Here is a 115,343-nt window from a genome sequence, read left to right on the forward strand (position 1 = left end):
ATTCCGAACTCCTTGATGCCTTCGAATTCGTGAGCGCCAGCGCGCCCATGGACAACAGGGCTTTCATTGATCGGGGAAACGGAAAGATTCACTACTTGGCATCCGAGCTCGACTTCGAAGAAAAGATTCCAGACGATCTCGAATCATCGAACAGATACGTCGAGGTTCCTCACAAGTATGATCTGGACTTGGGACGTAACTTTATATTGTCATTCATACAGCAAGAACTCCCCGACGAATACGAAACCGTTTCCGAATTCTTTCGAAGGAAAGGCGCTTACCGCCGCTTCAAAGATTTCTTGGACAGCCGAAACCAACTCGAACGTTGGTACGAATACCAATCCCGCGAGACTGAAAAGGCGTTGCGCCTTTGGTGCGACGAAAACGGCCTCGAGCTCATCGATGATTCATCTACGCCCTGAGTTCTCGGTCGCTCGGGCGGTCTGCCGGTTACGCTCGCAGGTTTTCGCCGCCGTATCCGCTTCGGTTCGATCGGGAATTCCAACTCCGCGTAGTGCGACTGGCGAGAGAGGAGCGTATTTTCTTCCGTCTCGCGAGGCGGCCATCAATCGCGCCGGACGAGTTTGAAGAAACGGCTCACTTCTCCGCTCTGTGTCCTTTCTTGATATAAAAACGCCAGTTTCTGCTCCTCGAATTTGTCGAAGAACGCCTCCCAGGAGATCCGCTCCAGCGTTTCGCCGCCTTCGGTGAAACCGATGCGCAGGATGCCGGCTTCGTCGCCCTTGGCGGCAGTGCCTTTCACGGTGGCGGGCCAGCCTCCCCGTTCTTCCACCCAGCGGCGAATCTCGTCGTGATTCGTCGTTTTTTTCGATTCGTGCGACATAACGACACCTCCATGGTCGTTGGTAATGCGCCGTTCGCGGCGAAAACATTTTTTAGTGCGGTGTAAGGGGCCATAGGCAGCCGGTTCGCTACACCCTAGTAAAAAACGTTCTAGCCGTAGCTATGGATGATGCGAGGTCTAGGGCATCCCCCGCGTGCTCTGCGCACGTGGTTTTCCAGCTCTATCGCGCGATGGATCGACGTGTGCGCGGCAAGCACCCTGGCGCGCGCCCGTTCGCCAATTCGGGTCCGTTCGGTTTCCGACAGCTCGTGCAGATAACGCAGAACATCTTCGGCGCGTTCCGCCACTAGAATTTCCTCGCCGATCTTGAAGAAGCTATTGAGGCCCTGCCAGTAATCGGAAATGACCGGCGTCCCGCAGGCGGCGGCCTCGAACAGTCTCACGCTAGGCGAATAACCGGCACGTATCATTTCATGGCGGGTGACGTTCAGAGTGAACCGCTGCGAGGTGTAAAAACGCCGGTGAGCGGCGGGCGGCAAGTGGTCGATACGGTGAACGTTCGGGGGCCAGGCTATGCTCTCCGGATATTGCGGCCCGGCTACAGCAAAACGGCCTTTTTCCCACTGGCGCGCGGGTTTCAGCAGCAGTTCCTGAACCGCCGGCTGCCGATCCTCGCTGTAAGTGCCCATGTAACCGAGGTCATATTCGATGGGGCCGAAGTCGGAGGAATGCAAATCCGGATCAACCGAGCAGTAGAGCGGCTCCACCCTTTGCGCACGGTACGAACGTTTGAGCCAGGACAGTAGCGGACCGCCGGTAAACGAGAGATAGAGCTCGTATCGGGGGATCAGATCCGGGTGCAGGTATTCGTAGTCGCCATGCACCAGTTTCGCCAGCGTGACCGGCGTATCGATGTCGTAGAACGCGGTGACTCCGCGCGCCGTGTCGACCACCCATCTGCCCACCTCGACGCCATCCGGAACGTACGAGCCGACGATAACCAGATCAGCTTGCGCGACCTCGTCGGTGAAGCGGTCCTTCAATTCATCGAGATCGTTGTAGAGGTAGGTTGTACCATAAGGCGGATTTGGGAGATCACGGTTTTTCGCATACCACGGTTGGTCGCGTTCGAGAAATAGGACATTATGGCCGCGCGTACTCAGGCCGTGCACGAGTGCCCGATACGTTGTGGCGTGTCCATTGCCCCAGGATGACGTAATCGAGAGTCCCAGTATGACGATGTTCAATGGCTCGGACATGATTAAGCTCCTGTTTGTGGGTTCAAGGAAATTTCGAGAAGTGCGTTCTCTCCAGCATTAGATCGAAGCGAAGTCGAGTTGCTCGATCTGCCGTCTGACGTTAGACCGTTCAGAATTCGGTGGACCAGCGCCGCCCGGTGCGCGTAGGTGTGTTCCGAGATCACCCGGCGCATAGCGGCAGCACCGATCGCTCGAGCGCGCTGTTCGGAAATCGATTCCAGATGGCGAGCGACATCTTCCCCGGTGTGAGCGACCAGAATCTCCCGGTCCGGTTCCAGAAACCGTTCGATACCCTCCCAGGCGTCGGTAACGATGCAGGCACCGGCACCGGCTGCCTCGAAGATGCGGGTGGCAGGAGAGTGGCCAAACCGCGCCATGCTGCTGCGGTTGATATTGAGGACCATGCGCGAACTGCAGTTGAAGGCGTTGTGATCATGGGCGTACACATGGCCGAGACAGCGGAGGTTGGGGAGCTCCGGCAAATTGCTTTCCCACCCGTTTCCGCCGAGCAGGAAATCGGCTTTCGGTAGTTCGGCTGCGGGCTTGAAGAAGAATTCGTGCACCCGCGCTTCCCGATCCGGGAGACGGTTGCCCAGAAAGGCCAGTGTGGCGGCAAAGCGGGGCTGCGCCGCTACGGGGTAATGGGTCGCCGGGTCCAGCGCGTTGTAGACCGGTACGCAATCGCGCGCGCCCAGCGCGCGGTAGGCGTCTATCACCGGCGGGCCGCCACCGTAGGTCAGGACCAAATCGTAACGGGGGATTAGGGCAAGGAATGGATCGCTCGGGTTGCGTTGAATCCGCTCCAGGGTTGCCGGTGCATCCACGTCCCAAAAGATGACCGTTCGATTCGGTGCCTGAAGACTCAGGATTTCGCGTTCGAGCCAGTCGTCGAACACGCCGACGCCGCTCGCCTTGACCAGGATGTCCGCTTGTCGGGCAGCGTCGAGCGCGGCTGAAACGCCCTGTTCGGTTGCGGGATAAACCACGACCTTTGCCCAGGTCGGGTTGGCGATGTCGCGATGTTGCTGGCGCTCGAAAGCGTCCGGTTCGTAGAAGGTGGTGCGGTACCCCAGCACGCTCAAAGCGCGAATCAGCCCGCGGTAATAAGTGGCTGCGCCGTTCCAGTAGGTCGAGACCAAGCTGGAGCCGAAGAATGCGACGTGGGGTCGATGTTTCATAACCACCTCTCACAGGACAGCGGGCTCTTTCCTCGATTTGCGCTTTGCGGAACGGGACAGACGAAGTTCCCGACAGATGTCGAGCAACTCGTCGACGCGGTGCGCGCAGGTATGCCGTTTCAATATGGCGGCGCGGCCGTGTTCGGCCAGCGTCCGCGCGAAGCTCCGATCGTTGAGGATGGCCGCGATGGCCTCCTCCATTTCACGGCGGGTGTGGGCGACCAGAAAATCCTGTCCCGGCGTGAATAAATGTTCGATGTCGTCCCAAGGGGCACTAACCAAAGGAATGCCGCAGGCCAACGCCTCGAAGGGGCGTATCGTCGGTATTCCGGGCAAAGCCCGGGCATACGGCCGCCGCGGGACATGGACTGTCACCTTGAAGCGGGCGAACACTCGCGGGACTTCGTAATTCGGCAGCCATCCGCCATATTCGATTCCGGCCTCAGACAAGACTTTGAGCGCCCGTTCCGGATAGCGCACACCGTAAACCCGCGCTTGAAGCCCGAGGGTTTTGGCCGGCTCGAACAGGAATTCCTCGAGTTCACGGGTGCGCTCGTCGTCGCCCCAATTGCCGATCCAAACCAAATCGCCTTCCTCGGGCTCGCACGGTATCGGCCGGAAGACCTGGGTGTCGGCTGCTTCGTGCCAGGTCCAGGCGCGCGCGGCCCAGCCGCGGTCCAGGTAGATGTCCCGTAGCACCTTGCCGAATGCCAATACGCCATCGTAGTGTTCGAGGTCGTATCGGGCGATCGACTCCGGATCGGTCACGGCACGATGGTGGGTGTCGTGGAACAACAAGAGATAGTGTCCCGAACGAGCGCGATGGCGCCCGATCTTCTTGACCAGGGCCGGATCGTTCCACTCGTGCACGATGACGACGTCGGCGTCGGCCAGGACGGCTCCGGGATCGAGTTGGTCGACGTCGTAGAACCGGCTGAGCAGGTGTGGATAGGCTTCGAAAAAGCCCCTGAGTGAACCGGGTGGCCTCTCGGCGCGGAGGTTGCGAAGACTCCAACCGTCGGTCGGCTCATACACTTCGACGCAGTGGCCGCGCTGCATCAGCTCGGTGACGATGCCCCGCAAGAAATGAGCATTGCCGTGATTCCAGTCGGAAATCAGAGAGTGATAAAAAAGTACAAACTTCATCCTGGACTTCCACTTGTTAATGTCGAATGGAAGAGCGTGACCGTATCGGTATCGGTTGTCTTGCGGCGCTTAAATTCGCTCGCTTCATGGCGATAGTCCCCGGTGCGATGTCGCTCTGGCCGCAGTGCCGGCCCGGTACTCGGCCGCCCGGTGATCGGTGGTCAGCTCCCGGTAAATTTCCCAATACGCGGCCGCCATCCGTTCCGGTGTAAACCGCGCCGCTCGAATGCGGGCTTTGACCGCGTACTCGTGTCTCAGGTCCGGCCGGTCGATTAGTTCCTGAAGAGTCGAAGCCAGCCGCTCGGTATCGTCCGGCGGTATAAATAAGGCAGCGTCCTGCCAAATTTCGCGTAGACTCGCGATGTCGCCGAGCACCAGCGCGCATCCCGCCGAGGCTGCTTCCAGGATCGACAGTCCGAAGGGCTCGTAACGGGCGGGAAGGGCATAGATCGACGCATGGGCAAACCAGTTCTCGAGCCGCTTCGCGGAAAGCGGCCCCAAGCAACGCAGGTTCGGGAACTCGGCTGTGGCGCCGTCTGGATGCCGGGCTTCGCCGGCGACATAGACGGGCCAGGACAAGCGAGGCGCAATCCGGGCGAGGCCGGCGATGTTCTTCCCCGGGTCCCAGAGACGGCCGGCCGAGAGGATGAAAGCCTTTTTTTTCCGCTGCGGTTGGACGGTGCGCCCGTTGAAAATCACTCGGGCGGCTAGCAAAGGGCCGTACAGCCTGTGCAGTTCGGCGAGCATTGCGGCGGTCGGCGCTATCACGCCGTTTGCCGCCCGGAGCCCGGTTCGAACTGCGTCTCGATAGCGGTCCAAGCGTGCCGGTGCTGGTACCCCGTGCACCGCCTGCCACCATGAGAGCACACACGAATGGCCGACCATCAGCACCGGCGCCGACCACGGCAGAGCGCCGTGGGGATAGTCGTTCAAATGAATCAGCGCGGGTTTGAAGTTTTCCGCGAGTCTCAGCAGCCAGTCGCCTGCCGCTTCGATGTCTGCCCAGGGATCGTCCATCCAAACCAGTTTGTACCGGCTCTCTGTGACGCGGACATGGCGCAGCGCCGCAACCTCGCGCCGTTGCTCGGTGGACAAGGGCGCGCCCATGGTGGCCAACAGGATGTTGACACCGAACGGCTCCAATCCGCGTGCCAGCTCCAGCGCGTACCGCCAGACCCCGCCTATTGTGTCGGCCGTCATCAGAATGTTCATCGTCCGTAAATCCTGTCGACTACGGCGGCGACTTCCACGAACTGTCGGGCCTCCGGGGCGAAGCGGCCGTTTTCGCCCAGCCGTCGTACCCAATCGATGAGCGCCCGTCCGCCCCAGGCATCGGGATAGCTGGCGACAACTTCACGCCGCGTGCCATGGAAGCGCTCGACGACGAAATCCCAGAACGAACCGTCGACATTGCGGAGCGCGGCGGCACCCTTAGTGCCGTAAAAGGCGAAATCGATCACCGCGTCGCGGCCAGCCGAGAGCCGCCACGAACAGGCGATGCGCGCGACGGCACCGCTACGGAATTCGATTTCGGCGACGGCGTAGTCTTCGACCTGAGTTGCCGGTTTCGCCACAGGTTTCCCCTGAGCGTACAAACGGCTCGTCACATGTCCGACTTCCGGGAAATCCAGCATCCACAGCGCCAGATCGACCAGGTGAGTGCCGAGGTCCATGACGCAGCCGCCACCTGATTGGGCGAGGTCGTAGAACCAGGGCTTGTCTGGTCCGTAGGCGTTGTGGAAGCTCAGATCTAGTGCATAGATTTCGCCGAGTTCGCCGCGGCGGATGGCCTCGCGAACCTCCGCCATGCCGCGCACATGGCGATAGCTCAGATCGACGCTCAACAATCTATCCGCGCGCCGCGCTGCATCGACGACGTTTTGCGCCTCCTGCCGGGTGCGAGCCAGCGGTTTCTGGCAAAACACCGCGAGCCCGCGTTCGAGTGCCGCCGTTGTCTGGTGCGCATGCACGGCGCTGGGCGTCGCGATGACCACGCCGTCGATGGCGCAATCGAACAAATCGTCCGGACGGTCGCTCAGCAGGGCACCGGGGGCGAGGCGCGAAGCCTCGCGCAGGGCGTCCGTCGCAGGGTCGGCAATGGCAACGATCTCGGCGCAATCCTCGTTCACCAAGGCGGCCATCCGGTCGCGGCCGATCCAGCCGACGCCCAGAAAACCTAGTCTAGGACGGTTCGGGCGAAGCTGCGGGCCTGTCTCTCGCGCTAGATTGGTGCTCATGGCAGTACCACCGCTTTCAAAAAACCCTCGGGGCGCGAGCCCATCAGATCGAAAGCCCGGGGTAGTTCCGTGAGCGAGAAACGATGGGTGAGAAGCGGCGACGGATCGAATCGGCCGGTGCTCGCGGCTTCGATCGCCGCGTAGAGTCCCTCGGCGTACCGCTTCGGATCGCGTTCGTGGGCGTTGATGACGTCGAGGCCGCGCCAGTTCCAAAGTTGCATGTTCACCGTGCGCGAGCCGTCCTGATGGTAGCCCGCGATCACCAACCGGCCGCGCACACGGGTTAGTTCGCTGGCCAGATCCAGGGTGCACTGCTCGCCCGCGGCTTCGATCACGCAATCGCAACCCGCGCCATCGGTCAGTGCCTTGACCCGGTCCAGCGCCGCTTGGAAATTGCCGACGTCCAGGGTTTCGGCCGCACCTTGACGGCGCGCGATGTCGAGCGAGTAGGGGCGGCGGGAGAGAGCCACCACGCGGGCGCCGGCCGCAGTAGCCAGGCCGACGAGCAGAGCGCCCATGAAGCCGACGCCGACGACCGCCACCGTTTCTCCGGGCCGGATGCCGCTGCGCTGAAACACGTTCATGGCGCAGGCCAGCGGTTCTCCCGGGAAAAACCAGCCATCAAGCGCGGGCGGAAGAGGGATGGCAGCGTGGCGATCGACCAGTTCGTATTGGGCATAGGCTCGGTCGGACAAAATCGCGACTCGGGTGCCTATGGCCGGGTAGTCGACATCCTCGCCGACCGCTTCGACGCGTCCCCAGCCTTCGTGTCCAGGGGCGCCGGGCGGGAAAGGATAATCGAACCACGGGCGTCCTTCCCAAACCGGCAGATTCGAAGCGCAGACGCCGCAGCCTTCCAGCTTGACCCGAACCTGCCCCGGCCCCGGTGGAGGTACCGTGACGAGGGTTACTCGAATGTCTCTTGGTCCATTGAAAACCGCCGCCATGCAGCGAACCGGATCGGCGGTTTTTCGTACACACGTCAGTTCCGTTGCCGGTGCCACGCGTAACTTTCCTCCTTGTACTGACTCATCCGTGCTGAGCCGTGGCGGGTGTCGGCGGATGAACGGCTCGATGCATTTCATGCCGACCCGCTTTGCTTCCGCTCCTGCCGGCGATTTCGAAAAACCGTCTTCCCGAAGGTTTTTCTTATTAAGCCGGCCTTTAAATATCGGCCGGGTTAATCCGGGGCAGGGATGCCCCGGCGCGGCAACAGGCCGCGTGAGCCCAGGCCGGGCGTGTGCCGGCCTGGGCGGTAGCCCGTGAACACCAGGAGGGTATTTACGGGCCTGATTAATAATCAGCGCTTCCGCATTTCGCCTCTTCTCCCTCCGGGACAAGGTCGGGATGAGGGGGTCGAAAAGGAAGCTCCTTTATTTCATCCCCCTCACCCTAACTCTCTCCCTGAGGGAGAGGGAACCGAAAGCACTTCGGTGTAAGTCCTGTCAATGTGTCATAAAAGCCGGCGACACTCTCTGTTTTGGCGAAAGGGCGGATGAAGATCCTCCGTCCCCGCTGCTTATTCAATCCTTAAGGTCCGAGCCGGGATTTACCGTTTTTCTGGTCGCGGTCACAAGGCCGGTACACGATCAAATTCGGCTTACGCGGCTTGCCGTCGAGTCGGGTTAACCTCCTTCCCGGATTGGTTCGGCCGTTTGTAGAGCGGGTGAATGAAGGGCGAACGGATTCTCGACTTTCGTTAATCAACGTTTCTCCGACCGCACCTCAACTGCCCTTTGGCGGTTGTACCGCGTCTCTCCCTCGAAGTACATTAGTAACCATTCGTATGTTGCCGCTATCCCATCGGGAACGGTGATCTCGGGTTGCCAGCCTATCGCTCGATTTAGCTTGCGCGTGTCGGAAACATAGTATTTCTGATCGCCGGTACGCCACGGGGCGAATTTCAGCTCCGGACGGCGGCCGTGCAATTCCTCGATCAACTTTACCAGTTCGATCAGACTGATCGCTCTGGCCGGTCCGCCACCGATATTGAAGGCCTGTCCACGCAAGCGCTCGATGTTGTCTCCCGCGAGCCGCAGGGCTTTCACCAGGTCGTCGACGAACAGAACATCGCGGACCTGGAGGCCGTCTCCGTAAATCGTGATCGGCTGATCCTGCAAGGCCCGAGTTAGAAAGTGAGCCACCCAACCTTGGTCCTCGGTACCGTACTGGTGCGGCCCGTAGATGCAGCTCATGCGGAATACGGTGGTGGGCAGCCCGTAGCTGCGCGCGTAATCGAGTACGTATTGATCGGCTCCGCCTTTCGAACATCCGTACGGGCTATGAAAATCCAGGGGCCGGTTTTCGCCGACGCCGTATCGCGCGGTGTCCTCGTCGCGCGGCACGTAGCGATCGCCCTCGCGGCAGACGGTGAGATCCTCGAGATTGCCATACACCTTGTTGGTGGAGGTGTAGAGCATGGGCGGCGGGTTTCGGGCGGAGCGCATGGCTTCAAGTAGGTTGAGCGTGCCGCGGAGGTTCACTTCGAAATCGGTAGCGGGATCTTCGACGCTGGTGGTGACCGCTACCTGGGCGGCGAAATGAAACACCTGCCGGGCTCGATGCACGGCGCTCCGTATCGCCTGGGCATCGCGTATGTCGGCGATGGCGATCTGGACCCGATCTCCGTGGACAGATTTGAGCCAGTCGAGATTGTGCTCGACGCCCGGCCGTCCCAGATTGTCGAAGATCAGCACCGGGATGCCGTCCTCCAGCAGATTGTGGGCGAGATTGGTGCCGACGAATCCCGCTCCGCCGGTGATCAACACCGGCCTCGAGTCGCCGGCCGCAAAGCTCGGTTCGGAAATGGTCGATGCCTGGCGCTTGGTCTTCATAGCCGAAGCCCTCGCTGCGAAAGTTCTTCGTTTGCCGCTTCGAAGCGGTCTAACGTCGCCTGCGTCTTAAGCCATTCCGTGAGTTCGCCCATACCTTCTTCGAGATCAACGCGGGGCTGATAGCCGAGGACGCTTCGGGCCTCGCCGATATCGGCAAAGCAATGGCGGATATCGCCCACTCGGTACTGCCGGGTAATCACCGGCCGGATCTCTTCCCGGCCGAGCAAGCGGCCCATGCGCTCGGCAATCTCGCGCACCGTATGGCTGCGGCCGCTGCCGACGTTGAATACCCGACCGGCGGCTTCGTCGCGCTCCAATGCGAGCACGCAGGCTTGAACTACGTCTTGGACGTTGACGAAATCGCGCTTCTGTTCGCCGTCCTCGAAGATGAGCGGGCTGTTGCCGTTGAGAAAACGGGACGCGAAGATGGCTAGCACGCCGGTGTAGGGATTGGACAATGCCTGCCGGGTGCCGTAGACGTTGAAGAAACGCAGAGCGACCGTGGGAATGTTGTAGGCTTGGCCGACCAGCAGGCACAGACGTTCCTGGTCGTATTTCGACAGCGCATAGACCGATGCCGGCGAGGTAACCTTGGATTCCGGCGTGGGCAAGGGGTGGAGCGGATCGCCGTTTTCGTCGAGCAGTTCCCAGCTCCCTTGCTGGAGCTGCGTCAGCGGTCGCTCCGGTGGCGCACAGGGTCGGCCGTCAGCGGTGCGATAGAGTCCTTCGCCGTAAACGCTCATGCTGGATGCCACGACCAGCTTTTTCACCGGTTGTTCGATCAGGCATTGCAGCAGGACGGCCGTGCCGCGATTGTTGATGTCAGTGTAGCGCTCGATCTGGTACATGCTTTGGCCGACGCCAACCGCGGCGGCGAAGTGGAAGACCGCGTCCACGTTGAGCAGCGCGTCGCGGACCGAGCTGGCATCGCACACGTCGCCATGCACAAATTCGACAGCGGGATTCAGGTAATCCGGCGGCCGCCGAATATCGCCGTGGACCTGTTCGCTGAGCGCGTCGAGCACCCTGACTCGGTATCCTTGGTTGATCAATCCATCGGCGAGGTGTGAGCCGATGAACCCTGCTCCTCCGGTGATCAAGATCCTGTCCATGGTCACTCCTGTCTATCCGTCGTTTCCGTTATGTTGCGGTGTCGTCGAAATTCATCGTCGGCAAAAGCCGTGAACGCTATGTAGGGTGCGGCAGGAACCGCACCAATTTTTTGTCCTCGATCGATGCCTGTCCTAAGCCTGGCTGAAGGGCGGTTCGCTTCGCTCACCACATCCTACAACCAATATTCCGTAGGGTGCGGCGAGGAACGACAAACCGGCAGGAGAGCCGGTTTGCACGAAGCCCGTAGGGTGCCGGACAAGGATAGTCCGGCACGAGCCGCACCGGTCGCGGCCTCGAATATGGTATCCGCGAATGATGCCTGTCCTGAGCCGAGTCGAAGGGCCTGAACCGAGCCGAAGGGACGAAGCCCCGCCTGATCTACGTTTTGCCGGAAACACCGCGCGTATTCCGGCCTACGATTTACGCGTGCAGCCTCTGCCAGTCGCATACTGGAATCAACTGCCGGTCATGGCTTTCGAGTGGGTGTGTCCCTTCGCCATCAGCGTGCGCTCGAAATAGTCGATGGTGCGTTTCAAGCCCTCGACCAGAGGGGTGGACGGGGACCAGCCGAGTTTTTCTCGTGCATGGCTGATGTCCGGACAGCGCCGGATTGGGTCGTCCACCGGCAGCGGTCGGAACGTGATTCTTGAACGGGATCCGGTCAGGTCGATGATCGTGTCGGCCAGCTCGAGCATGCTGATTTCGACCGGGTTGCCGAGATTGAGTGGGCCCGTAACGTCTTCAGGCGTTGCCATGAAGCGCTGCATCGCCTCGATCAGGTCGTCGACATAGCAGAACGAACGTGTCTGATTGCCGTCGCCGTAGATGGTCAGCGGACGGTTCCGGAGCGCCTGACCGATCAGGTTCGGAACCACGCGGCCGTCGTTGGGCCGCATGTAAGGTCCGTAGGTATTGAAGATCCGGCCGACTTTGACGGGTACTTTGTGCTGGCGGTGATAGTTGAGAAACAGGGTTTCCGCGCAGCGTTTGCCCTCGTCGTAACAGGCACGGGGCCCCACGGGATTGACCGATCCCCGATAGCTCTCGCGCTGGGGATGGGCTTCGGGATCGCCGTACACCTCGCTGGTCGACGCCTGGAAAATTCTAGCGTTGGAATAGCGCGCCATTTCCAGCAGATTGAGTGAGCCGTGCACGCAGGTTTTCAGGGTATGCACTGGATCGGCCTGATAGTGAACAGGCGAAGCGGAGCAGGCGAGATTGTAGATTTCGTCGACGTTTTCGATAGCCACCGGCTCAGTAATGTCCTGGCGAACGATGTTCAAGGTTCCCAATTCTGCTAGTTTGCGAAGGATGTCCATGCCGCCGGTTCGGAAATTGTCGACGCAGGTGACCACGTGTCCCTGCATCAGCAGGTGGCGGCAAAGGTTCGTTCCGAGAAAGCCGGCTCCGCCGGTTACGACGATGTGTTTCCTTCCACGATCTATCATATCCATGATCTCCGCTTCAAGAGTGCATCCCTGACGTTCTCAAACAAATAGCATGCCGACTTCGGAATCGCCGGGCTTTTCGGGGGTTGTCCCATGCGCCGTTTGGTGTGCCGGTAGAGGGATCGGCCGTGCTCGCCGAGGACGGCCCGAGAGACTGGGCGGAAGTTACGGGCCTCTTAAATCGCTAGGCAACAGGGAGGAGTCGCGTTCCATGCGCTCGTTTATCGGGAGACGGATTAACCGAAAGCTGACGAGAACTGACTCTTCCCTGCTAAAAACCTAAAACATTCCATGTCCCACATGTATTACCGGTCACTAAAATTTTGGTCCATACGCTTTGACAAAAGTTCAGTGACATCAATGTAGATGCGGCTGCCCGATTTACCTCTACGCGTCATTCCGGTATACGCGCTTCCGGCGGAGTGTACCTGCTCGCCGGCCTCGATGACGACGAGAGTTAGCTGAACGTTTTCTTAAGTTTTCCGGCAACCGTTTTTCATTCTTCTTGAAACTGGATGGACCGGCGCCGGAGGCCACAGGCCGCTAGGTCTTCGCCTGAGGGATCCGCCCGCACTAGCCGTCCTTGCTAAGCCCGAGTGCTTGCGAAGCGGTGGGGCGACTCGCCCTGTGGACGTAGTACTCTGCGTAAGGAAGGCAAAGAAGCCTGGCTTGTGTGTCCGGAGATAGCCCTAGCCATCTCATTGAGAAGATCGCAACCTGAGCCTGCCCTCGTACACAACGTTTGACCATTTTTTTCGCCACAAGCCCAACAGTTCTATCGAAATCGGCGGGCGACTTAATCTCTGGCGTCCACGACTATCAATCGACCTCACGCTTTGCACTATTCGAACGAACGGATCGTGATCTTGGTGGATGGGACCGGGTGGCAAAAGAGCGAGCTGTTTCTAATTTTCTGCCTGATCTCCAGGTCGCGTTCTTGCCCCCTTAACATGTCCGAGTGGAACCTGGTTGAGGATCTGTGGGATGGGACGTGCGAGATATCTTTTTACAACCGGGTACCGGGTATCTGACAGTTTCAGTGCGTCGGAAGGCCGATTGCAGCAAGTCCATGTGGGGTAATGAAAACGTTCCAGAACGCGCGTATTCCATCACCAACTGGCTGTGAATAACTAATGCCATTGATTGAAAAATGGAATCATTGGAAAAGGACTGTCAAAAAATTTTACAAGCAGCAGATCGAATAGAGAGTCACTCCCGAACCCGATGAAACGGTTTCCATATCAATAAGTTACTCGCTCTAAGTCAGTCCGGTGCGCGTCGGCAAGTGGGTTACGAGGGCGGGAGACCGAATCAAGTGTTTCAAGGAGCTTACGAAAACAAACTTGGCAGCGTTTCATAAACCCCTTGATTAACAAACAGATGCCTATCTGGCACAAAGATTGATAAATGTCTATTGGCGCTTAGCCGAATGTTCTGGGTGAGCAGCATGGAATCGATACATATTCGGAGGGAGGTCGAATATGCCACTCAGTGTGGGTCATGTCTTTAGAGGTCTTTTCAAGCAGTATACGCACACGGCGATTGTGCTGCTGAGGTATCTCGATGCTGCCATGCTTCTTGTCGGAGGCTGGATCGCCTACTACCTCGTGATCGGATCCTGGAATGTCGATCAGTATCATCGTGCCGTCATGGCCATCGGGATCTTGGCGGCCATCATATTTTTCGAGATCGGACACATTTACCGACCCTGGCGGCATCATGCGATGGCCAGCGAGGTCACGCGGATTCTGACGGCTTGGTTACGCACACTTATATTGGTGGCATTACTTGTCACCCTAATTAGACAAGAGAACTGGTTTGAGTCCGACTACTACTGGACGGCAATTTGGGGTGTGGCCGGATTCCTGTTCGTCTTGGTCGCCCGCCTGTCGCTCTCACTGGTTTTGCACTGGCTACGGATTCATGACAATTCTCCGGGCCGCATTATCCTGGTCGGACTGAATGAGATGGCCATTGCCGCGAGCCGGCATCTGAACAATTCACCTTGGACACGGTTGAAAGTGATTGGATACGCGGATGACCGTTCGGCACCGCGTTTTTCTGTCGGCGAATTCGCCTTGCCTCGGTTAGGTGCGCTGAAAGATCTGCCAACCATCATATCCCAGGAGGCCATCGACGAAGTCTGGGTGGCGTTTCCGTTCAAAGGCGAGCAGCGCGCGGAGCAGGTTCTTCACGAGTTGCGCCATCTGCCGGTCAGCATTCGGCTGGTGATCGACTGCTTCGCCTTCAAGATGAGCAAGTTCCTCAATCTGAACGAAGTCGCCGGCATACCGACCCTCGATATTTCAGTCTCGCCTCTGCACGGCATCAATCGCTACATCAAGGAAATCGAAGACCGTTTGCTCGCGCTGATCCTTTTGATCCTGGCAAGCCCGCTGATGCTGCTGATCGCCATTGGGGTGAAACTGAGCTCGCCCGGCCCGGTGTTCTACCGGCAGGAGCGGGTGGGCTGGAACAATCGCAAGTTCATCATGCTGAAGTTCCGGTCCATGCCGGTGGATGCGGAGGCGAAGACCGGTCCGGTCTGGGCCAAGCCCGGGGAGAAACGGGCCACGCCGTTCGGAGCCTTCCTGCGCAGGACCAGCCTGGACGAGTTGCCGCAGCTCATCAACGTGCTCAAAGGCGAAATGTCGCTGGTGGGTCCTCGCCCTGAACGTCCGGATTTTGTGGAAGTGTTCAAGGATCAGGTGCCGAACTACATGAAGAAGCACATGGTGAAGGCCGGCATCACCGGTTGGGCCCAGGTGAACGGCTGGCGAGGCGACACCGATCTCGTCAAGCGCATCGAGCACGATCTTTATTACATCCAGAACTGGTCGGTGTGGTTCGACCTGGAAATTATCCTACGGACGTTTGTCTGGGGCTTCGTCAACAAGAACGCCTATTAACGCGCGTTCAAGAGTCTTTGGGAACGTCGTCCCGAATCGGCAATAAGCGGTTTTCAACAACTCGTCAGGGATTGGAAAAATGGTTCCAGTGTTTCGAATTGCTTTCACAGCCGCATTTGAAATAGCAGTTCGTTCGTTTGCGATTGGCGTGTTATTGGGCTGGTCCTTACCAGCCGGTGTGCACGCTGCCGACGATTACGTTCTTGGACCTGGGGATACCGTCAAGATCAGCGTTTTCGATTACCCCGACCTTACGACAGAGGCACGAATCAGTGAGTCTGGCCGCATTACCTTCCCGCTAATAGGATCCGTCGCAATCGCTGGCATGAATCCAGCCGAGGCAGAGAAGTTGATCGCTCGCGAATTATCTGATCAGGACTTCATCCGGCAACCACACGTGACCTTGATGGTCACCCAGTTCGCGAGTCAGCAGGTCACGATCATCGGCCTGGTGAACAAGCCGGGCAAGTATCCCCTGGAGAAGGCCAGTACAACACTTTCGGAGCTGCTAGCCATGGCCGGCGGAGTCGCCCCTGAGGGCGGCGACAAAGCCGTTCTGGTGCGATCCTCAGCCAACGGAGCCAAACGCAACCGTATCGAAATCGATTTGTATGGTTTGTTCGAAGGCGATGTTTCGAAGGACATGGAGGTGAAGGCCGGGGACATCATTTATGTGCCGAGAGCAGAGGTGTTCTACGTCTATGGAGAAGTCCAGCGCCCCGGCATGTTTCCGCTGCAACGCAATATGAACGTCGCTCAAGCCATTTCCATAAGCGGTGGCTTGACGCCGCGGGGTACTGACCGTTGGGTCAAAGTGAAGCGCCGTAATAGCCAAGGCGAGATCCAGACCGAAACGGTCGAGTTGGGGGACATGGTAAGACCGGACGACGTCATCTACGTTCGCGAGAGCTGGTTCTGAAACCAAAAGCGGCGTATGAGTTTGCTCCAATTGATCCTAATTTTGCTGGCACGCTGGCGAGCGGTTCTCTTGACCTTTTTGCTTACGGTAAGCGTGACCGTTGGCATCAGCTTATTGATGCCGAAAACCTATACCGCAAGCGCGTCTGTGTTAGTCGACTTCAAGGGCGGGATAGATCCCATTACTGGCATGATGTTGCCGGGGCAAATGGTGAGCGGCTACATGAACACGCAAGTGGACATCATTACCAGCCGCAACGTCGCTCTGAAAGTGGTCGATGCTCTGAAACTCACCGAGTCGCCGGATACCATCAAAGCATTCCATGAAGCTACCAGAGGACGGGGCAGCATACGGCACTGGCTTGCGGATGCCGTAGTCAAGAATCTGAGTGTCAAGCCCTCCAGAGACAGCAGTGTCATTAACATCGCCTATTCAGCGCCTGACCCGGACCATGCCGCGGCGATGGCCAATGCCTTCGCCCAATCCTACATTCAGACCAGCCTGGAGTTGAAGGTCGAACCCGCTCGTACACAAGCGGCGTGGTTCGAGGATCAGTTAAGGAACCTGCAGCGCAACGTGGAGGAGGCGCGGACACGGCTGTCGGAATATCTGCAACAGACCGGCATCGTGGCGTCGGATGAGCGTCTGGACGTAGAAAACGCACGACTTGCCGAATTGTCGAGTCAGTTGGTCGTTGCACAGGCACAGACGTACGACAGCCTGACTCGTCAGAAACAGGCTGCCGAAGCATTTGCCCAGGGGCGCCTGGACGAACTGCCCGACGTCCAGACAAACAGCATGGTGCAAAGCCTCAAGAGCGAACTGGCCCGTTCGGAAGCGAAATTGGCGGAAGCGGCTGAACAACTCAGTCGAAATCACCCGAAATACCAAAGCTTGCAGGCTGAAGTGGACAAGCTGAAGCGAAAAGTTGCTGAGGAAATTCAGGCAGTCAAGAGTGCCATCGCTAATGCCGCTATTCACGCGCAGCGGCACGAAGCCGAAATCGAAAAAGCCCTTGCCGAGCAGAAAGCGCGGGTACTGAAACTCAAGGAGCAACGGGACCGAGTCATGCTACTGACCCGGGAAGTCGAGAACGCAGAGCGAACCTACGATACCGCAAAGCAGCGGACAGAACAGATTCGACTCGAGAGCCAGCGCAATCAAACGGAAATTGCCTTGCTCAACCCCGCAATCCCTCCGCTTTATCCCTCAAAGCCGCGTATTTTTCTGAATACCGTCATTGCCATGGTTTTGGGGGTGTTGCTGGGTGTTGGTGTTGGATTGCTGAGAGAAGTTCTGGATAGACGGGTCCGCTCCGAAGACGATGTCGACCCGGCTTTGGGTATTCCGCTCTTGGCATCGATTTCGGGGCACCGGCCAAATCGTTGGGCATGGTTGATCAATAAGGCCGAATTACCTACAGCAGGTTTATTCCAATGATTAACGCGAAAACCGAAGCGCATATCGTCAGCAATCTGTCTGAGTTCCCTCGGCTTACTGATAAGACCTTGGGAAAGCTTCTGGTAGAGGCGGGTAAGTTGAGAGTTGAGGACGTCGAAGTCATTGTTCGCTATCAGAGAGAAAAAGGACTGCGCTTTGGCGAAGCGGGCATACGGTTAGGGCTCGTACAGGAAACCGACGTACTGCGAATGCTCGCCCGACAGTTCGACTATCCCTGTCTGCAGCCCGGAGAGCATGAGCTTAGCGATGAACTCATCGCCGCCTACGCTCCATTCGGCAGTCGAGTGGAGGCTCTGCGGCAGTTGCGCAGCCAACTTAAGCTAAGGTGGTTTGGCGACAAGCGAAACACTCTAGCAGTGGTGGGTCTGAACAGGGGCGACGGTTGTAGCTTCATCGCCGCGAACCTCGCCGTGGTGTTTTCCCAGATGGGGGAACGGACGCTGCTAATCGATGCCAACCTCCGCAATCCTCGCCAACACCAAATATTCGGCCTTGCTCATAGGCAAGGGCTTTCGGATCTACTCGCCGGGCGCTGTAGCACCGAGGTCATTATCCAGATAGCCGAATTGGCGGATCTCGATGTATTGCCTGCAGGCCCGACTCCCCCCAATCCCCAGGAGTTACTGGTCCGATCTTCCTTCAAGACGCTGCTGCGCCGAATGGGGCAGGCTTACGATGTGGTGTTGTTGGACACTCCCGCGGGCTCCCTTTATGCAGATAGCCAGCTCATCGCGATGGAAACGCTGGCAGCACTCTTGATCGTTCGCAAACATCGGTCGCGCATAAAGGACTTGGAAGCCGTGAAAAAACGGTTGACGGAAGCCGGGACCGAGTGGGTGGGCGCGGCATTTAACGATATCTAAGCTCGATGTTCTGCCGGTAAGGACACATGGCAAATAAGCTTTTTGAACCGACAAGCAGTACGTGGCGGAACCATAGAGGCTACACCGAGTGCAAAGTTCTGGAAGTCGGTGCGGGAGCGGGTGCGCCGTTTGACAAGGATTCTTTGTGGACACGTCGTATCGGTTACACGGCGTTGGACATTTCACCGGATGAATTCGCGGTCGACAGAACGGTTTTTCGATGAACGCTAAACCACAGGGACGCGTCTATTCAATTCAGTCGCCAACGACGCACTTCACAAATGGTGTGGTTGCCGCACGGAGGCTTGGTAGCCGTTCCGCAGTTTCGCCTTTTGCCACTGCATCACCGAGGCTGGAATGGCTGGATGTTGCCAAAGGCTTCGGTATCGTGCTCGTGGTTTTCGGACATGGTCTCGGGGGACTAATCGATGCGGGTCTCGATCAGCCAGGAAGTGGCTTCCGGGATGTTTTGCTGCTGATCTACCTGTTCCATATGCCCCTTTTCTTTATTTTGTCCGGGGTGCTGGTGCAAACGCGGATCGAAACGAACGCCGGACGCTTCCGCCGGAGCCTCTTGGTCAACATTGTCTACCCGTACTTTCTGTGGTCGACGATCCAGTTCACAGCGATTTATCTCGCCGGAAATCTGGTCAATGCACCCGCCGATGCCTTTTGGCCGACGGTCCTTTCTCTACCGTATCGAACCGTTTCGCAGTTTTGGTTTTTGTACGCGTTGTTCCTAATGCACTGTGCAAGCCTGCTGTTATTGCAACGGGTTGGACCCACGTTGTTTCTGCTCATCATGCTGATGCTGAAGTCGGTCGTTTTGATCGTTCCGCTTGATGCACCCTGGCGGCAAGCAGCATCAATGGCGCCTTATTACGGGACGGGTGTTTTGCTTGGGTCTCAGGGAATCACCAAAGCCCTGATCGATCAGCCAAAGTGGGTAAAGTTGGCCTTGCTTCCCATAATCAGCGCACTGCTGCTCGCTCTGACCTATTTCGCGATAATCGGCGAAATGGCCCCGGCGACTTTCTACAAGGCGCGCACGGCTGAGATCTTGGGTCAATCCTGGACTTTTACTGCGTTGGCGGCTGCATTGGCGACCTCCGCGGCGGTGATCGCTTTATCGAGCACTATGCCGGCATGGTTTGCTGGTGCACTTGCGTATCTAGGGCGAATGTCGCTTGCGATTTTCATCCTACATGTCCTTTTCGTCGCAGGTACGCGAATTGTCCTGACCAACGTTTTCAACTTCACCAACCCGTATCTGGTTCTCCTCGCGATCGTAACGATTGGCTTGCTCGGTCCGCTGATTGTCGTACGAACCCTGGAGTTCTTACGGCTCGCAAAGCCATTGGGCCTTACATGATAACGTTACGGCGGGCTGCAATCTTATGGACGTCTCGATATTGGCAATCCCGGTAATTTTGGCGGGGATATTTTCATCGAGCGACGGGATACTGCGTGCGCTGATGGTGTGCTTCTTGTTCGGCGGGACGGCAGCCATCTCAATCACGGCGCTGGGCAATGCGCCGGTTCTTCCCGCTGTTTTGCTCACGCCGTTCCTGGCATGGCGAGCAATATCCGACAAGACAATATCCGTATCTACAAAATACTTGGCCTATCCGGAGCCCGGCTTTTGGTTATTACTATTTGTACTGTGGGGGGTATTCAGTGCGTTCGCGTTTCCAAGGATTTTTGCCGGAGAAACCATGGTTTTTGGCATGGACCGACTTGCACTTTCTCCCATCGCGGTAATGCCGCTCAGACCTTTTTCGACGCATCTGACTCAATCGGCGTATGCAATCCTAGGTTTAGTCTGCTTCGTATCGGTGTGTACGCTATTGAATTCCGAGCGGCGAATGATGCATATGCGAGACGCTATCCTCTTGCTCGCAAGCCTGAATATTGGGGCCGCCTTGCTCCAACTTGCAGAAAGTTATCTGGGATTCCCCAGTTTTCTCAATTTTGTCCGCAACGCAAATTACGCAACTTTTACTAGCGGCGAAATCGGCGGTCTCGTACGCATTTACGGTACTTTTCCGGAAGCTTCTTCCTTCGCGGGTTTCACGCTCGGATTGTTCGCATTCTCCGCAAGCCTTTGCCGTGACGGGGTGCGCCCCGTCTATAGCGGTAGTGTAGCGCTCGCTTCCTTGCTGCTGTTACTGATATCGACCTCGTCCACTGCTTATGCAAGCTTGATTGGCTACACGATAGCCGCGACTGCGGCAGCGATGTTCCAGGCTTATTGGAATAACTCTCCGTTGAAAGTTGGACCAACCGCCTTAACGGTGTGGCTGCTTGCCGTGGCGGCCTGTGTGGCTTTGTTGATAAAACCGGAGTTCATAACCCGCATATCGGATTTTTTCGAGCTAACTTTGTTTGACAAGCTGGAAAGTGAATCAGGAAGAGAGCGAAGCAATTGGACGCAACAAGGGTGGATCAATTTTATCGATACCTATGGCTTTGGCGTCGGTTTAGGGGGAGCAAGATCGTCGAGCTTTCCGATAGCGCTGGTCTCGAATGTCGGGGTTATTGGAGCGTTTCTGTTTATCGCTTTCCTGAGGCGGCTTTTTGATCCATCGACCGCGCGTTTATCCCATGAATACGTATCCGTTGTGCGCGCTGCTCGTCATGCCCTGCTTATATTTTTAATGGCGGCACTCGTGAATGCGCCATTTGCCGATCCAGGAATGCTTTTTTATACATTCGCCGCTGTGGTGGCCGCTGGCAGAACCCGCTCGAAATCGCAGCTTTTAGCGGAGAGCCGACTCGGCGTCGCTTCTAAGCTTCTGACTTAATGGAAATATTATCAGCGGCCGGTTTTTAGAGTTTTGCCTACAAATTACCTTAAGGATATTCGATATCACAGAATTTGCCTGGTGGCTTACTTGTTGTCTTGGCAGGCTGAGGTTTACTCGGCAGCCGATACTACGGATACATGGCGGCTCAATTTCTCGGAATCGATTGGCTATGACGACAATCTGTTTCGATTATCAGACAACAAAGATAGTCTTGCGAGATTACTGCCCTCAGGAGCCAGCAAAACTGACGTCATAAATCGTTTCTCTGTGGAAGGTCTGATTAATTATAAGGTGAGTCGGCAGAGGTTTTTATTGGATTTCCGTGTAGATGACAACCGCTTTATTAGGAATGATAAATTAAATAATCTGTCGGCCAATGCCAAGGCTGCTCTGGAGTGGCAAATAGGGAAATATTTATCCGGAGATATAGGTTATAGATATAGGCGTTACCTTGGCGCTTTTACCAATACGGTTTTCTTTGGAAAAGATATGGTTACTGAGAATATCGCCTATCTAAACAGCCGAATTAGCTGGGATCCAAACTGGCGAATACATGCTGGGATACAGTGGGCTAAAGCAGCCCATGGTGCAGAAGAACGTTCTTCTTGGGATAGCCAGTCTATTGGTGTATCGATAGGTTTGGATTACATCAGTACTTCGAAGAATGTAACAGGTCTTGAATATCGACTTACTGAAGCCGATTTTCCTAACACCGAGCTTTCCCAAGATACTCAGATCGATAACCATTATATGGAGCAAAGCGTTGGTGCTTCGTTGAGCTGGCAGATATTTAAAAAGGTGCGGTTAGACGGACGTATTGGATATACCATTCGAGACCACCGTACCTTCAGTTCCAGAAATTTCAGTGGCGAAATTTGGCGAATAAGCGTGGATTGGGAGCCGACAGCAAAGACGCGTATCAACCTTGCCGGCTGGCGAGACTTGCTCTCGGCCCCGGATTTGACCGCCACTTATATTATCGATGAGGGAATTAGCCTGTCTCCAAGTTGGAGCGTTACCAAAAAAATTGCGCTTTCAGGAAAAATTTATTACGAAACGCAAGATTATGCCGGCGATCCAGGCTTGATTAAAGGAATATCGGTACGCCGCGACGAGATTTTCGGCGGGCAAATAACCGTTCACTATATGCCTCGCCAGAACGCCGAAGTTAGCTTGTCTTATCGAGCCGAAGAACGCTCATCCAATCGATTATTTGCGGATTATGTTTACTCCAGTATCTTCGCTAGCGCTACTTTTCGATTTTAAGCAGATGGGATTTTATTATGAGCACAATGGACCTAATTGACTTTAAATCGGTGTTCGATCGGGCGGTCTCGAATCACTTAACCATAGTAGAAAAATTATCTGAGCTTTATCCGAATATCGAGCGGCTTGCCCATCTCATGGGTACCTGTATTGCTCGGGGCGGAAAGGTGATGTGGATGGGCAATGGCGGCAGCGCCGCTGATAGCCAACATTTGGCTTCAGAACTCGTCGGGCGTTTTCGGCGCGAGCGGCGCGGACTCGCATCCATTGCCCTAACCACCGACTCCTCCGTTCTGACTTCGGTCGGCAACGATTTTAGCTTCGAATACATCTTTGCCCGTCAGGTCGAGGCCTTAGGTCGGCCCGGCGATATCCTGGTCGGAATTTCGACATCGGGCAACAGCGCCAACATCTCGGCTGGAATCCAGATGGGGCGAAAGCTGGGTCTGACGACGGTGGGTTTGCTCGGCGGCAACGGCGGAAAAGTCGCGGAGCTTTGCGATCTCGCCCTAATCGTGCCGGCCAACGATACGCCTCGCGTCCAGGAGGCTCACATCCTTATTGGCCACATTCTGTGTGAATTAATCGAAGCAGACCATGACCTCGCAACGACCGCTAATTGACGCCGTCCGCAATGCTTTTCGGACACCCGACGGAATTAGTCCACGCATTCTTGTCGTGGGTGACTTGATGTTAGATCGTTACCTTTGGGGAGAAGTCGAACGCATTTCCCCGGAAGCCCCCGTTCCTGTCGTGCACCTCAGGCACCAGTCGGACCGCTTTGGCGGTAGCGCCAACGTAGCCGCAAACCTTGCAGGACTCGGCGTCAACACCTTTATTGCTGGTTATGTCGGTGACGATGCGGAAGGCCAACGGCTTATGCAGATGCTTACCGAATCGAGCATCGATAGTCGTTGCTTAGTGCGGTCGTATACCCGTCCGACGGTTACCAAAACCCGGGTCATTGGTGGCCACCAGCAAATGCTGCGTCTGGATAAAGAAATCCCGGGACAATATGTTGAGGGGGAAAGGACGCAATTGCTGAATGCCGTCCTGGACTTGCTCAGCGAAGGGCCGATAAGGGCGGTGATTCTTTCTGACTACGCTAAGGGCGCGTTGGATCCCGGCATGTGCCAAGCCATCATCGGCGCGGCGCGCAAACGGAATATCTTCGTCCTAGTAGACCCAAAAGGACGGGATTACAACAAATATCTCGGTGCCAACGCCATCACCCCGAATTTGCGTGAGACCGCCGACGTTCTCGGGGTACCGATTCATGATGTTGACAGAATTCTGGATGGTGCAAAAGAACTTCGGCGTAGACTCGGCCTGGATTTCATTGCCGTAACCCGCAGCGAGCACGGCATTAGTCTGATTGCTCAGGAATTTACCAAGCACTTGCCCGCCGTCGCTCGAGAGGTCTTCGATGTCTCAGGAGCGGGCGATACAGTGATCGCCACTCTGGCTTCAGGAATCACAGCAGGACTAAGCGCTGTAGAAGCTTGTCAATTGGCAAACGCCGCTGCTGCGACCGTAGTGTCCAAGGTGGGTACCGTGCCAGTAGATCGCGAGGAGTTGCTGCACGAAACCGAACGGGAAAATACGGTTTCACAGGCAGACAAAATCTGTGACATGAGACTGTTGTTACGACGGATAGAGGCATGGCGTGCTCGAGGTGAACGAATTGTCTTTACCAATGGTTGTTTCGATTTGCTGCATGCCGGGCATGTGACTTATCTGGAATCCGCCAAGCGTCTTGGCAACCGCCTTGTCGTCGGACTCAATACGGACCGATCGATATCCGCCCTCAAAGGGCCATCCCGCCCGGTTATACACGAAGGCGATAGAGCAAGAATCATCGCTGCCCTGGAGTCGGTCGATGCGGTTGTTCTTTTCGACGAAGCCACGCCGATCGATCTCATCAAAACCGTGCGCCCAGACGTTCTTGTCAAGGGAAGTGATTACACCGAAAGCCAAGTGGTCGGCGCGGCTGAGGTCAAGTCTTGGGGGGGACGGGTCGAGCTAATCCCGGTGGTAGCGGGGCGCAGCACGTCCGAAATCATCGATCGAGTAGCGAGCAAAACTATCGAGGCAAAGAAAGTTGCGTCCGTCACATACTAAGCATTGGGTACTTCATGCTGTCTGTGAATCAAATTCGCTCCGCCCCTAATCGAGGGCGCTATCTATTTCACAATCCGGTTTTGCACGGCTTTATGAGAACCGTCGATTCGGCATTGGAGGTATTCCATAAGCCGTCACGGGAGCCTTTACGGCTTACCCCACGTAAGATCTTGGTCTGCTGTCAAGCCCACATAGGCGATACGATCCTCGCCACAAGCGTTATACCGGTTCTCAAGGCGGCATTTCCAAAGTCCCAGGTCGGCTTTTTGATTCATCCTGGTTCCGCTGACGTTTTGGCGGGGAATCCCCGGGTCGATTGGGTTCACACGTTCGAGCATTGGCGGCTCAATCGCCGGAGCCTACCCTTGTGGCGAAAGCTCGCTCTCGATCTTCAGTCACGCTTCCTCGCAATTCGAGAGATCCGAAGGATTGGCTACGATCTCGCGATCGATCTCTATCCTTACTTTCCTAACAGTATTCCCTTGCTTTTTTGCGCTGGAATTCCCGTTCGGCTGGGCTGGACGAGTGCCGGTTTCGGCGGTTTGTTGACCCACGGAATGGATTGGGAAGACAGCGCTGCTCATGTGGTGGAATGGCACAAGCGCTTGCTTGGAATCCTAACTTCTTGCCGGGAGCACCTAGGGCTGGCTCGGACAGAGCTCTACTCATCCGATGACATCCGTTCTCAATGGCGCACGATTGCAGAAAAATACCGCATTCCAGACAAATTTATCGCGTTCCACGTCGGCGCGGGCGGCATTCACAGGCGTTGGCCGACCGAAAACTGGAAAAGGCTCGCCGAGCTTTGCCTAGATAAGGGATTATCGGTTGTCCTGCTGGGGCACGGTGAAGAAGAACGGGCGATATGTCGTGAAATTGCGGAGCAGTCGCCGGATATTCACGATCTTTCCGGACAACTTCCTTGGCGACTTATGTCCGAAGCTATCAGTCAATCGCAATTGCTTGTAGGACTTGAATCCGCTTCCGGACATATCGCAGCGGCCCGCAATATACCCGTTGTATCGATTTATTCGGGCACTACCCGTACATCGGTATGGAGACCTTTTCATCCGTCCGCGCGGGTGGTGGTTTCTTCTGTGCCGTGTTCACCTTGTTATTTTCACGGCGGGTGCAAGGGTATGGAGTGTGTAAGATCGACGACTCCGGAAACAGTTTTTTCTGAGGTGGCAGCATTACTGCCTTGAGCAATCGAGGTCTCAGAATCCGGTGGACCTTATGACCCTTATATGTCAGGTCCCTTGATACTCTGCTCAGAAGCTTTTTCGTTCCGATACGGGGTGTGCTCCGTGAAGGCTTTGGACAACCACCCGGTGAGTTCGTTACTCTGCAGGTTCGCTTATGGTCATATCTACACGCAAAAAGTCCACCGAAGTGGTCACGGTGAATCCTTACATCGGCTCTCGGGAAATCGCCGCGCAAATCAGGCATCTCTTTGATTCACCGATGGATGTTCAGGCGGACGAACAGTGGAGCTATGTGGCTCGCAAGACGAACCCACGTTGGCTCTGGTACGCCATCGACACCGCCACCGGGTGCATTTTGTCCTTTGTGTTTGGGCAGCGCAAAGAGGATGTTTGTGAACAATTGATCGCCAAACTGCGCGTTTTCAATAGTCGAACCTATCACACCGACGATTGGCCAAGCTATGCGGTGTTCATTCCGGCAAACCAGTACGTCGTGAGTAACAAATATACGGAAAAAATCGAAAACAAAAACCTTTTGTTACGCACTCGCATCAAACGCTTGCCCCACAAAACGATCTGCTTTTCAAAATTTGAATTGCTTCCCGATGGGGTGATCGGCCTCTTCATTAATCGCCACTGCTTTCAACTAAATTGCCCCAACACGGAACGTCTATATCCAGTGATTTGTAGCAATAGCGGGAATGATTGTTCCATAGTTACCGAAGTAATAATTTGAAACCGAATCAATAGAGTTGTACCTGATGCTAATGCATGGTATTGATAGCCCACTTGTTTCTCAAACAAATCCGAATATAAAAACCTTCCGTGATCTACGACAAATTTAGCCAAATAACCGATGACCGTATCGTGGCATCGTTGATTGGAATGCCCAAGGCGAAGTTCACAGCCCTCGTCAAAGTATTCGAGTCGGCCGCTCTCGCCATCGATCGAGAGCGTGTCGAAAAGGGCGAGATAAAACACGTCAAACAGGGCGGCCCTAAAGGTTATCTTGATTCTTACGAGAAAAAGCTGTTTTTCGTTTTGTACTATCTGAAAACCTATCCCACTTTTGACGTTCTGGGCTTTCATTTCGGTTTCAGTGGCGGACATGCCCATGCCCACATCGACCGGTTGCTGCCGGTTTTGGGACGAGCGCTGACAAGCCTCAACGTCATGCCGGAGCGCACGCTAACTATCACGTCCCGTATGATTATTTACCCAGAAGGAGTTATGCTTGGTTCGAAGCTCGGAGCCTTCTCCAGGAGATATTCGGTTCGTCCAAGTAAGGTCCATCACCATGCAGATTCGTCTTCATAAGAACGCCCGTACCACCCCGGCCGTGCGACAGGCCATTCAAGCGTCCACGTTGAGCGAGCGCGCCTTGGCCCAAAAGCATGGCATTAGCCGAACAACCGTCCGCAAGTGGAAACACCGCTCCTCGGTCGAAGATGCCTCACACCGGCCCCACACCCTCAGGACCACACTCACGCCCGCCCAGGAAGCCATCGTGGTCTACCTCCGCCAAGCTCTGCTCCTCCCCTTGGATGATCTCCTGGCCGTGACCCGGGAATTTCTCAATCCCGCCGTGTCCCGTTCCGGGCTAGACCGCTGCCTGCGCCGCCACGGGGTGGCGTCCCTCAAGACCCTGCTTCCGCCTACAGAGAAGGCGAAGGTCAAACCCTTCAAGGCCTATGAGCCCGGCTTCCTTCACCTGGATGTCAAGTATTTGCCCGCCATCGACGGCGAACCCCGCCGATACCTGTTCGTCGCCATCGACCGCGCCACCCGCTGGGTCTATGTCGCCCTCAAGCCCAACCGCACCGCCTTAAGCGCAAAGGACTTCCTCAAAGCGGTGATTCAGGCCGCGCCTTTCCGCATCCAGAAATGCCTGACCGACAACGGCTCGGAGTTTACCGACCGTTTCCTGACCCGAACTCGGCAGCCCTCGGGGACGCATGAGTTTGACCGCCTCTGTACTGAACAAGGCATCGAACATCGCCTGATTCCGCCGGGCCGGCCCCAAACGAATGGTCTGGTCGAACGCTTCAACGGCCGCATCGAGGAGGTGTTGCAGACCCATCGCTTCGACACCACGGCCGATCTGGAAACCACTTTGCACCGCTATGTCGCCCTGTACAATCACCACATTCCTCAACGGGCCTTGGGCCATCTCACCCCGATCCAGGCTCTCAAAAACTGGCAAACGTCCCACCCCCATCTCTTTTGCAAGAGGGTTTACAATCATGCGGGACTTGACAATTACACCGCGTCTGGCCAACCGAAAAAAAATTAGACTCAGAGAACGAATAGCAATTTCAGTGGTGGGTAACTGCTTAAATAGCATATACCGTTAAGAGTGGCTAAGAAATTTCTGAATAAGAGGATGCCGCCCAGGTGCTCACGCTGATCGGGTCACCCAGCCCGGCGAATTCAGTCGAAAGGACCAGAGGACGCTGTGAAAAACTCGGAGGAATGGTGCGCTTGCATTGGTGTTTTCCGTTAAGCCTGACTCCTGTCACCCAGCTTGGTCTTATTTAGAGGTTCCTTAGCAAGTCCGGCAAGAAAAAATAGCTCACCAAAATAGATGTTTTTATGTCGATTGTAGTGACAAAACCGACTACCATCAAACTCGCACCCTATGATCAGGTGCCGGTTTTTTTACACTCGATGTGGCGTACTGGAAGCACGTATTTGATCAGTCGCTTCGCCGCTTCTGATAATTATCTTCCATTTTATGAGCCTTTTCATGAATACATTGGCGATGCGAAAGCGAGAAAATATGTTGCGGCAAATTACGATCGCCTACGAGTTGGCCTTTGTCATCCGGAGGTTAAGGGTGGTCTTTTCCAGGTGTATGAGGAAAGAGTTACTCCCTATGGACCACCTCTCCATTCGCTATATTGTCCTACCTCGGCCATATTTGATGTTTATCGCGGTGTCTCACCCAAAAGCCTATCTTACCTTGAGGCATGCGTTAGATACGCAATATCGAGGGGAAAAAGAGCCGTCTTCGGATTCTGCCGTTCAGGCATACAAGCACCGGATATCGCTGCACATATTCCGGGCCATCACATCTACCTTTACCGCAACCCTGTAGAACAATTTTTGTCCTACGGCTTCCCAGGGAAAAACGACTATTTCCTTCCTACGACGTTTCTTCAGCTAGCATCGTCCCCCGTTTGGAAACGCGCATTTCGTGAGGCATGTGATGTGCTACCTACGTCTGCGCATTTACTTCTTACTTCCGCAACCTATTTCACTGGGCTTGTGCCGGCAAAAGTCAGTCAAATCGTCGCGCGAAGAGCGCTTCGCCATCTCGGTGAGTTAGATGCTTTTTCTGTGTTCTACTTAAGTTGGCTCATATCTGTGGATGCTGCTCGGCGAAGTGGCATGGAGATGGTTTCGCTCAATAATCTTCTGGAAGATTCTACTCGGGCGCGGTTCGAACACACATTCGGTATAGTTTTAAAAGGGTTACAGTCTACCAAAACGGCCTACGTAGACGAATTCGCTTCGCGATTGGCAAAAAAGGCTTCTGATATTCAGCATATATACGATCACATTTCTTCGCAGAATTTGGCTGGCGAATATCCTTCCGATAATTCAAGCGTTAACGACCGACTTGGACCTTGGCCTCATACAGCATTGCAGTAATGCTGGATATAAGGAATTTACTCAGCATAGAACAATTAGATGTTGCTCACGCATTATGTTAGCCATCACCGTTCTTTGGCGGTGGCATCGTGCATCGCTCGGTATCATCATCCTTTCCGAGAATAACCGTGCTTCCGCAACGAATTATGTCGTCATCAATATGGCGCGCCGGTCGTGCTTTCTCGGCGCTGGATGACTGTGCAAAGGACGCTGGCGAAGGGATTATTCAGCGGCGGCTCCGGTTCTTTGGACAGGATTTCGTAAGCGCTCTCTTACGACGTCGTCGGCCTGGTGAGACCAGGTTGTCGGTGATTGGAAGGGGGCAGGCCGTCGCTTTGGCGAGATACCAGGGCAGGAGAGTCTCGAAGTTATCGGCGGTTTTGCCAGGGGCAATTTCCGGAATAAGTCGGCGAGATAGCTGTAGGAGTCGATGCAATTGGCCTTGCAGGTTTCGATTAGCGAGTAGAGATTAGCACTGGCTTTCGCCCCGCCGACGGTATCGGCGAAGCGGATCAGCTTCGGCCATTGCGCTGAGAGGTAATGTTCTGCCTCGCCCAGTAAGCTGTTCGGGATCACGCGGTGCAGATGGCGCACTGGCAGCGCTTCGATGCTGGCCAGCACCGGCCGACGGCGCACCATGAGGACCTGCCCACGCTGCGGCGGAGTCAGGTCTTTCGCCTTCGCCTCACGCCCAATCGCGTAGAGTTCGCTGGTGGCTGCAATAAACCGTGAGGCGGGCTGCTCCGGTCCGCGGGCGGCCTTCGGGATCGCCGCCTCGTCTTCTCACGACGAAGTAACGCTGGAAATGCGCCCAGGAGCTGAATCGGTGGCCCCGAACCGGTCATCTGCGCCCATAGGTCGCTTTTGCTTTGGGCGGCTCGCCCCGGTTCCTTGAGCACTTGGATGACCTTTCGTTGCCTAACACCAGGTGGGCCCCGAGTAGATGGTCACGCAGCAGGTTGATCACGGGCTGGACGGCTTCGCCCACCCGCATGACGCTCGCCGCCAGCGTATTGCGTGACAGAGCGCCGCCGAAACGGCCCAGGATGGACCATGCCGATCCAGGATTGGAAAGAGGCTCTGAACCACTTCGTGATCCTCTTTCGTGATTGAGTAACCCTATGAACTAGCCCTAACACAGTTAATTTGCCCGCTACGGTTCGACACCAACCCTGTGAGCAAAGCGTCTTATCAGCACCAGTTGGCCGCGGGGAAGACCCAAAAAGTCGCGCTTACGGCCTGTATGCGAAAACTGTTGACCATTCTCAATGCGATGGTCAAGACCCATACACACTGGCAACCTCTTCGCGCCCAGGTCACTTGACATGGGCTCAACACAGTTGCTCTATCGCGCAGACGCGGAGCCTTTTTGAACGTTGTATCGATCGTTCGTGGGCCAATGAACGATCACCAATTTCCTGATGCACGAGAGGAGTTAGGGCACTGAATTCATTCTTTGAGCAAAACGGACCCGCTTCTCAGCGGCTCGGCAGTACGGCGCTCTACTTTATAGACTCGATGATCGATGAATCGCGCGCGTGCCCATCGAGCAATAGGTGTTTCGAACCATTGGAACGACGTGTACGCTACGGTTATCGTTGCTATCCATACGGCAGCGAAGTAGAGCGCGCGCTCGGAAATAGGAAGCTCTCGGAAATGTATCTCCAAGACATATCGCAAACCCCAAAGCAGCAAGGCATGGAATAGGTATCCACCGTAAGATATCCTTCCAACCGCCACAAAAATACGAGAGGCCAGAATACTTGAAAAGGGGCGCTGTAGGATCGCGTGGATGAGTACGGCGCACGCAAATAGATCGATAATAATGTACACGAAAACTTCACGATGCTGGCCGAAAAGAACTCCCGATATCACATTTCGGAATGCGTCGATTCCAGTAGCCCCGAGGCTCCTATTAATACCGACATATATGGCTGCATAGACGACAACAAGAATTATCGCGATTGCCGAAAGTATAGTCGAAATATGGGGTTTATCACGAAGGTTCGGTTCGAATCGAGCAATAAGAGAACCTAACAAGAAAGCATCGAAATGGCATATCGACGAAGCATAGACCGCAAAAGCAGTCCACTCTGGATCATTTCTTAATGGAGCGACCGCCTCTGCATACAAGTACCGAATTACAGGTCCTAGAATAATGAGACAAAGGGTTATAGGAACCCGTGAGCGAACGGGTACTACGAGGGCGATCCACGGGAAGAACAAATAAAACTGCTCTTCGACACTGAGTGTCCAAAGATGACCGAACGCGCTCCAACCCGGAGTCTCTGGATTATATCCGAATATCATGTACCAGTTGAAAGTAAAGGTCCCGAGATATAGCAAGTCTCGGAGATGCCCGAAATCATTCAATGTCACAAGCAGCACGGCATTCAGTGCTAAATAAAGTAGATATACTGGAACTATCCGAAAACAACGCCGAAGCATGAAAACGGCGAAACGCCTTCGAATGCCGTGAACGGCATCATCCTCCGCTAGAAAGCCGCGCGTAATTACAAATCCGGAGATTACATAAAATAACCAAACGCCCGTCCAGCCAAATGGCAAAAGACCACAGTGCTGCGCAATTACCATTGTCATTGCGATCGCACGCAATCCGTCTATTTCAACTATCCGCTTTTCAAAGGCGGCCATTTTCAGATCCTTCCTTATATTTTTGATACTGAGGCTAGGGTTTTCAAATCCTATGTATTTCCGCTTTCCTATAGAGGATGCCATAGAAATGGCGAGCGCTTTTTTGCACGGTGCCTTTGCACATTATTTAGTACGGGTAATTTATCGGGGCTAATATCTCACAGCTACAAGAAAAACTGGGCTAAATTGAAGGCTTTTCGGACAAAGTACATTATTCCAATTGAAGAACATTTCGTGGATCTATACGGCCAAGAAGAAGATCGCCTAGGGCGAACAAATTGCCTTTCAATCGGCCACGTCGGTCTACCCAGATTTCGGGGGCAATGGAGCGAACGATATTAGCCGTTAAATTTTTGGCTATATGCTTGAGTGCAAACCTGTAGGACATGGTTCCTTTTCTACACATATAGACAGGATTCGCTATCTGTGAATAACCGAATCTTATGCCGGAGGTACGTGCTCTCTTAGTGGCGAGATGGATACAACGTTGCCTTCGGTTGATAACGATACGGCCATAAGGAGCCATGCTGCGACTGAAATCGATATCTTCTAACCAGCCATATAGCGGCAAGTTTTCGTCGAAACGAATCCCATGAGCTAAAACGGGTGCCATGCGGACGGTCATACAGCCTCCTGCCGCTGCGTAGATATCCTCAATCGCTTCCTCTCTTAGCGGAGACTCTTGAAGTCCATCAAGTAGACGAAGTGCCTCCTCGTGTTCGATGCCAGGACCCTTGGCACCGTCTACGGCAATGTGACCCCTTGCAATAACGATGGACGGATCCTCGACAAGCATTGCCTCTGTTTCTTCGAGATAATCGGGTGCCGGGTAAAGGTCGTCCTCAAAAAAAACCACCGCGTCTGCATCCTCACATGCCGATAATATTGCGTTCCGTTGTGGGCAGGTTCCACGGTTTCCTCTAACAACCGATATCCGGAAAGGTAGCGACGCCACCACTGATTCATCAAAATCATCGATATTGGCTGGACAAACAATCACACGATCGGGTAAGCGTGTTTGTCTGCCGAGTTGAAGCAGCGTTCGTGTCAATTGCTCACGGCGTCCAGCCGTCGGTATCCCCACTACTAAAATCATATCGATCCAGCTCGAACAGTACGCTTTGAGGTACAGCGTTTTCAACTTCAAAAAAATACACTAAAAACAAATTTATTATTCAAAATCTTTAACTTATAGAAGTTTACCTGTATTTTCATGGCCATAAAAACGCTGTATAAAGACATTACGGATTAGAAATCTGCCAAGCGGTCTACCGGATTGAATAGCAGAGTCGATAAATAAACGGCCTGGTTACGTATCTAATAAACATTAACAAATATAAAAATGATCTTATCGAGAAGCTATATAAAACAATAAATAAAATCCTTGAAACAGGCGCGAAGTTTAGTTGATATGGAGCGCTTCGTTTTGTATGTACCGGATACGATATTTCTGCATAACCGCAGTATTTTTTTTGCATTCGATTTTTCCATGTAGATTTCACATCTCGCTTTTTCATTTCTTGCTATCGCTGACCACCTAGAGGATGCGTTAAGTAATATTGCAGCGGTTTTCCGATCCGTAGCTTGGGCTGCTGCTTCTTCTAACAAACGTGCACGATGTTCAGCAATAGCGATATAAATCTTGGATCGCGCAATGACGTTATTGATATTTTGAAGGGTATCTCTAATCGCTGCAAAGGTTCCCTTTTGTCCGCTCCCAAAAAGATTTTCACTGTGTTGCCTGTATTTTACCAATGGCTTTGAAATCGTAATTGTTTTTCCATACGCATCTGCAAGAAAATAGGCCCACCGATCGTGCGCACACTTTACATTCACGCTGTGACTAGCCAGTCCCCGTATATGCCTTGAAATGGATTGTAGGATAGAACGCCTGATCACAATACTGAAACCAGCGAATACTCCCCATGGCTCCAGCTCTCCAGGTTGGTATACACAGTCTTTGTGTATACCTTGTGAAAACAATCCGATTTCCTTTCCGTATTCATCGATTAAGATTGCTGTATGAGCACACATGGCAACGTTGGGGTCGTCGAACGACTGAAGGCACGTTGAGAGCTTAGATGGCAGCCATATATCATCCTGATCAGCAAAGGCAATGAGATCTGATTTCGCTAATGATGCTGTGCGTAAGAAGTTTTCACCATAGCCGAGTCGTGTTTTATTTACCTCGACGGTAATCGGAATCCGGGACCTCTTCTTGAAGTTCGCAATAATCTGTAACGTTTTATCAGTTGACCCATCATCCCCAATGATTAATTCATCTGGGAGAACATCTTGATTTTCTATACTATCAAGCAATTCGTTGAGGTAACGCTCGCCATTGTAAGTAGCCAATATAACTGCGATTGAGTGCTTTTTATTGGGTCCCATAAGCTTGCTTTCCATCGACATCTCAATCAGAACAAATAGGTCGCATATCGGCATTCACCAAGAGATGCGACAAGCCGGTCGGAGCCTGGCTTAGAAAATAAACTTCAACGTCACTACAGTGCATAAGTGAAAGGACGTGAAATCTATCTCTCGCACCGGGTCCGGAATCTGGTCGGGATTCCCTTGGTATCCGTGTTGGATAACCGATACTCATGGGGTTTCGGGCTTCATACAAGTAAGATTTATAATTTCTGATTTATCCAAGCGTCCGATCGTTGCTAGCACGGCCAGCCAAGCCCGCCATGATGGAACATGATGGCGTTCATCATAGGGATCGATTCCTTTCTTGATCCGCTCGCTTGCTGCAAACAAAAATCGGGTTGCGCTCGCCTGGGAAATAAGCCGAATTTGTTGAAATCCGAGATCTGATAAGAGCTTTCGCAAAGCTTTTGGATTAAAAACAACGAGGTGACGCGGTGGCTCAAGACCGCGCCAGTGGCGTCCGTATCTAGCGTGCCCGTAGCTGTCGATGTTAGGCGTAGCGAGCCAAAGGATTCCACCCGGTTTGAGTAGGGTATATGCCTGTGACAGGGTATTCACTGGGTCATGTAAGTGCTCAATCACATGGCTAATCGTAATGAGGTCAAAGCTTTCCTTTTCATCTGCGTAAGCCTCTATTCCCCCGTGCCTAACCAAAAACCCTTTGGAGCGTCCATTCTTGAGAACCTCAGGGTCAATATCTACGCCAACCGCAGTCCAGCCGGCGTCGCGGGCATAACTTAGGAACTCACCACTTCCAAAGCCTACGTCCAAGACTTTTGAACGAGAATGTGTACGTGGAAGAAACCGGAATGCGATATCGATGGAGTGGCGAGCTCCAGGAATAAGAAAAGCCGCGAGCACTCCGAATATGGATGCGGGTTGATATTGAGTGCCATACCGCCAATTCCGGTAACCATTCGCAAGCTTTTTTCGAAATCCACGTAACCCCGTCAGATCTTCAGACGAATTAGGTTTTGCTGTGGTATGAGTGTAATAGCGGGTATAAGCAAGACCGATGGTTTCCAGAGTTGGACGGGGATCGAGATAGGCACAGCCGCACCCGCCGCAACGGTACATGTTCCACCGTCCAGGTGCACTAAAGAAGATACGGTCCTCCAAACCTTGATGAAGAAGAGAGCGCTCCTGCACGCTGCAGACCGGACAACAGGTAACGTGTTCGATACCGTACTCCGGCCATTTTGCATCGTTACTTGGAATGGGCGTCATAGACTGAACTTTTTTTAAAATCCCACTATTTAAAACTCGGCAAAACGGACAGCTAACGTGAAAAGGCGAGAGCACTGACCCGTTTGATTAAAGGAAAATTCAAAGCCATCGATAGAGCCATCAAGATGAGAAGACCGACCCATCTGAGGGGCGAGTAGAAATCGACGAATGTCACCAAGCCCCACGATGTGACGACAAGCGCCATCGCCGGGAAAGTATCCTTGACTGTTTGCCAGAAAGCTCCACCGACTGACAGTAGCAAGACAGCATCGAGGAGAACACGCAAAGACCAGGCGGCGGCAGCGCCCAAAACACCCCACGTACGAAGCCCTACCCAAAGGAAGAGAAAATAGATCGGAATTTCAATCAGATAAGTGAAAAATATCGTTTTGACTCGCCCAGTAGCTTGGAGGCGCGAAAAGTGAGCAACCACCGTACTGTTGGTCCAGACGCCCAACAGAATCAGTTCGCTAACACCATTCGCAGAGGCTGCGAACTCTTGCCCGACCCAAAGAGCGAGAAACGGATGCGCGACGGCTAGAGCGCCGATAACGATAGGGGTCATGACAGCAACCAAATTGCGGGTCGCGTCGGCGGAAATACAACGAGCGTTCGCTGAAGAAGTGGCTGCGAGACGGGGGAAGAGTGCGACGGTCAGACTGTGCGAGATCAGCGTAAGCGGAGCTGCGACGTTATACGGTATCGTGTAATAGGCAATTGACGCGGCTCCTCCCATAGCACCGATGACCATCCGGTCCACCGTTACCAGGAATGGCGCAACCATTGATGCGGCGGAAGACCAGCCGCCGTAGCTGAGCAGTGGTTTAACATGCGAACGCTGAAAATTCGCTCGTACGCGCAGTGGGACATAGCGCCAGCACATCGCGCCGAGCAAGGTTACGGTGATCAGTCGGCCGCTCAAGGCGGCCGGCACCAAGCTACCCAAATCTCTGTAGCCCAGCATTGCGATCAGCAGCGGCACCAGTTGAGAAAACCCGTTGCCAACTACACTAGCCACGTTGCTTGCTACAAAGCGCTCTCGCGCATGCAAAGCACCTTGTAAGACTGATCCGCAGATCAACAGGGGAAGGGTTGGTGCTAGCCAGGGAATAGCCGACAATGCTTCTTTACAATGTGTCGGTGTCATGCCGACAACATGAACCAAGATCCACTCGGCGGAAATCCAGAGAATCAGCCCACCTGAAGAACTTAGAGGCAAGCTTACGAGTAGCGCAGTCCAGAGTAGGTCGCTACGCTCCCTGTCACCTGCTTTTCCAAGGCGCGCCATACGCTGGGCGAGCGCACGGCCAAGCCCGAAGTCAAAAAAGACAAAATAAGCCAGGAGAGACCAAATTACTGCCAAGGTGCCGTAGCGTTCCTCGCCGATGAGCCGCAAGTAATGTGGCACGGATACGAGTGTTATGATCAAGGGCGTGAACGCCCCGGCTAAGTTCGCCAGCGTACTTTTTGCAATGCTCATCGGACAGCCCGCTGAAGGCTTGGATTCTCAGCCACATGCCCGGGTGCAGAAGTGAGTGCAACGCCGATAGCTTGCCGCAGCCGTTGTTGAAAACACTCGTGTGAAAACCGTTCTGCGTTCAAACGGCAAACCTCCGGCTTAAATTCGCCAAGCGCCTCGAATTCCCGCACGGCATCGCACAGTGCCGCCGCCGTTTGTTGGTGGAAAAACAGACCAGTACGCCGCTGCGGATCGGGGTCTGAGACAACGGTTTCCAGGACGCCACCCGCGCCGTAGGCAATGACCGGGGTTCCACACGCCTGCGCTTCCACCGGCGCAATGCCGAAATCCTCCTGTGCCGCGAAAATAAATGCCCGGGCGCGTCCCATGTGATCGGCAAGGACTTCTGGCGGCTGATAGCCCATGACGAGGATGTTGGGCGCTCTGCGCGACAGGAACTTCACCCTTTCCAGCTCGGGGCCATCGCCGATTATGACCAATCGCTTATCAGGCATTGCCGCGAAAGCTTCGGCGATCATCGGCATGCGCTTGTAAGGCACCATGCGCGAAGCGGCCAGATAAAAATCCTCCTTGTCTGTTCGTAGCGTGAAACGGGCGGTGTCGACTGGTGGATAAACCACGGTCGCGTCTCGACCATAGACCTTACGAATACGTCGCGCGACGAATGCCGAGCAAGCCAGGAAGTTATCCACGCCGTGAGCGGTACGGACATCCCACATTCTTAAGTAATGCAAGCACGCCCGCGCCGCCCAGGATTTCAGGCCCGTTTCCATCTTCGCCTCGCGCAGATATTGGTGCTGAAGATCCCAGGCATAGCGTATGGGTGTATACACGTAGCTGATGTGTGTCTGATCCGGCCCGGTGATTATCCCTTTGGCAACCGCATGGCTGGACGAGATCACGAGATCGTAGTCCGAGAGATCGAACTGCTCGATGGCCAACGGCATCAAGGGAAGATAGTTGCGGTAGGCGGTTCGGGCTCGCGGCAGATGCTGGATGAAACTCGTTTTCGCCCGTCGTCCGCCCAACAAGGCCCGCTCGTCGTCGCGCAGAAAGTCGATCAGGGCGAACAGATCGGCCTGTGGAAAGACCTTGAGGATTTGTTCCAAGACTTTTTCCGAGCCTGCCCAGGTGACCAGCCATTCGTGAACGACGGCAACTTTCAGGTGCTCGTGCGGTTGACTTGCGACAGCATTTCCAAGCCTGGTGTCTTCTGTTGTTGCGCCAGCGTAACTTTCGGTCAGGTTAACCGAGCCGTACGCTTGACGCTGCGCATGCCGCAAAGGACCACTCAAGACCTGCATAAGGCTTCCTCCATGAATTTGAGATTCAGTCGTGCACCTTCCCGCCACGAATAGCGTTTGGCCTGTTCCAGCCCTGCGGCGGACAAGCGCCTTCGGAGCTCTGGATCGGCAAAGACATCATGAAGAAGCCTCGCTAATTCGTCGGGCCGGTTAGGATCGAAATAAAGGGCGGCATCGCCACATACCTCTCGCACTGCCGGCGTCTTGGACGCGAGCACCGGACAACCGCAAGCCATGGCTTCCAAAGGCGGTATGCCAAAACCTTCAAAAAAAGAGGGAAAGATGAAGCAGCTTGCGCTCTGGTATAGTGCCTTCAACTCCTCGTCGGAAACGTAACCCACTCTAACAATCGCATTCGGCGCAAACCTCGCGACTCGAAAAACATCGGGATCAACGGTTCCTGCGGCGACACAGCACGGTGCCGCGGTCCCGAGTAGTTCCAGCGCCTGGACGATCGCCGAAAAATTCTTGTTGGGCGTCGGGCTTCCTACCGCCAGTGCGAAGGCTTTTCCAGCTAAGTTGTGGCGATCGAGAATGCCCGTATCCGGCGAAACCCGGTTCAAGTGCTGCCATCCTTCTGTGGCAATCCTTAAGCGACCCGGCTCAATCCCGTAACATTCGGCGATTTCGCCGGCACTGAAGCGAGACACGGTGACCGTAAGCGGTGAGCGGCGGATTATGGACCGTACCACCAACTCGTACCAAATACGGAACCGCCTGCTAAAGGCCGTGGGAATTCGGCTTACAGAGGTATCGTGGACAGTAACGACTTGCCGCTTTTTTACAAACGGACCGGTCGGACAAAAGCTGAACAGCAAGCCATCGCGTACCCGCCACGGGAGATCCCATTGCTCCCAAAGATGGCCTTCGAACCGGCCGCATGGTTCGACCGTAATCGCGCGGAAGACGGGGGCGGAGATCCCTCGCGGGGTCAGTACCCTTATGTTGATGCCATTACCTTCGCCAGCCGCAAGAATCTCATCCAGTTCCGCCAGCACTTCGCGGGCGTAACGCTGTATGCCGGTAATGCGCTGCCCTAGAAACCGCCCATTGACGAAGACCGTGCGTGAAGACGCAGGGCGCGCCATGCTTTCAGAGTGGGCTCGGCTTTGGCCATGATCTTGCGCAAATCCGAGGATAGACTCCATGTCGAATGACAACTCCTGTTCGCCAAACGAGGATTCAGTCCTTTAGCCGGCGGGCTTGTCAGACACAAAGACTGCGTTTTTGCAACCTTCCTGGGCGCTCCGCCTCATACATCTCGTAAAGCGTCTCCGAAAGTGATTTGGTCGGCACCGAACCCACCAACCTTAGGAGCTTACTGTTATCGCCCGCCATGCGGCGAATCTCGTTTTGTCTAACGAATTGCCGATTTCTCCTAACCTCGATCGAATAACCGGCTATGTCCTGCATCGTGTCCAAGATTTCCCGCAAGGAAATCGCGCGCCCCGAGCAAATATTGACCACCTCGGAATGAATGTCGCTTTCGAGTAGGCGCGAGTAGATCTCTACCACGTCTCGAACGTCGCTAAAGTCTCGCGCGACGTCCAAATTTCCCAGCTCGATCTTCGAGTAGCCGTGGGAGAAATGCTTAACGATCTTGGGAACCAAGAAATGCTCATTCTGGCCTGGACCAGTGTAGTTGAACGGGCGGGCAATTAAGATGGGCAGCCGGTTGAACCACGTTCGCAGCATGTACTCCATGGCCAATTTACTGATGCCATAATGGTCGACCGGTAACGGGCAATGCGACTCATCGATGCGCTCTCCATCGACATTGCCGTATACGGTGGCACTACTGGCCACGACTATTTGCCTGACGTGCTCGGCATGAAGGGCGATCGCTTCGATGAGGTTTAATGTTCCGAAGAGGTTTACGCGATAGAACTCCTCCGCGCATCCATGCCCCACAAACGCGATGGCGGCCAAGTGTACAACGCGATCCGGCCGGACCCGCTTTACTACCTCATTCGTCGCCGCCGGATCGCTCAGATCGCATTGAACCTCGTCCAGTGTCGACGCGGAGCCTCGAACTAGCCCCACTACTCGGTATCCTTTTTCGGCTAGAGCTGCGCACAAATATCGCCCGGTAAAGCCGCGACTGCCTGTCACTAATACAGTTTCCATACGGTATCGTCCTTCAGAATGAGAAACCCGCTTCATTCCGCCGAATATCGGCCTCCACCATCATCTGGCATAGTTGTTCCAGCGTCGTCGTCGGTTCCCATCCGAGCTTGGTTCTTGCCTTCTGAGGATTACCGATCAACACATCGACTTCCGCTGGACGGAACCACTGCGGGTTGACGCGCACGATAGCCTTGCCCGCCCTGTTGAAGCCGACTTCTCGTTCGCCGTGCCCCTCCCACATGATGTCGATGTCAACGGCCTTGAATGCCATGGTTACGAAATTGCGAACCGTTTCGGTTCGGTTCGTAGCCAGCACATAGGTATCCGGTTCGTCGGCCTGCAACATCCGCCACATTCCTTCCACGTATTCCTTGGCATAGCCCCAATCGCGCTTCGCATTCAGATTGCCCAATTCAAGTACGTCCAATTTGCCCAATTTGATCTTCGCGACGCTGTCGGTAATTTTCCGGGTTACGAATTCCTTGCCTCGCAACGGGGATTCGTGATTGAACAAAATCCCGCTCACACCGAAGATGTTGTAAGCCTCCCGATAATTTACCGTAATCCAGTGAGCATAAAGTTTTGCAACGCCATACGGGCTGCGCGGATAAAATGGGGTCGTCTCGTCTTGCGGAATGGCCTGAACCTTCCCGAACATCTCGGAAGTTGATGCCTGGTAGAAACGAATACCTGGGTTCACGGACCGAATTGCTTCCAGAAGGTTTACGGTGCCGACCGCCGTGATGCTTGCCGTCGTTACGGGTTGTTCGAACGAAACCCCTACGAAGCTTTGAGCTGCAAGGTTGTAAACCTCGGTTGCTTTGGTCTTTTCCAGTAATCGGATAGCCGCACTCAGGTCGGTCAAATCATATTCCACGAGGTGAAGGTTGGGATGACGGTGAATCCCTAGTTCTTCGATACGCCAGAAATTCACCGAACTTGTACGGCGAAAAGTGCCATATACGGTGTAGCCCTTTTCAAGCAACAGGTGAGCTAGATATGCACCATCTTGCCCCGTTATGCCGGTGATGATCGACGTTTTCATCAGTTGCTCCCTATCGATGGGGTGAACCCATATGCGAATCCTTTGAATTGCTACGTTGCGCCGAACTACATTGGTTCTTGCAAAGTCGTCGTCCGGGCCCGATGACGGTTGAATCTTCCGGCTCCGTGATACGCTTGGTGCTCGAACTTGATAAACTCAGGCGCAATGCGGCTTGAAAGCTGCTCCGGGTGTCGCTGAAGCTGACTGTTTTGACCCGGCACCGTGAACGGGCGGCCGCTCACGTCTTGGCGGATCGCACATAAACCCTGGGTTGGCAACTGTGGGAGCTCCTGCCGGCAAGTCAGCGAGGGGTTTTTGTGTACACGGATGACTGAAGGCGGTGGACGGTGTTCAAGTTTTGGTATCGACACTGGGTATACGAGGATTGGAACTGGCAAACCGCGTATGTCGAAAGAGCAGCCAATTCCTTGCTCCATCGGCTGACGTGTCATGTACGAGTGATTCGAGCATTCTCCGAGGTGCTTCGGATGCATGAAACCTCCCTTTTTCCTTTCCTTCACCGACACAACCTCCTCCTAATTTTTCTGGAGTTACCTATAGATTCAACAATGATCGTGCCAAAAACATAACAGATTGTTTTTAAATGGATTTATGGTATTCAGCCCGATTTGTTTCCGTAAGCTCTTTGAAACACCCGGTCGCTCATCCCGACTGCGAAAGTCGATTGCCGACGGGCGTCGGAGCAGACCTCAAGAGCGAGCAGCTCGCTTATCTAGCAAGCGTTTGAGAGGGTTTGGGAGTTACTCTTTTTTCTGATTGCCAGACTGTAAAATTTTTTGACACCGGATCCGGCGGTCTTAGTGCAGTTTTGCTGGCAATTCGAGGGCGCCTAAAAGAACTCACCCGGCGGAAGGAGCGACCCAAAGGGCCGGGCTGGGAATGAATTCAATGCAGATTGCTCACCGCCAGATAGGGCGTGGTAAGCTGTGATGGCCGGCCTATTGACGTCGCTCCGCAGAGTGCGCCGAATACACTCTACGGAACGCACTTTGAGCCGGAGCGTTGTCCGTTAGCTATTCGTTCGCATCAAGTCATCGACATGTTTGATGTTAGAAATAGGGATCTGGACAGGTCGCTGAATGTATCTCTCGATACAGCTTCGTAGATGCCGGACAACTTTTGTTGAATTTAACGGAGCAGTGGTAGACGAATCTCTATAAAAGGATCACCGATCGGGTCGGCCTTCCCTGGGCAGAATCAAGGAGGATTTTCCGATGTTCACAAAAAATATCTTCAGTCCACTCTTCGCGTGTCTATTGATGATCAGCCTGCCCGTCACCGTTTCAGCGGCGGCACCCAATATGTGGTGGGATCACTTGGACGGCGGGACCATGAGTCAAGCCGATTGCGTCGACAAAGGCGAGTCGATATTGAACACCGAAAAAGCGGGCAAAATCAGCAAGGATCAGGATTCGGTCCGGTCGTGGAGCGAGCACATCATCGGCGTGGTGGAATGTTTGAAGACGGACGGCGGTTTGATGATCATGGTCTTGGTCGGAAGCGATAACGCCGTTGCCGGCAATACCCTATTCAATGCGCTGAAAACCGGAATGACGGAGTAAATTCGTTCTCCACCCGGTCGAGCGGACCGACGGAAACATCGATACTGCCTTTTTTCGATACTTGCGCGCTGGAGCGCGGCGCTCGCGGACGCCTTGTCGAGCTTGCCGGACCTTCTACGCCTGAGAGGCCACCAATGGGCTATTGTCGCGCCATTGTGACCACCTTGTATACTGATTCCGGTTTCGTCCGGAGAAGTTTCATGCTCGACCAACAAACGCGCTTTTACTGCAGAATCGCCCTGATCCTGCTGTTTGTCGCCGCGCTGTCTGCTTTTTTCGCTCTCGGAGGAAACGAGTGGTTGAGACTCGAAGTGCTCAAGGAGAACCGCGACAGGCTCATAACGTTTACCGAGAGGCATTACCTGCTCATGCTGTTTGCCTCGGCATTGTTTTTCATCGCTTCGACGGCGTTGAGCATTCCCAGCGGGGGAATACTGTCGCTGGCCATGGGGTTGCTGTTCGGACGCTGGTTGGGCACGTTGATGACAGTGATCGCATCGACCCTGGGAGCCCTATTGGCTTTTCTCTCGGCACGTTTCATTTTTGCCGACCTCGCCCGAGCCAAACTCTCGCAGTACCCTCTGGCCGAGAAAATTGTGAAAGGCTTCGAGGGCGATCCCTTACGCTATCTGCTCTTCCTCAGACTGGTACCGCTTTTTCCATTCTGGCTGGTCAATCTCGCGCCGGCTGTGACCAAGATCAGCACCCGCACCTATATCGTCGCCACGGCGATCGGCGTCATTCCTAGCAGTTTTGTTTACGCCAATATCGGTCAGGCTCTGGGCGACATCAGCGACATCGAGGATGTCTGGTCACCGGCAGTAATACTCAGCTTGACGCTCCTTGGCCTACTCATTGTGCTTCCCCCTCTGTTCCGAAAAAGTCCGCACCGGCCCCAAGTAAACCAGTAGGACTGTAAGGCGTCGTTTCACCCGTTGGAACTCACCGCCTGCCGAGGCTCTCGAAAAAACAGCTGCTCGACAACGATCAGGGGACGGTCCGTGCAACGTGCAATTAGCCTGAATTTCCGATTTTCCGTCTGGGTTTCCATCCTAGGCGGCATCTTGGCCTTGAGCAATTTCAGCCTCGTCGTTCCGGATGGCGCGGCGTTCTACGGCCCGATGCGGAACAACCTGTTCCTTGTCGTCGCCTATCTTGTGATCAGCCAGATCGTACTGTGGTACTTCCGGTATCGCCGGAGTAGCCGCAACGAAGTGTTGCTCATGGGACTCATCTTTCTCCTGACGGCGGGCGGCGTAGCGTTTTACGCCCTGCTCAACGAGCTTCCGGTCAGCTTGCTATTCATCCTTGCTCTGGCCTATTTAGGTTTCTCGCACATCCTTTTCTACTTCGCCCCCCGAATTGCGGCCGGATCGGCCGAATACCCTTCCGAACGGAAAAACTGAGGCATGGAACGCAGGAACCCATTCACGTTCAACCGTTACGGCTCGGAAATGCTCGTGAAGCGGCTGCTCATCTGCTCCTTGAGTTCCTGACCGTCCCGATAAATGAACAAGGCTTTAAGACCCTCGGCTTCGGCAATCTTGGGACCCTCGATCTCACCGACGCACAAAAGCGCCGTGGACCATGCGTCCGCTACGGTCGGATCCTCGTTCAGAACGGTGACGGACAGAAGATTGTGCGTCACAGGACGGCCGGTCTTCGGATCGATGATATGGGAGTAGCTTTTCCCGTCCGATTCGAAAAAGTTTCGATAGGTCCCGGAGGTCATTACGGCTGTGCCATTTTCCTGATGAATCTCCAGGATGCGCTGGACCTCCCGGGCCAGCGGCGTGGGTTTTTCGATCGCCACCCGCCATGACGCACCGTTAGCTTTGCGTCCTTTTACTTTCATCTCGCCGCCGATTTCGGCGAGATAATTGTGAATCCCTCGGCTTTCCAGCCGCTCGGCTACGGTAGCCACGGTATACCCTTGCGCGATAGACCCTAGATCGATGCTGAGCTTGGGATCGGCTTTGCGGATACGGCCGTTTTCCGCGTCGACTTCCAACTTGTCCATGCCTACGTGAGCCAGAGTCTGATCGATTTCGCTCTGTTCCGGGACACGATTCTCGTGCCTGGAAAAACCCCACAAGTCGAACAAAGGCTTGACCGTGAGGTCGTAGCAACCCGCCGAGCGGCGGTTGACGTCCTTCGCAATCGCTACTAGTTGGACTATCTCCGGCGAGACCGGAATCCAGTCGGTTGTTTCTTGCCGGTTCACACGAGAGATTTCAGAGTCCTCCCGCCAATTCGACAGCTTTTCGTCGACGATCCTGAATACCTCCTCGACATCGGACTTGATCTGCTCCAGGGGCGTCCCGGCTTGGTCTATGACCATCTTGATGTGGTAAGTGGTGCCTTGAATCGCTCCGGAAAGCTCGATTTCGCCGGCTCGTTCGCAGCCTGCGAACATCAAGACGACCAACAAAAGAGCGATGTTTCGTACGTTCATAAGAAAAAACCGAATGAAACCAGTACACGGCCTAGGGATGAAACGGCCACACCCAGGGGATGATACTCAGCGCCAGAATGCCCATCAAAATGTTCAATGGAACGCCGAAGCGAACAAAATCTCCGAAACGATAACCACCGGGACCGTAAACCATTAAGTTGGTCTGGTAGCCGATAGGCGTGGAAAACCCCATGGATGCACCGAACATGACCGCCACAACGAACGGCCAAAAACTGACGCCCAATTTGTCGGCTATGGCCAAAGCCAAAGGAAACATCAGCACCGCTACCGAGTTGTTGCTGAGCAGCTCGGTCAATATGACCGTCGAGAAATAAAACAGCGCCAGCACCAAAAACGGATTGTCCCCGGCGAGGTTCTGGAGACCCTGCGCGATGCCCGATGCGGCACCGGACACCTCCAAAGCCTTACCGAGACCGAAGGATGCGGCTATGGCCAGCAAGACCTGGCCATCCAAGCTTTTTCGCGCGGTCGGGACCGAACAGCAGCCGGTCAGCAACATGGCCGCGGCACCGAGCATCGCCGCCTTCAGCATGCTCAGCCACTCGAATGACGCGCTCAGCACAACGCAGGCGAGAATCAGCCAGGCTAGGCCTGCGCGTTCGTGACGAACCGGGAGATAATCGGACACCTGACTGATCAGTAGGAAATCGTTGGAATTCCGATGCCGTTCCAAAAATGGCGGGCGAACGTCGAGCAGCAGCGTGTCCGCGGGCTCCAGCCGGATCTCGCCAATCTTGCCGGAGATGCGCTGACCATTTCGCGCCACGGCGATCACCGACCCGCCGTAAACCATGCGGAACCGGCCTTCTTTGATGGTTTTGCCGACCAGCGCGCACTGCGGCGAAACGACCGCTTCGACCAGCACGCGCTCGCGGTGCTTCCTGTCCTCGATGCTGAACGACTGATCGGTCGCAGGGCGCAAGCCTTTGATCCGCTGCAACTCCACTACCGAATCGCTGACGCCGGCAAATATCAAGTGATCGCCGGCCTGGAGACGCTCATAGGGTCCGACCGCCGCCAACACCTCGTCGCCACGCTCGATTTCCACCAGGTAAAGTCCCTGCAAGTGGCGCAGGCCGGCTTCTTCGATCGTTTTGCCCACCAAGCCCCCGTTTTCTTCCACCGTCATCTCTACTGTGTATTCCTTGGGGTTCTCGAACACGGCGCTGGCGGGTTTGCGTTCCGGCAGCCACTTCGGTGCAAACAACAAAAGATAACAAGCGGTGAGAATCGAACACGGAATACCGACCCAGGCAATGTCGAACAAACCCATTCCCGGCTTATCGCTGTGCAGCAAAAGGCCGTTGACGATCAGATTGGTGCTGGTGCCGATCAGAGTGATGGTTCCGCCCACGACTGCGGAGTAGCTGAGCGGAATCAGGAGCTTCGAGGGTGAAATCTGCAAGCGCTTCGCCCAGGTGAGAACGGCCGGCAAGAACACAGCCACCAGGGGCGTATTGTTCATGAAGGCGCTCACCGATGTTACCGGCATAATCAGCCTCAGCAAGGCGCCGCGCAAGGACTTCGGGCGTCCGAGCACGTGTCGGACTAGCATATCGACGCCGCCGGTTTCCCGGATGCCCGCTACCACCACGTACATCAAGGCGACGGTGATCATGCCCTCGTTGGAAAAACCGCTCAAGGCTTGCTCGGCCGTCAGCACGCCCGTCACAAGCAGCACCACGACGCCGCCCAGCAGTATCAGCTCGGGTGCGGCGGCGGTTGACAGCATCAAGGTCAAACATCCCAGGACCACGCCGACCGCCAGCCACGCCTGTTCACTCATACCGTTTTTGCCTCGGAAAATTGGGTTACCGTTCAAAAACGGTCAATTTTAGACGGGAATCAAATTTCAAAGAAGAATAAAAGTACTCTTTTTTATAACTTTATAACGTTGGGGCTTAACCGCTCTTCGATCTTCTGCTTGAACTTGAGGAAATGGATCGTTTGTAACTCATCCGGTGAACTCACGCCTAAGACCGAGAGCGGAAGGTCGATACTGGTGATATAGATGGGATAGCGTTCTCCGCTGCGACGCAGCCTTATGATATAAGCGGCCGCCCTGGCGAATACGTCCTGTCCCCCGTCCATGGAAGTGAACTCTAACTCGTTGCAGAAGATGGTGTAGGTAACGCGTCCCGGTGCCGTCTCCCGCGCTAACACTCGGATTTTGAACGCGAAACTCGCTGAATCGGGCTGGAAACCGGCGGATTTCACGGTATAACCCTCGAGCGGGTCGCGTTCCACCAAATAATATTCGGTCCCGCTGACGGCAAGTGCGTAGCGTTGCAGGATGTCGCCGAGGAACAAGGCGTAGGGACCGAGTACAAGCTGAGATCCGACGGGTTCGTGGGTCCGCTGGAACAGCGAGCCCCGCTCGTCCAGAATGTAGATCTTCACTAACCCGGATTCCGGTTGACAAAAGACCTGAATGATCCCTGGCCGGTTATGGCCGTAGATCACGGGCAAAGGGTCGTGTTCCAGGGTGTTACGGTCGAAGACGACCGGTGAAAACGCCAGTCTGGGCGCGGATAGCTCGGTATACAAACGCTCCAAATCGGGCACGCCCCAATAACGGACGCTGGTTCCACTTTTATCGAATAAAAAGAACTCCGAACCGCCTCTCAGAACATAGCGCAGGGACGGTTCGGCCCGCGAAAACGCCTTCCGCAAATCCCGATAAAGCTCCTTGACTCGGAGGGAAATGGTCCGGGCACGTCCGGGGACGAAACAGAAGCACTCGAAGTGCATTTCCTCAGAGAGCGGTTCGTTCATGAGTTCCGCCAGGCAATCGAAAAAGCCGGTCAAACCTTGGTAACGCTTCACCAGAGTTTCCCGCCATGACGTCAAAATGACGGCATCGACTTGGTGGATCAGGTTGGATCGGTCGTGGCCATAACTCAGCGCATCGTGGCGATTGCTGGCCAGTCGGAGTCCGTCTGGACGGCTGGCGTCGACATCAATGCCGAGATTGACGAATAGTGCTGCAGCGATCACACGTGGAGCCTGGGCATAGTCGTCGAGATGGTCCGGCTTGCGATCGTGCGCGCCCAGAAAGCTGTTCAGCGCGCGCAAATTGTTCTTGAGTTCCGACAGCGTCAACGCGCTTTCGACGGTTTCCAGCAAGAGACTTGCGCGCCGGTCGTATAGGCCATTGAGTGATAGCCAAGCCAGCAGCTCGACCAGACTGTGCGTCTTTTTCAAGTACCGCGACTTGCCCGAATCGGCCGACGTGACTAGCCCGGGGTATAAGATCCATCCCAGCTCGCCGTCTGCCAGCCGCACTTCGTGCAAAGAGAAATTCTTCGGCTCGATGCGGTCACCGCTATCCAGAATGAGTTTTTCTACTTTGCCGGGTTTAGGCTCCAGGGCGGCGGAAAGCCTGCGTCCCAGAAGCTTTATTTCTTCTCCGGCGAGACCGCCGATGTTGGTGTGCTCTGAGGCGAGCCACTGCACAGTGCGATAGCTTCGGGTCAATTCACGGCCGATGACTTTTTGCTCATCCAATGCCTCGAACACGTTCCAATGGCTACGCTCGTTGAGTTCGTAGACGCGTTGCGGCGACCATCGCCAGGCGTGGGCCATGGCGTCCAGGATACTTTGCCGCCGCCGCTTCTCCGCTTCCGCGCCGCTCCCGAGCCTTACCAGTTCGTTGAGCTTGAGATAAAAGCATTGGCGTGCCAGTTCAAGCCGTTCGCTCTCCTCCCGTGCCGACAAATACCGCTCCACCTCCCGATACATGAGGATGTAGGGGTCGAGCTCGCCGTCATCCAGATTTCCCTCGTACACCGCGGCCTTGAGGCGGGTACAGAGCCACCGGGTACGGGGATACTGGTTGGCGTAACTTTCCATCAGAAACAGCTTGAGCAAGGATTTGTGAGGCGCGTCGATCGCCTTGTGCAAATGCCAAAGCGTGCCGCCTATGAATTCGTCCAGCGGAACGACCTCGAGTCCCCCGAAATCGATAAAATCGGTTTCGTTGACGAACCGTTTTTCTTGCAAGTGGGTCAAGTATTCCAAATATCGATCCTCGAACTCCGGCGGAACCAGCCACCAGGCAGCGGCGCGACCGGCCAGCCAGATGCCGGTGCGGTAGAACTCCTCCAGCAAGAGATGGTGCTGTACGCTGCCGCAGCTCTCCGTTGATATGGGTGTGCCCACGCCGAGACGGAAGCGCTCGCTATCGGCTAAGAAGATATGGACCTTTAACCCCAGCGACTGCGCCCAATTTTCGATGCCGGTCGCTTTGCGGCGCAATTCGTCCAATTGGCTCGAGTCCAAAGAGCCAGAGTGACATAGCCAGATGTCGAGATCGCTTTTCTGCGAATACGCAACGCTGCTGACGCTCCCCATCAGATAAATCGCATGGATCGGATAATCCGAAAGGGCGCGCCGCTTGTATTCGAAAGTTTTGGTCAGGCGTTTGGCGGCGAGCAGCGCTCGACGACCGGGAGAATAATCCGGAATGCCGGCTGGCGTCTCGGAGGACACGTAACCGGGCAGTAGCGGGTAGTTGCAATGAAACAGCAAAGGAAGCAAATCCAGGAAGCTCCGCTGACGCGGCGTCTGATGCGCCTGGATACGCTGTAATTGAAAACGGTGTAGATTCTGGAAGCGCCGAACGATCGCCGCGAGACTCTTCCGATCGATGTCCTCGCCCGGGCCGCCAAGCTTTATGGGCCGCAAAGCGCTCTTGGTCACGCGGTTTTAGGCCCGTTCGAACAAGAATAAAGACGCCGAACGAGCTTGCGGGCGTCGTCGCCTTTTTGCCAGGACGTGACTGCGCAATCGATACGCCACGCTCCCGTGCCGAGCAAAGGCATGCGTTCCCGGCCGAACCGGGCGGCTAGCGACTCCGCATGAGTGCCGGGGGTCTCGGGAAGAACTAACAGGAATGTTGTCTCATCGAGACGGCCGATCTGGTCGGTCCATCGTAGCTGCGAGTTGAACTCCTGGACGATGTCGCGCAGCGCGGTTTCCTTCAGCGCGGCGTCGTGGCGCGGCTGCAGCGAGACGCGAATCACCGACAAGGCGTTGCCGTAGCGTCGGCTGCGACTCACGTGCCCATCCAGGGCCTGAAGAACGGCATTCCGGTTCAAGACCCCGGTCTCCGGGTCCCGAGTGGTCAAGGCATTTACCAAGGCTTGAAGCCGTCCGCGCTCTGCCTCGATCCGCACTTCTTCCGTCACGTCCATGAAAAAGCATGCTTCGAGCCCATCGGCAAGCAACGCTCGCTCGCGCTGCAGCCAGATCGCGCCGGCAGGACGCGTGACGCAAATCCGGTCGTGCTCGCCGAAGAGAACAGCCAGCCCGATATCCTCCGCAGCTTTGGGAAGCGAGCCAAGGATCCGATTCCGCACCAGATCGAACCACCCTGCCAAACGCTCGTTTATCCACAAGATTCGCCGCTCCCGCATGATTGCAACGCCCATGGGCGCACGATCCAGCGCCTCGGCCAAGGCTTTCTGCATGCCATCGTCCCCAGTGAATCGTTGAACAGGTCTATTTTTAATAACCCAGCCTATAAATATAGGCCGGGTTAATCCGGGGCAGGATATTTACGGGCCGCCGCCGAAAGTTCTGCCGGCCAAACGCCTCCGGGATTTGTCTGACAAGCGTCGGAACGGCGAGTCAAGCCCATGCACCCGATCCGGAGTCCGCTCGATTGCATCCGACTGGATGACGACCTCGGTCGAGCGACATTCATCGCCGACTAATAAGGCCACAGTGAGACAACGATCATCACGACGTCGCTCGAAAGTCCCGCCTTCTCTCGTGAGTAGTCCGGCCTACTTTAGCTCGTCGACTCCGAGGGCGCAGTGCGCACGATTTCATGCATAAAGGAATCTCTAGCTCTGTTCTTCGATAGGCCCAGGAAGACCTTCACGGGCTCAGGACAAGCTTGTCGATGTTGTCTTGAGCTCTTGTCGAAGGGCAGAATCCACTTGTTCGGAGCTTCCCATGAGTGATATAGAAACGGACACTTAATCTGGCAAAGCACCCATTTTTTCGAAGGAGGTCGCATGTCCGAAAACCTGTCCCGTTACGCCGAACTCGCCGGGCGGATTTTCATATCCATCATTTTTTTGTTGTCGGGTTTCAACAAAATCGGCGGCTTTGCCGGAACCCAAGCCTACATGGAATCGATGGGAGTGCCGGGAATGCTGCTGCCGCTAGTGATCGTGTTGGAAATAGGTGGTGGATTGGCCGTCATGCTCGGCTGGTATACCCGATGGTTTGCTCTCGCGCTCGCCGTTTTTTCCGTTGCAGCGGCTTTGCTCTTTCACTTCAACTTCGAAGACAAAATGCAAAGCATCATGTTTCTGAAGAACATCGCGATCGCCGGAGGCTTCATGGTCATTTTTGCCCATGGCCCTGGCGATCTGAGTTTGGATAAGAGACTGGGACGCACCTAATTGATCAGGCCCGTAAGCGCCGTTCTTCGGCTTTCGGGCCAGTGCCCAGGCCGGTCCGCGCCGCCGGCCTGGGCTCTCGCGGCGCGTTGCCGCGCCTATCTCACTGCGTCAGCCGCTTGGACAGCGAACTCGGCGCGTTCAAATCAGCGTCGTCATCCACACCCACACCCAGCCGGTCGACCAATTCGCCGCCGAGCCACCCGGTGATCAGGACCAGGGCGAAACCGGCAAACGACAGAACGAACGCCCACGGTCCGGGAAAATCGATATTCCGCCGAAGCCACCAACTGCCTATGAAAAGCAGCAGCACCACCACGTTGCCGGCGCCGTGCATCAGTCCGACATACTTGGCACGGGTATTAGGCGGTATGGCCATCCAATCTTTCAAACCAAAGGGGGCAGCAATCAGCCCGCCGAGTATCCCTGCCGCAATCATCCAGTAGGAGACCGTTACGAAGTTTGGCGAACCCGTCACCAGATAAATGATGTCGAAGACGACGGCAGTGGACAGCAGCCCGAGCGGAAAAACGATCAGTATCGGGTGAGCCGGATGGCCGAGAATCTTGGCTTTGCTTTGCATATTGCCTCCTTGGAACTGAAATATCGGTTGCCCAACTGAAAAGCTCACGGGGCGTTGTCGCAACCGCGGTCTTGTTGTCGGCGGCCCTACGAAACGTCCAGCGAGCCCGTGGATTTACGATTCCCTCCAAACGATCTCCATGCCTTCCCTGTTACCCAAGGCCGTCCGCAACAGCCCAATCAACCCTCGATCAACTCCCTGTTCCTCCAAGAACTCCAGTTCGGCCCGACTGATGAAATAATCCCTGTCGGTCGCGCTTTCTTCTTCTAAAGCATCTATCAACTGCTGAAGCTGTTGGTCGCCGATTTCTCCGACAAAAGCACCGGTTTCCTTGTCGTGAAGCGTTACCATCGCCGTCTCTCCTATCGGTCGTTGAGCCGTTCGGCCGGCTTACTGCTTTTGACCAGCAAGAAACTGAGCTGTTACCACAACCACGGGCCTGTCCTGAAATTTCCCTGCAGTCGTCACCACACCATCCGGTTTGAGCCGCTCGTCGTTGCTCGTCAACGAGAGCCATGGCGATTCCTGCCTAGGAGTAAACGGGGTTGATACAGCCCGATCCGACCCTGTTACGCCACGGTGATAGAAGGCATCGGTGACAGCGACGATGACTGCCATGGGGTGCTGTCGTGCTGGTAAACAAGAAGCCGACCTTGTTCACCAATTGCTCCTGAGACCACAACCGTCAGGTTAATCGCTGAACGGTTTATTAAGTGGTGGGCAATCCTTAGCCGGTTCGTGCCCTGAAGATCATTGCATTGCCTCCTCCCAAATATCCGGGCCGGTCTCTCTCAAGGAGCGCCGAGCGCGGGCCTGCTGAGCTTTTCGAGCGCGCAATTTTATCGATCAGCCGCGAAACGCTTGCTCGAATTCTTCCCTAAGCTCGTATTCGCGGTCGTGGTAGATCGGCGAGAAATGAAACGGCACCGGGAATTTGACGGCGGCACGGCGAGCTAGGCTTCCTGCCTGGCGAGCGGTCAGGTGGTATTTCTGCGCGGCGCGTTCGGTAAGCGCGTCGCCGAACACCGCTTCGATGAAAAACTGGTCGGCGCCCGTCGCCAAGCGAACGATGCGTTCGGCGTTGGCCTCGTGATATATGGCATCGGTCACGTAAGCGATTTTCTGTCCGGTGGAGATGTGAGCGATGGTTCCAGCGAGATCGTCCAGGCAATACGTCATCTCGCCGCCCCCCTGACGCCTCGCGACGATCGGCGTATCACCGGGTAGGCCCGCGAGCACGGCGTGCTTGAAACCCTGAAGCCAAGGACCGGGCTCCAGCTTCATCTCGTTCAGGCGGTTCTTTCGGATATTGACGTGCAGCTTTTCTTGGAGCGCAAACGCGAGACACGGGATTTTGTGATCCAATAGGCTGAACCGCACCGTGAGATTTTCCTCGTCAAGCAGCACACAGTCGCGAATGGTCCATTCGTAGCCGTTTTCGCGGCGAAAGCCGCTTTGGCAACGGAAACGGGCGCTGCGCGCCTCGGTTTCGCTCAAAATCTCGGTCACGTCTAGGGTGAAATCGGTGTCGTAGTTTTCCACCAGATTCCAGGTATAACCCGCAAGCTTGGCTTCCACCTGACCGAGAAAACCGGCCGGCCCGAACAAACGGATGCGGATGTCGCGACCGAGGCACAGGCGCAGCAGCCAATCGAACCCGAAGAAATGGTCCATGTGCGCATGGGAAACAAAGATGTCGCGTACCTTGAGGATTTTCCGCGTCGCCAGATTCCGCAAATCACCCAGATCGAACAGCAAGGCGCGCTTTTCGAATAAGAAATCTACATAAACCGCCGGATCGCCGAAAACATCGTTCACCAGCGCGGGGTGGAACACAGGCTTCATGGAAGTCTCTCTTTTTATAAACCCTAAATTCGGCTACGGCATGATGGGTTTAAGGCACGATATTTAGACTCACCGGTTCGACCTGTTTCAGCTCAGTATGTCATCTAAAAAGGGAGGCGTGCCAATAGAACATGCGTGAGGTCACGTACCAGTTCATGTAGGCTGACGATATATGCCCAGCAGTTCTATCGGAAACGGCGGACGGTTTACACATTTATGTACACTTATGTACATTTCCTGTTGGAGAATGCATATGCGTGAGACCACCTTTACCGAGCTTCGCAAACATGCCAAGGCGTTTTTCGACTTGGTCGAGGCAGGGGAAACCGTGCGCGTGCTACGCAACGGAAAACCCATCGCGGAGATCAATCCTATTCGTGCGGAGCTCCCTTCCTGGAAACGGCGCCCGGCGCGTCCGCTCGCCATCGGTGGCAAAGAGATCAGCCGGCTGATTCTAGACGAACGCGGTGAGTGATGCGCGTCTATTTCGACTCCTCCGCCTTCGCCAAGCGGTATATCGACGAAGCGGGCACGGCGGAGGAACTGGCCTGGTGCGAGCGGGCGAGCGAACTGGCCCTTTCTGTCGTTGCCATTCCCGAACTGATTTCGGCCTTCTGCCGTCTACAACGAGAAGGACGCATCACCGAGACCCAATATCAGATCATCAAGAGCGATTTGATGGCAGATATCGCCGACGCTCTCATTTGCGACACCACGCCGCAGGTTGTCCAATACGCGGTAAAAACCCCCGAGTCCCACCTCCTGCGGGGCATGGATGCCATCCACCTGGGCGCTGCGCTGGCCTGCGCAGCCGAAGTCTTCGTTTCGGCCGACGCCCGCCAATGCCGCGCGGCTGAAGGTCTCGGCTTCCAGGTGGTGGCCTTGTGACGATGTATTCTCGCGTTAGCCTCTAGTTCGACACCCTTGGCACGGAAGGCGGTCTGCGGCTTGCCCAACTTTTCCGAAACTGGCCTGCAAGCGCTTTTGCAGCTGCGGCACTCTGGCGATTTCACCGCGGGCCGGGGGCTGGTTCGTGCAGCCGCGCTGGCACGGAGCGTACCCCCAGAGAAGCTTCATGGTCTCGCTCACGAAGATTTCTGTCTCGATCGAGAATAGATGCGGAGCGAAAGCTACCCGTTCGAAACCTTGCGCGTACTCAAGAGCAACGAAAAAATTCGGCATTCCTCCTTGGCATCTGGTGCCCGAAACGTGGGATACGTTAATAGGGGCGAGATAAGGTGAAACACCTCAATTTAATCGACGAATTCCGGACCCTTCTAGCGCAACTCCGCCGCGAAGTGGAATCGGCCAGCGCCATGCAGCTCTATGATACCCACAAGGTCGCCGAACAGGTAATCTGCGGTGTAATGCGCGAACTTTATGGGTTTACCGGACTACGTAATTTGAATGCCGAGCACGGCAATTTTCCGGGTATCGATCTTGCTGATGATGTCGGTCGAATCGCAGTACAAGTGACAGCCACCCCGGATCTCCCAAAGATAAAAGACACTCTGAAGACGTTTTTGAAGCACGGCTTACACGAGCGTTACGACCGCCTCATCGTTTATATCCTCACAGTCAAGCAAGACGGCTATTCGCAATCAGCCATTGATGCAATCACAAATGGCTATTTCTCTTTTTCAGCAGATACCGACATAGTTGACTATCGTGATCTGTGCGGGCGCGTACCGTTCGCTTCGCCTGCACAATTGCAGGCAGCAATAAACGTTCTCAAGACTTATCTTCGAGGAATTCCGGTTGGACTGGCTGATGAGGATATCGACCCGCCAGCAGAACCTTCGGAGGTACTGATCGGGAACCTCGTGGAACTTTATTTCCCCAACGTGATTTACGTCGCCCAGGTCGCTAACGAAATCATGGAGAAACATAGAAAGGGGAGATCGCGCAACCTAAGGCAAACCGTTGGTGAGTTTTGCCGGCAAGCGATGACACCAGTCCCATCCACCTATGTAACCTACAATGACATCTTAATTACGTTTTTTGACCTGAATACTGCCGATCACCCTTATCGATCCGTAATCGAAGAGGGGACTGCCGAGAAAATATCTGCCCGAGAATTCTGGGGAATCGACGAAAACCACGAAAGAGTGTTCAAATCGCTGCTGCGTTTTTCACTGCAGCACAGACTCTACTCAGAGCGGGTCGCATGGTACAACGACGAAAAGCTGTTCGTATTTTTGCCACGCAATGCGGATGATGATGTGCGTGAGGAGATGTGGCAAGGTAACAGGCATTCCACTCGCAAGGTATTCGAACGGAAATATGGTGAGAAGAATACCTCTATCGTACTGATGCAAAAACACCTGGCATTTTCTGTGGATTTCCACCGCTTGGCCTCCGATTGGCTGATGTCAATCACGCCGACGTGGTTCTTTAGTTACGGCAAGGACTTCAAGAAATCGGGTTACGGCAACATCAATCTAGGTTGGCTCAAACGCAAAGAGAACAATCGTGCCGTACTGAATCACTTTCGTTTTCTTGTTGAGTGGTTGAAGTCTATCGACACGGATGACCTTTTCTCGGAAAGAGGCAAGCGCGATTCCTTTCTGTCATTCGGGGACTGCGTCGCCTTAAAGGGCGCCCCCTTCTTGGACGAAACGCTCTGGGAGCCGCTTCCCGACGAATCAGAGCACGATGATCCGCCTTCTATACAAAAGCTGTTCGGTTAAATGAAGCTGTTGTTCATTAAAGAGCCGCGTCTGCAATTCGCCGAAGGCGAGCATGTGTGCCCGCGCAGAGGCATTTCCACCTATGGCGTCTATGACAAGCACTCCCAGACGAGACGCACGCGCATCCATCTCGGAGTAGTCGGCACGCCGCATGACTTGGAAGTGATGGCGCATTGGCTTCACAGAATGGAAACACCTATCGCCGGTTCCGCCGACGAGCGCAAGACCAATCGCTCTCTCGGATTCTGCGGATTTAATGAAGACATGGGCTTTCACGCGAAGCTGATTTTCAACCAGGACTTACAGAGACCGCTCCGCAAGACGGATATCGAAGAGATCTGCCGAATCAAAGATCGTACCGATCGGATCGAGAAAGCACTCAAGCTCTATTATGAAGAAGTCAAGTTCCTGGCGCAGAACAGGCCAGTCGATGTGATTACCTGCGTGCTGCCGAAAAACCTATACGATTCCGTCAGCAAAGACTCCCCCCAGGAAGAAGAGGAGCAGCTTGAGACCAGTATATCTATTCCCGTTGAATTGAATTTCCGCAGGGCATTGAAGGCGAAGACCATGCACCTCGGGAAACCGTTGCAACTCATTCGTGCGTCGTCCCTCGACTCAAATGGGCCAGGTCTGCAAGACGATGCGACTAAAGCTTGGAATCTCGCCACAGCACTCTATTACAAGGCGGGTGCAACAAATCCGTGGCGCTTAGCAAGCGAAGCTACGCGCCCACAATCCTGCGCATTGGGTGTGGCATTTTACCGTAGTCGCGACAAGACGACGCTGAACACGAGTTTGGCACAGATCTTTGATGAATTGGGGAACGGACTAATACTTCGTGGAACACCTGTACATCTCGATAAGGAAGACAGAATACCGCGGCTCACCGACGAGCAAGCTTTTACCTTATTCCGAGAGGCGCTAGACGAATATTGGAATGCTTTACGCAATTATCCTGCCAGAGTAGTTATCCATAAGTCGTCGAACTTCACTGACACTGAGATCGATGGGTTTACACAAGCGGCTAAAGAACTCCGTATCGACACCGTCGACTTTGTTACCATTCTGGATTCCAAGTTCCGGCTATTTCGCAACGGAAACTATCCACGGTATCGTGGGACATGTCTCAAAATCGATGAAGGCAGGCATGTGCTCTACACGCGCGGTTCGGTTTGGTATTACCGCATGTATCCGGGACTGTACGTGCCTCAACCCCTTGAGCTTCGGGTGGTCCACTCGGAACAATCATCCGAGTTCCTGGCAAAAGAAGTCATGGGCTTGACAAAAATGAACTGGAATAACACTCAGTTTGACGGCAAATATCCGATCACGCTCAGCTGCGCAAGAAAAGTTGGCGAAATCTTGAAATACCTGGACGATAACGACAAACCGCAGATTCGCTATGGCTATTATATGTAGGAGGGATTGAAAGCACGAAACATACCGCGAGTCGGAAAACGCAATAAATCCCCGTCGCATATACCACGCCATTTGGCGCAAGTCTAAGAGTGTCGCGGCCGGAACGCGCGATTGGAACCCTTGGTCTACCTAAACAGGTATCAATGGGATCGGCCAAGAGCAATTTCTTGTTTGATACGCCGGATATTTACAGCCGACAGCAGCCCAGTTCCTAAGCATTTTCACAGAAATCGACCGCTCCTCGTCGATAGAAGCATAATGATCCCGTGCGGGATTTTAGATTCGCGACTTCAGTATTTCTAAACGATGTATCTCATTGAAAAAGGATCGGAATCGAGCTTCACCGTCAATCATTCACGCTTCATCGGCTACGCCTTGCCGTGTGCGGACGAATCGCAGTTGAGGGTGCGGCTGGCTGAGATTGCGTCGACACATCCGAACGCACACCACCTCGCCTTTGCCTACCGGATCAAGACCGAGCACGGCATCATCGCCCATTTCAGCGATGCCGGTGAACCGAGCGGGACGGCGGGCAAACCGATACTCGCGCATATTTCCGGTTTTGATGTCGTCAACGCTCTGGTTGCGGTCGTCCGTTACTTCGGCGGCGTGAAGTTGGGGGCAGGGGGATTGGTTCGCGCTTATGGCGGGACCGCAAAAATGGCTTTGGAAAGCGCTTCCCTGATACCGTATGTCGAATATGCCGAAGTCAGACTGACCATTGATTATCCGAAGTTTCAAGCTCTGACTTATCGGGTGGAAAAAGCGGGCGGCGAGATCGTGTCGCGCGCGTTCGGTGAGCGAATAGACCTGATTGTACGGGTGCCGGCATCCGAAGCGCCGGCCATCGCTCGGCAGTTTGATGATTCATAAGCTTCAGTGAAATGACCGTTTTGTCGCCCGATACTGTACTGAGCATTTTGAGTGCCCCGAATACTGTGATCGCGGTGGTTGGCGCGACGGACAATCAACGGAAATTCGGCTACGCCATCTACCGTGATCTCAAGCGCAAGGGGTACAAAGCCTATGCAGTCAACCCAAATCGCACCTCGGTCGACGGCGACCCAGCTTATCCGGACCTTGCGCGACTTCACGGCAAACCGGATCTGGTCAATTTCGTCGTTCCGCCCGAGGTGACCTTGTCCGTGTTGAAACAGTGTCTCGATCTGGGACTGAAAAACGTCTGGCTGCAACCCGGAGCGGAAAGCCCGGAAGTGCTGGAATTTCTCTCAGCCCACGGATTCAACTATCTTGTCAACACCTGCATCATGGTGGAGAGCCGAATCAAGCGCTTGACCTAAATCCACTTGTGTCGTGCCACACTGGGCAACCTAGCGTTCTTAGTAAATTTCCCTAGAGACGGGAAAACCCTCCATGTGTTAACAATGAATTTCCCGGCCAAACCGGAAACAAGGAACGAACTTTGGTGCAAAGGAGGCCCGCCATGCCCTCGAAACTTCCACTTTGCCTATTCGTAGGCGCATTCACTTCGTCGCTAAGCCTGAATCCGGCTATCGCCGCTAGCAATCTCTCGGGCACGGCCACCTATGTCAGGGCCGATTCTCAGAACCGCACCATGAACGGCGATATCATCGAACTCGTCAGAGAAGTAGCCGGTCGGGAGGGCAGCGAAAACGGAAAGTCGGGTACCGGTAAGCTCAAGAACGGCGAACGCCGCATGCAGGAAGAGATGAAACGCCGGGGTACGGAAGAGATGAAACGCCGCGGCACCGAAAGCACGCCCTCCAAAAAAGGCCCACGAGGAACTCCCGAAGGCCGGACGCCGGCCCCGGAAGAGCCGGTGACGCCTGAAGATATGCCCAAACCGGATACGGGTGGCTTCGAATGAGCCTGTAACCGCTTTCGTGACGGGAAAGCGACGGGCGAAATGAGGCGCTCCCTAGCCAAGAACAGAGGACACCCCTGACCGTTGCCCGCTACCACACCAACTGAGCGGGTCGAACGGCTTTCACAGAGGGACAACGATGCACCGTAAATTCTTGCTTTGTCTGCTTGCGAGCCTATTCGCGCAGACGCTGCATTTGGCCATGGCCGCTGGCAACTTTGGAGACACCCCGCGTGATTACGCGCAGTCGCAAACCGAAACCGGCCAAAGCGGAACGGGCGTTCGCGGGACGACCGGTGAGGACACAGGAGGCGGTCAGCCTTATACCGGGGTGCCGGTATGATCGGAACCGGTGGAAAGGGTAAAGTGGAAACACCGGCACAGGGTGGCACGGAGGCTCATGTCGAAGAAGCAATCAAGCACGCCAAAGCCGCCGTCGATAGCGGCAAAAAGGGCGATGCCGAAGGTGTCGCCAAACACGCAGGCGCAGCAAAGCCTCATGTCGAAGCCGCCATTCAGCAGAACCCCAATGAACATCTGACCGCCGCGATGAAAAGCCTGGACAGCGCAATCGAGCACAGCCGCATGGGGCATGCCGATATGGCGGGGCAGGCTGCAGAAGAGGCGGTATCCCATCTCAAAAAGGCAAAGGAATAAGGGGGTTTTATGGCATCGCGAAGAAACCGCGGATCGACCGGCATTCCCTTGGCGTCTGCCGTTTTTGTATCAATGATGGACTTCAAGATGCCGTCATGATATTTATAGCCTGTCCCATAACGGGGCAGTCCAATAAAAACAACCCTTAATGGAGGAATGGTTATGCGTGGAAAGATCGTAACCGGGCTTCTTGCCGGTCTGTTCACATTATCCCTGGGTTTCAGCGCCGTTGCTGCCGAAGATCACAAAGCGGAAGCGATGAAACACGCCCAAGCTGCCGCTGACAGTGGCAAGCAGGGCAACGCCAAGGGCGTGGCCGAGCATGCGGAGGCCGCGAAAACGCATGCGGCAGCGGCTAATCAGGAAAACCCCAACCCGCATTTGGATGCGGCAATCAAGAGCCTCGACAGTGCGATCGAACACGGCAATATGGGGCATGCCGACGTCGCTGGAAAAGCGGCCGAGGAGGCGATAACCCATCTGAACGCCGTTAAACAGTAATCGCCACGCGATGTAGTTTTTTCAACCCGCCTGCAACTTAGGCGGGAATTCCTGGGTACGGATGTGCCGACGGCCCGAAAAACCAAGGGTTGTTTCGGGCCTAACCGCTAAGAGCCGCACCAGTAGATTCTCGAACCCGCGAAAGGTCTATCCTGAGCCCTTCGACTAGCTCGGGACGGTCCGATCGAAGGGTTCGGGGCGACGGCCTACCGAGATCGGCTCCAAATTCCGGAATGCGCGGCAGGCATGTTACTGCCGCTCTCTTTTTCCCCGATAGCTTTCATCGGATTCCGGGCGCGACGTTTGTCGAGTCACGCTCGGTTTGACTTATGGAACTCCGGCTAGGGTCGGCGGCGCTAAACAAAATTCCGAGGGTCCAAAAAAGGTGCGACGATTCGAGCCGGGTTCCGAATCGCGATAGCCTCATCCGACGCCGTCATGACGCGGCACGGCGGACCATAACAGGCACCGAAGTTATTGAGCCGGCCACGTCAATAGACATCCATGCGTGTACCGGCCAGAACGAACTGAAAGTTATTCACGGGCCTGACAGATCGCTCACCGAACTTTCGCGAACTGAAAACGGCCGTTTTCTGGTTTTTCAGTAAAACGGAGTTAATTCGCGAGCAAACGTCAATCCTGGGTTAAAGCCGGTTCTGCGGATAAGAGTCGCCGTTCGCCAAACAAGAAAAAACCGGCAGACTCTGTTGTCTGCCGGTTTTCGGGGTGCCGGGATTCTCTGTAAACGCGGAAGATCCCGGCCGAAAGATCAAGTTCTCGAATTGGTGGGCCACAGCCGATGCCTAACCCACCTCCTCACTCATGCTCGCCGATGCTTTAAGTGAACGAAATCGATTCCCGGCATCGACGCCATTATTGCGCGGGCGGCTGCTGGTTCGAGCTGCTGTCAGACGAAGTCGCCCCTGATCCCGAAGAAGACGCATGTTCTGCATGTCCGCCATGTCCGCCTCGGCTGACACCGCCGCCGCTTTGCCCCGGACCAGCGCCACCGCCACCCGCCGCTGCACTGACGCCTTGCCGCTGACGCAGGCCGATGGCTCCACCGGACGCTTTGGCAATGTTCGCTTCGGTCAAACCGCCTAAGGTCATAGCCGAATCCACCACAATCGTCGTGACGTCGGTAATATCAATGTGGTCAGCGAGAGCACTGGTCACTACGGCTTTGACCGGATCCCGGCCGGGCTCTGGATTGTTCGGCGTAGCGGTCAATAGAATGGGATAAACCGTGCCCGCGGGAATAGTGACGGAGTATTGGTTCGAACCGTTAGAAAGCTCCGTCGTCGTGACCAATTGACCGTTCTTGTCACGTACCTCGATCTTGGCATCCGTGATGGGACCGTGCTGATCCTGCACGATGCCGCTGATCTTCGCTTCCGAAGTGGCCGGGGCCGAAGAGCTACCGCTGGGACCCGCATCGCAGCCGATCATCAACAGCCCGGCTAGCACGATGGAGATAGCACAAAAACCCTTCCTAAGTACCGAAAGAGACGTTTTATCGAATTGATTGGTCATGTTTGTAAATCGAGTGTTAGGTGAAGTGGGTTTCAATTGTCCGTGTCATGCAACATCGGCGTGATGGCGCGGGCGGTTATAGCACATAAATTCTTTTTCTGTACATATTTCGGCCGGTTAGCACAAGTCCGGCAGCCCGCTCCAGGCGACTGAGTCATTTCGGATCGGTTCCTGTTCCGCGCTCTCTTTACGGCAATCGCTTGATCCTATCCGGCACCGAGCTGGTAACGGGTAATCGGTCGGATCCAATGGATGGATTACACACCACGAGGTAGTGAGACCCTCAACTCGCCATCGATAGCACGGCACGTGTGGCCGACGTATGACTGTTTATGCCGCCTTTCGTACAGGGCATGCTGGTTGAATGGAGGAATTGGCGAAAGGTTCAACCAAGTCGATGCAGCGAACGCCGGACATATCGACTGCCAACGGAAAAGACTGATCTCACCGTCTTCGCCCGCTCAAAGATCCGAGCACGCCGCGTAGAAGTTCCCGTCCCAGTTCGCGGCCAATGCTTCTGGCGGCGCTCTTGGCGAAGGCTTCCATGGCCGACTCCCGCTGTTTGCCCTTGCCTCGCGACGGAGTACCGAGAATGCTGCCGAGCGTATCGAAAATGCCCTTGGCTGCCGGTCTGGAATCAGGACGACCGGCTTCTCCGGCTCTTCGCTGGAGATCCTCAGCAGCACGCACTTTGAGCATTTCGTATGCAGACTCTCGATCCACGGTCTTTTCGTAATAGCCAGCGATGGGCGACTCGCCGATCAGTCGCTTTCGTTGAGCGGCATCGACGGGGCCGATCTTGCTTTGAGGCGGCAGAATGAAGGCCCGCTCGACGATGTGCGGGCGGCCCTTCTCGTCGAGCAGCGAGACCAGGGCTTCGCCCACCCCCAGCTCGGTAATCGCGGTTTTTTCGTCCAGCTCCGGATTGTCGCGCATGGTTTCGGCGGCCGACCGAACTGCTTTCTGATCGCGCGGCGTGAAGGCTCTGAGTGCGTGCTGAATGCGGTTGCCGAGTTGGCCCAAAACCTTGTCCGGCACATCTAAAGGGTTCTGAGTCACGAAATAAACGCCTACGCCCTTGGAGCGGATCAGACGCACGACTTGCTCGATTTTGTCCAGCAAAATCTCAGGAGCGTCGTCGAACAGCAAATGCGCCTCGTCGAAAAAGAACACCAGCTTGGGCTTGTCGCGGTCACCCACTTCCGGCAGGTGCTCGAACAGCTCCGACAACAGCCAGAGCAGAAACGCGGCATAGACTTTCGGTGCCTGCATGAGCTTGTCAGCGGCGAGGATATTGACCACGCCCCGTCCGTCCGGCGCGGTTTGCATGAGATCGTCGATGTTCAGGGAGGGTTCGCCGAACAATCGATCTCCCCCCTGGCTTTCAAAGGCCATCAAACCGCGCTGGATAGCGCCGATGCTGGCGGTGGAGATGTTGCCGTAGGCGGTTGTGAATTGACCCGCGTTTTCGCCCACAAACTGGAGCATTGCGCGCAAATCCTTCAAATCGAGCAAGAGCAAGCCGCTATCGTCCGCGATCTTGAACACTAGGGGGAGCACGCCTTCCTGGGTTTCGTTCAGATTGAGCATGCGCGAGAGCAGCAAGGGTCCCATTTCCGAAATGGTCGCCCGAGCTGGATGTCCCTGCTCGCCGAAAACATCCCAAAACACGACCGGAAACCCTGTGAATGTGTGGTCCTGGATACCGAGCAGGGAAAGTCGCTCGGCCAATTTCGGGCTAGCGTCCCCGGGCTGGCACAGCCCCGATAGGTCACCCTTGATGTCCGACAAGAACACCGGCACGCCGATACGGCTGAAACGCTCCGCCAGCACCTGCAGCGTAACGGTCTTGCCGGTGCCAGTCGCCCCGCTGATCAGGCCGTGGCGGTTGGCCATGGACGGCAGCATGAAAAGAGGATTCCGGCCTTTGGCGATCAACAATGGTTCGGTCATGAGTGGTCTCCGGAGGGTGAGGTCTATGCGTTGGCGTTCGTCGGCAACTGCAAAGTCAATGAAAATAAGCTGTACTTGGCGGATGCGGCCGAGCGGCTCAACCGTCGATGATGACCGGGTAGTTAGCAAGCTCGTCGCCGTGTACATCCGGTCCCGGAAAATGCCGCTCCAGATGGGCGCCTACGGCGCGAACGCCGGCCAGGATACCACCTTCGAAATTGCCTTTTCGGAAAGCAGCCTCCATCTCGTGACAGATTTGCTCCCAGGCTTCGGCGCCAACCAGGCGATCTATTCCCCGGTCGGCGACAATCTCGACATCGTGGTCCGCAAGCAGCAGGTAAATCAAAACGCCGTTGTTCCGTTCCGTATCCCAGACACGGAGATCGGAAAACACTTCCAAAGCCCTTTCCCGCGGAGTCTCGCGCCGTAGCAGCCGTCGCCAATCGAGTGCAATTTCGACGGCGACGCGGATTTCTCCCCCGTGCCCGGCCTCACTTTCGCGGATCGCCTCGGCGATGGCCTCGAGCGCGTGGCGCGGCAGAACCCGCCGAAGCCGCCAGGATCCGTAACACAGATGCTTTAGGATACGACCTAGATTTTTGAGCATCACCAGCGCCCCGAAGCTCCGCCGCCGCCGAAACCTCCGCCTCCACCTCGAAATCCGCCTCCTCCCCCCGGAAATCCGCCTCTGGAGATACCGCCGAATCCGCCGGGTCCGCCGTACCAACCGCCCGGCCCTACGCGGCCGATTCCTCCGAACACCGCCATGAACACGAACAAGCCGACAAAAAACGAAAACAGAATCGGCAGACCGAACAAAGCGACCAGCAGTCCGGCACCCACACCGGCGATGAGTCCACCCAGGAGAGGGCCGAAAAGAAACCTCAGTATCCGGCCGCCGAAGATGCCGCCGAGGATCGAAAGCCCGAATAGTCCGCCCAGGTTCTCATCGGGAACGCGTTCACTGCGGGGAGGCGCGGGCAAAGGCTCCCCGCGAATCAGGGCGAATACGCTGTCGAGGCCTTTGGACAGACCTCCATAGAAATCGCCTAGTTTGAAATACGGAATCATTACGTCTTCCACGATTCGATTGGCGATGGCATCGGGAATCGCGCCCTCCAGCCCACGTCCGACCTCGATCCTGACCGTCCTATCTTGCAAGGCCAAGAGGATCAGGACACCGTCGTCGATCCCTTTGCGGCCCAGCTTCCAGGCATCGACGACACGAATGGAATATTGCTCGATCGTCTCGGGGCTTGTGGTCGGCACCAACAAGATCGCGACCTGGCTGCCTTTCTCCGCCTCGAAAGCCGCTAACCGACTTTCGAGGGCGGCTCTTTCGTCCGACTTCAAAGTACCGGTCAGATCGGTCACGCGGGCACGAAGCGGCGGCACCGCGACCTCCGCCGCGACATCGAATCCGACCAGTGCCAGAAGCGTGGCGAAAACCCAGGCCAGCAGCATTTTCAAAGTCAAAATCGACGAATGCCTATTGGGCCGGAGCAGGCGCCGGGGACGGCGTGCCGAAGTCGACCGTGGGCGGACGCGAGATTTCCCTTTCGTTCTCGACGGTGAAGCTCGGCTTGACCTGCATGCCGATGATCCAGGCGGTGATGTTGGTAGGGAAGGAGCGGACCGTGACGTTATACTCCTGGACCGCCGCGATGTAGCGATTGCGCGCCACAGCGATGCGATTTTCGGTACCCTCCAGTTGCGCCTGGAGGTCGCGGAACAAGGTGTCTGCCTTGAGTTGAGGGTAATTTTCCGCCACCGCCATCAGGCGTGACAACGCGCTGGATAGTTCGCGCTGAGCCGCCTGGAAGCGGGAAAACGCCTGCGGATCGTTCAAGAGCTCCGGCGTGGCCTGAACCGACCCCACTTTGGAGCGCGCCTCGGTCACCTGGGTCAGCACATCCTTTTCGTGCCCAGCGTAACCTTTCACCACGTTGACCAGGTTGGGCACCAGATCAGCCCGCCGCTGATACTGGTTCAAGACCTCCGACCAACTCGCCTTGATCTTCTCGTCTTGCTCCTGCAGCGTGTTATACCCGCATCCGCTTAGTACGAGCATATATAACAAGACCAAGCCCGCGAACAATTTGCGCATGTTTTTCTCCCGAAAGGCTGTCGGACGTCGTCCAGAAAATGAATCCGTAAAGTGTGCTACGTAGAATAAGCGTAAGACAATCTATTAAACGGCTTATTCGCGTCGGCGCGTAGCCAAGGGACCCCGCAATTCGCGGTTCATCCGAGCCCCGAATGTGTAGGGTCTTTAGGTACACATGGCGTCGGGTCCGCAATGTTCCCGCGGCGTTTTCTTACGCCCAAACCCACCCGACATGGCCATGGAACCCGCGCCTATTTGCGAGACCGGCGAGTGCTTTAGTATGCTACGAGGTTTCATTCGGCGACCGAAATCCCCTTCGTATGGAAGACATTTACAAGCCGCAGACCATCGAACACGAAGCCCAGAATGCCTGGGAGGCCCAGGGCGTTTTCCGTGCCGTCGAAGACCCGGCCCGGGAAAAATACTACTGCCTGTCCATGTTCCCCTATCCCAGCGGGCGGTTGCACATGGGGCATGTCCGCAACTATACCATCGGCGACGTGATCGCCCGCTATCAGCGCATGCAAGGCAAGAACGTGTTACAGCCCATGGGCTGGGACGCCTTCGGCCTGCCTGCGGAAAACGCCGCGATGCAGAACCAGGTTGCACCGGCGGCGTGGACTTACGCCAATGCCGATTACATGCGCAAACAGCTCAAGTCGTTGGGGCTCGCCATCGATTGGAGCCGCGAAATCGCCACTTGTAAGCCCGAATATTATCGCTGGGAGCAGTGGTTGTTCACCAAGCTGTTCGAAAAGGGCCTGATTTACAAAAAAGTCGCCCCAGTGAACTGGGATCCCGTGGACCAGACCGTACTGGCCAACGAGCAAGTCATCGACGGCCGCGGCTGGCGATCGGGAGCGCTGGTGGAAAAGCGCGACATCCCCATGTACTTCATGCGGATTACCGCTTACGCCGAGGAATTGCTCGCCGGACTAGACCAGTTGTCGGGTTGGCCCGAGCAGGTGAAAACCATGCAGCGCAACTGGATAGGCAAGAGCCACGGTTGCGAGGTGCATTTCCCCTATGAGGACGGCAGCGACGTCCTGAAGGTCTATACCACCCGCCCCGACACCCTGATGGGCGCGACATATGTCGCCGTGGCGGCAGAGCATCCGCTGGCCCTTGCGGCTGCGGACGGCAATCCGGACCTTCAGGCTTTCATCGAGGAATGCAAGCGCGGCGGCACGGCGGAGGCCGATCTCGCCACCATGGAAAAGAAAGGCATGGCCACCGGCCGCTTCGTGATTCATCCATTAACTGGCGAGAAACTGCCGGTATGGATCGCCAATTACGTGTTGTGGGGCTATGGCGAAGGCGCGGTGATGGCGGTGCCGGCGCATGACGAGCGGGATTTCGAGTTTGCTCAGAAATACGGATTGCCGATCAAGACGGTCATCGCGTCCAAATCGGGCGCGTACGAAACGGTCGATCCGGAAGGCGAGTGGATAGACGCTTATGCCGATTACGGCGTGTGCGTGAATTCGGGCAAGTACGACGGTCTCGATTTCCAGCAAGCTTTCGACGCCATCGCCGCCGATCTCGAAGCCAAGGGGCTAGGCCAAAAGCGCACTCAGTTCCGCCTGCGCGACTGGGGTATTTCTCGCCAACGTTACTGGGGTTGTCCGATTCCCATCATCCATTGCCCGAGCTGTGGCGACGTGCCGGTGCCGGAAGATCAGCTTCCCGTGGTGCTGCCTGAGGACGTCAAGATCGAGGTGGGCTCGCCGCTCAAGAAAATGCCCGAGTGGTACCAAACCACCTGCCCGAAATGCGGCGGCTCGGCTGAGCGCGAAACGGACACCATGGACACGTTCGTCGAATCGTCCTGGTACTACGCTCGCTATGCCTGCCCGGACAGTCACAACGCCATGCTTGACGAGCGCGCCAATTACTGGTTGCCGGTCGACCAATACATCGGCGGTATCGAGCATGCCATCCTGCATCTTCTGTACGCGCGTTTCTTCCACAAGCTGATGCGCGATATGGGGTTGGTGCAGGGCGACGAACCCTTCACCAATCTGCTCACCCAGGGCATGGTGGTGGCACCGACCTTCTACCGGGAAACGGAAGACGGCAAGAAGCACTACTACAACCCGGCCGACGTAGACGTGCAATTAGACGAGCGGGGAAGACCAATCGGCGCGATCCTGAAATCCGACGGCCAGCCGGTCACGATCGGTGCCACTGAAAAGATGTCGAAATCCAAGAACAACGGCGTCGATCCGCAGGCCTTGATCGATCGTTACGGCGCGGACACGGCGCGCTTGTTCATCATGTTCGCGTCCCCGCCGGACCAGTCGCTGGAATGGTCGGACAGCGGCGTGGAGGGTGCATTCCGCTTCCTGAAACGCCTATGGAAGCAGGTCTACGCCCACGTCAAGGACGGCCCCGCTCCGAGTCTCGACAAGTCGGCGCTCAACGAGGCGCAAAAGGCCATGAGGCGCCAGACCCACGAAACCTTACGCAAGGTTACCGACGACATCGGCCGGCGTTACACCTTCAATACCGCGATCGCCGCCAACATGGAACTGCTCAATGCTCTCGCCAAGTTCGACGATACCAGCGATCAAGGGCGCGCGGTGCGCCAGGAAACGTTGGAACTCGTGGTGTTGATGTTGTCGCCCATCGTGCCCCATATCTGCCATCGGCTGTGGTACGAGCTCGGGCATACGGAAATGGTCGCGACCGTGGCCTGGCCCAAGGTGGATGAATCGGCCCTGGTGCAAAGCACGGTGGAGATGGTGGTCCAGGTCAACGGCAAGCTACGTGGCAAAATCACCGTGCCGATAGACGCCGCCAATGATGCCGTTCAAGCCGCCGCACTTGGCGATCCCGCCGTACAACGTTTCGTCGAGAACAAACCGGTCAAGAAGGTCATCATAGTCCCACGCAAGCTGATCAACATCGTGGTGTAGCCCATGGCGAAACGATCTCTCACAAGAGCTGGCGTTTCGGTCGCCTTAGCCGTAATGCTCTCCGCTTGCGGATTTCATCTCCGCGGCACGCTGCCGCCCACGATGGCGGCGAAATCTTTTTATATTGAGGGTTTGGGGCGCGGAGACCTGTTCGTTCGGGAGTTTTCGAATATTTTGTCGTATTCCGGGGGCAGTCTTGCAGCGGCACCCAGTCAGGCTGGCGCGGTGATCCATATCGTCCAGGCGAGGCAGGAGCGTCGCCCAATCGGTCTGAGCAAGGCAGGGCGTGCCAACCTGTACGATCTAAGCTACCGGGTCGTCTACGAGGTCACCACGCCTCAGGGGGAAATCTTGCTGCCGCGGCAGGAGATCGATCTGAAACGGGATTATTTCAACGATCAGACCTCCCCGCTCAGCCAGACTTACGAGGAACACCAAATCCAGCAGGAAATGCAGCGCGAGGCCGCCCAACTCCTGTTTCGTCGCGTTGCTTACGCACTAAGCCGCCCGCCCGAAAGCAAATCGTGAAACTCTCCGCCGATCAACTGGGAGAACAACTGAAAAAGCGTCTAGCGCCGGTTTATTTCCTGAGCGGGGATGAGCCCCTGCAGCTGTCGGAAGCAGCCGACGCGGTACGGCATGCAGCGCGCGCGGCCGGTTACGGTAGCCGCGAATTGTTCTACGCCGATCCCGGGTTCGAGTGGAGCCGTTTGCACGAGGCGACCGACTCGTTTTCTCTCTTCGGCGAAAAGCGCATTTTGGATCTGCGTCTTCCCGCGAAACCCGACAAAGCGGCGGCTGAAGCTTTGCTCCGTTATGCCGAGCGGCCCGCGGAAGACGCCGTCCTTGTCGTCACCAGCCCGAAAATCGGGGCGCCCGAACAAAAAAGCCGCTGGTACCAGGCCATCGACCGCATCGGCGTGGTGGTCCAGGTTTGGCCTCTGGAGGGCGAACAGCTCCTGCGCTGGCTCGACCGCCGATTGAACGCGAAAGGCTTGTTGGCCGATCAATCTGGCATCCGTTTACTGGCCGCCCGGGTCGAAGGCAATTTGCTCGCGGCCGCCCAGGAAATCGAAAAGCTGCACATCCTGTACGGCAAAGGCAAAATCGACGACGACCAGATCGTCAAGGCCGTCGCCGACAGCGCGCGCTACGACGTATTCGATCTGGCCGAAGAGTGCTTGCGAGGACGCGTCGCGAAAGCCTGCCGGGTACTGACCGGACTCAAGGTGGAAGGCGTCGCGCCGGCGGTCGTTTTGTGGTCGCTGACCCGTGAGGCTCGTCTGGTGAGTAATGTCATGACGCTTATCGATCAAGGCTCCACGCCCGAATCGGCGCTGGCCAAGTGCCAGGTATGGGATAAGCGGAAATCGGCCGTGCTACAGGCGCTACAACGCCTAAACCGAGACAAGGTCCATCGGACGCTTTTACTGAGCGCAAACGTTGACCGGATCATCAAAGGCATGGAAGCCGGCGATCCCTGGGAAGGGCTTTTGTCCGTCTGCATCAGCTTGGCCGCGCCCGCGGAGAACCGGATGACGGCATACCTGGGTTAACGCTTTTCTCCGGCCGAATGGAGAAGGGCTGAACGCGTGGATTCCCCATATCCTTCGATCGGATTCAGGCCAATTCCGTCAAAGGATTCAATGGGAGCTTCCTGGAACGCTTCGGGTCCTCGGCGGTTTCAGGGAAACAAGCGGCCCGCGTTCGGCGTATGCGAGAGTTTATTGGTCAAACTATCACGTCCTTCCATCGATTATGCTAAACGACATCCGAACTTACATGCTTACGGTGGGGCAACGGGCTCGCGAGGCCGCCCGCTCTATGAGCCGAACGGAAACCGGCGCGAAAAACGACGCCTTGCTGGCGATAGGGGAGGCACTGCAAAGTAACGCGCAAACACTGATAGCGGAGAACCGCAAGGACCTCGAAGCCGGCCGCCAAAGAGGGCTGGACGACGCAATTCTAGACCGGCTGGAACTGACCGAAAAGCGCATAGGCGCGATGGCTCAAGGTGTTCGAGAAGTTGCCGCGCTTGCCGATCCAGTGGGCGAAATCACCGGTCTCACCTATCGTCCTTCCGGCATACAAGTAGGGCGTATGCGGGTGCCGTTAGGCGTAATCGGGATCATCTACGAATCGCGGCCTAACGTGACCGCGGATGCGGCGGCGCTTTGCATCAAATCCGGAAATGCCTGCATTTTGCGCGGCGGGTCCGAAGCCGTACATTCCAACAAGGCCATCGCCGATTGCATACGTGACGGTCTTGAGCAAGCGGGATTGCCCCGCGACGCCGTGCAATTGATCGAAACCACGGACCGTGCCGCGGTGGGCGAACTGATTCGCATGGACCAGTATGTCGACGTGATCGTGCCGCGCGGCGGCAAGAGCCTCATCGAGCGCATCGCGGAGGAATCCCGCATCCCGGTGATCAAACATTTAGACGGCATCTGCCATGTCTATATCGACGATCGTTGTGACTTCGACAAAGCTATCCGGATCGCTCTGAACGCGAAGACGCAGCGCTTCGGCGTCTGCAATGCGATGGAGACTTTGCTGATCGCCGCCCCGGTCGCTCCGATTCTCCTGCCGGACCTAGCGCATCTCTATCGCGAGAAAGGCGTGGAGCTACGCGGCTGTCCGAAAACCCTGAAAATCCTTCCGGACTGCGTTCCGGCAACCGAGGAGGACTGGAGTACCGAGTATCTCGCGCCGATCCTCTCGATCCGCGTGGTCGAGGGACTGGACGAGGCGGTGGACCATATCGCCCGTTACGGGTCGCAACACACGGACGCCATTGTTACCGAGGATTACACCCGCGCTCGGCGTTTTCTCCGCGAGGTGGACTCCAGCTCGGTGATGGTGAATGCCTCGACCCGCTTCGCCGACGGATACGAATATGGCCTCGGCGCCGAAATCGGCATCAGCACCGACAAACTGCACGCGCGTGGTCCGGTGGGGCTGGAAGGACTGACGACTCAGAAATTCGTCGTTTTCGGCGATGGACACATTCGGACTTGATCTGCCGCCTGCAGAGCGGGTCAGCCTTACTCGCTTGAAGGTGTTGCCGTTCAGGCGGCGTAGGTCGGCCATCCTTTGCCGACGAACCGGTTGTGTTGGGGAGCAAGACCCAACCGACTCCGCATTTCTATCGGTTCGTGGGGTGATTGGTCCGGCATTGGGCTCGACCACGGGAGTCTAAGAAAAGACGCATGATCGGCATCTACGGCGGCACCTTCGATCCCATCCATTACGGCCATTTGCGGACTGCCCTGGAAGTCAAAGAAGCGGTCGGACTGGACGAGGTCCGTTTCGTTCCCTGCCGTCTGCCGCCTCACCGCGCGGCGCCGGAGGCCGACCCGGAACGGCGCCTTAGGATGCTGGAAATCGCCCTGCAAGATGCCGAGCCCGGCTTTCGAATCGACACGCGTGAATTGAATCGGCCCGGACCGTCCTACATGGTCGACACCCTTGGCTCCATCCGAAAGGAAATCGGCGCTCGACCGTTGTGCCTGATCGTCGGGATGGATGCGTTTCTCGGCTTGCCGTACTGGCACCGCTGGAGGGAACTGTTCGACCTCGCCCATCTCGTCGTCATGCGGCGACCGGGAACGGCATCCGATGTTCTAGGCGAGTTGGAACCTTATTTCAGGGAACGCCGCACCGACCAAAAGGGGACCTTGAGCCACCAGCCGTCCGGGTCGATCTACTTCGTCGACGTTACCCAGCTCGACATTTCCGCGACCCGCATCCGAGAAATCTTTAAGACCGGCAAGAGCGCCCGTTACTTGATTCCCGAGCCGCTTAGGCGTTTTATTCTTGACCAAAGACTCTATCTGTCGTCCTAAGGATCATTGCCACGGTTTAGCTGCAAGGGCCGGAATGCTCGCGGATCGAGTGTCCCTTGCGGACCGACGGCCACATCTGAAAAGGATGTCCCGCCAGCGTTGACTTTGGTCGCTACACCCTGTGGGCGTATGCGGCGGTACCGGCCATTGGCCGGCTGGGAGAACAAGGACTATTTTCAGAGGTGTCGAGCCAGAAGCGGCCGATGGTTGGATCCATCTTTCCTGATCTACCTACATGAGCTTTTTTCGATGCACTCCGGGCGCGGCGCAAAGTCAGAGGTCGCCGTCCATTCAACACAAAGCAGAACATCACTTCGGTCCTTCGAAAAAAACGCGTGGCGGACCGCTCAATGGCGTTTTCTTGCCAAGACATGTGTAGGAATTTTGGGGGTAATGGAGGGGACGGCGCTTCCGTGCGCCAAAAACAGTTCCAACTCAAGCGGAAATCGACCTAGGTCGGGAGGCCATCAAACCGGGACTCGTCCACCGCAGCCTGGCGGCGTGCGAACAGACGAAAGCCCAGCAGCGCAGACCCGAGCAGCCAAACTCCGGCGGGCAGTGGCACCGTCGTGACGGCGGTCGCTTCAAGCGTGCCGTTGTTGAGCGCGTTTAGGAAAGCGAACAGGTTGTTCACGGATGGGTTGAAGTCATACAGCCAGACGCTCTCGGTCACGCCCCATTGGGAGGCCCAACCGCCGAAGTCGGTGATGCTGAAGCCCAATACGAGCTCCCCTCCATCCAGATTCAATCCAAAGTTGTCGATACGGGCCGAGAACAGATTGCCTCCCCAAAGTTCGTGCTGTCTCTCGGTGCCGCTCAGTGCATCAAGTACCTCATCACTGAACGTGCCGCGGATCTGGACATTGCTCTTGGTTGTGTCCAGATTCGCGTCCTTATCGAAATACGCGGTCAATTGATAGCTCCCGTCAAGCACTTCATAGCTGTTGGAGCCAAGCTGGAACAAGAACGGTTCGTTCCCGGTCCCCGTGGCCGTGAGCTTAAAACCGCCACTCCATTCGGACAGGCCCAGCGTGACCTGGTTGGTAAAGGACGGGTTACCCGCCTTAGCAATGCCGGGAATCTCAGGCAGAGTATCTACCGTGGCGCCATGCGAACCCGCGGAAAAGGCGAGCAAGAATGCGCCTGCGAGCATTGCCGGAATCGACTTCATCATCTTCATCCTTTCGCTCCTTTTTGGACTTAAAAACCTAATGTGATTGGCAAGGCCCCGTCACGATCGACGGCGCCCCGTTTCGATTGAGCCGGCCGTTCATCTAGGCTGTTGCACGAACGTCCACCCCCAAGAAAGAAAAGCCTGGCCGGTAACTTACCGCCAAACCTGTTCCTGACCATTCCACGCTCGGTCGATTTGGCACCCAAAGCGGGCAGTAGTCGTAGCTACCGGCCAATAGAATCAAGCAGATTTCATTCCACGCGCCGTATCGGCTGAATTCGGAGGCCCGAACGGCTTTTGGCGAGCTCCTAAATTAGGGGAAATGCCGGTGCGCTGCGGCAAAAGCCTCACTTTTCCGGCGTGTTGTCATAAATTCCGCTACATCACTGCCCTCGGAACTGCGAAGGTTGCCTCATCGTTCGCCTGGCGTTTAGCTCCCAAGGCCCCAATCGCCCAGTACGGCGTAACCCGCCTCGAGCTTCCGGCAGATGCCCGCTAGGACCGGCCCTACGGACTACCTGTGAAAACGGACCCATTCGACTGAATCGACCCCGTGCGAAAGCCGCGACCCCAAAGGGGGGAGCCGTAGGAAGGTGGCGAACAACGTCGCATCTAAGGAAACGCGCCGGGATCTCTTCGGCACCCGGGCCAGCTGCCAGAATGTTCTCGCCAACGCGCTGCACCCGCTGTTGACCGCCTTCGCTTACACGCTGATGCAGCGTCAGCGCGAAATGGTCTTCGCCGGTACCAACCTGGCACGGGCGACCGCCGCCGCGGTTCGGGTGAACCTGATCAAGAACGGCGGTCGGTGGTGTGCAATACGCGCCGTAAACACATCCTCTTAGCCGCGCACCATCCCCTGTACGAGACCATCCTCATCGCTGCCCGTATCCTCGCGACCAAACCCCGCCTGAGCAGGGTCCCCGGCACGACGACAAACCCTAAGGTAAGGGGACATTGAGTTTATCGCTCAGAAACCCGCTCGTTTTTGCCCTATTGCCTCCCGAATCGCACGCCTTCGAGCCCATCACCCTGCTTCTGCAGCCGCTGGATGGGATTGATGAAATAGCCAGGCAAAGCGATTCGGTCCTTCATCCTTAGCGTTCCATGCGTCGCTGATGAATGCGTGGCGACAAAGTAGCGTGACAGCTGTCGCAAATCCGAAATTTCCAGCTTGTTCTTGATGGACTGCATGGCTAGATTCCATTGCGAATCTCGAAGGCCGATACCCACGTTTCGTCTCGAGAGATTCATCTGGATAAATCGGTACGATCAACTATTCATAGTTAGAGGGAGTTACCATGAAATCTTTAATTGCAGGTATTGTTCTATCGACCTTGGCTTTCAGCGCCGGTGCGGAAGAGTTCTCCACTTTGGACGGCATTCCGGCCGACGCTATGAGCGTCGCCGAGATGCAATCGGTAGAAGGCAAAGGTTTGGTCGGCGATTTGCTCGGCGGCATCCTTCCGAACATCAATCTTGGATTGGAAGATACGTTGGCTCTGGCCCTGGTGACGAAAGACCTGAACGTGCTGGGTCTGGTCAGCCTCGGCGAACTGAGCGTGGGTTTGAGCAACAGTCTCGGTTTGGTGGTCGGCATCACCAACTAAGCGGTTTTTGCAAGCCGCGCATGGACGGGCGCGTTTGCGCCCGTCTTTTTTGTCTATCCCCAGCGGAAAGCGCACGCGCTGCTATATTTTTATTCAGCCGAAACCCGTTTTTCCACGCGCAAAGCGGCTGGCGGGTACACCCCATTCGGGATGGAAAAAACGGCGATCTGTTGGTGATTATGCTTCCATCTACAGGACGAATCCGTGGCTCTGCCAACACTAGGAGAAGGCTGCTTTCGTGAGCGGGCAAGGGCGATACACGGCTATTGTCATGCCGCTTCTTTTAAAAAGGGCGAGCATTTTCATCTTGACCTTGTTGCTCGCCAGCTGCGCCAAGTCTCCGTCAACCACGCTGAACATCGGCGGCGACACCCGGATTCATTTCCCCATCAAATCGATAAAAGCGCTTAGAGACGAAAACGTAGTCAAGCAGGGCTACGACTATTCCTGCGGTGCCGGTGCATTGGCGACGCTTTTGACCTACGGTGTCGGCGACCAGGTTACCGAAGCCGAAATCATGCAGGAGCTTCTTAAAACTTTGCCGAAGGATATCGAGGCGCTGAAGAAACGGGAGGGCTTTTCCCTCGCCGACTTGCAAACGGTAGCAAAAGGCCGGGGACACAAGGCCATGGGTTTTCGGTTGGCGCCGGAATACCTGCCGAAGCTCGGTGGGCCGGCAATCGTTTTCATCAAACCCCGTGGCTATGCCCATTTCGCCGTCTTTCGAGGCGTCAAAGGCGGCCGGGTTTATCTCGCCGATCCGGCGCTCGGCAACGTTCGCATGCCGGCCTACCGTTTCCTGGACATGTGGCTGGACGAAAACGGGAAAGGCGTCATCTTCGTTGTGGAGGCCAAGCAAGGCAAATGGCCTGCGGACTATCCCTTGAAGCTCAAGATTCCCGGCATCGCTCAGCCGGAGGTGCTTACCGCCCGGCAGATGCTGAACACGGGCATCGTCGAATCGAACCTTCCCTCAATCCGATAGAACGATGAAAAATCCATTGACGATCGGCATCAACGGCCCTTTGTGCGTTCTGTTGAGCCTTCTCGCGTTTAGTAGCCAAGCGGCAGAGGATGTGCTGACACTGGACGAAGCGGCACAGTTGTTACGCGCGAAGCCCGAGGACGTAGCGCAGATGGCCAGGCGCAACGAACTTCCGGGTCGACGTATCGGGTCCGAATGGCGCTTCCATCGCACGGCTGTGATGGCGTGGCTTGCCGGAAAAGACCCGGTGGCGGCGGCCCTTTTGTCGGAGCATGCCGAGGACCGGTCCCTCACACCGCCGCAAGAGACTCGCGACAAGCCTAAGGTGCGGTTATTGGCCAGCGCCGATCTGGAACACATCAAAGGACGGGGCGTAGCCTCTTCGACAAACGCTCCGGCGACGGACAAAAAGCCGGAAACCATGGGGCAAAAACCCGAGGAGACTACGGCGGAGCAAGTTTTTCTGCGCGACCAGGGCGTGCTGCTGAAACCACGGCAAATGACCTTGGAACTGGGGTTTCTGTATCAACGTCTGGATCAACACATCGATTTACCGGTGCTTAACGCCAACCGCGGAGGACTTTCCTCATGGAATACCGATAGGGAAGTGGACAGCTATACCTCCGCGTTTACGGTACGCTATGGTCTATTGAAGGATCTGCAGGTGTTCGCGGCGATTCCGCTGCAGCATACCTCGACGACTTGGCGGCAGAGCGATATCGAAACGAGCCGGATACTCGAAAATTTCGATATCTCGGGCACCAAATGGGGCAACGTCACGACCGGCATTCGCTGGGGCGCGTTGCGCGAAGGACTCGGGCACCCGAGTGTCATCCTGAGCGTTACCGGTTCCTTCCCCACCGACGACTGGCCTTATAGCGTCGGCGGCAGTATCGCCCTCACCAAGAGCTATGATCCCGCCATCCTGTTCGCCAATCTGGAGTATCTCCATAATTTCGTCGACGACGAAAAAGACGTGGTGGGCTTCGGATTTGCCGAGGACCGATTCATCACCACATTTGGGATCGCTTATGCCCTCAACGAAACCCTTACCTTGAGCACGCGATTCATCGGCGATTTCGGTACCCGCACCGTGGTCGACGGCCGTTTCGGCTTGCCGTCCACCCAGCGTTATAGCCTTCAACTAGGTATGACGTCTTTGCTTACGGATAACCTCTATATCGAGCCGACGGTACGTTTCGGCCTTAACGGCGACACCCGCAACTTGGCGTTGGGCATTAACCTTCCGTACACCTTCGATCTGTAATCGACAAGGCGGTTTCTGGGTAACCCGGACTTCTCGCCCGGCTTCGCCTCGATAGCGGCGAGACGACGCTTTGGAGTGCGGCATCGACGGAGCGGTACCACATCGTGGCCCGACAACGTCGGGAGCCGCACTTCATGCCGAAGGCTCCTCCTGCTTATTCGTGCCGGAATGACCGGCCGGATCTTGTAACCATGCTCACGGAATGATTTCGTCGCGAAAAGAAGACGGATTTTCCAACGGTTCGATATAGGCCACGATGAGAAGATCCGGGACCGCCGCGGGATGTCGGATTCAAGCCCATCCAGGAGTTTATGTCCCTCGCGGACGGTCATCCTGCCTGGAACGAGCACGTGCAGAGTGAGCAGTCGCTCGGTGGCGGAGACGCAGGCGCGAATGTCGTGAAATTGAATGTCTTGTCGCCGGTATCGTCGAGCACACGTTCAGCGCGGAGGCGTTTCTCGGGCGGGATGGCGGCGCCGAAGAGCCCCGAAAGCGAGCGCGCTATGAGCCGGGTGCCTGCAACCACGATAGTGGCAGCCGCCTGGATTGCGATAGGTGGATCCAGCCATCGGCTGTGGCCCAGACGTCGGTCATCAAATGCTCGCCGTCTGCCTCCAAGGAGAGCGATCCGGACCTGCGCCCGGCCCGCAGTAGCACCCGGGTTACGGTCAAATCGACCAGCACGGCGGTTACCGAAAAGAGCACGCCTAAGCTCAGCGCCTCCAGCGCTTGCGGATGCATCAGGCGATCCCAGGCGCCCAATCGATACTGGCAAAATCCTACCGAACCTGCGTCCCTTTTCAGGGGAACTCCCTGTCGGAATCCGTTTCCAAATAGGAACATCGGCGTTACTTGCTTAGGAATAGAGACATCAGGATGCGAAAAGGAGTCACTCGGGTTTCACGTCGCCAACGCGCATTCGCGGACCGTGACCAGCCCGCCGCCCGGTCCCCCAAAACCGGGAATCACACGATAACCCATACCCCATGGAAAGCGCGCCGCTACCACTCGCGGTAGTCGTCACCACCGACGGATTTCGCGGGGTTGTCGACTCCGAAGTCTTGCCGCTCGCAGAGCAGCCCGCAGTCGCCGTTCGCTTCGAACACGGTGAACGGCTGATTATCCCCGTGAATTTCCTCGACCCGCAACAGGATGGAACCTACGTGCTAAACATGAACTTCGCCGAAGTTCATACCCGCTGGCAGGAAGTACCGAGTCGCACCGAAACGCTGACCATTCCTGTGACGGAAGAGCGATTGGTGCGACAAAAACGTAAGGTGGAAACCGGACGGGTCCGTGTCACCAAGCGGGTTTCCACCCATGTTGAACAGGTCGATCAACCTCTGGTTCAGGAAACGGTGCATGTCGAGCGGGTCGTCGTAAACCGCCCCGTGGACGAACCCGTGCCAGCCCGTCACGAGGGCGACACGCTGATCATCCCCGTATTCGAGGAAACTCTGGTGGTGCGAAAGCAACTTGTGCTCAAGGAAGAGCTGCGGGTGACCCGACGCAGGACGGAATCGCACCGACCGCAACAGGTGACCTTGCGGCGCGAAGAGGTGTCAGTCGAGCGGCTTCCGTCCCGTGCGCAACAGGCGACGGATCTCGAACAGCCCGATGTCTAGAACTGAAATGCCGTGATGTGGTTGAACCGATTTTTTTTACATCCGGACAAGGAGAAAGCCATGATGAACACAGTGGTTGGATTACTGGAGTCGCGATCGGAAGCCGAAAGCGTCGTGCACGACCTCGAGCGCGAAGGCATCGATCGCGATCACATTCATGTTATGACCAGCGATGTCGAATACGAGCGGGAGCTCGGCAAGACCCGCGGAGCCGGGAAAGAATCCGGCCTACGCTTCGTTCTGTCCAAGCTTGGGTTGTTGGAACAGCGGCGGGAAGAAATCGGTCTGCCCGCCGAGGATATCCGGTATTACGCGGAAGGCGTGCGGCGCGGAGGCTTGCTGGTCACGGTCGAGACCGACGAAAAACATGCGGATCGCGCCGCTCAGATTCTGGCTGAGCACGGTGCCGTGGATATCGAAGAGCGCGCGACGCAGTGGCAGCACCCTGCTGGCACGACCCAGCCTGCCGCGGGCAAACCTGGCACCACCACCGGGGAACCAGCGCGTGGCGCCGAGCAGGCCAAGATTCCGGTGGTCGAGGAAGAACTGAAAGTCGGTAAGCGCGCCGTTAAGCACGGCGGAGTGCGCGTTTACACCCATGTCAAGGAGCGTCCGGTAGACGAAGACGTCACCCTACGCGAAGAGCACGTCAACGTCGAACGTCACCGAGTCGACCGTCCCATGTCCGAAGCGGATAAGGCGGCCTTCAAGGAAGGCAGCATGGAGTTCACCGAAATGGCCGAGGAGGCCGTGGCGTCCAAGGAGGCGCGGGTGGTCGAGGAGGTCACCATCAGCAAAGGCGTTACGGAACATACCGAGACCATCCACGATACGCTGCGCCGGACCGAGGTCGAAGTGGAGGAGTTCGGGAAAGGCACGGCCGGACCGTCCCCTGATTTTGCGTCTCTCGATTCGGAATTCCGACAGCACTACTCGACGCAGTTCGGCAATTCCGGGCAGCCTTACGATTACTATCTGCCCGCCTACCGTTTCGGTCACGCGCTGGGTAACAATCCCGACCTTGCCGGCAAAGACTGGACCGTACTGGAACCGGAAGTCCGACGCGAATGGGAAAGAAACCCGTCGGTCGGAAAATGGGACCAGATGAAAAACGCCATTCGTTACGCCTGGGAACGCGCGCGCGGTCATCGCTGAATACTCCCGCTCGCCTTGCACCGAGGGGCTTCTTCAAGAAGCCGCTCTTCATTCGCCATAGGCGCCCGCGAATCCGAAAACCAAGGCAGGAATAAACTCGTTTCGAGTGAAGTCGCAGTGCGGAGCGCCAAAGACCTACTCCGTTTGCAATGGACCGTTCGTGCCTACTGTTCGGGACAATGCTCTTCAAGTTATCCCATTCGGCGTTCCATTGGACATAAATCGTGGAATGGGTAGAGCAAGGCGAAGCCCATCGAGGGTTGATTTACCCCTCGGCTCAGGGCAGGTCTTTCGACCGGCTCGGAGGGGTTACGGCGCACGTAAAGCGCAGTGATAGCTCGTCGGTCAGTGCGGATGTGCGCCTAACCCGGCTCACAGAAATGAATGCCTTCGAAAGCGATTTGGAGTTACACGACTCGGCACCCGTTACGTGCAGCCCCAACGAACGTCACGAGACCCGATGCCAGAAGCCAGAAGGCTGCCGGCAGCGGTACCGGCGAGGGTGACAAATCAGCCAGCCAGTCCTCGGTGTTGCCGTCCGGATTGATGCCGTAACCTGCGATGAATCTCCCGTCGCCCGAAATGCCCAAGACGTTACTGATTGTCCAAGCGGCAAGGTCCAAGCCGTATTCGTCCATCAGCCACTCCTTCACATTCCGCATGCCGTTTGCCTCATCCCAGATGAAGCCCTCGGACGTGAACGTGGATGTGGCGCTGTCGAAATTGAATGATTGCCCCACCACGGTTCCGTCACCGGAAATCGCGTTGGTGTTGCTGTTTTGATAACCCGGCAGGGTGCCGAAGTTCTTCCAGCCACCTTCTTCGGTCCAGACCATGGCATAGTTGAAATCCCCGATCTTTCCTTGACCGGCGATCACCGTACCTTCTTCGGAAACGGCGCTCGCTCCGGAGGATGTCGCTGCGGGCGCGTTCCCAAGGCTGATCATGCCGTCCTCGGCGGTCCAGCGAAAAGCCTGTTGGTCGGTCAGAGTATTGCTTATACCCACAATGACGGAACTGTCCGCGCTGATCGCCTGTGCCCAGCTCCAGACATCGCCCGGCAACTGACCCAAATCGGCCATACCGGTAGATTCAGTCCAGCGGTAACCGGAGCCCAAAGGATGGGCGCTGGTCCGGCTGTAACCCACGATGATTGATCCATCCGCACTGATGCCGCTGGCCCGAGTGAAACCATCGTTGGCATCGAGGCCGCCCAGGCCGGTCAGCCCGGTAGTTTGAGTCCATCGAAAAGCCTGATAGCTGTCAAGTCCCGCAAGATCGTAAACCTTCTTTCGAAAAAGATGAGGATGGGACAGTTGCCAGTTTTTGAGAGCCTGGATCGGGGTGAGATGGCCTAAGGCCTTTTGGGGAATGTGATGATTGTACAGCTCGACATAGCGGTGCAGGGTGGTGTCCAGATCGGCGGTTGAATCGAAGTGATGGGTTTGCAACACCTCCTCGATGCGGCCATTGAAGCGTTCCACCAGGCCATTCGTTTGGGGCCGGCCCGGCGGAATCAGGCGATGTTCGATGCCTTGTTCAGTACAGAGGCGGTCAAACTCATGCGTCCCCGAGGGCTGCCGAGTTCGGGTCAGGAAACGGTCGGTAAACTCCGAGCCGTTGTCGGTCAGGCATTTCTGGATGCGGAAAGGCGCGGCCTGAATCACCGCTTTGAGGAAGTCCTTTGCGCTTAAGGCGGAGCGGTTGGGCTTGAGGGCGACATAGACCCAGCGGGTGGCGCGGTCGATGGCGACGAACAGGTATCGGCGGGGTTCGCCGTCGATGGCGGGCAAGTACTTAACATCCAGGTGAAGGAAGCCGGGCTCATAGGCCTTGAAGGGTTTGACCTTCGCCTTCTCTGTAGGCGGAAGCAGGGTCTTGAGGGACGCCACCCCGTGGCGGCGCAGGCAGCGGTCTAGCCCGGAACGGGACACGGCGGGATTGAGAAATTCCCGGGTCACGGCCAGGAGATCATCCAAGGGGAGGAGCAGAGCTTGGCGGAGGTAGACCACGATGGCTTCCTGGGCGGGCGTGAGCGTGGTTCTGAGGGTGTGGGGCCGGTGTGAGGCATCTTCGACCGAGGAGCGGTGTTTCCACTTGCGGACGGTCGTTCGGCTAATGCCATGCTTTTGGGCCAAGGCGCGCTCGCTCAACGTGGACGCTTGAATGGCCTGCCGAACGGCCGGGGTGGTACGGGCGTTCTTATGAAGACGAATCGGCATGGAGAGAAACCTCACTTGGACGAACCGAATATCTCCTGGAGAAGGCTCCGGGCTTCGAACAGAGCATAACTCCTTCTCGGTAAATAATCATACGAGACGCGACACATAGGGTAAGAAACGAAACCTCATATAACCACGACTTACCTATTCCCCGCCCGGCACCCCATACGGCAATAGCGACACCTATGAGCAGCCCGATGAAAAGCCTATCATGGCATCAGATACGCCCCAGAGGAAAACCTTTACTGCGCCCATGCCTGTAGCTCCTCAACGACGCGCTCGCGCTGGTAAAAAGAAACATAATTCAGGCTAAAGTCGGTTAATAATATAGTCAACGTTGCAATGAACACCGATGCGATTAATGCTGCAGCAATTGGAATAAAAGCCGCCGCAAGTGCACCTCCCACTACGGTTCCTACATGTCGCGTCTCGTGTGATTATTTACCGAGAAGGAGTTATGCTCTGTTCGAAGCCCGGAGCCTTCTCCAGGAGATATTCGGTTCGTCCAAGTGAGGTTTCTCTCCATGCCGATTCGTCTTCATAAGAACGCCCGTACCACCCCGGCCGTTCGGCAGGCCATTCAAGCGTCCACGTTGAGCGAGCGCGCCTTGGCCCAAAAGCATGGCATTAGCCGAACGACCGTCCGCAAGTGGAAACACCGCTCCTCGGTCGAAGATGCCTCACACCGGCCCCACACCCTCAGAACCACGCTCACGCCCGCCCAGGAAGCCATCGTGGTCTACCTCCGCCAAGCTCTGCTCCTCCCCTTGGATGATCTCCTGGCCGTGACCCGGGAATTTCTCAATCCCGCCGTGTCCCGTTCCGGGCTAGACCGCTGCCTGCGCCGCCACGGGGTGGCGTCCCTCAAGACCCTGCTTCCGCCTACAGAGAAGGCGAAGGTCAAACCCTTCAAGGCCTATGAGCCCGGCTTCCTTCACCTGGATGTTAAGTACTTGCCCGCCATCGACGGCGAACCCCGCCGATACCTGTTCGTCGCCATCGACCGCGCCACCCGCTGGGTCTATGTCGCCCTCAAGCCCAACCGCTCCGCCTTAAGCGCAAAGGACTTCCTCAAAGCGGTGATTCAGGCCGCGCCTTTCCGCATCCAGAAATGCCTGACCGACAACGGCTCGGAGTTTACCGACCGTTTCCTGACCCGAACTCGGCAGCCCTCGGGGACGCATGAGTTTGACCGCCTCTGTACTGAACAAGGCATCGAACATCGCCTGATTCCGCCGGGCCGGCCCCAAACGAATGGCCTGGTGGAACGCTTCAATGGCCGCATCGAGGAGGTGTTGCAAACCCATCACTTCGATTCAACCGCCGATCTGGACACCACCCTGCACCGCTATGTCGAGCTGTACAATCATCACATTCCCCAAAAGGCCTTAGGCCATCTCACCCCGATCCAGGCTCTCAAAAACTGGCAACTGTCCCATCCTCATCTTTTTCGAAAGAAGGTTTACGATCTTGCGGGACTTGACACCTATGCAGTTTCATTGTTTTCTTTATCCTTCCAAGGGAACAGTATTAGTTCTGGCGAAAAATAAAAAGAGACGTACTCAACCAGGGTGGGAGATTATTTGATTTTGCGCCGGTGTCATTCCTTTTAAGGCGTCGGAATTGGGATAGGCGTGCGGCATGGCTGCACTCAGTCGTGACCTGTTGACACCGAAGCCAGAAAGGGGGGAGTCAGCTGTCCTTGCAGTTTGGCCGCGCTATCCTGTCAACGGTCCCAAAAATCCCAGGTTCCGCAGTTAATCACGCAAACGTTTGTTTTATTTGATACGCAAGAGGCAGAAATGACACTACAAGGCGCTTTTCATGGCCTTGGAAGGTCCAGGACGGCGAACAGATCGAGTTGTTTCTGTCTGGTCTTGGTGATCCCCGTGTAGGTGCGCTTACCAACGGTGGCGCGGTGCTGCTGTATACGGCGAAGCAGCTCGAGCATAGAGTTTAGGCGGGTAGTAGTGCTCTGTGCCTTCAGTAGCATCCGCATGATTCGATACAGGACCAGTGCGAAAAACAGATCAGGAACCCGGGACAGTCCTTGGTTATTTGCTTGTTGGTTTTTTTGATCTCACCTCAATCGACCACGCTTATCTGGAGAAGCCGCGCAAAGCCTCCTGGGACAGGGTGGCATTCCTAACGTCGCGCTGGTGGCGGGCGGCAAGATCGCCGCCTTCAAGCTGGAACACGTGTGGGGGGAGGCCTTCATCGACTACGTTCCCTCGCGCGGGGCCAAACATCACCAGGGCGACACCTGGGTGCCGCTGGATGCGAGTTTCAAGCTTTATGACTATACGAGCCCTCTAAACATTCCGGCGATTGCGGGGTTCGACAGTGCCGGAGATCTCGCGCAGCTTCTCCAGTCGGCGAGCCTGGATGAAGCCAACGCCAGCGTCACCGGCGTCGACGCCGAATTTCTGAAATCCCGTTTGAGCGCCTATCAGGCCACGCTGGCCGAATACAGTCGGCGTCAACCGCATCCGCTCACCTTGGATCAAGCGTTCGGTGCCAAAACGATTCGGGCCTCGAACCTCCCGACCCTCTCCGGCGCGTTGCCGTATGCGACGATCGCGATCGGGAGCCGCTTCGCGGCCTTACCGGATCAGTTGCGGCACACCGTGACCTTGGAGTTCTTCGCGACTGCACTCGATCGCAGCCTGGCGGCACCCGCATTGACCCAAACGTTTTCCCTGCCGCGCCTCCAACTGCAGCGCCTCGGCATCACCTATGTCCCTTTTGCGCCACCTAACCACAAAGGACAAAACGTATTCGGTGGTGGTGTCGCTGGCGTACCACAGCCAACGTGGGTTCATCTTGCAAGCTCCATAGCTCCACCGTCCGTCCGCCTGAACAGCAGCGGTAAATCAAACGAAGGCCGGACGTCCACGGTAATTTCCAGCGAGCCGATGTAACGACTTCGAATACCACGCCATTCATCGCTCCATAGACCTAGCTGCCTTTTTCCGCTTGTAGCCGTCATAGCCGGCCCGTGTCCACCTTCGCACGTGGATGGCAGCGTTCGCCCATCGACATAGGGGCGTCTCTTCAGTCCTTGGCCTCACGCAACAGTGCGCGGAGCTTGTGCACGATCGCCGCGAAACAGCCGGCTGCAAGCCAACACCGCATCTGCTGACGACCGCTTGCGAGGCCGGCTGGTCAAGTGGGAACAGCCGCCGGGACGCACCGGCCCGCCCTACCAGCGCCAACCGGTGTTGAAGTGGGTCAATCTTCATCAAAGTAAAAAGGGGCCACGGACGTCCATTCGTCGTCCGGGACATCGCTCGGACAAGGTTGACGAGTCACGGTACGTGTAATAACCCTCTCTCCAGCAAAAGCACATTCATGTCTACTATGGATTGCATCGTTATCGACGGTTCCTACGGAGAAGGCGGCGGGCAAATCCTCAGGACCACGCTTTGCCTGTCCGCCATCAGCGGTCGCCCCGTACGTATCGAAAACATCCGCGCTAGGCGCAAGAAGCCTGGATTGGCCGCCCAGCACCTGACCGCGGTGTTTGCGGCGGCCAAGCTTTGCGATGCCGAATTGAGCGGCGCCGAACTGGGCTCCAAGACGTTGACGTTCGCACCGCGGACAAAGCCTAAGGCGGGCGATTATCTGTTCGATGTGGCGGAAGCGAGGCGAGGCGGCAGTGCCGGAGCAGTGACACTGGTACTTCAGACGGTACTGTTGCCTCTGGCTCTGGCCGAAGGCAGTTCTAGGGTGGTGTTTCTGGGAGGAACGCATGTGCCGATGAGCCCCCCCTTCGACTATGTTCGCAACGTGTGGCTGTCTTACTTGAAACTGATGGGCATTCGCGCCGAACTTAGCCTGGAACGGTCTGGTTGGTATCCGGTCGGGCAAGGCGAAATGAGGCTGGAGATCAGCGGAACCCCGGCGGGGGAACGAGAAAAATTACGCCCGCTGACTCTGCCGGAACGGGGCGAGTTAGTCGCGATCACCGGCCGTGCGCTCGCCGCCAATCTTCCCGAACACGTGGCCGTACGCATGGCGGACCGTGCGCAAACCATATTGCGGCGGAAGAACATGTCTTGCGAGATCGACGCGGTTTCGGTTCGAGCAGCCTGCCCCGGTGCGGGAATTTTTCTGGTCGCGCGCTACCAGCACGCTTTGGCTGGTTTTAGCGCCCTGGGCGAACGTGGGAAGCCGGCGGAGCAAGTCGCCGAGGACGTCTGCGCGAAACTTCTGGAGCACCATCACACGAATGCTTCGGTAGACGAGCATTTGGCGGATCAACTGGTGTTGCCATGCGCTCTCGCGGATGGCGAGTCCGTTTATACGGTCGATCCGATGACTCGGCACCTTTCGACCAACGCTTGGGTGGTGGAGCGTTTCGGCGTGGCCGAAGTCGAATTGATATCAACCTCGGCTACGGCCGGTCTGGTGCGAGTTTTTCCGAATCCGTGAGCATCCCGTATGCCTATCCGAAACGCTGATATCGCCGCGATTCTCGAGGAAATCGCCGATCTCTTGGAGATCGACGGTGCGAACGTGTTTCGGATTCGCGCCTACCACAACGCTGCCCGTATTCTCAAAGAGCTTGGTCAGGATGTGCGCACGATGGTGGAGAAGGGCGAGGATCTGACTCGGTTGCCCGGTATCGGGGCCGATCTGGCTGGCAAGATCAAGGAAATCGTCGACACCGGCCGTTGCAAGGTACTGGACGATCTGCACAAGCGTCTTCCGCCCGCCATCGTGGAACTCTTGAGGATTCCGGGGTTGGGACCGAAGCGGGTAAGAGTGCTGTACCGCGAACTCGGTATTCAAACCCTCGAGCAGCTGAGGCGCGCGGTACGTGAGCATAGAATCCGGTCGCTTCCAGGGTTCGGCGAGAAGACCGAAATGCACATCGCTGACGCTCTGGAGGCTCACGGTGGCGGAGTGGGGCGCTATACCCGCGTTGCCGCCGATCAATACGCGGCACCTTTGCTCGATTACTTGAACACGGTTCCCGGCATCGACAAAGTGGTGATCGCCGGTAGCTATCGCCGCGCCAAGGAGACCGTGGGTGATCTCGATATTCTGGCGACCGGTAGCTCGGAAGGCCTGGTGATGCAGCGTTTCGTCGAGTATGACGATGTCGAGGAGATTCTGTCGCAGGGGCCGACACGGGCTAGTGTGCTGCTGCGTGGCGGATTGCAAGTGGACTTCAGAGTGGTTCCTAAGGAAAGCTATGGCGCGGCGCTGCATTATTTCACCGGCAGCAAAGCGCACAACATCGCCATTCGGCGCCTGGGGCAGGAGAGGGGACTTAAGATCAACGAATACGGCGTATTTCGGGGCGACAAGCGCGTCGCGGGCGACACCGAAGAATCGGTTTTCGCCTCTGTCGGACTGCCCTTTATTCCGGCAGAACTGCGCGAAGATCAGGGCGAAATCGAGGCGGCCAAGGCCGGATATCTGCCTAAGTTGGTCGAGTTGTCGGATCTCAAAGGCGATCTCCATGCACATACCAAGGCGTCGGACGGTCACAACACGATTCTGGAAATGGCTCAAGCTGCAAAAAGCCATGGCCTCCAATATCTCGCCATCACCGAGCATTCCCGCCGGCTGACGGTGGCTCACGGTCTTGATCCGGTCCGGTTACTCAAACAGATCGATGAAATCGATAAGCTGAACGAAACCCTGGATGGTATCGTTCTCCTTAAGGGTATCGAAGTGGATATTCTGGAGGACGGTAGTCTGGATCTGCCGGACGATGTGCTTGGTCGGCTGGACATCGTGGTTGGTGCTGTGCACAGCCGGTTTGGCCTATCCCGGATTAAGCAGACCGAGCGGATACTGAGGGCGATGGATCGTCCCTATTTCAACATTCTGGCGCATCCCTCCGGTCGATTGATTGGACGCCGCGAGCCCTATGAGGTCGATATGTCGCGCATCATTCGCAAGGCGAAAGAGCGCGGGTGTTTTCTCGAACTCAATGCCAATCCGGAGCGTCTCGACCTCGTCGACAGCCACTGTCGAATGGCCAGGGAGGAGGGCGTTCTGGTCAGTCTCAATTCCGACGCGCACAGCATTCTCGATTTCCGAAACCTGCGCTACGCCGTCGGACAGGCTAGACGCGGCTGGTTGGAGCCCGGCGACGTGCTCAACACCCGTAGCCTGAAGGAACTGCGTCCCTTGCTTTGCGGTACCCGTTGACATGCAAGGCTGCGGCAGTGCCATCGCGAGATAAACAGGTTGAACTTTTCCGTGTGACAAAAGTCACAAAGGTAAGTGTCAGGAACGACGCGAACTACTCATCTCCTCCCTTTGAGTAGTGTCATTCGCCCGGCATCCCCCAAGCCGGGACTTTGCTCCGAGGTAGTCCCCCCCCTATTTGCCTCGGAGCTTTTTCTTTTTGGGCGTCATTCAGGCCCGCTCGCTCCGGGCAGCCCCAGCCAGCGGTCTAATACCGCCCACGCTTCCTCCAATCCGACACGCTTGAGCGCCGAAAAAATCTGCAGGCTGATCTCCAATCCCTCGATTGTCTTCAACTCGGCTTCGACCGTGCGCAAGGCTTGTAGCGCGGCGCTCCTGCCGAGCTTGTCCGCCTTGGTCAGGGCAATGTGTAGAGGCAAGTCCCAATGACGACACCACTCGATCATGAGTCGATCGAAAGACGTCAGGGGATGGCGGATATCCATCACTAGAAACACACCGCGCAAGGATCGGCGCTCGCTGAAATAGCGCTCCAACGCCTCGCGCCAATTCTTCTGAATCGCCTCCGGTACCTCAGCATAGCCGTACCCCGGAAGATCGACTAACCGTCTTTGGTCATCCAACCGGAAAAAATTGAGCATCCGGGTTCGACCGGGCGTCTTGCTGACCCGCGCGAGCGACTTTTGTTGCGTGATCGCATTGATCGCGCTGGATTTTCCGGCGTTCGAACGTCCCGCAAACGCGACTTCGAAACCTACGTCCTGCGGTGCATTTCTCACGTTTGGGGCGCTCGCCAGATAGCGGGCCTTTTGATAATTGGTATTCATGGTTTCGGGAATGCTGTTGACTTTTATGAGCTACCCGTATTTGATTGGCGCTCTGATAATGAGCCACAGGGCTGACTAATAACCCGGCCCATAAATATCGGCCGGGTTAATCCGGGGCAGGGATGCCCCGGCGCGGCGACAAGCCGCGTGAGCCCAGGCCGGGCGTGTACCGGCCTGGGCGGCGGCCCGTAAATATCAGGAGAGTATTTACGGGCCTGCTTAATAAGTAAGATCGCTTTACTATTTTTAGCTTTGCCGGACAGAGGGGCAAATGATGGGGAAAAGTGCGTTACGTGCATTATCGGTTTGTATCGTGTTGTTGAGTGGTCCTTCCCTCGTTCATGCGCAGGGGAATGCGGCGGCAGGAAAAGAAAAATCAGAGCCCTGTGCCGGCTGTCACGGCGAGGACGGAAACAGCAACGCGCCGATATTTCCCAAATTGGCCGGCCAGCACGCTTCCTATCTTGCGAAGCAGTTGCACGAGTTCAAGACTGAGAAGAGAGTCAACCCGACCATGACCGCGATGGCCGAACCCCTGTCCGATGAGGACATCGACGATATCGCCGCATTTTACGCCCAGCAGAAGATCACGGTCGAAAAGGCGGAAGCGCCTAATGCATTGGGAGAGGCGATTTACCGTACCGGCAATGCCTCGTCCGGGGTTCCGGCCTGTACCGGTTGCCACGGCCCGGACGGCTCTGGTATTCCTTCCGCCCGATTTCCGGCGCTACGCGGCCAATATGCCGCCTATCTGGAAAAAACCCTAAATGATTTCAAGTCCGGCGAGCGAGCCAATGATGCGAATTCTATCATGCGGGCGATCGCGGCTAAGCTGAGCGATGAGGAAATCGCCGCTGTTTCCAGCTACACCTCGGGATTAAGGTGAGAAGGGGCGCCGAGTAGAACAATTTCGGTATTATCCACACATCTTTTATGAGTTTCGGTTTAAAATCCCCACTCGGTGCGGGCTTCTCGATATGCGTCTCACTCGCCTTTCTATCAATTCAGTCTGTAGTTCGGATCATCAGAGCGGAGCTTGTTTAATGAAATCGGCGTTGAGTTTGCTGGCTTGCTTGGTGTTGTTTTCGTCAGTGGTTTTCGGGGCAGCTAAGCCCGAAGAGTTCAAACAAGGCGTCGACTACGAAATCATTGACCCGCCGCAACCGACAGTCGATCCGTCCAAGATCGAAGTCAGGGAGTTCTTCTGGTATGGCTGTCCCCACTGCTATCACTTTGAGCCGGACTTAAACGCGTGGCTGAAGAAGAAGCCGGACAATGTTGTTTTCGTTCGGCAGCCCGCAATTTTCAATGCACGCTGGGCGGCTCACGCCAAGGCGTACTTTACGGCGGAAGCGCTCGGCGTAATCGATAAGGTCCATGCGGATTTTTACGACGCAATCCAAAACAAGAAACAGGCTTTAGAGAGCGAGGCCGAGTTGGCTAAGTTCTTCGGCGAACACGGCGTATCCGAAGACGCGTTTCGCAAAGCCTACAAATCGTTTGCAGTCGATACTAAAATGAGGCAGGCCGAGCCTATGGCGGCCCGCTACGGCGTGACAGGGACGCCTAATGTGATCGTCAACGGGAAATACCGCATCGCTCCTCAGCAAGCGAAGTCGTTTCCGCGGATGATCGCGATCATGAACTATCTAATCGATAAGGAATCCAGCGAAGTCAAGGACGCCCAATAAACGTGTCCATATGAAGAAGTATCCCATTGTGCCGGTGAACCGCCGGCGAGCAGGTTAGGGGTATCGTGTCGTCGAGTACTGTCATGACATCTCGGGCTGTTGCAAGTTCCTTGGAGGCTACCGCGCCGATCAACAAGCGGCGTATCCGATTCGCGAGTTTCAATATTCAAACGGGCATCACGACGTCCAGTTATCGGGACTATATCATCGGGAGCTGGCGGCACATTTGGCCTTCGCAAAAGCGACTCGTGAATCTGATACGCATCGCTCATCTCCTCAAGCCTTTCGATATCGTCGGTTTGCAGGAAGTAGACGGAGGCGGCGCACGCAGCCACCACATCGTTCAAACACAGTATCTTGCGGAAACGGCTGGTTTCGCTTATTGGCATAACCAGGTGAACCGACGTATCGGCAATCTGGCTCTGCATAGCAACGGACTGTTGAGCCGCATCAAACCCGATTTCATTCACGACTACAAGCTGCCGGGCTTGCCTGGGCGGGGTGCCTTGCTGGCTCGCTTTGGCTCCGTGGGAGACGAAGCCTTGTATCTGTGCATTGTGCATCTGGCGTTGAGCCGGCGCGCGCGTCTCAAGCAGATCGCGTTCATCAGCGAGTTGCTGCGTGATCTATCCTTCGTTGTTTTGATGGGAGATTTGAACTGCGAGCCGAATTCGCCTGAACTCAATCTATTGACGTCCGTGACCGAGCTTTGCGACCCGATGTGTGAGCTGAAGACCTTCCCGAGCTGGCGCCCGCACAAGATGCTCGATCACATTCTGGTGACGCCGAGTCTTCAGGTGACAAACGTCCAGGTGATCAACTTCGCCTGCTCCGACCACTTGCCCATCGCGATGGAAGTAGAGTTGCCGGATCAACTGGCAGTCGCAGCCTGAGATGTCGTTCCGAGGCGGATCGCACGTTTGGGCTAGTATCGACTAGGCCTGAAGGAATTTCCGGCCTTATTGAGCGACGCTGAGGTCAAACATACGTAGTTGCCGCGCCAGATTATCCGAGCACGCCATTTTCATACTACTGTAGGGGGCATTCAGGAGTCGCTTAGCAGTCTTTTCTAACGCTACGTGCCGGCCGAGCGTCTTCTTTATTTTCGACCGGTTCAGTCGTTCAAGTGCGAGACTTTCGCGTTCATCACGAATAAGCCGTCGTGGACTTTGCCGGGTTGCTGCTTCACGATTAGGTTAAGCAGATTCCCGGAATAGCCGAGCCAGCCTTCAGCCGAAACGAAGCCTCCCGCGACGCGGTAAATGCCCGGTGTCAACGAGAGGAACGGCAAGCTGAGCCGCAGCCGTCCGACGGACGGTTCGAGAGAAACCTGGTTGTATTCCAGTCGGGAATCGATCGAAGCGACCAACACGCCCGATGGCGTCCAAAATTGCAGTACTAGACCGGCGGATTCGACCGATGTCGCGGCGATATAGCTCACCTCAAAATCTACGGGTTGTCCCGTGAATGCTTGCGTGCCATCGACGTTTTCCCGCCCTTTCACCGTCAAGGTTCGTATCGACGCCACGCCGGCGAAATCCATCGGCATTTGGGGAGGGGTGCCCAACGGCTTGAGCTGCCGGTCGAAATAGCCTATCGACTGGTAATACTTCAGAAACAGCTTGTCGGTGTCGCCGAAAGCCAGGGCTTCGCCGTCGAAAAGGAGCAAGCAGCGGTCGGCTACATGCCGAACATGCATTTCCGAGTGCGATACGAACAATATCGTCGTTCCCTCGCGTTTAAGGCTAACGAGTCGCTCCAGGCAGCGCATCTGAAACGCGATGTCGCCTACCGCGAGGACCTCGTCGACCAGCAGAACGTCGGTCGGAACGCAGGTAGCGATGGAAAACTCGAGCCGAGCGTACATGCCGTCCGAATACTGCCTGACCGGGATATCGAGCGACTTTTCGAGCCCAGCGAATGCCACGATCTCGTCCAATTTGGTATCCGTCTCGCGTTTATCGAGTCCCCGTTGCGCGCACTGGATGTAGATGTTTTCGCGGCCGGTCAACATGGGTTGAAGTCCGGTGCCTATGCGAATAAGGGATTTGATTTTCCCGCGTGTTACGATATGGCCTCGGTCTGGCCTGTAATCCCGATTGACCAGTTTCAGAAGCGTGCTCTTTCCGGCTCCGTTGGGGCCGATGATGCCGATGCACTCGCCGACCCCGGCGGCGAAGGAAATGTCACGCAATGCCCAGAATTCTTCGCGTCGGAGCCTCTCCAGCGGTTTCAGGCGGAGTAAGCTGCGGGACGCATCCTGGAAGCCGTAGAGGAGGTCGGCTTTGAGCGACCGGCGAAATTTCTTTCCGACCTGATCGAACAGAATGGCGGGGCGAGACACGGTTTGTCCGAAGCTTGAGACGGCAACTGAGCTTGTTGGCGATTCGCGTTCTGATGGAAAAGCGGGAAGGCGAGGCTGATCTCGGTTTTTCAGCTCACTGACGAGACCTACGGTAGGGACCAGGCCCGTAATACCGTTTAAGCCATCGACTCAGCCCATCGAGGCCGGGAAAAAGCATACGCTCGGTGACATTGTCCTGATCGAGTTTGTCCCGTACTTCCCATTTGATTTCTTTCGGGATGATGATTCGGTAATAAAGTGCCGGATGGTTCAAAAGGAATTCGCTGAGGACCAGGCTGACACCCGGCATGGCGGACATGACCGCACCTTGGTTGACGATCCTGGCATCTAGCGATGGTGGTTCGAAGAAGAGCACAAAGGCATCATTTTCGCCCAAGCGGTCGAAGTCGTCCAGAGACCGGATGAATTCGAGCATCTCGACCGAGAACAGGAATGCGGATTCGCGCTTGAGCACTTGGCGAAGTGTTTCCGGCAGCAGGGATCGGGCCTCGACGACATTGATGCACCAGATCGCGGCGTCCCGATCGTAATATTCCTCCTCCGCCGTCGCGAAATGCACCGCGACCTTGGGGGAGATGGTCCAATCGAGGAGACGGGTCGGCAGGCCATGATGCTGCGCGACGGCCAACTGAACCCAGAGCGTTTCCGCCGGTATCGATCCGGGCTCCGCATACTTTCGGAAACTCCGTAGCATCGGCTTTTCGATATTGGCGTAATCGCCTCCGAGCCGCATCAGACTGTTTTCGAGTCCCCAGGACGCGTCAGCCACACCCCGGTAGACGAGATCCGAGCGATAACGTTGAAGCGCGTTTTTCGGGATGTTGTAAAGAGCCTGCATCAGCTCAGACCAGTTCCTAACTCGAACGTCGTTCATGCTGCCCTCCAAATCCTGTGGAAGGTCGGTAGTAAGAGAGTCCTAGGCTTGGCGTCTCGGATCGTTTATCGGCCTGCTGCAACCACCTGATGTCAGTCACCGCAACAACGCTTTGCTCCGCTATGTGCGCGTGACATGGATCGGAGTCGGTCGACTTGCTTGCTTACCGATTTGGAACCGCAAGACATCATCATCCGATACAGCATGACCAATGTGAATGTGCATTTTGCGAAGCTCGGAATAAGTCCTTCGACAAGCCTGTCCTGAGCTTGCCGAAGGGCTTGGGCCCAACGGTGACTTACTGATTCGGTTCGGCCCGAGCTTCGATTCAGCTCTCGACAGGCTCGTCGAACGCTTTCCTGGGCCTGTCGAAAGGTATGAACGGAAAATCCACTTGTTCAGCGCTTCCTTTATCGGCAGCGGCTCCGGTTACTGATCCCCGGAGTCAACAATCTTCGATTCCGCTCAGGCGCCAACCATGCGTGGGCGAAAATCCAACGGCAAGGCTTGGCTAGCCGGTGCCATCGACTATTGGGCGGCACTCGAAACGAGCTTCTCCTGCTCGGGTTCGACGGAGTCTCCGGACGGATTCCGTTCGATCTGGGCGACCACTCCCTCGGAAGCCAGCATCAGTCCCGTACGGTACATGTGACACGCGCCGGAGAAATCGTTTTGCCGTTGCAGCAAATCGCCTAGCAACTGACAAGCCTCGACGCTGGGTTCCAGCTGCAGGCTTTTCTCCAAATACTCCCTGGCTTTGGCCCAGAGCTTGTTGCGGATGCAAAGCTTGCCTAGCACTCTGAACAGCACGGCATCCTGAGGGTGCGGGCCGAGCCAGCTTTCGGCGTGCTGCAACTGCTTTTCGCGATCGGCCAGCTCGATGCAGCCATAGAGGACCAGCAGGGTCTCATCCCAATTCTCGCCGAGAGCGCGGCGCAGTTCGTCCTCGATTTCCTCACCGGCTCGAGCTTCGATCATGGCGGCGAAGTAAAGGGCCTGAATGCCCGTGGACGAGCGAATATGATCTGGAATCGTCGCCCAGACCTCACGCAAGGCGTTGGGGTCTCGGGTGCGGGATTTTTCCCGGATCAGCGCACTGTAGGTTTCGGTTTCGAGCAGTTTGACCTCGGCTTCCATCAGGACCTTGTTTCTGTGCAAGTCGGGCAATAGACGGCGTAAGCCCTCCCAGTCTTCCATTTGCGCATAGGCCTGATGGGTCAGCTTCAACACCGCCGCGTGGCTCGGAGCGATCCGGTTCAAATGAGTCAAGGATTCCAGAGCTTCTTCGAATTGTTTGTTCGAGAGCGTCAATTCGGCGCGAGTTAGTTCAATGGCGAGTTCCGATTCGGGTGCGATTTCACGGGCCAGTTTGAGGTATTCGTCCCGCTGCTCGACCGCGCCCCGGGCATGCGCCGCGCGTGCGGCCGTCAGATAGGCGATGAGCGGCGCGCCGCTGTCGGCGGCATGGCGGATCAGATTCCGTTCCGCCTTTTCCCAATTGCCTTCGGCGGTTTCGATGAGCCCTGCGATCAGCGCTTCCTGAGAACGTTTGCTGCGAAGCTCTTCGCTGCGTTTCTTGATGACCTTGGGAAGACTCATCGCCTGCATGACGATGCGAACCAAGAAGTAAAACAGCACGAAGGCGGCGATCAGGGTGAGAACCATGACCAGCAGCGAGGACTCCAGCACCCAGCGGTCGTAGCCGATGATGACATAGCCGGCATCGCCGGAGGTCAGCACACGATGAGCCAAAAGGCCCACCCCGGTCGCGAGCGACACGGCGATCAGTACGTAGACGAGGACCCTTTTCACGGCTGCGCTCCCGCCGGTTCCGCAGCGCCGGGCTGGGCCTCATTGGCGGGCTTGACTTCGCCCTGTTCGGCTTCCAGTCGCAGTTTTTCGATGCTCCGCAGAAGGGTCAACGACTTGCTAATATCCGGAAAAGGTACACGAATCGGCTGATCGGCCAGAGAGGTGATTTCCTCGGCGACTTTCTGGGTCTGCTCCGCGCTTGGATCGAAATGTTCGTTAAGCCATTCGCGCGCGGATGCGAGGTTAGTCTTGTACATGTTGTCGTCACCCCGAAGCAGCGCGGCTCGGGCCGTTTCCAGCTTGAGCAGCAAGACCTGACGAAGCGCTTCGGCCTGTTCTGGATGGAGGACGGCGTTTATCGGCCGATCGGTACGGCGTATCTTGATCAGATCCTTGATATTGTCCAAGGTACTACCGATCGTGTCTTCATCGTCTGCCGCCGGGGCAGATTCGCCCGTTTCCGGCGTGTCATAGCGTTCGTTGACCTTGCCCGCATGAGGTAAGAACAAGGGAATATTTTTGACCTGGTTCTCGATCGCAAGCAGCCTGGCGGACAGTCCTACGACGTCCGGAGCGTTGAGCCGCCGCAACGTCTCAATTTCTTCGGCCAGGGCTTCGCGGACTTTGAATACCGCTGGATCGCCGCTGTCGTAGAGGCGCTGGTCCGCCGCTTCCATAGCGGCAAGCACGGCTTTCACATCGCCGATCAAATGCAGTTTTTGGTTAGCGATGCTGAGAAGGTATTCGGCATCGGCCACCAGCAGGTCGCCGCGGGTTTTGTTGAGTTGCCGCTGAATGCGCTGGACGGATTCGTTCAGCTCGTTCCGCGTCAGATTCAATCGCTCGTTGAGTTGGGTGGACTGCTCGCCGAGCATACGCTCGAATCTCGAGTCTGCCGTCGTCACCTGGGATTGGAGGGTCGCGAACTGGCTATGCAGTGTGGCCATCTCGGATTGCAGCGCGTTCAACTGCCGCGCGAATTCCATGATTTGCTGGTCCTTGCTGCTCAACTGGCCGCCCAGACCCTCCTGCTTGGAGCGGAGTTCCTGAATAAAGTACCAGCCGCCCGCGGCAAGAGCCAGCACACCCAGCAATATGAGGTAACCGACCCACGCAAAGCTGCGGGGTTTCTTGGGAGGGAGCGCGGATGTCTTTACCACCTCGGTGTCCGCTCCGTCGGCGGGCTGGGCGGTGGCCGACATCAATTCGTTATTTACGTCAACCAATGCTGTATCCCCGTAGTATTGAACTTTTCAATGGCTTTTGTTGGAGGAACGCGAAATCGGCGGGTGTATTCAGCGACTGGCCTGGCGGTCTTGTGCGGCATTTTTCGTTTCGAAAAGACGAATGATGGTTTCCGTTATAGCCTGATCGCTGGCCGGTTCCGCGCTGATCACGCGACGCCAGCCTTGGTCGCGAGCCAGTTTTTCGAGGCGTGTGCCGATCACCACGAGCGGGGTGCGCTCGGCGAATTCGTGTTTGACTTCACCCAAGAGCGACACAAGATTGTTCAAGGCCTCTCCGCTGGTGATGGTCACAACGTCGATGCCACCCTGGCGCCAGAGTTCGACCCAGTGCGCGATATCCCCCTCGGGAAGCATTCTGCGATAGACTTCCGCATAAGCCACTTCCGCGCCGCGTGCTTTGAGCGTCTGGCCGAGATGCGCCCGTCCGCCTTCGCCCCGCACGATCAATACCGATTTGCCGGTGACATCCATCATTTCCGGCGATGCCAAGAGCGACTCGCTATTAAACTGCGGTTTAGGTATCAGGTCTACCCGAATTCCGGCTTTGTTCAATGTTTCCGCCGTCGCTTGGCCGATTGCTGCGACGCGTGTCGATTCGGGCGGGCTGAACGAACCTCCGTGGATCGCCAGGGTGAAACGGACGGCATTGGCGCTCGCGAATATCAGCCAATCCCATGGTTTCCGCCGAGCAAAAAGTTTCAACGCCGGGCTAGGATCGCCGACAGCCGCGATGTCCAGCAGCGGTAGCCTCAGAGCGCGGCCGCCGGCGGCTTCAATTAGAGCGCAGAGAGACTCGGCTTGTTCCCGAGGCCGGGTGACCAATACGCCTATGCCGCTTAGGGGAGGGATCGTCGGGTTTGCCATGATTCAGGCGCAAAGTGCGTTCAAGATGCGGTCGGCCCCGCGCGTCAACAGATCTTCCGCCAAGGCGATACCCAACGCTCTCGGATCGTCGGAAGACCCTTCCATTTCACCTTTAATGAGCGTTTCGCCATCGGGCGTGCCCACTATCCCGCGCAGCCTGAGACGATCTCCGGAGAGTTCCGCGTACCCCGCGATGGGCACTTGGCAGCCGCCGTTCAAGCGTTCGTTGAGCGCACGCTCCGCCATGACACAGACGGCCGTTTCTTCGTGGTGCAACGCTTTTAGACAATCGTTCAGCCATATGTCTTCGCGGCGGCATTCGATGCCGATGGCGCCCTGTCCGACTGCAGGGAGGCTGGTCTCGATCGAAAGAATCTCGGTGATTCGATGGCTTAAGCCCAGCCGTTTCAAGCCCGCCGCAGCGAGGATGATGGCATCGTATTGACCGTTTTCGAGTTTGCTGAGCCGGGTGTCGACGTTGCCTCTGAGATTGAGTGTTTCGCACTCGGGAAGACGGGCTTTGATCTGGCATTGGCGACGAAGGCTGGAGGTTCCCACCCTCGCCCGAGCCGGCAGCGCGTCGAAAGATGGATAACGCAAGGAGACGAAAGCGTCTCGTGGATCTTCGCGCGGCAGTATGGCGGCGAGATGCAGACCGTCGGGCAATTCCGTCGGCACGTCCTTCATAGAGTGGACGGCCAGATCCGCGGTCTCCGCCAGCAGGCCTTCCTCCAGTTCCTTCACGAACAAGCCCTTGCCACCCACCTTCGCCAGCGGAGCGTCTAGCAATTTGTCGCCACGCGTGACCATCTTGACTAGTTCGACCTCGATATCGGGGCATGCAGCTCGGAGACGCGTCGCGACATGTTCGGCCTGCCATACGGCCAGAGCGCTCTTGCGGGTGGCGATGCGTATACGTTGTGGCATCAGAATCGACCCTACATAAATTATTAATCAGGCTCGTAAATACCCTCCTGGTATTTACGGGCTGCCGCCCGGGCCGGTACACGCCCGGCCTGGGCTCACGCGGCTTGTTGCTGCGCCGAAGCATCCCTGCCCCGGATTAACCCGGCCAATATTTATCGGCCGGGTTAATAGGCCATTGTATCAAATCAAGCGTCCTCACCAATCTTGGCGAGTTGCTTCAAGAGGGCTCTCACGGCGGGCAGGTGCCGGCGACTGACTTCCAGGCTTTCGGGGATGCCCTTAAGGCGAAGCGTCATGCCGCGTTCGGGCAATCTTTCGAGAGCGACGATATGACTGATCGCCGCCAAGGCGTTGCGATGAACCCGGATGAAACTCGCTCGGAATTCCTCTTCCAGACATTTCAGCGATTCGTCAATCAAGGTTTCTCCCTCGAGAGTCCTCACCGTGGTGTATTTCTGTTCAGCCCGGAAATAAAGCACCGCATCGACCGGAATCAGCCGAATATCGCCGTGACTATGGATGCAGAGATGGCTTCGAGTCGACTGCCCGTCAGGCAAGTTCGCTTCGAGCATTTTCCAAGCGGCCTCGGTGAACCGTTCCGCCTTACGCAAAGCGGCGGCGAGACGATCTTTACGCACCGGCTTGAGCAGATAATCAATCGCGCTGACTTCGAACGCCTCCAGAGCGTACTCGTCGTAAGCTGTGGTGAAAATGACCGCCGGCGGTAACGGAAAACGGGCCAGTTCGCGCGCCGCCTGAATGCCGTCCACCCATGGCATGCGGACATCCAAGAGAACTGCGTCGGGCCGAGTTTGAGCGGCGAGCCTTAAGGCCTGTTCGCCATCGGCGGCTTCTCCAACCACAACCAGACTCGGATCGATGTCGTTGAGCACATCCCGCAAGCGGGAACGAGCAGGGGCCTCATCGTCGACGATCAGGATTTTCATAACGCTCCCGGAGATAGGGAAAGACCATTCGAACCTGGTAGCAGTTGTCGACCACGCTGGTGAGAAGGCGTGCTTCGCCGGGGAAACAGGCTTCGAGACGGGCGCGGAGATTGGCGAGAGCCTGCTTCGTGCCTCGGCGGGAGTGTTGCGTGTCTGACTCGGGAAGCGTGTTTTTCACCGTCAGGACAAGATGACGTTTGGTGAGCTGACCATCGATGACGATCTTGCCGCCGGCTTGGGACGGTTCAATGCCGTGATAAATCGCGTTTTCCACCAGCGGCTGAATGCTCAGGGGAGGGATCAAGGCGTCCTTCGGGGTGCCCGTCAGCCGCCAGTCGACGCGCAGACGTTGGCCGAGACGTTGCCGCTCGATGTTGAGATATTGGCAGGTCAGGTCAACTTCATCTTTCAACTTCACCCATTTCGCCTCTTTTCTGAGTACCGCGCGGAACAGCTCGGCCAAATCCAACAAAAGCTCTTCCGCCATCTTCGGATCATTCCGGGTGAGACTGGCAATGGTATTGAGACTGTTGAACAAGAAATGGGGGCGCATCCGAGCCTGCAGCGCGTCGAGTCGGGCTTCCCCTTCGGCTCGGATTTGTCTGCGCCAGCGGGACTGGACGTAGAGATAGCGCAGCCAGGCGGCCGTTACGACACCGCTGACTCCCAGGATTTTCAAATAATGGGCGCCACCGATAGGGTCGCGGGAAACGGCAGCTCCCGGACTCAAAGGACCGTCATGAGTCAGCCACGTCATTAGAAGGGTTGCGGCCTGTATGACGGAAAAAGTCGCAATTCCGCTCCAAAGCGCACCGAGTCGAACCAGCCACGGGCGTATGCCGCATAGGATGGCCCCGCTGCTCAGTGTGATCCAGAGAATGAACAGCGAACGTAGCCCCAAGTCGGACCAGAAGCCATAAGAGGGCGTGGAATCGGCAAGCGTCAGAACAAAAGCCAGAGATTCCGAGGAAACGACCAGGGTGAAGGCAGTTTGAAGGCTGCAAAAATCGGGAAGAAATGAGTCGACAGCGTGGCCGGTTCCGGTGCCGGGATTGTGAGGGTTCGACCTTCTTTTTTCCGTCCGGGAACGGCTCGAGAGCGGTTCGGACTTGTTTTTCCGGGGTTCTGGCCGTTGCGACGGCGCTTTCAACTCATCGATCATCCTGGGGATAGAGAAGTCGGGCGATGGTTTTCATTCCCGGATAAAGTTTAGAAGGCTGGTGGCTGTTTACCTTCGATGCAGGAATGATCTTGTTTGATGACACTCGGTTTGCTTGACCTGAGCCGGAAGCTCTCGTTCTCCTGTCGGTCATGGCGCGAGGCAGCGGCCAATGCGCAGGCATCCGAAATGTCTTCTTGGAAGCGTGCCTACAGCGTTTTCATCGCTGATGGACGCTTGCATCTGCCTCTGGCCGCCGCTGACCGGGCCGATGTGCCGATGAGCGAAAGAGCTGCTGGTACTGGCGTTCCCTTTCCCGATACCGGCAAAAGGCCACGAGTCGGAAACTCAGAGCACCCGGCCTGCTCAATCGAGCCCATCGTGCGGCACACCGATATTCCGTGCATTCGCGAGGAACCCGGGCGCTCTGGTCAGATCAACGTCGAGAATGGTGTTAATCTTCCGCTTTTCGTGAATTTTAGACATCCGATCGTGGAGCCCGAATGAACGTTCCTTACAAAAGCCGATGGACGGTGACCGCCAGCGGTGGCGATCCCCGAGCCGCCATAGACGATTCCTACTCGACGCGGTGGATCTGCGGAACGTCGAAGAATCATTGGCTGGAGATCGATTTAGGCCAAACCGCGATCCTCGGCGGGCTCGAGGTTTATTGGGGGCGACGCGGCGCCAAAGTCCATTCCTTTGAATCCTCGCTCGACGGCCGGGTGTGGACGCATCTTTGCGCGACCCGCCATGGCGAGGGTGGACTCGAGGTCTTCGCGTTTCCGCCGAGGGAGGCTCGCTTCGTGCGCTGGACGTTCGAGAATCCGGAGCCGGAGCACAGCCTGGAGGTCGTCGAAATCAATCTGTACGGCCCGGACCAGGCAGCGTCGGTAAGGGAACCCGGCCGTATTCCAGCATTGGGCCACGCACCGGTCAAAATTCCGCCCGGCGACAGCATTACCGTCGATTTCGGGTACATCCGATCGCCGCTCGGGGTGTTGGTGCAATGGGGGGAGACTTACGGCACCGATTTTTCGGTTCACCTCTCCGACGATGGCGAGAACTTTCGGGAGGTCGGCCACATCACCCTGGGCAACGGCGGCTACGATAGCTTTTATTGGCGTACGACTACCGCCCGTTATTTGCGTTTCACGGTACACGAGGCGAGCAGTCGCGACGGGGCGATCATCGATGAACTCAAGCTCCGCATCCTGAACAAGGACCGCATGCCGATCGGGCAACTAGAACGTGCCGCTAGAGCCGGGCGCAGCGAGCTTTACCCTCAGAGTCTTCTCGGCCGGCAGATCTATTGGACCGCTTTCGGGGAGATCGATCAGGCCGAACAAGCCCTTTTCGATGAATACGGCAATCTCGAGCCCTTGCCGGGCTCGGGCCAAATCACTCCCTTGCTGCGGCTGGACGGCACGCTTCACGGCGCGCCCGCGGCTGCCGCGATCGAGCAGACGCTGATGGATGGCGCTCTGCCCATGCCATCCGTTACCTGGTTGGTGGGCGAAGTGGAGGTCGAGGCGAGCGCGCTCGCCGACACCGGGCAAGCGGTGGTCGAGTACCGCGTCACCAACCGCGCCGACGTACCCCGGCAGGGGACGCTGGTTCTCGCTTTGCGTCCGGTCCAGATCAATCCGTACTGGCAGCATGGCGGGCACGCGATCACCAACGCGATTGCCGTCGAAGGGAGAGATCTTTGGGTCAACGATCGTCGATTCGCGAGATTCTCGCGTGAGCCCGATTTCGCGACGGTTGCCGAGTTTCAGGATGGGGATGTGGTCAAGCTGATCGAGCACGCGCCACAAGACACCGAGCGCAGCCTCCGTTCCGACTCCGGGCTCCTGAGCGCCGCGTGCGAATTCGAATTTTCCTTGAATCCGGGCGAGTCCGCGTCCGTCGTCATGTCGGCGTTTCTTCGGGACGGCATCGTCCCCGATGTCGAGATCGATTTTCCGCGCCTTCGAGATGAAGTGGCGAAAGCATGGCGCGAAAAGGTCGGCCCCCGCAGGATCACGGTAGGAGATCGCGAAGTCAGTGACACGGTCGAGGCGCAGATCGGACTCATTCTGGTGAACTCCACCCGGTATGCCTTCAAGCCGGGTCCGCGCAACTACGATAGAACCTGGATACGCGACGGCTCCTCGCAGGCTCTCGCGCTGCTTTACGCCGGTCTGATCGAAGATGCCAAGCGCTACGTGCTGTGGTATGCGGAACGTATCTACGATAACGGCATGGTGCCGCCCATTCTGAATCCCGATGGCAGTGTAAACCGGGGTTACGGCAGCGACATCGAATTCGACGCTCAAGGCCAGTTCGTGGCGATCGCCGCGGAGGTCTATCGTTTCAGCCGCGACCGCGGTTTCCTAGAGGCTATATTCGAGCCCGTCGTTCGGGCGACCCGGTTCATCGAAGAACTCTGTGCGCGAACCAACGCGCTCTACGGGCCGGAAACCCGATTCCACGGGCTGTTAGCGCCGTCCCTCAGTCACGAGGGCTACAACAAGCCGACCTACAGCTACTGGGACGATTTTTTCGCATTGCGAGCGTGGCGCGACTGCGCCTATTTGGCCACGGAGATCGGCGACGCGGACACGGCGGCCTGGGCGCAGCGCAAAGGAGAGGCGTTTGCGACGAATCTGGCGCGCTCGCTGCGGATGACGACCGAAGAACTGGGCACAGGGCTCATTCACGCATCCGCCGATCGCGAGGATGTCGATCCGACGTCGACTTCCATAGCCTTTGAACCCTGCCGGGTGGAGGATGTGCTCCCAGCCGAATATCTCCAGGCGACGTACGACCTTTATTGCGAGCATCTCGACCGCCTGCGTGCGGCGGATTTCAGCGGAGGCTTCACGCCTTACGAGATTCGCAATCTAAACGCGTTCGTCGCCTTGGGACGCATCGAAGATGCCTTCCGATTGCTGGCGGACGCACTCACCTGGCGCAGACCGGCGGGCTGGCGCCATTGGGCCGAGGTGGTCTGGGCCGACCCCAGGGTGCCGGACTATATCGGCGACATGCCGCACACTTGGATCGGCGCCGAATTCGCTACCGCTATTCGCCGCATGCTGGTCAGGGAAAACTGCGGAACGCTGGAATTGTTCCGAGCCGTTCCCGATTCGTGGTGGGAAGGCGGAGGCATCTCTCTGAACGCGCTGCCGACCACCTTCGGCAGGCTCGATCTCGAGGCCCGTCGCGGCGAAGCGCAAGTGACAGTTGACCTCCGCATAACCGGAACCACACCGGAACGGATCGTCCTTCGCTACCCGGGCGCGCGGCGAGCACAGGCGGACGGAAACCCGTGCGACATCGACGGCGATGTCGTCATGGCACCGAACTTCAACCGGCTCGTGATCGAGCTATAAGGGCGGCCAGCCGGTCGCCCCTATTTATCAGGCCCGTTAAATACCCTCCTGGTATTTAACGGGCTGCCGCCCAGGCCGGTACACGCCCGGCCTGGGCTCACGCGGCTTGTCGCCGCGCCGGGGCATCCTTGCCACGGATTAACCCGACCTATATTTATAGGCCGGGTTAATAACGCGCCCGCTCGCCTCTATGCAGTCGGACGTTCGCGGAACTGGAAGAGCCAGGTTTCGGTCAAGGCATCGCCGTTGCCCCGAATGTAGAGCCGGAGTTCTACCGGATCGCTGCCGTTGGGCGTGAGGTCGAAGATTGCTCGCCAGCGGCGTGTGCCCGGCACGGGCTCGATGAAAGCGTCGCTGATGGTACCGCTGGATGCGGTGACGACCGGCTCGGCCTTGACGGTGTCGCCCCACAGCGGATCCAGGGCGGCTCCAGCGAATTCGACGGAAAACTTGTACACGCCCTTCGGCCGTGGTTTCCCCGGCTGGCCGCCACGCCCGATCCGGGTCGCCACGCAGCGGGCTACATGGGCCGGGTAGGGTTCGTCGGCTAACCAATGCAGCCGGTAGCGGAGGCGATAGGATTCGCCGGCGCGCGCAGGGGCCTCGGGGCGCCAGTAAGCCACGATGTTGTCATGGATTTCGTCGTCCGTGGGCAATTCCACCAACTGCACCGCGCCGGGTCCCCAGTCGTCCAGCGGTTCAACCCATAGGCTAGGCCGCCGTTCGTAATTGACGCCGTCCAGGTAGTTCTCGAAGGATCGGTCGCGCTGCATCAGCCCGAAGCCTTTCGGCCCTTTGTCGGCGAAGCTCGACGTCACGGCGAAGGGTTGGTTGATCAAAGGCCGCCAGAGCCGTTCGCCGTTGCCGTTCCAAATCGCGAGCCCGTCGGAATCGTGGACTTCGGGGCGCCAGTCCTCGCGTTGACGCTTTTCCGCCTCGCTGAACCAATACATGGAGGTTAACGGTGCCAATCCCAGTCGGGCGACGTCCTTGCGGAGGAACAACACGGCCTCGACGTCCTGTATAACGCCTTCGGTTCGCCGGATGGAAAAACGGTAGGCACCGGTCAGGCTGGGACCGTTCAACAGGGCATAGATCGAGACGGGATGGTTCTCCTTCTGAGCGCCTTCGATAAAAAATTCGGTGAAATCCGGAAATTCTTCCGGAGTGGGTTCGGCGCAATCCACAACAACGCCGCGGGCAGACAGTCCGTATTGGCCGAGGGCGCCTATGGCGCGGAAATACGAGGCGCCGAGAAAGGCGATCCAGTCCTGGGTGCGCCAATCGTCCCGTTTTCGGGATTCTTGTAGGCGAAAGCCCGCAAAGCCGGTGTCATTAGGTAGCTTACGGGCGATGCTGTCCTTGGGCATCGAGAAATAATCGGGACTATACAGGATTTCCCGTGCCACGCCGTGCTCGAGCACATGCATCTTGACCGATTTCTGGAAGAACTGGCCGACGTGAAAGAACGTCACCGGGTAGGCGGAGGGGCCGTCTGCGAACAAAGCATAGTCGGGACGGAAGCGGATATTTCCCCAGGCTTCGTAATCGATCTGCTGAACGATATCGGGCCGGGGCTTGGGCGGCGATTGATAGGGCGCCTTGGCCATGTCGGCGGCCCGCTTGATCAGTGCGTCGTAGGAGAAAACCTGTCCACGCCCGAGACGAAGCCCTTTCGATGCGGCCGGGACGACCCGAGCCACGTTGAGAAGGGTTCCCCCCAGAGCGAGTAAAGAAGCGGATTTTAAAAATCCGCGGCGACTTATGTTCTGCCTCATTGGATTGAAATTCTGTAAGGTACAAAGAGCTTGGCGCTTCAATCACAAACGCCGACGAGATCGCATGGAACCGGTATCGCGTTTGCATTTTTCGAATGTCGCCCGGCGTTCGGCCGTCTGCATGAGCAGCCGCGCACCGCGGACATCATCGAACCGTCCCGATTTTACAATGTCGGCCGTGCGAGATGGGCAGCGCTTCCCCGGGGCGGGCGAGCTCGAAAGAGGTTTGTCGTGAGCCGGTGAAGCAGTTCTCAGGCTTTTTCTTCCGGGCAAGCATGCTACCATCCGGTCTCGACGCCATTAAAAACGGACTTGATATGAACTCGGGAAGAGTGCTCGTCACCGGAGCGACCGGTCATCTTGGTGCTAATCTTGTACGCCGACTTCTGGCCAACGGCGAGGAAATCCGTGTATTGATACGGCAGGGGCCAGACAATGAAGCTTTGGCCGGCCTAGGCGTGGAGCGGGCCTACGGCGATCTTCGCGATGCCGGGGCGGTTGATGCAGCCGTGCGCGGCTGTTCCCAGATCTATCATTGTGCGGCGCTGGTCTCAACTATAGACGGCAACGCCGCCCATAAGCGGGAAGTCTTCGAGACCAATGTCCTGGGAACGCGTCACATTCTGCAAGCCGCTGCCCGCCATGGCGTGGACAAGGTCGTGGTTTCCGGCTCGCTCAGCGCCACCGGCTACGAGGCTGGTCTTCCTAGCCACGAGGGCATGCCGTTCTATCCGTTCGATCGCCATTTGCCCTACGGTTTCACAAAGCATCTAGCGGAACATGAGGCTTTACGCGCCCATGCGGATGGGCTCAATGTGGTCGTCGCCACTTCCTGTGCCATCGTGGGTCCCCATGACTACAAGCCGTCTCGCTTCGGGCGGGTGCTTATCGACTACGCGCATGGCCGGCTTAAGGCCTACATCCCGGGAGGCTTCGAATTCGTCTCTGCCCGCGATATCGCCGAAGGACATGTGCTCGCCATGCGGAAAGGCCGTTCCGGGCAGAAGTACATCTTCAGTACCGCTTATGCCAGCGTGGACGAGCTGATGTCGCTGTACGAGCGGGTCACCGGACGGCCGCCGCCCCGGCTGCGCTTGCCCGCCCCGATCATGGCCGCGGTGGCGGAAGTGGCCGACAAGACCTGGTTCCGGCTGTTTCCCAATCGACCGCGGCGCTTCACCCCCGCCGCAGTACGCCTGCTCCGCATGCAGCGCCGGGCGGATCACGGGAAGGCAAGAGAGGAACTGGGCTATCGTCCTACCAGCCTAGCCGAGGCGATTCAGGAAGCCTACGAGGATTTTGTGCGCCGCGGGGTCATCAGCCCGTCGAAATGAAACGGCTTTTGGTCGCCGCTATCCGCCTTGGATGACATGGAGAGTACTGACGATGAGGAATGCACAAGACCTATCCCGGCGATCGCCGCCCGATTTTTTTGAAGCCGAGAATTCCCGGCAAAAGGCACGTGCCGCGGGTTTGGATCCGGACCGCTGGTACGCGGTGGAATACGAGCGCGCGGTTAAGAAAAGGCAGGTAAAGGAAATTGTCTTCTGGAAGACCTCCATCGCCCTGTTCCGCGGCGACGACGGTAGGCTCGCGGCCGTGCAGAACCGCTGTCCGCACCGCCAACTCAAGCTCACCCACGGCGTAGTGGACCGGTGCCGTCTGCGCTGCGCCTATCACGGCTGGGCTTTCGATCGCGACGGCCGGTTGGTCGATTATTCTCATGATAGTTTCGGCAAGTCTCTCATCAAGCACCAGTTGCGCACCTACCCGGTACAAGCCCGCTACGGCCTAATATGGTTGTTTCCCGGCAATCCCGCGCTTGCCGAAGAGCGCAAGGTTCCCGAAATTCCGGAACTCGGTAGAGACCGTCCCTGGCCTAACTTCACAATGGATTTCACTTGGCGCGCCCACCATTCCATGGTGATTGACAATATCTGCGACTTTTCCCATGCCTTCCTACATCGAAAATACCGTCCTTTCGTCGACGCGAGGCTGACCCGTCACGAGGCCAGCGAGGACCGGGTTTACCTGACTTACGATGCTGATATGGCTGCTGGACCGATTTCGAGGGTCTTCGTCGACCGGGCACGGGTCAACACCCGATCGATCGAGCTCTGTTACGAATACCCATATCAATGGACCAATACTGGGGACAGCATCAAGAACTGGTCGTTTCTACTGCCTATCGACGAACAGACCACGCGCGTGTTTTTCCTGTTCTATTTTGACAGTCTCAAGATTCCGCTGCTGTCCAGAAAAACGCCGCGGTGGCTGACCCAGTTGGTGCTGAATATCGCCAAGCACTTGGTGTTCAAGCCCATTCTTTCGGAGGACGGTTTCGCCCTGGAAGCGGAACAGCAGGCTTACGAGCGGCATTGGGACGCACCGCCCATCGAGCTCAATCCCGTCGTGCCGCTGTTTCAGCGGTTAACAGCGCGAAAATGGGAGAATTACCTTGCCCAAGCGGGGGCTGCATCGGCCTCGGAAGCCGGTCCTCGCTGATGTCCTGCACGGGCCGGTCGAACGAGGTTATGGCGATCGTGAGTCGACAGAGGGTCATGCTACTATCGTCTCGATCTCCGGAAACCCCAGTTGTGGGACATCGCTCTCGGCATTCCGGCCTTGAAAATCGGCAGGACTCCGCAACGAGCGGTCGGTCCTGCTCCATTCGATCGACAAATGGGGAATTGCATGAAACGAACGGTAGTCTTTGTCTTCTTGTTGTGGATTCTAGGGTTTGGCGCCGTAAGTTCGGCTGAGGTTGCGTCGCCGGGCTCGGGGCGCATACATCACGTCGTGATCGTTTGGCTCAAGGATCATGGCAGTTCGGAGGCGCGCCAGCAGTACATCGAAGCGACCCGATCGCTAGCCAAACTGCCGATGGTGTCGAGCTATCGCGTGGGAACCCCGCTGCCTGGCAAGCGAGACGTTGTCGATAGTTCGTACGACGTGGCTATCGTGGCGACGTTCGAGAAAGCTAAGGCGCTGGACGAATATTCGCGGCATCCGGACCACGATAAGGTGATCCACGAGAAGCTGAAGGACTTGGTGGACAGAGTCGTCGTATACGATTTCCTCGAAGCCCAATGAGGTTTCTCCCGTTGTCCGGCCGCTTGTATTCTTCGACATCGATCGGCTTGCGAAAACAGCGTCACGAGTCGAGCCCGCTGGAGATTTCTGCGATCAAGCGCGATTGAGGTTGAAGCGCGTCGTCGGATCCGGATGGTCGCCGTCATACTTGAAAGGCGTGATATCGGCGGGTGATCGCCGACCGCGGTGGCCGTTGTGACAGGGTTCGAAGCGGCTGGTAATGCCTTACTCCGAGATCACGCCTTCACGGAAAGGAATAATGTAGATTCGGTGTTCGGGGCCGGACTATGTCTACCATCGTTTCACACGCGGCGGTTCCTATCGCGCTGAGCGCCTGTTTTCCGGAAGGTATCCTTTCGCGGGAAGCTGTTCTATGCGGTGTCGTCTGCTCGATGATTCCGGATCTGGACGTGATCGGTTTTGCATTCGGGGTGCGTTACGACGATCCCTGGGGGCACCGCGGCATGACGCATTCGATTTTTTTCGCCGTTTGTCTCGGAGCGTTGCTGACGGCGGTTTTGCCGTATACCGGCAAATCATGGCCGCTGTTTCTGTTCTTGTTTCTTTCGACCGCATCCCATCCCCTGATCGATGCGCTCACCGATGGTGGCCTGGGTGTCGCGCTTTTCGCGCCGTTTTCGAAGAGGCGTTACTTTTTCGCCTGGCGGCCTCTTGCCGTGCCGCCCATAGGCATCCTCGCGTTCTTTTCGGCGTACGGGTGGCATGTGCTGAAAAGTGAGATGCGATGGATTTGGCTCCCCTGCGGTCTCGTATTCGGTATCGCGCACGCTCTCAGGGAGCTTTGATGAGTTGGTGGCGGAATGTATCGGCTGGGGCCCAATAGACCGAAAGGAAACTCAGGAATCGACCAAATCCTTTAGAGACACACCCTCGGTTGCCTGCAGGGTGCACGCGTGGAGCTTCTCCAATAGATGATCGACGGCGGATATCGAGAGGGTCTTTGGGTCGATCGGCAGCGACTCGGCAGGCGAGGTTCGTATCGCTTCCAGAATCTCGGACAGCGCAATGGTCGACGGATCCCGGGCCGGAATCAATGCCGACGGTTCTTCCGTCGCGGCCAGAATTAAATTCCGTTTTTTCAGCGTGTCGACGACGTTTTCGATCACGAGTTCGGGAAGAGCGAGTCTCTGGCTCAGAGTATCGATTGTCCAGAGAGGATTCCCCATGCGGAAATGTTTCGCGATCAAGTACATGATGAGGAAACCGAGACGATCGAACAGTTGAGGACTGAGTTTGATGTCTCGGTGGGGCAGATAGATGTAGTGCGGATGCTGGTGATAGTACGAAATCTGAGCGCCGATCAGCAGTATCAGCCAGCTCACATAGAGCCAGATCATGAACACGATCAGAATCGCGAAGCCCGAGTAGATGGCGGCATAGCGGGTCGAATTCACCACGAATTCGGCGAACAGCCATCCCGCGGCTCGCCAACTGATGCCTGCCACGATTCCGCCGACCAAGGCCGACCGGAAATTCACGTGCGTATTCGGGATAAAGCGATAGGCGAAGGTGAAAGCACCGATGATGAGCAGGTACGGCAGGATCAATCCCACAAGGTAATACAAGGTCCCGAACGGTTGCCGACGGATGATCATCTGCGCGATTTCGGTGTTGGCCATGGACGCGATAAGGCCGAGCGCGGAAAAAACCAATACCGGTCCCACGAGAAGAGCGCTCAGATAGTCGCTGAAGCGTCTTTGAAAGCTACGCAATCGCGTGACCCGCCACACATAATTGAACGATTCCTCGATTTTTTGCAGCAGGGAAAGAACCGTGTAAAACAACATCGCGAGGCCGACGAAACCCAATACCCCGACTCGGATGTTGCTGACGAATTCGATGATGCGGTTAACGATCTCTGCACCTTGCTCTCCTAACGGCGCCACTAGTTCCAACAAGATCGGCTCCATTTGATTGTGCACGCCGAATGCGGTGAGCACGGAAAAGCTGACCGCAAGAAGCGGGGCCAAGGACAGCAGCGTCGTGTAGACGAGACTCATGGCGCGGTAGTCCAGAGTGCCTTCCTGAATGTCGCCGATCAGCCTTTTGATTAAAGCTTTTACATAGTCGAACCGGTTTCGCAGCGAGGCCGCATCAATCGATCTCCAAGGCCTGTTTTTCATCGCATTCGATCCGGAGACTCTTGACCCCAAAAGGTATCGATATCTCATTACGGGGGTTCACTGAACTGCAGGGGCAATCAGATATTTCGACTCCACGGAACCGGGAATGTGCATCGGGCGCCGGTAACTTATTCGGCGAGGCTATAGTTCGGCGTCGTGCGTAGGCTGTCTGTCGCGGTCTTGTCAGTATTTGCCAGCATTCCCGAAATTAACTGCTATCTTGAATGTGGCGTGCGAACGACATTGTGTATGTTCAATCGCAATTCATTTGTCAATAAATCGAAAAAGGAAATGAAATGTTAAGAAAGCCGTCGTTGATTGTTGCTTCGCTAACTGTGGGAATGATGGTTTCAGCTACCGTTTCCGCCGATATCGTCATCACAAAAGGGAATGGATTGACTCAAACGCTAGTCGAGTCTTCGATTCATTACGAGGATTTCGGCAACGACGATATCGACTGGCCGGCGATATTATCCAATTACGAGGGAGACACCCAGCTCGGGCAGGTTGTCATCGCGTTGAATAAACAAAAATCACAGGTGACATGCTCGGTGCTGGGCAAGGGATACGATCTGCACGTCGTTCGTGATTCAAGAGGAAACCCGATCATGCTTCCGAACGGCCTACCCCTGATAGCACCTGCGCATCTTCGACACGTCGTTACCTGTACTGATCCATCGGATCCTTTGAAGCTGTCGCGGCTGAACACGGATGGCGATACGCCGGAGAGTTTCTCGCCATACTCCCGGGAGTCTTATCCCTGTAAATGGGCGGTCACGGAAATCATGTATGTTAAGGCGCCACGGCTACGCGTAGGACCTATTGACGTTCCCGGAAATACCGGAATGTTCGCGAAGGTTACCGGCGGTACTATTAAAGCCAAGGGCGTAATCGATGTATGTACCGGCCAAAATGTATTTACCAGTATCAGCGGAAAACTCTTGGAGTGAGGTCGGCCGCTATCGTCGATCGCGATTCCATGGAGTTCAAGGAATCGGCTAAGCCCGTTGTCCCGGATGATATCGATTCCTTTCCCCATTTACTTTTTCGGTGTCGGCATGCACAAAACTGGCAACCGACGTTTTTAAGAGCCTATAAAGGCTGTTTGGCCCGAGCTTGTCGATGCCTCAATCGGAGCTTTTACATGGAAGCTCCGATTGGGCTTCCATTTCAGGGAAGCAGTCTGTGCAACTCAATCGATCTAGCGGGCCTGACTAACTCAATCATGCCAGACATTCCCTGCGCGGAACCGTGAGCGGCGCCCCGTGCCCCATTAGGCCTCGCTACACGACGTTATCTCGCTTTCCGCGTGAGTCCGGTGCAATCCATGCCTAGCCTGCTCGCGTTCCGCTTCGACTTGCGGACGTGTTCCAAGGGACTTATTCAGAGCTTCCTTGTGCGACGCGCTTAATTCCCCAGTTCGCCGATGACCGGTGGGCGCATTTTCCGAGCGTCCAAATTTTGGCGCGCCGTCGGGTTCCGTTTTGCGCCAACGTGACGAAAACCGTTCATGACAGGCTAACGCTCTGATGCTGTTAGATTTTTTTCTAGGCATCATTGTTGCTGTAAGCGGCAAAAAAGTCGGAAGAATGCGATGGCGCAGCAGAACAAGCTGGATTTGAGCGAAGAACAGAAGAAGTCTTCCAAGAGCGTCGTTTTCATCGTTTTGGGAACCGTGTCGGGAACGCTCGTCGCCGTGTTTGCGGCGCTTTATTTGCTGGGGATCGTTCCCCCGCAGCATAGGCCGGTGGGTGACGCGGAGGCGCGTGAGCTGCCAATGATTTATTTCACGATGGAACCGGCGTTTGTGGTTAATTTCAAGAGCAACCCGGATGCGCGTCTGCTCCAGCTTGGACTGAGCGTGGCATCGAGAAATCAAGCGGTGATCGATACAGTCAAGAAGCACTCGCCGATGATTCGCAACAACGTGCTTCTGTTGTTGAGCGCTGAGGAGCCTGCCGCTCTCAGGACGGCCGAGGGCAAGGAAGCGCTGAGGGCAGAGTTACTCAAGGCAATCAACGGGGTCGTGCTCAAACAAACGGGTTACAAGCAAGGTGCCGAAGAGGTGTATTTCACCGCTTTCATCATGCAATAGCCATGGCCGTTCACGATCTTTTGACCCAGGAAGAAATCGACGCCCTGCTGCACGGCGTCGACGAAG

102 protein-coding genes and 5 pseudogenes (2 of these 107 running past the window's edge) are annotated in these 115,343 nt (G+C 56.5%); 57 read left to right on the top strand and 50 right to left on the bottom strand.

Annotated elements, in window-relative coordinates; all coding sequences use genetic code 11:
* Positions 1-422, top strand: partial view of a UPF0158 family protein gene (locus tag QEN43_RS16495; protein ID WP_317963410.1) — the 3' portion only. 22 nt of this gene lie to the left of the window's left edge; the window shows 422 of its 444 coding nt (coding positions 23-444); its start codon lies off the left edge, out of view; the stop codon is at positions 420-422.
* 143 nt (positions 423-565) lie between these two features.
* Here the strand turns inward: QEN43_RS16495 and QEN43_RS16500 are convergent, their stop codons facing one another.
* The 10 genes from QEN43_RS16500 to QEN43_RS16545 form a co-directional block, all read right to left on the bottom strand.
* A complete protein-coding gene (locus tag QEN43_RS16500; protein WP_026609431.1) occupies positions 566-844 on the bottom strand; it encodes a hypothetical protein in 279 nt (92 codons plus the stop codon).
* A gap of 110 nt (positions 845-954) precedes the next feature.
* The gene (locus tag QEN43_RS16505) at positions 955-2,064 is read right to left on the bottom strand and encodes a CgeB family protein (RefSeq protein WP_317963411.1); all 1,110 of its coding nucleotides are present in this window, start codon (positions 2,062-2,064) and stop codon (positions 955-957) included.
* A 2-nt stretch (positions 2,065-2,066) separates the two neighbouring features.
* Positions 2,067-3,242: a CgeB family protein gene (locus QEN43_RS16510; protein WP_317963412.1), complete on the bottom strand. Its 1,176-nt coding sequence runs from the start codon at positions 3,240-3,242 to the stop codon at positions 2,067-2,069.
* A 9-nt stretch (positions 3,243-3,251) separates the two neighbouring features.
* Positions 3,252-4,388: a CgeB family protein gene (locus tag QEN43_RS16515; protein WP_051331470.1), complete on the bottom strand. Its 1,137-nt coding sequence runs from the start codon at positions 4,386-4,388 to the stop codon at positions 3,252-3,254.
* Positions 4,389-4,472: 84 nt separating this feature from the next.
* Positions 4,473-5,600, bottom strand: a complete 1,128-nt coding sequence (locus tag QEN43_RS16520; protein WP_202901084.1) for a glycosyltransferase family 4 protein — start codon at positions 5,598-5,600, stop codon at positions 4,473-4,475.
* Positions 5,597-6,625 carry a Gfo/Idh/MocA family protein gene (locus QEN43_RS16525; RefSeq protein ID WP_036267919.1) on the bottom strand — a complete coding sequence of 343 codons (1,029 nt, stop codon included), beginning with the start codon at positions 6,623-6,625 and terminating at the stop codon, positions 5,597-5,599. The genes QEN43_RS16520 and QEN43_RS16525 overlap by 4 nt, the downstream gene beginning before the upstream one ends.
* Complete coding sequence (locus QEN43_RS16530; protein ID WP_202901085.1) at positions 6,622-7,629, bottom strand: MDR/zinc-dependent alcohol dehydrogenase-like family protein; 1,008 nt, start codon at positions 7,627-7,629, stop codon at positions 6,622-6,624. Before QEN43_RS16530 ends, QEN43_RS16525 begins: the two co-directional genes overlap by 4 nt.
* 699 nt (positions 7,630-8,328) lie before the next feature.
* Positions 8,329-9,459, bottom strand: coding sequence for a GDP-mannose 4,6-dehydratase (locus QEN43_RS16535; RefSeq protein WP_084161689.1), 1,131 nt, complete (start codon positions 9,457-9,459; stop codon positions 8,329-8,331).
* Positions 9,456-10,571, bottom strand: coding sequence for an NAD-dependent epimerase/dehydratase family protein (locus QEN43_RS16540; RefSeq protein ID WP_317963413.1), 1,116 nt, complete (start codon positions 10,569-10,571; stop codon positions 9,456-9,458). The genes QEN43_RS16535 and QEN43_RS16540 overlap by 4 nt, the downstream gene beginning before the upstream one ends.
* A gap of 456 nt (positions 10,572-11,027) precedes the next feature.
* The gene (locus QEN43_RS16545) at positions 11,028-12,020 is read right to left on the bottom strand and encodes a UDP-glucuronic acid decarboxylase family protein (protein ID WP_026609435.1); all 993 of its coding nucleotides are present in this window, start codon (positions 12,018-12,020) and stop codon (positions 11,028-11,030) included.
* A 1,481-nt stretch (positions 12,021-13,501) separates the two neighbouring features.
* Here QEN43_RS16545 and QEN43_RS16550 point away from each other — a divergent pair.
* From QEN43_RS16550 to QEN43_RS16615, 14 genes and pseudogenes are all read left to right on the top strand, one after another.
* Complete coding sequence (locus QEN43_RS16550; protein ID WP_026609436.1) at positions 13,502-14,929, top strand: undecaprenyl-phosphate glucose phosphotransferase; 1,428 nt, start codon at positions 13,502-13,504, stop codon at positions 14,927-14,929.
* Between the two features lie 79 nt (positions 14,930-15,008).
* Positions 15,009-15,848 carry a polysaccharide export protein EpsE gene (gene epsE / locus QEN43_RS16555; protein ID WP_026609437.1) on the top strand — a complete coding sequence of 280 codons (840 nt, stop codon included), beginning with the start codon at positions 15,009-15,011 and terminating at the stop codon, positions 15,846-15,848.
* A gap of 15 nt (positions 15,849-15,863) precedes the next feature.
* On the top strand, positions 15,864-17,288 hold the full coding sequence (epsF, locus tag QEN43_RS16560; protein ID WP_026609438.1) for a chain length determinant protein EpsF: 1,425 nt from the start codon (positions 15,864-15,866) through the stop codon (positions 17,286-17,288).
* Positions 17,285-18,172, top strand: a complete 888-nt coding sequence (gene epsG / locus QEN43_RS16565; protein WP_051331471.1) for a chain length determinant protein tyrosine kinase EpsG — start codon at positions 17,285-17,287, stop codon at positions 18,170-18,172. Before epsF ends, epsG begins: the two co-directional genes overlap by 4 nt.
* A 220-nt stretch (positions 18,173-18,392) precedes the next feature.
* On the top strand, positions 18,393-19,544 hold the full coding sequence (locus tag QEN43_RS16570) for an acyltransferase family protein (protein WP_026609441.1): 1,152 nt from the start codon (positions 18,393-18,395) through the stop codon (positions 19,542-19,544).
* A 25-nt stretch (positions 19,545-19,569) separates the two neighbouring features.
* Positions 19,570-20,976, top strand: a complete 1,407-nt coding sequence (locus tag QEN43_RS16575; protein ID WP_026609442.1) for a hypothetical protein — start codon at positions 19,570-19,572, stop codon at positions 20,974-20,976.
* An 81-nt stretch (positions 20,977-21,057) separates the two neighbouring features.
* On the top strand, positions 21,058-22,245 hold the full coding sequence (gene epsL / locus QEN43_RS16580; RefSeq protein ID WP_317963414.1) for an XrtB/PEP-CTERM-associated polysaccharide biosynthesis outer membrane protein EpsL: 1,188 nt from the start codon (positions 21,058-21,060) through the stop codon (positions 22,243-22,245).
* A 17-nt stretch (positions 22,246-22,262) separates the two neighbouring features.
* Positions 22,263-22,868 carry a D-sedoheptulose-7-phosphate isomerase gene (locus QEN43_RS16585; RefSeq protein ID WP_202901086.1) on the top strand — a complete coding sequence of 202 codons (606 nt, stop codon included), beginning with the start codon at positions 22,263-22,265 and terminating at the stop codon, positions 22,866-22,868.
* Entirely contained in the window at positions 22,843-24,366 is a 1,524-nt protein-coding gene (gene rfaE1, locus QEN43_RS16590; protein ID WP_317963415.1) for a D-glycero-beta-D-manno-heptose-7-phosphate kinase, read from the top strand. Before QEN43_RS16585 ends, rfaE1 begins: the two co-directional genes overlap by 26 nt.
* 365 nt (positions 24,367-24,731) lie before the next feature.
* Positions 24,732-25,571 (top strand): glycosyltransferase family 9 protein, encoded by an 840-nt coding sequence (locus QEN43_RS16595; RefSeq protein ID WP_317963416.1) that lies wholly within the window; start codon positions 24,732-24,734, stop codon positions 25,569-25,571.
* 145 nt (positions 25,572-25,716) lie between these two features.
* A pseudogene (locus QEN43_RS16600) lies at positions 25,717-26,223 on the top strand (IS1 family transposase); the annotation flags it as partial.
* A 173-nt stretch (positions 26,224-26,396) separates the two neighbouring features.
* Positions 26,397-26,888 (top strand): helix-turn-helix domain-containing protein, encoded by a 492-nt coding sequence (locus QEN43_RS16605; RefSeq protein WP_317963418.1) that lies wholly within the window; start codon positions 26,397-26,399, stop codon positions 26,886-26,888.
* Entirely contained in the window at positions 26,869-27,864 is a 996-nt protein-coding gene (locus QEN43_RS16610) for an IS481 family transposase (RefSeq protein ID WP_317963419.1), read from the top strand. The genes QEN43_RS16605 and QEN43_RS16610 overlap by 20 nt, the downstream gene beginning before the upstream one ends.
* 299 nt (positions 27,865-28,163) lie before the next feature.
* The gene (locus QEN43_RS16615; protein WP_317963420.1) at positions 28,164-29,225 is read left to right on the top strand and encodes a hypothetical protein; all 1,062 of its coding nucleotides are present in this window, start codon (positions 28,164-28,166) and stop codon (positions 29,223-29,225) included.
* A gap of 226 nt (positions 29,226-29,451) precedes the next feature.
* On the opposite strand, the pseudogene QEN43_RS16620 reads toward QEN43_RS16615, so the two are convergent.
* Positions 29,452-30,276 (bottom strand): annotated as a pseudogene (locus QEN43_RS16620) (IS66 family transposase); the annotation flags it as partial.
* 117 nt (positions 30,277-30,393) lie between these two features.
* Between QEN43_RS16620 and QEN43_RS16625 the strand changes: the two are divergent.
* Positions 30,394-30,549: pseudogene (locus tag QEN43_RS16625) on the top strand (IS110-like element ISSm3 family transposase); the annotation flags it as partial.
* 125 nt (positions 30,550-30,674) lie between these two features.
* Here QEN43_RS16625 and QEN43_RS16630 read toward each other — a convergent pair.
* From QEN43_RS16630 to gmd, 9 genes are all read right to left on the bottom strand, one after another.
* Positions 30,675-31,880 carry an acyltransferase family protein gene (locus tag QEN43_RS16630; protein WP_317963421.1) on the bottom strand — a complete coding sequence of 402 codons (1,206 nt, stop codon included), beginning with the start codon at positions 31,878-31,880 and terminating at the stop codon, positions 30,675-30,677.
* A gap of 211 nt (positions 31,881-32,091) precedes the next feature.
* Entirely contained in the window at positions 32,092-32,976 is an 885-nt protein-coding gene (locus QEN43_RS16635; protein ID WP_317963422.1) for a glycosyltransferase family 2 protein, read from the bottom strand.
* Between the two features lie 263 nt (positions 32,977-33,239).
* Complete coding sequence (locus QEN43_RS16640) at positions 33,240-34,286, bottom strand: glycosyltransferase (protein WP_317963423.1); 1,047 nt, start codon at positions 34,284-34,286, stop codon at positions 33,240-33,242.
* A 195-nt stretch (positions 34,287-34,481) separates the two neighbouring features.
* Entirely contained in the window at positions 34,482-35,540 is a 1,059-nt protein-coding gene (locus tag QEN43_RS16645) for a class I SAM-dependent methyltransferase (protein ID WP_317963424.1), read from the bottom strand.
* Between the two features lie 52 nt (positions 35,541-35,592).
* Complete coding sequence (locus QEN43_RS16650) at positions 35,593-37,020, bottom strand: flippase (RefSeq protein WP_051331476.1); 1,428 nt, start codon at positions 37,018-37,020, stop codon at positions 35,593-35,595.
* Positions 37,017-38,324 carry a glycosyltransferase family 4 protein gene (locus QEN43_RS16655; protein WP_084161698.1) on the bottom strand — a complete coding sequence of 436 codons (1,308 nt, stop codon included), beginning with the start codon at positions 38,322-38,324 and terminating at the stop codon, positions 37,017-37,019. Before QEN43_RS16655 ends, QEN43_RS16650 begins: the two co-directional genes overlap by 4 nt.
* Positions 38,312-39,472 carry a glycosyltransferase family 4 protein gene (locus tag QEN43_RS16660; protein WP_051331477.1) on the bottom strand — a complete coding sequence of 387 codons (1,161 nt, stop codon included), beginning with the start codon at positions 39,470-39,472 and terminating at the stop codon, positions 38,312-38,314. The genes QEN43_RS16655 and QEN43_RS16660 overlap by 13 nt, the downstream gene beginning before the upstream one ends.
* Positions 39,473-39,530: 58 nt before the next feature.
* Positions 39,531-40,451 (bottom strand): GDP-mannose 4,6-dehydratase, encoded by a 921-nt coding sequence (locus QEN43_RS16665; RefSeq protein WP_036267931.1) that lies wholly within the window; start codon positions 40,449-40,451, stop codon positions 39,531-39,533.
* Positions 40,452-40,464: 13 nt separating this feature from the next.
* Positions 40,465-41,496 (bottom strand): GDP-mannose 4,6-dehydratase, encoded by a 1,032-nt coding sequence (gene gmd, locus QEN43_RS16670; protein WP_317963425.1) that lies wholly within the window; start codon positions 41,494-41,496, stop codon positions 40,465-40,467.
* A gap of 1,235 nt (positions 41,497-42,731) precedes the next feature.
* Here gmd and QEN43_RS16675 point away from each other — a divergent pair.
* From QEN43_RS16675 to QEN43_RS16685, 3 genes are all read left to right on the top strand, one after another.
* On the top strand, positions 42,732-43,079 hold the full coding sequence (locus QEN43_RS16675; protein WP_235726524.1) for a hypothetical protein: 348 nt from the start codon (positions 42,732-42,734) through the stop codon (positions 43,077-43,079).
* A gap of 200 nt (positions 43,080-43,279) precedes the next feature.
* Complete coding sequence (locus QEN43_RS16680; RefSeq protein WP_026609452.1) at positions 43,280-43,990, top strand: TVP38/TMEM64 family protein; 711 nt, start codon at positions 43,280-43,282, stop codon at positions 43,988-43,990.
* A gap of 90 nt (positions 43,991-44,080) precedes the next feature.
* On the top strand, positions 44,081-44,485 hold the full coding sequence (locus QEN43_RS16685; protein WP_026609453.1) for a hypothetical protein: 405 nt from the start codon (positions 44,081-44,083) through the stop codon (positions 44,483-44,485).
* A gap of 35 nt (positions 44,486-44,520) precedes the next feature.
* On the opposite strand, the gene QEN43_RS16690 is transcribed toward QEN43_RS16685, so the two are convergent.
* The 4 genes from QEN43_RS16690 to QEN43_RS16705 all read right to left on the bottom strand — a co-directional run bounded on the left by QEN43_RS16690 (position 44,521) and on the right by QEN43_RS16705 (position 51,026).
* Positions 44,521-45,534, bottom strand: coding sequence for an FAD:protein FMN transferase (locus QEN43_RS16690; RefSeq protein ID WP_051331479.1), 1,014 nt, complete (start codon positions 45,532-45,534; stop codon positions 44,521-44,523).
* Positions 45,535-45,565: 31 nt separating this feature from the next.
* Positions 45,566-47,341, bottom strand: coding sequence for an SLC13 family permease (locus QEN43_RS16695; RefSeq protein WP_026609454.1), 1,776 nt, complete (start codon positions 47,339-47,341; stop codon positions 45,566-45,568).
* A gap of 92 nt (positions 47,342-47,433) precedes the next feature.
* On the bottom strand, positions 47,434-50,256 hold the full coding sequence (locus QEN43_RS16700; protein WP_317963426.1) for a class I adenylate cyclase: 2,823 nt from the start codon (positions 50,254-50,256) through the stop codon (positions 47,434-47,436).
* A complete protein-coding gene (locus QEN43_RS16705) occupies positions 50,253-51,026 on the bottom strand; it encodes a GGDEF domain-containing protein (RefSeq protein ID WP_026609456.1) in 774 nt (257 codons plus the stop codon). The genes QEN43_RS16700 and QEN43_RS16705 overlap by 4 nt, the downstream gene beginning before the upstream one ends.
* 552 nt (positions 51,027-51,578) lie before the next feature.
* On the opposite strand from QEN43_RS16705, the gene QEN43_RS16710 reads away from it, so the two are divergent.
* The gene (locus QEN43_RS16710) at positions 51,579-51,971 is read left to right on the top strand and encodes a DoxX family protein (RefSeq protein ID WP_036267936.1); all 393 of its coding nucleotides are present in this window, start codon (positions 51,579-51,581) and stop codon (positions 51,969-51,971) included.
* A gap of 100 nt (positions 51,972-52,071) precedes the next feature.
* Here the strand turns inward: QEN43_RS16710 and QEN43_RS16715 are convergent, their stop codons facing one another.
* The 4 genes from QEN43_RS16715 to QEN43_RS16730 all read right to left on the bottom strand — a co-directional run bounded on the left by QEN43_RS16715 (position 52,072) and on the right by QEN43_RS16730 (position 54,396).
* On the bottom strand, positions 52,072-52,551 hold the full coding sequence (locus tag QEN43_RS16715) for a DUF2231 domain-containing protein (RefSeq protein ID WP_026609458.1): 480 nt from the start codon (positions 52,549-52,551) through the stop codon (positions 52,072-52,074).
* A 114-nt stretch (positions 52,552-52,665) separates the two neighbouring features.
* Positions 52,666-52,902, bottom strand: coding sequence for a hypothetical protein (locus QEN43_RS16720; protein ID WP_026609459.1), 237 nt, complete (start codon positions 52,900-52,902; stop codon positions 52,666-52,668).
* A 39-nt stretch (positions 52,903-52,941) separates the two neighbouring features.
* Complete coding sequence (locus QEN43_RS16725; RefSeq protein ID WP_026609460.1) at positions 52,942-53,169, bottom strand: hypothetical protein; 228 nt, start codon at positions 53,167-53,169, stop codon at positions 52,942-52,944.
* A 228-nt stretch (positions 53,170-53,397) separates the two neighbouring features.
* A complete protein-coding gene (locus QEN43_RS16730) occupies positions 53,398-54,396 on the bottom strand; it encodes a ribonuclease Z (RefSeq protein ID WP_317963427.1) in 999 nt (332 codons plus the stop codon).
* A gap of 253 nt (positions 54,397-54,649) precedes the next feature.
* Here QEN43_RS16730 and QEN43_RS16735 point away from each other — a divergent pair, with 253 nt between their 5' ends.
* The 10 genes from QEN43_RS16735 to smbP (QEN43_RS16780) all read left to right on the top strand — a co-directional run bounded on the left by QEN43_RS16735 (position 54,650) and on the right by smbP (QEN43_RS16780) (position 61,512).
* Positions 54,650-54,871 carry a type II toxin-antitoxin system Phd/YefM family antitoxin gene (locus QEN43_RS16735; RefSeq protein ID WP_026609461.1) on the top strand — a complete coding sequence of 74 codons (222 nt, stop codon included), beginning with the start codon at positions 54,650-54,652 and terminating at the stop codon, positions 54,869-54,871.
* Positions 54,871-55,284 carry a type II toxin-antitoxin system VapC family toxin gene (locus QEN43_RS16740; RefSeq protein ID WP_026609462.1) on the top strand — a complete coding sequence of 138 codons (414 nt, stop codon included), beginning with the start codon at positions 54,871-54,873 and terminating at the stop codon, positions 55,282-55,284. Before QEN43_RS16735 ends, QEN43_RS16740 begins: the two co-directional genes overlap by 1 nt.
* A gap of 350 nt (positions 55,285-55,634) precedes the next feature.
* A complete protein-coding gene (locus tag QEN43_RS16745) occupies positions 55,635-57,086 on the top strand; it encodes an SMEK domain-containing protein (protein WP_026609464.1) in 1,452 nt (483 codons plus the stop codon).
* Positions 57,087-58,508, top strand: a complete 1,422-nt coding sequence (locus QEN43_RS16750) for an argonaute/piwi family protein (RefSeq protein WP_026609465.1) — start codon at positions 57,087-57,089, stop codon at positions 58,506-58,508.
* Between the two features lie 306 nt (positions 58,509-58,814).
* The gene (locus tag QEN43_RS16755) at positions 58,815-59,381 is read left to right on the top strand and encodes an IMPACT family protein (protein ID WP_026609466.1); all 567 of its coding nucleotides are present in this window, start codon (positions 58,815-58,817) and stop codon (positions 59,379-59,381) included.
* Between the two features lie 11 nt (positions 59,382-59,392).
* Complete coding sequence (locus QEN43_RS16760; protein WP_317963428.1) at positions 59,393-59,809, top strand: CoA-binding protein; 417 nt, start codon at positions 59,393-59,395, stop codon at positions 59,807-59,809.
* A 143-nt stretch (positions 59,810-59,952) separates the two neighbouring features.
* Entirely contained in the window at positions 59,953-60,357 is a 405-nt protein-coding gene (locus QEN43_RS16765; RefSeq protein WP_026609468.1) for a hypothetical protein, read from the top strand.
* Positions 60,358-60,493: 136 nt separating this feature from the next.
* Positions 60,494-60,697, top strand: coding sequence for a hypothetical protein (locus QEN43_RS16770; protein ID WP_026609469.1), 204 nt, complete (start codon positions 60,494-60,496; stop codon positions 60,695-60,697).
* Between the two features lie 23 nt (positions 60,698-60,720).
* A complete protein-coding gene (gene smbP / locus QEN43_RS16775; RefSeq protein WP_162144271.1) occupies positions 60,721-61,011 on the top strand; it encodes a small metal-binding protein SmbP in 291 nt (96 codons plus the stop codon).
* 162 nt (positions 61,012-61,173) lie between these two features.
* The gene (gene smbP / locus QEN43_RS16780; RefSeq protein WP_026609470.1) at positions 61,174-61,512 is read left to right on the top strand and encodes a small metal-binding protein SmbP; all 339 of its coding nucleotides are present in this window, start codon (positions 61,174-61,176) and stop codon (positions 61,510-61,512) included.
* Between the two features lie 873 nt (positions 61,513-62,385).
* Here the strand turns inward: smbP (QEN43_RS16780) and QEN43_RS16785 are convergent.
* From QEN43_RS16785 to QEN43_RS16805, 5 genes are all read right to left on the bottom strand, one after another.
* A complete protein-coding gene (locus QEN43_RS16785; RefSeq protein ID WP_026609472.1) occupies positions 62,386-63,045 on the bottom strand; it encodes a hypothetical protein in 660 nt (219 codons plus the stop codon).
* Between the two features lie 444 nt (positions 63,046-63,489).
* On the bottom strand, positions 63,490-64,998 hold the full coding sequence (locus tag QEN43_RS16790; protein WP_026609473.1) for a helicase HerA-like domain-containing protein: 1,509 nt from the start codon (positions 64,996-64,998) through the stop codon (positions 63,490-63,492).
* Positions 64,999-65,095: 97 nt separating this feature from the next.
* Complete coding sequence (locus QEN43_RS16795; RefSeq protein WP_084161701.1) at positions 65,096-65,605, bottom strand: TPM domain-containing protein; 510 nt, start codon at positions 65,603-65,605, stop codon at positions 65,096-65,098.
* Positions 65,605-66,462: a TPM domain-containing protein gene (locus tag QEN43_RS16800; protein ID WP_156912744.1), complete on the bottom strand. Its 858-nt coding sequence runs from the start codon at positions 66,460-66,462 to the stop codon at positions 65,605-65,607. Before QEN43_RS16800 ends, QEN43_RS16795 begins: the two co-directional genes overlap by 1 nt.
* A 25-nt stretch (positions 66,463-66,487) precedes the next feature.
* Positions 66,488-67,105, bottom strand: coding sequence for a LemA family protein (locus QEN43_RS16805; RefSeq protein WP_026609476.1), 618 nt, complete (start codon positions 67,103-67,105; stop codon positions 66,488-66,490).
* 320 nt (positions 67,106-67,425) lie between these two features.
* Here QEN43_RS16805 and leuS point away from each other — a divergent pair, with 320 nt between their 5' ends.
* The 5 genes from leuS (at position 67,426) to nadD (ending at position 73,871) form a co-directional block, all read left to right on the top strand.
* Positions 67,426-70,023 carry a leucine--tRNA ligase gene (leuS, locus tag QEN43_RS16810; protein ID WP_317963429.1) on the top strand — a complete coding sequence of 866 codons (2,598 nt, stop codon included), beginning with the start codon at positions 67,426-67,428 and terminating at the stop codon, positions 70,021-70,023.
* A 3-nt stretch (positions 70,024-70,026) separates the two neighbouring features.
* The gene (locus QEN43_RS16815; protein ID WP_026609478.1) at positions 70,027-70,551 is read left to right on the top strand and encodes an LPS-assembly lipoprotein LptE; all 525 of its coding nucleotides are present in this window, start codon (positions 70,027-70,029) and stop codon (positions 70,549-70,551) included.
* Positions 70,548-71,579, top strand: a complete 1,032-nt coding sequence (holA, locus tag QEN43_RS16820; RefSeq protein WP_026609479.1) for a DNA polymerase III subunit delta — start codon at positions 70,548-70,550, stop codon at positions 71,577-71,579. The genes QEN43_RS16815 and holA overlap by 4 nt, the downstream gene beginning before the upstream one ends.
* A gap of 202 nt (positions 71,580-71,781) precedes the next feature.
* Complete coding sequence (locus QEN43_RS16825) at positions 71,782-73,044, top strand: glutamate-5-semialdehyde dehydrogenase (RefSeq protein WP_026609480.1); 1,263 nt, start codon at positions 71,782-71,784, stop codon at positions 73,042-73,044.
* Positions 73,045-73,235: 191 nt separating this feature from the next.
* The gene (gene nadD / locus QEN43_RS16830) at positions 73,236-73,871 is read left to right on the top strand and encodes a nicotinate-nucleotide adenylyltransferase (protein ID WP_026609481.1); all 636 of its coding nucleotides are present in this window, start codon (positions 73,236-73,238) and stop codon (positions 73,869-73,871) included.
* Positions 73,872-74,322: 451 nt separating this feature from the next.
* Here the strand turns inward: nadD and QEN43_RS16835 are convergent, their stop codons facing one another.
* On the bottom strand, positions 74,323-75,051 hold the full coding sequence (locus tag QEN43_RS16835) for a VPLPA-CTERM sorting domain-containing protein (protein WP_026609482.1): 729 nt from the start codon (positions 75,049-75,051) through the stop codon (positions 74,323-74,325).
* A 587-nt stretch (positions 75,052-75,638) separates the two neighbouring features.
* Here QEN43_RS16835 and QEN43_RS16840 point away from each other — a divergent pair.
* The gene (locus tag QEN43_RS16840) at positions 75,639-75,890 is read left to right on the top strand and encodes a transposase (protein ID WP_026609483.1); all 252 of its coding nucleotides are present in this window, start codon (positions 75,639-75,641) and stop codon (positions 75,888-75,890) included.
* A gap of 148 nt (positions 75,891-76,038) precedes the next feature.
* Here QEN43_RS16840 and QEN43_RS16845 read toward each other — a convergent pair whose 3' ends face one another.
* Positions 76,039-76,239: a hypothetical protein gene (locus tag QEN43_RS16845; protein WP_026609484.1), complete on the bottom strand. Its 201-nt coding sequence runs from the start codon at positions 76,237-76,239 to the stop codon at positions 76,039-76,041.
* A gap of 107 nt (positions 76,240-76,346) precedes the next feature.
* On the opposite strand from QEN43_RS16845, the gene QEN43_RS16850 reads away from it, so the two are divergent.
* From QEN43_RS16850 to QEN43_RS16860, 3 genes are all read left to right on the top strand, one after another.
* Positions 76,347-76,655: a hypothetical protein gene (locus QEN43_RS16850; protein ID WP_026609485.1), complete on the top strand. Its 309-nt coding sequence runs from the start codon at positions 76,347-76,349 to the stop codon at positions 76,653-76,655.
* Between the two features lie 271 nt (positions 76,656-76,926).
* On the top strand, positions 76,927-77,640 hold the full coding sequence (locus QEN43_RS16855) for a C39 family peptidase (RefSeq protein WP_317963430.1): 714 nt from the start codon (positions 76,927-76,929) through the stop codon (positions 77,638-77,640).
* Positions 77,641-77,644: 4 nt separating this feature from the next.
* Positions 77,645-78,907 carry a helix-turn-helix domain-containing protein gene (locus tag QEN43_RS16860; RefSeq protein WP_026609486.1) on the top strand — a complete coding sequence of 421 codons (1,263 nt, stop codon included), beginning with the start codon at positions 77,645-77,647 and terminating at the stop codon, positions 78,905-78,907.
* Here QEN43_RS16860 and QEN43_RS21850 read toward each other — a convergent pair.
* Complete coding sequence (locus QEN43_RS21850) at positions 78,817-79,317, bottom strand: cation transporter dimerization domain-containing protein (protein ID WP_396662811.1); 501 nt, start codon at positions 79,315-79,317, stop codon at positions 78,817-78,819. The genes QEN43_RS16860 and QEN43_RS21850 overlap by 91 nt on opposite strands.
* A 91-nt stretch (positions 79,318-79,408) precedes the next feature.
* A complete protein-coding gene (locus tag QEN43_RS16865; RefSeq protein ID WP_156912667.1) occupies positions 79,409-79,648 on the bottom strand; it encodes a cation diffusion facilitator family transporter in 240 nt (79 codons plus the stop codon).
* A 245-nt stretch (positions 79,649-79,893) separates the two neighbouring features.
* Here QEN43_RS16865 and QEN43_RS16870 point away from each other — a divergent pair, with 245 nt between their 5' ends.
* Together QEN43_RS16870 and QEN43_RS16875 are read left to right on the top strand one after the other, a co-directional pair.
* Positions 79,894-80,532, top strand: coding sequence for a YsnF/AvaK domain-containing protein (locus tag QEN43_RS16870; RefSeq protein ID WP_202901088.1), 639 nt, complete (start codon positions 79,894-79,896; stop codon positions 80,530-80,532).
* 60 nt (positions 80,533-80,592) lie between these two features.
* Positions 80,593-81,687, top strand: a complete 1,095-nt coding sequence (locus QEN43_RS16875; protein ID WP_162144272.1) for a DUF2382 domain-containing protein — start codon at positions 80,593-80,595, stop codon at positions 81,685-81,687.
* 407 nt (positions 81,688-82,094) lie between these two features.
* Here the strand turns inward: QEN43_RS16875 and QEN43_RS16880 are convergent, their stop codons facing one another.
* Positions 82,095-82,913: a hypothetical protein gene (locus QEN43_RS16880; RefSeq protein WP_317964082.1), complete on the bottom strand. Its 819-nt coding sequence runs from the start codon at positions 82,911-82,913 to the stop codon at positions 82,095-82,097.
* A gap of 36 nt (positions 82,914-82,949) precedes the next feature.
* Positions 82,950-83,909: pseudogene (locus QEN43_RS16885) on the bottom strand (IS481 family transposase); the annotation flags it as partial.
* Positions 83,910-84,433: 524 nt separating this feature from the next.
* Here QEN43_RS16885 and QEN43_RS16890 point away from each other — a divergent pair.
* The 4 genes and pseudogenes from QEN43_RS16890 to polX all read left to right on the top strand — a co-directional run.
* Positions 84,434-85,393: pseudogene (locus QEN43_RS16890) on the top strand (IS481 family transposase); the annotation flags it as partial.
* A gap of 675 nt (positions 85,394-86,068) precedes the next feature.
* On the top strand, positions 86,069-86,830 hold the full coding sequence (locus QEN43_RS16895) for a hypothetical protein (RefSeq protein WP_026609489.1): 762 nt from the start codon (positions 86,069-86,071) through the stop codon (positions 86,828-86,830).
* A gap of 439 nt (positions 86,831-87,269) precedes the next feature.
* Positions 87,270-88,343, top strand: a complete 1,074-nt coding sequence (gene rtcA / locus QEN43_RS16900; protein WP_026609490.1) for an RNA 3'-terminal phosphate cyclase — start codon at positions 87,270-87,272, stop codon at positions 88,341-88,343.
* A 9-nt stretch (positions 88,344-88,352) separates the two neighbouring features.
* Positions 88,353-90,077 (top strand): DNA polymerase/3'-5' exonuclease PolX, encoded by a 1,725-nt coding sequence (gene polX, locus QEN43_RS16905; protein ID WP_026609491.1) that lies wholly within the window; start codon positions 88,353-88,355, stop codon positions 90,075-90,077.
* 206 nt (positions 90,078-90,283) lie between these two features.
* Here the strand turns inward: polX and yihA are convergent, their stop codons facing one another.
* Positions 90,284-90,904, bottom strand: coding sequence for a ribosome biogenesis GTP-binding protein YihA/YsxC (yihA, locus tag QEN43_RS16910; protein WP_026609492.1), 621 nt, complete (start codon positions 90,902-90,904; stop codon positions 90,284-90,286).
* A 271-nt stretch (positions 90,905-91,175) separates the two neighbouring features.
* Here yihA and QEN43_RS16915 point away from each other — a divergent pair, with 271 nt between their 5' ends.
* The 3 genes from QEN43_RS16915 to QEN43_RS16925 all read left to right on the top strand — a co-directional run bounded on the left by QEN43_RS16915 (position 91,176) and on the right by QEN43_RS16925 (position 93,488).
* Complete coding sequence (locus QEN43_RS16915; protein ID WP_317963431.1) at positions 91,176-91,790, top strand: c-type cytochrome; 615 nt, start codon at positions 91,176-91,178, stop codon at positions 91,788-91,790.
* Positions 91,791-91,947: 157 nt separating this feature from the next.
* Entirely contained in the window at positions 91,948-92,595 is a 648-nt protein-coding gene (locus tag QEN43_RS16920; protein ID WP_036267950.1) for a thiol:disulfide interchange protein DsbA/DsbL, read from the top strand.
* A gap of 83 nt (positions 92,596-92,678) precedes the next feature.
* Complete coding sequence (locus QEN43_RS16925; protein WP_051331485.1) at positions 92,679-93,488, top strand: endonuclease/exonuclease/phosphatase family protein; 810 nt, start codon at positions 92,679-92,681, stop codon at positions 93,486-93,488.
* Positions 93,489-93,709: 221 nt separating this feature from the next.
* Here QEN43_RS16925 and QEN43_RS16930 read toward each other — a convergent pair whose 3' ends face one another.
* The 8 genes from QEN43_RS16930 to QEN43_RS16965 all read right to left on the bottom strand — a co-directional run bounded on the left by QEN43_RS16930 (position 93,710) and on the right by QEN43_RS16965 (position 102,781).
* Entirely contained in the window at positions 93,710-94,939 is a 1,230-nt protein-coding gene (locus QEN43_RS16930) for an ABC transporter ATP-binding protein (protein ID WP_051331486.1), read from the bottom strand.
* 94 nt (positions 94,940-95,033) lie between these two features.
* On the bottom strand, positions 95,034-95,834 hold the full coding sequence (locus tag QEN43_RS16935) for an FRG domain-containing protein (RefSeq protein ID WP_026609494.1): 801 nt from the start codon (positions 95,832-95,834) through the stop codon (positions 95,034-95,036).
* Positions 95,835-96,362: 528 nt separating this feature from the next.
* Complete coding sequence (locus QEN43_RS16940) at positions 96,363-97,646, bottom strand: heme biosynthesis HemY N-terminal domain-containing protein (RefSeq protein WP_084161712.1); 1,284 nt, start codon at positions 97,644-97,646, stop codon at positions 96,363-96,365.
* Positions 97,643-98,872: a uroporphyrinogen-III C-methyltransferase gene (locus tag QEN43_RS16945; protein WP_235726527.1), complete on the bottom strand. Its 1,230-nt coding sequence runs from the start codon at positions 98,870-98,872 to the stop codon at positions 97,643-97,645. The genes QEN43_RS16940 and QEN43_RS16945 overlap by 4 nt, the downstream gene beginning before the upstream one ends.
* Before the next feature lie 69 nt (positions 98,873-98,941).
* The gene (locus tag QEN43_RS16950) at positions 98,942-99,757 is read right to left on the bottom strand and encodes a uroporphyrinogen-III synthase (RefSeq protein WP_026609495.1); all 816 of its coding nucleotides are present in this window, start codon (positions 99,755-99,757) and stop codon (positions 98,942-98,944) included.
* 3 nt (positions 99,758-99,760) lie between these two features.
* Positions 99,761-100,684 (bottom strand): hydroxymethylbilane synthase, encoded by a 924-nt coding sequence (gene hemC, locus QEN43_RS16955; RefSeq protein ID WP_036267954.1) that lies wholly within the window; start codon positions 100,682-100,684, stop codon positions 99,761-99,763.
* Between the two features lie 185 nt (positions 100,685-100,869).
* Positions 100,870-101,631 (bottom strand): LytR/AlgR family response regulator transcription factor, encoded by a 762-nt coding sequence (locus QEN43_RS16960; RefSeq protein WP_026609497.1) that lies wholly within the window; start codon positions 101,629-101,631, stop codon positions 100,870-100,872.
* On the bottom strand, positions 101,606-102,781 hold the full coding sequence (locus QEN43_RS16965; RefSeq protein WP_162144273.1) for a sensor histidine kinase: 1,176 nt from the start codon (positions 102,779-102,781) through the stop codon (positions 101,606-101,608). The genes QEN43_RS16960 and QEN43_RS16965 overlap by 26 nt, the downstream gene beginning before the upstream one ends.
* Before the next feature lie 120 nt (positions 102,782-102,901).
* Between QEN43_RS16965 and QEN43_RS16970 the strand changes: the two genes are divergently transcribed.
* On the top strand, positions 102,902-103,297 hold the full coding sequence (locus QEN43_RS16970) for a hypothetical protein (protein WP_317963432.1): 396 nt from the start codon (positions 102,902-102,904) through the stop codon (positions 103,295-103,297).
* The gene (locus tag QEN43_RS16975; RefSeq protein WP_317963433.1) at positions 103,294-106,167 is read left to right on the top strand and encodes a discoidin domain-containing protein; all 2,874 of its coding nucleotides are present in this window, start codon (positions 103,294-103,296) and stop codon (positions 106,165-106,167) included. Before QEN43_RS16970 ends, QEN43_RS16975 begins: the two co-directional genes overlap by 4 nt.
* Before the next feature lie 188 nt (positions 106,168-106,355).
* Here QEN43_RS16975 and QEN43_RS16980 read toward each other — a convergent pair whose 3' ends face one another.
* Positions 106,356-107,870: a glucan biosynthesis protein gene (locus QEN43_RS16980; RefSeq protein WP_235726528.1), complete on the bottom strand. Its 1,515-nt coding sequence runs from the start codon at positions 107,868-107,870 to the stop codon at positions 106,356-106,358.
* A gap of 392 nt (positions 107,871-108,262) precedes the next feature.
* Here QEN43_RS16980 and QEN43_RS16985 point away from each other — a divergent pair, with 392 nt between their 5' ends.
* The 4 genes from QEN43_RS16985 to QEN43_RS17000 all read left to right on the top strand — a co-directional run bounded on the left by QEN43_RS16985 (position 108,263) and on the right by QEN43_RS17000 (position 111,844).
* On the top strand, positions 108,263-109,279 hold the full coding sequence (locus QEN43_RS16985; protein WP_026609501.1) for an NAD-dependent epimerase/dehydratase family protein: 1,017 nt from the start codon (positions 108,263-108,265) through the stop codon (positions 109,277-109,279).
* Between the two features lie 52 nt (positions 109,280-109,331).
* Entirely contained in the window at positions 109,332-110,450 is a 1,119-nt protein-coding gene (locus tag QEN43_RS16990; RefSeq protein WP_026609502.1) for a Rieske 2Fe-2S domain-containing protein, read from the top strand.
* Positions 110,451-110,639: 189 nt separating this feature from the next.
* Positions 110,640-111,038 (top strand): Dabb family protein, encoded by a 399-nt coding sequence (locus QEN43_RS16995; RefSeq protein ID WP_026609503.1) that lies wholly within the window; start codon positions 110,640-110,642, stop codon positions 111,036-111,038.
* Positions 111,039-111,325: 287 nt separating this feature from the next.
* On the top strand, positions 111,326-111,844 hold the full coding sequence (locus QEN43_RS17000; RefSeq protein ID WP_036267964.1) for a metal-dependent hydrolase: 519 nt from the start codon (positions 111,326-111,328) through the stop codon (positions 111,842-111,844).
* Positions 111,845-111,895: 51 nt separating this feature from the next.
* Here the strand turns inward: QEN43_RS17000 and QEN43_RS17005 are convergent, their stop codons facing one another.
* Complete coding sequence (locus QEN43_RS17005) at positions 111,896-113,182, bottom strand: YhjD/YihY/BrkB family envelope integrity protein (RefSeq protein ID WP_036267966.1); 1,287 nt, start codon at positions 113,180-113,182, stop codon at positions 111,896-111,898.
* Between the two features lie 296 nt (positions 113,183-113,478).
* On the opposite strand from QEN43_RS17005, the gene QEN43_RS17010 reads away from it, so the two are divergent.
* The 3 genes from QEN43_RS17010 to fliM all read left to right on the top strand — a co-directional run.
* Positions 113,479-114,132: a hypothetical protein gene (locus tag QEN43_RS17010; protein WP_026609505.1), complete on the top strand. Its 654-nt coding sequence runs from the start codon at positions 113,479-113,481 to the stop codon at positions 114,130-114,132.
* Between the two features lie 644 nt (positions 114,133-114,776).
* Entirely contained in the window at positions 114,777-115,277 is a 501-nt protein-coding gene (locus tag QEN43_RS17015) for a flagellar basal body-associated FliL family protein (RefSeq protein WP_051331490.1), read from the top strand.
* Positions 115,278-115,279: 2 nt separating this feature from the next.
* Positions 115,280-115,343: the beginning of a flagellar motor switch protein FliM gene (gene fliM, locus QEN43_RS17020; protein WP_084161720.1), read on the top strand. 986 nt of this gene lie beyond the right edge of the window; 64 of the gene's 1,050 nt are visible here — the first part of the coding sequence; its start codon is at positions 115,280-115,282; its stop codon lies beyond the right edge, outside the window.

The organism is Methylocaldum szegediense, assembly GCF_949769195.1.
Classification (GTDB): domain Bacteria; phylum Pseudomonadota; class Gammaproteobacteria; order Methylococcales; family Methylococcaceae; genus Methylocaldum; species Methylocaldum szegediense.

Excerpts from the sequence above, each read along its gene's own strand:
- QEN43_RS16570 (WP_026609441.1), top strand. The coding sequence starts at position 18,393 with ATGAACGCTAAACCACAGGGACGCGTCTATTCAATTCAGTCGCCAACG.
- gmd (WP_317963425.1), bottom strand. The coding sequence starts at position 41,496 with ATGAAAACGTCGATCATCACCGGCATAACGGGGCAAGATGGTGCATAT.
- QEN43_RS16660 (WP_051331477.1), bottom strand. The coding sequence starts at position 39,472 with ATGGAGTCTATCCTCGGATTTGCGCAAGATCATGGCCAAAGCCGAGCC.
- QEN43_RS16835 (WP_026609482.1), bottom strand. The coding sequence starts at position 75,051 with ATGAAGATGATGAAGTCGATTCCGGCAATGCTCGCAGGCGCATTCTTG.
- QEN43_RS16985 (WP_026609501.1), top strand. The coding sequence starts at position 108,263 with ATGAACTCGGGAAGAGTGCTCGTCACCGGAGCGACCGGTCATCTTGGT.
- QEN43_RS16735 (WP_026609461.1), top strand. The coding sequence starts at position 54,650 with ATGCGTGAGACCACCTTTACCGAGCTTCGCAAACATGCCAAGGCGTTT.
- QEN43_RS16525 (WP_036267919.1), bottom strand. The coding sequence starts at position 6,625 with ATGAGCACCAATCTAGCGCGAGAGACAGGCCCGCAGCTTCGCCCGAAC.
- QEN43_RS16995 (WP_026609503.1), top strand. The coding sequence starts at position 110,640 with ATGAAACGAACGGTAGTCTTTGTCTTCTTGTTGTGGATTCTAGGGTTT.
- QEN43_RS16505 (WP_317963411.1), bottom strand. The coding sequence starts at position 2,064 with ATGTCCGAGCCATTGAACATCGTCATACTGGGACTCTCGATTACGTCA.
- epsG (WP_051331471.1), top strand. The coding sequence starts at position 17,285 with ATGATTAACGCGAAAACCGAAGCGCATATCGTCAGCAATCTGTCTGAG.
- QEN43_RS17005 (WP_036267966.1), bottom strand. The coding sequence starts at position 113,182 with ATGAAAAACAGGCCTTGGAGATCGATTGATGCGGCCTCGCTGCGAAAC.
- QEN43_RS16690 (WP_051331479.1), bottom strand. The coding sequence starts at position 45,534 with ATGAACGTACGAAACATCGCTCTTTTGTTGGTCGTCTTGATGTTCGCA.
- QEN43_RS16665 (WP_036267931.1), bottom strand. The coding sequence starts at position 40,451 with ATGGAAACTGTATTAGTGACAGGCAGTCGCGGCTTTACCGGGCGATAT.
- QEN43_RS16915 (WP_317963431.1), top strand. The coding sequence starts at position 91,176 with ATGATGGGGAAAAGTGCGTTACGTGCATTATCGGTTTGTATCGTGTTG.
- epsF (WP_026609438.1), top strand. The coding sequence starts at position 15,864 with ATGAGTTTGCTCCAATTGATCCTAATTTTGCTGGCACGCTGGCGAGCG.
- leuS (WP_317963429.1), top strand. The coding sequence starts at position 67,426 with ATGGAAGACATTTACAAGCCGCAGACCATCGAACACGAAGCCCAGAAT.
- polX (WP_026609491.1), top strand. The coding sequence starts at position 88,353 with ATGCCTATCCGAAACGCTGATATCGCCGCGATTCTCGAGGAAATCGCC.
- QEN43_RS16870 (WP_202901088.1), top strand. The coding sequence starts at position 79,894 with ATGGAAAGCGCGCCGCTACCACTCGCGGTAGTCGTCACCACCGACGGA.
- QEN43_RS16850 (WP_026609485.1), top strand. The coding sequence starts at position 76,347 with ATGAAATCTTTAATTGCAGGTATTGTTCTATCGACCTTGGCTTTCAGC.
- QEN43_RS16875 (WP_162144272.1), top strand. The coding sequence starts at position 80,593 with ATGATGAACACAGTGGTTGGATTACTGGAGTCGCGATCGGAAGCCGAA.
- QEN43_RS16540 (WP_317963413.1), bottom strand. The coding sequence starts at position 10,571 with ATGGACAGGATCTTGATCACCGGAGGAGCAGGGTTCATCGGCTCACAC.
- hemC (WP_036267954.1), bottom strand. The coding sequence starts at position 100,684 with ATGCCACAACGTATACGCATCGCCACCCGCAAGAGCGCTCTGGCCGTA.
- QEN43_RS16550 (WP_026609436.1), top strand. The coding sequence starts at position 13,502 with ATGCCACTCAGTGTGGGTCATGTCTTTAGAGGTCTTTTCAAGCAGTAT.
- QEN43_RS16615 (WP_317963420.1), top strand. The coding sequence starts at position 28,164 with ATGTCGATTGTAGTGACAAAACCGACTACCATCAAACTCGCACCCTAT.
- QEN43_RS16520 (WP_202901084.1), bottom strand. The coding sequence starts at position 5,600 with ATGAACATTCTGATGACGGCCGACACAATAGGCGGGGTCTGGCGGTAC.
- epsE (WP_026609437.1), top strand. The coding sequence starts at position 15,009 with ATGGTTCCAGTGTTTCGAATTGCTTTCACAGCCGCATTTGAAATAGCA.
- QEN43_RS16575 (WP_026609442.1), top strand. The coding sequence starts at position 19,570 with ATGGACGTCTCGATATTGGCAATCCCGGTAATTTTGGCGGGGATATTT.
- QEN43_RS16515 (WP_051331470.1), bottom strand. The coding sequence starts at position 4,388 with ATGAAGTTTGTACTTTTTTATCACTCTCTGATTTCCGACTGGAATCAC.
- QEN43_RS16695 (WP_026609454.1), bottom strand. The coding sequence starts at position 47,341 with ATGAGTGAACAGGCGTGGCTGGCGGTCGGCGTGGTCCTGGGATGTTTG.
- QEN43_RS17015 (WP_051331490.1), top strand. The coding sequence starts at position 114,777 with ATGGCGCAGCAGAACAAGCTGGATTTGAGCGAAGAACAGAAGAAGTCT.
- QEN43_RS16705 (WP_026609456.1), bottom strand. The coding sequence starts at position 51,026 with ATGCAGAAAGCCTTGGCCGAGGCGCTGGATCGTGCGCCCATGGGCGTT.
- QEN43_RS16845 (WP_026609484.1), bottom strand. The coding sequence starts at position 76,239 with ATGCAGTCCATCAAGAACAAGCTGGAAATTTCGGATTTGCGACAGCTG.
- QEN43_RS16935 (WP_026609494.1), bottom strand. The coding sequence starts at position 95,834 with ATGAACGACGTTCGAGTTAGGAACTGGTCTGAGCTGATGCAGGCTCTT.
- QEN43_RS16805 (WP_026609476.1), bottom strand. The coding sequence starts at position 67,105 with ATGCGCAAATTGTTCGCGGGCTTGGTCTTGTTATATATGCTCGTACTA.
- QEN43_RS16800 (WP_156912744.1), bottom strand. The coding sequence starts at position 66,462 with ATGCTGCTGGCCTGGGTTTTCGCCACGCTTCTGGCACTGGTCGGATTC.
- QEN43_RS16535 (WP_084161689.1), bottom strand. The coding sequence starts at position 9,459 with ATGAAGACCAAGCGCCAGGCATCGACCATTTCCGAACCGAGCTTTGCG.
- QEN43_RS16730 (WP_317963427.1), bottom strand. The coding sequence starts at position 54,396 with ATGAAGCCTGTGTTCCACCCCGCGCTGGTGAACGATGTTTTCGGCGAT.
- QEN43_RS16725 (WP_026609460.1), bottom strand. The coding sequence starts at position 53,169 with ATGGCAGTCATCGTCGCTGTCACCGATGCCTTCTATCACCGTGGCGTA.
- QEN43_RS16790 (WP_026609473.1), bottom strand. The coding sequence starts at position 64,998 with ATGACCGAACCATTGTTGATCGCCAAAGGCCGGAATCCTCTTTTCATG.
- QEN43_RS16640 (WP_317963423.1), bottom strand. The coding sequence starts at position 34,286 with ATGGAAAGCAAGCTTATGGGACCCAATAAAAAGCACTCAATCGCAGTT.
- QEN43_RS16975 (WP_317963433.1), top strand. The coding sequence starts at position 103,294 with ATGAACGTTCCTTACAAAAGCCGATGGACGGTGACCGCCAGCGGTGGC.
- smbP (WP_026609470.1), top strand. The coding sequence starts at position 61,174 with ATGCGTGGAAAGATCGTAACCGGGCTTCTTGCCGGTCTGTTCACATTA.
- QEN43_RS16510 (WP_317963412.1), bottom strand. The coding sequence starts at position 3,242 with ATGAAACATCGACCCCACGTCGCATTCTTCGGCTCCAGCTTGGTCTCG.
- QEN43_RS16710 (WP_036267936.1), top strand. The coding sequence starts at position 51,579 with ATGTCCGAAAACCTGTCCCGTTACGCCGAACTCGCCGGGCGGATTTTC.
- QEN43_RS16655 (WP_084161698.1), bottom strand. The coding sequence starts at position 38,324 with ATGCAGGTCTTGAGTGGTCCTTTGCGGCATGCGCAGCGTCAAGCGTAC.
- QEN43_RS16715 (WP_026609458.1), bottom strand. The coding sequence starts at position 52,551 with ATGCAAAGCAAAGCCAAGATTCTCGGCCATCCGGCTCACCCGATACTG.
- QEN43_RS16720 (WP_026609459.1), bottom strand. The coding sequence starts at position 52,902 with ATGGTAACGCTTCACGACAAGGAAACCGGTGCTTTTGTCGGAGAAATC.
- QEN43_RS17000 (WP_036267964.1), top strand. The coding sequence starts at position 111,326 with ATGTCTACCATCGTTTCACACGCGGCGGTTCCTATCGCGCTGAGCGCC.
- QEN43_RS16755 (WP_026609466.1), top strand. The coding sequence starts at position 58,815 with ATGTATCTCATTGAAAAAGGATCGGAATCGAGCTTCACCGTCAATCAT.
- QEN43_RS16630 (WP_317963421.1), bottom strand. The coding sequence starts at position 31,880 with ATGGCCGCCTTTGAAAAGCGGATAGTTGAAATAGACGGATTGCGTGCG.
- QEN43_RS16925 (WP_051331485.1), top strand. The coding sequence starts at position 92,679 with ATGACATCTCGGGCTGTTGCAAGTTCCTTGGAGGCTACCGCGCCGATC.
- QEN43_RS16760 (WP_317963428.1), top strand. The coding sequence starts at position 59,393 with ATGACCGTTTTGTCGCCCGATACTGTACTGAGCATTTTGAGTGCCCCG.
- rfaE1 (WP_317963415.1), top strand. The coding sequence starts at position 22,843 with ATGACCTCGCAACGACCGCTAATTGACGCCGTCCGCAATGCTTTTCGG.
- QEN43_RS16645 (WP_317963424.1), bottom strand. The coding sequence starts at position 35,540 with ATGACGCCCATTCCAAGTAACGATGCAAAATGGCCGGAGTACGGTATC.
- QEN43_RS16960 (WP_026609497.1), bottom strand. The coding sequence starts at position 101,631 with ATGAAAATCCTGATCGTCGACGATGAGGCCCCTGCTCGTTCCCGCTTG.
- nadD (WP_026609481.1), top strand. The coding sequence starts at position 73,236 with ATGATCGGCATCTACGGCGGCACCTTCGATCCCATCCATTACGGCCAT.
- QEN43_RS16990 (WP_026609502.1), top strand. The coding sequence starts at position 109,332 with ATGAGGAATGCACAAGACCTATCCCGGCGATCGCCGCCCGATTTTTTT.
- QEN43_RS16740 (WP_026609462.1), top strand. The coding sequence starts at position 54,871 with ATGCGCGTCTATTTCGACTCCTCCGCCTTCGCCAAGCGGTATATCGAC.
- QEN43_RS17010 (WP_026609505.1), top strand. The coding sequence starts at position 113,479 with ATGTTAAGAAAGCCGTCGTTGATTGTTGCTTCGCTAACTGTGGGAATG.
- QEN43_RS16650 (WP_051331476.1), bottom strand. The coding sequence starts at position 37,020 with ATGAGCATTGCAAAAAGTACGCTGGCGAACTTAGCCGGGGCGTTCACG.
- QEN43_RS16585 (WP_202901086.1), top strand. The coding sequence starts at position 22,263 with ATGAGCACAATGGACCTAATTGACTTTAAATCGGTGTTCGATCGGGCG.
- QEN43_RS16750 (WP_026609465.1), top strand. The coding sequence starts at position 57,087 with ATGAAGCTGTTGTTCATTAAAGAGCCGCGTCTGCAATTCGCCGAAGGC.
- QEN43_RS16815 (WP_026609478.1), top strand. The coding sequence starts at position 70,027 with ATGGCGAAACGATCTCTCACAAGAGCTGGCGTTTCGGTCGCCTTAGCC.
- QEN43_RS16855 (WP_317963430.1), top strand. The coding sequence starts at position 76,927 with ATGCCGCTTCTTTTAAAAAGGGCGAGCATTTTCATCTTGACCTTGTTG.
- QEN43_RS16610 (WP_317963419.1), top strand. The coding sequence starts at position 26,869 with ATGCAGATTCGTCTTCATAAGAACGCCCGTACCACCCCGGCCGTGCGA.
- QEN43_RS16865 (WP_156912667.1), bottom strand. The coding sequence starts at position 79,648 with ATGCATCCGCAAGCGCTGGAGGCGCTGAGCTTAGGCGTGCTCTTTTCG.
- QEN43_RS16675 (WP_235726524.1), top strand. The coding sequence starts at position 42,732 with ATGTTCACAAAAAATATCTTCAGTCCACTCTTCGCGTGTCTATTGATG.
- QEN43_RS16770 (WP_026609469.1), top strand. The coding sequence starts at position 60,494 with ATGCACCGTAAATTCTTGCTTTGTCTGCTTGCGAGCCTATTCGCGCAG.
- QEN43_RS16920 (WP_036267950.1), top strand. The coding sequence starts at position 91,948 with ATGAAATCGGCGTTGAGTTTGCTGGCTTGCTTGGTGTTGTTTTCGTCA.
- QEN43_RS16545 (WP_026609435.1), bottom strand. The coding sequence starts at position 12,020 with ATGATAGATCGTGGAAGGAAACACATCGTCGTAACCGGCGGAGCCGGC.
- yihA (WP_026609492.1), bottom strand. The coding sequence starts at position 90,904 with ATGAATACCAATTATCAAAAGGCCCGCTATCTGGCGAGCGCCCCAAAC.
- QEN43_RS16765 (WP_026609468.1), top strand. The coding sequence starts at position 59,953 with ATGCCCTCGAAACTTCCACTTTGCCTATTCGTAGGCGCATTCACTTCG.
- QEN43_RS16795 (WP_084161701.1), bottom strand. The coding sequence starts at position 65,605 with ATGCTCAAAAATCTAGGTCGTATCCTAAAGCATCTGTGTTACGGATCC.
- QEN43_RS16680 (WP_026609452.1), top strand. The coding sequence starts at position 43,280 with ATGCTCGACCAACAAACGCGCTTTTACTGCAGAATCGCCCTGATCCTG.
- QEN43_RS16500 (WP_026609431.1), bottom strand. The coding sequence starts at position 844 with ATGTCGCACGAATCGAAAAAAACGACGAATCACGACGAGATTCGCCGC.
- QEN43_RS16860 (WP_026609486.1), top strand. The coding sequence starts at position 77,645 with ATGAAAAATCCATTGACGATCGGCATCAACGGCCCTTTGTGCGTTCTG.
- QEN43_RS16635 (WP_317963422.1), bottom strand. The coding sequence starts at position 32,976 with ATGATTTTAGTAGTGGGGATACCGACGGCTGGACGCCGTGAGCAATTG.
- QEN43_RS16785 (WP_026609472.1), bottom strand. The coding sequence starts at position 63,045 with ATGACCAATCAATTCGATAAAACGTCTCTTTCGGTACTTAGGAAGGGT.
- rtcA (WP_026609490.1), top strand. The coding sequence starts at position 87,270 with ATGGATTGCATCGTTATCGACGGTTCCTACGGAGAAGGCGGCGGGCAA.
- QEN43_RS16825 (WP_026609480.1), top strand. The coding sequence starts at position 71,782 with ATGCTAAACGACATCCGAACTTACATGCTTACGGTGGGGCAACGGGCT.
- QEN43_RS16950 (WP_026609495.1), bottom strand. The coding sequence starts at position 99,757 with ATGGCAAACCCGACGATCCCTCCCCTAAGCGGCATAGGCGTATTGGTC.